Annotated in this window: 99 protein-coding genes and 2 pseudogenes (2 of these 101 cut by a window edge); 41 read left to right on the forward strand and 60 right to left on the reverse strand. The window is 66.5% G+C overall.

What is annotated here, in order from left to right; all coding sequences use genetic code 11:
- The 5 genes in view from tal to rpe are tightly spaced (at most 47 nt apart) and all read left to right on the forward strand, a layout consistent with a single transcriptional unit that may run on beyond the window.
- Positions 1-421 carry the 3' portion of a transaldolase gene (gene tal, locus MZV50_RS22930; protein WP_252631643.1) on the forward strand. The gene continues 704 nt to the left of window position 1, outside the view, so the window shows 421 of its 1125 coding nt (coding positions 705-1125); its start codon lies off the left edge, out of view; its stop codon occupies positions 419-421.
- A gap of 47 nt (positions 422-468) precedes the next feature.
- The gene (gnd, locus tag MZV50_RS22935; RefSeq protein WP_252631644.1) at positions 469-1446 is read left to right on the forward strand and encodes a phosphogluconate dehydrogenase (NAD(+)-dependent, decarboxylating); all 978 of its coding nucleotides are present in this window, start codon (positions 469-471) and stop codon (positions 1444-1446) included.
- Complete coding sequence (zwf, locus tag MZV50_RS22940) at positions 1443-2915, forward strand: glucose-6-phosphate dehydrogenase (protein ID WP_252631645.1); 1473 nt, start codon at positions 1443-1445, stop codon at positions 2913-2915. The genes gnd and zwf overlap by 4 nt, the downstream gene beginning before the upstream one ends.
- On the forward strand, positions 2912-3730 hold the full coding sequence (locus MZV50_RS22945) for an HAD family hydrolase (RefSeq protein WP_252631646.1): 819 nt from the start codon (positions 2912-2914) through the stop codon (positions 3728-3730). The genes zwf and MZV50_RS22945 overlap by 4 nt, the downstream gene beginning before the upstream one ends.
- Positions 3727-4401: a ribulose-phosphate 3-epimerase gene (gene rpe / locus MZV50_RS22950; protein WP_252631647.1), complete on the forward strand. Its 675-nt coding sequence runs from the start codon at positions 3727-3729 to the stop codon at positions 4399-4401. Before MZV50_RS22945 ends, rpe begins: the two co-directional genes overlap by 4 nt.
- 172 nt (positions 4402-4573) lie before the next feature.
- Here rpe and MZV50_RS22955 read toward each other — a convergent pair whose 3' ends face one another.
- Complete coding sequence (locus MZV50_RS22955) at positions 4574-5242, reverse strand: arylesterase (protein ID WP_252631648.1); 669 nt, start codon at positions 5240-5242, stop codon at positions 4574-4576.
- Positions 5243-5297: 55 nt separating this feature from the next.
- On the opposite strand from MZV50_RS22955, the gene MZV50_RS22960 reads away from it, so the two are divergent.
- A complete protein-coding gene (locus MZV50_RS22960; RefSeq protein ID WP_252631649.1) occupies positions 5298-5996 on the forward strand; it encodes an ABC transporter ATP-binding protein in 699 nt (232 codons plus the stop codon).
- Positions 5993-8515: an ABC transporter permease gene (locus MZV50_RS22965; protein WP_252631650.1), complete on the forward strand. Its 2523-nt coding sequence runs from the start codon at positions 5993-5995 to the stop codon at positions 8513-8515. The genes MZV50_RS22960 and MZV50_RS22965 overlap by 4 nt, the downstream gene beginning before the upstream one ends.
- A 118-nt stretch (positions 8516-8633) precedes the next feature.
- Here the strand turns inward: MZV50_RS22965 and MZV50_RS22970 are convergent, their stop codons facing one another.
- From MZV50_RS22970 to MZV50_RS23000, 7 genes are all read right to left on the reverse strand, one after another.
- On the reverse strand, positions 8634-9137 hold the full coding sequence (locus tag MZV50_RS22970) for a (R)-mandelonitrile lyase (protein WP_252631651.1): 504 nt from the start codon (positions 9135-9137) through the stop codon (positions 8634-8636).
- A 75-nt stretch (positions 9138-9212) separates the two neighbouring features.
- Positions 9213-9638, reverse strand: coding sequence for a cyclophilin-like fold protein (locus tag MZV50_RS22975; RefSeq protein ID WP_252631652.1), 426 nt, complete (start codon positions 9636-9638; stop codon positions 9213-9215).
- Positions 9639-9670: 32 nt separating this feature from the next.
- Entirely contained in the window at positions 9671-10639 is a 969-nt protein-coding gene (locus MZV50_RS22980) for an alpha/beta hydrolase (protein WP_252631653.1), read from the reverse strand.
- 143 nt (positions 10640-10782) lie between these two features.
- Entirely contained in the window at positions 10783-11994 is a 1212-nt protein-coding gene (locus MZV50_RS22985; protein ID WP_252635302.1) for an MFS transporter, read from the reverse strand.
- Positions 11995-12080: 86 nt separating this feature from the next.
- Positions 12081-12989 (reverse strand): LysR family transcriptional regulator, encoded by a 909-nt coding sequence (locus tag MZV50_RS22990; protein WP_252631654.1) that lies wholly within the window; start codon positions 12987-12989, stop codon positions 12081-12083.
- 242 nt (positions 12990-13231) lie between these two features.
- Positions 13232-14626, reverse strand: a complete 1395-nt coding sequence (locus tag MZV50_RS22995; RefSeq protein ID WP_252631655.1) for an MFS transporter — start codon at positions 14624-14626, stop codon at positions 13232-13234.
- 124 nt (positions 14627-14750) lie between these two features.
- A complete protein-coding gene (locus MZV50_RS23000) occupies positions 14751-15584 on the reverse strand; it encodes an SDR family NAD(P)-dependent oxidoreductase (RefSeq protein ID WP_252631656.1) in 834 nt (277 codons plus the stop codon).
- Positions 15585-15676: 92 nt separating this feature from the next.
- On the opposite strand from MZV50_RS23000, the gene MZV50_RS23005 reads away from it, so the two are divergent.
- From MZV50_RS23005 to MZV50_RS23015, 3 genes are all read left to right on the forward strand, one after another.
- Positions 15677-16606, forward strand: coding sequence for a LysR family transcriptional regulator (locus MZV50_RS23005; RefSeq protein WP_252631657.1), 930 nt, complete (start codon positions 15677-15679; stop codon positions 16604-16606).
- A gap of 517 nt (positions 16607-17123) precedes the next feature.
- Positions 17124-17978 (forward strand): lipid II-degrading bacteriocin, encoded by an 855-nt coding sequence (locus MZV50_RS23010; protein ID WP_252631658.1) that lies wholly within the window; start codon positions 17124-17126, stop codon positions 17976-17978.
- A gap of 16 nt (positions 17979-17994) precedes the next feature.
- A complete protein-coding gene (locus MZV50_RS23015) occupies positions 17995-18282 on the forward strand; it encodes a hypothetical protein (protein ID WP_252631659.1) in 288 nt (95 codons plus the stop codon).
- A 388-nt stretch (positions 18283-18670) separates the two neighbouring features.
- On the opposite strand, the gene MZV50_RS23020 is transcribed toward MZV50_RS23015, so the two are convergent.
- Positions 18671-19570: a LysR family transcriptional regulator gene (locus MZV50_RS23020; protein WP_252631660.1), complete on the reverse strand. Its 900-nt coding sequence runs from the start codon at positions 19568-19570 to the stop codon at positions 18671-18673.
- Between the two features lie 118 nt (positions 19571-19688).
- Here MZV50_RS23020 and MZV50_RS23025 point away from each other — a divergent pair, with 118 nt between their 5' ends.
- From MZV50_RS23025 to MZV50_RS23040, 4 genes are all read left to right on the forward strand, one after another.
- On the forward strand, positions 19689-20567 hold the full coding sequence (locus MZV50_RS23025; RefSeq protein ID WP_252631661.1) for an NmrA family NAD(P)-binding protein: 879 nt from the start codon (positions 19689-19691) through the stop codon (positions 20565-20567).
- 133 nt (positions 20568-20700) lie between these two features.
- A complete protein-coding gene (locus MZV50_RS23030) occupies positions 20701-21531 on the forward strand; it encodes an alpha/beta hydrolase (RefSeq protein WP_252631662.1) in 831 nt (276 codons plus the stop codon).
- A gap of 203 nt (positions 21532-21734) precedes the next feature.
- Positions 21735-22541 (forward strand): MBL fold metallo-hydrolase, encoded by an 807-nt coding sequence (locus MZV50_RS23035; RefSeq protein ID WP_252631663.1) that lies wholly within the window; start codon positions 21735-21737, stop codon positions 22539-22541.
- A 125-nt stretch (positions 22542-22666) separates the two neighbouring features.
- Positions 22667-23050: a hypothetical protein gene (locus tag MZV50_RS23040; RefSeq protein ID WP_252631664.1), complete on the forward strand. Its 384-nt coding sequence runs from the start codon at positions 22667-22669 to the stop codon at positions 23048-23050.
- A 214-nt stretch (positions 23051-23264) separates the two neighbouring features.
- Here the strand turns inward: MZV50_RS23040 and MZV50_RS23045 are convergent.
- The 3 genes and pseudogenes from MZV50_RS23045 to MZV50_RS23055 all read right to left on the reverse strand — a co-directional run.
- Positions 23265-23436: pseudogene (locus MZV50_RS23045) on the reverse strand (IS110 family transposase); the annotation flags it as partial.
- A gap of 164 nt (positions 23437-23600) precedes the next feature.
- Positions 23601-24014 (reverse strand): GFA family protein, encoded by a 414-nt coding sequence (locus tag MZV50_RS23050; protein ID WP_252631665.1) that lies wholly within the window; start codon positions 24012-24014, stop codon positions 23601-23603.
- A gap of 210 nt (positions 24015-24224) precedes the next feature.
- Positions 24225-25034 (reverse strand): SDR family NAD(P)-dependent oxidoreductase, encoded by an 810-nt coding sequence (locus tag MZV50_RS23055; RefSeq protein ID WP_252631666.1) that lies wholly within the window; start codon positions 25032-25034, stop codon positions 24225-24227.
- Positions 25035-25155: 121 nt separating this feature from the next.
- Between MZV50_RS23055 and MZV50_RS23060 the strand changes: the two genes are divergently transcribed.
- Positions 25156-25713, forward strand: a complete 558-nt coding sequence (locus tag MZV50_RS23060) for a TetR/AcrR family transcriptional regulator (protein ID WP_252631667.1) — start codon at positions 25156-25158, stop codon at positions 25711-25713.
- A gap of 208 nt (positions 25714-25921) precedes the next feature.
- Here MZV50_RS23060 and MZV50_RS26540 read toward each other — a convergent pair whose 3' ends face one another.
- Both MZV50_RS26540 and MZV50_RS23075 read right to left on the reverse strand, forming a co-directional pair.
- Positions 25922-27037: a PAS domain-containing protein gene (locus tag MZV50_RS26540; RefSeq protein WP_289781889.1), complete on the reverse strand. Its 1116-nt coding sequence runs from the start codon at positions 27035-27037 to the stop codon at positions 25922-25924.
- Positions 27038-27241 (reverse strand): hypothetical protein, encoded by a 204-nt coding sequence (locus tag MZV50_RS23075; RefSeq protein WP_252631668.1) that lies wholly within the window; start codon positions 27239-27241, stop codon positions 27038-27040.
- A 234-nt stretch (positions 27242-27475) separates the two neighbouring features.
- On the opposite strand from MZV50_RS23075, the gene MZV50_RS23080 reads away from it, so the two are divergent.
- Entirely contained in the window at positions 27476-29983 is a 2508-nt protein-coding gene (locus MZV50_RS23080) for a PAS domain S-box protein (RefSeq protein ID WP_252631669.1), read from the forward strand.
- A gap of 267 nt (positions 29984-30250) precedes the next feature.
- Here MZV50_RS23080 and MZV50_RS23085 read toward each other — a convergent pair whose 3' ends face one another.
- Positions 30251-30448: an SDR family oxidoreductase gene (locus tag MZV50_RS23085; protein ID WP_252631670.1), complete on the reverse strand. Its 198-nt coding sequence runs from the start codon at positions 30446-30448 to the stop codon at positions 30251-30253.
- 159 nt (positions 30449-30607) lie between these two features.
- On the opposite strand from MZV50_RS23085, the gene MZV50_RS23090 reads away from it, so the two are divergent.
- Positions 30608-30793 (forward strand): OB-fold nucleic acid binding domain-containing protein, encoded by a 186-nt coding sequence (locus tag MZV50_RS23090; RefSeq protein WP_252631671.1) that lies wholly within the window; start codon positions 30608-30610, stop codon positions 30791-30793.
- 74 nt (positions 30794-30867) lie between these two features.
- Here MZV50_RS23090 and MZV50_RS23095 read toward each other — a convergent pair whose 3' ends face one another.
- From MZV50_RS23095 to MZV50_RS23110, 4 genes are all read right to left on the reverse strand, one after another.
- Positions 30868-31155, reverse strand: a complete 288-nt coding sequence (locus tag MZV50_RS23095) for a hypothetical protein (protein WP_252631672.1) — start codon at positions 31153-31155, stop codon at positions 30868-30870.
- The gene (locus MZV50_RS23100) at positions 31122-31631 is read right to left on the reverse strand and encodes a hypothetical protein (RefSeq protein ID WP_252631673.1); all 510 of its coding nucleotides are present in this window, start codon (positions 31629-31631) and stop codon (positions 31122-31124) included. The genes MZV50_RS23095 and MZV50_RS23100 overlap by 34 nt, the downstream gene beginning before the upstream one ends.
- A gap of 127 nt (positions 31632-31758) precedes the next feature.
- Positions 31759-31977, reverse strand: a complete 219-nt coding sequence (locus MZV50_RS23105; protein WP_252631674.1) for a KTSC domain-containing protein — start codon at positions 31975-31977, stop codon at positions 31759-31761.
- Positions 31978-31985: 8 nt separating this feature from the next.
- Positions 31986-32168: a hypothetical protein gene (locus MZV50_RS23110; RefSeq protein ID WP_252631675.1), complete on the reverse strand. Its 183-nt coding sequence runs from the start codon at positions 32166-32168 to the stop codon at positions 31986-31988.
- 111 nt (positions 32169-32279) lie between these two features.
- Here MZV50_RS23110 and MZV50_RS23115 point away from each other — a divergent pair, with 111 nt between their 5' ends.
- From MZV50_RS23115 to ku, 5 genes are all read left to right on the forward strand, one after another.
- Positions 32280-32600, forward strand: a complete 321-nt coding sequence (locus tag MZV50_RS23115; protein WP_252631676.1) for a DUF3606 domain-containing protein — start codon at positions 32280-32282, stop codon at positions 32598-32600.
- A gap of 6 nt (positions 32601-32606) precedes the next feature.
- Positions 32607-33380 (forward strand): exodeoxyribonuclease III, encoded by a 774-nt coding sequence (locus tag MZV50_RS23120; RefSeq protein WP_252631677.1) that lies wholly within the window; start codon positions 32607-32609, stop codon positions 33378-33380.
- Between the two features lie 867 nt (positions 33381-34247).
- Positions 34248-34457 (forward strand): hypothetical protein, encoded by a 210-nt coding sequence (locus MZV50_RS23125; RefSeq protein ID WP_252631678.1) that lies wholly within the window; start codon positions 34248-34250, stop codon positions 34455-34457.
- 70 nt (positions 34458-34527) lie between these two features.
- Complete coding sequence (locus tag MZV50_RS23130; protein WP_252631679.1) at positions 34528-34770, forward strand: DUF5961 family protein; 243 nt, start codon at positions 34528-34530, stop codon at positions 34768-34770.
- Between the two features lie 74 nt (positions 34771-34844).
- Entirely contained in the window at positions 34845-35741 is an 897-nt protein-coding gene (gene ku / locus MZV50_RS23135; RefSeq protein ID WP_252631680.1) for a non-homologous end joining protein Ku, read from the forward strand.
- Here ku and MZV50_RS23140 read toward each other — a convergent pair.
- The gene (locus MZV50_RS23140; protein WP_252631681.1) at positions 35635-36279 is read right to left on the reverse strand and encodes a hypothetical protein; all 645 of its coding nucleotides are present in this window, start codon (positions 36277-36279) and stop codon (positions 35635-35637) included. The genes ku and MZV50_RS23140 overlap by 107 nt on opposite strands.
- A gap of 1 nt (position 36280) precedes the next feature.
- Positions 36281-38935, reverse strand: coding sequence for a DNA ligase D (gene ligD, locus MZV50_RS23145; protein WP_289781890.1), 2655 nt, complete (start codon positions 38933-38935; stop codon positions 36281-36283).
- Positions 38936-39160: 225 nt separating this feature from the next.
- Here ligD and MZV50_RS23150 point away from each other — a divergent pair, with 225 nt between their 5' ends.
- Positions 39161-39556, forward strand: a complete 396-nt coding sequence (locus MZV50_RS23150; RefSeq protein WP_252631683.1) for a LysR substrate-binding domain-containing protein — start codon at positions 39161-39163, stop codon at positions 39554-39556.
- A 356-nt stretch (positions 39557-39912) separates the two neighbouring features.
- Here the strand turns inward: MZV50_RS23150 and MZV50_RS23155 are convergent, their stop codons facing one another.
- The 19 genes from MZV50_RS23155 to MZV50_RS23245 form a co-directional block, all read right to left on the reverse strand.
- Positions 39913-41127: a PepSY-associated TM helix domain-containing protein gene (locus MZV50_RS23155; protein ID WP_252631684.1), complete on the reverse strand. Its 1215-nt coding sequence runs from the start codon at positions 41125-41127 to the stop codon at positions 39913-39915.
- A 5-nt stretch (positions 41128-41132) separates the two neighbouring features.
- Positions 41133-43259 carry a TonB-dependent siderophore receptor gene (locus MZV50_RS23160; protein WP_252631685.1) on the reverse strand — a complete coding sequence of 709 codons (2127 nt, stop codon included), beginning with the start codon at positions 43257-43259 and terminating at the stop codon, positions 41133-41135.
- Positions 43260-43504: 245 nt separating this feature from the next.
- A complete protein-coding gene (locus MZV50_RS23165; RefSeq protein ID WP_252631686.1) occupies positions 43505-45079 on the reverse strand; it encodes an ATP-binding protein in 1575 nt (524 codons plus the stop codon).
- Positions 45080-45523: 444 nt separating this feature from the next.
- Positions 45524-46315 (reverse strand): glutathione S-transferase family protein, encoded by a 792-nt coding sequence (locus MZV50_RS23170; RefSeq protein ID WP_252631687.1) that lies wholly within the window; start codon positions 46313-46315, stop codon positions 45524-45526.
- A 71-nt stretch (positions 46316-46386) separates the two neighbouring features.
- Positions 46387-48711: a TonB-dependent receptor gene (locus MZV50_RS23175; protein WP_252631688.1), complete on the reverse strand. Its 2325-nt coding sequence runs from the start codon at positions 48709-48711 to the stop codon at positions 46387-46389.
- Between the two features lie 261 nt (positions 48712-48972).
- A complete protein-coding gene (locus MZV50_RS23180; protein WP_252631689.1) occupies positions 48973-49584 on the reverse strand; it encodes a glutathione S-transferase family protein in 612 nt (203 codons plus the stop codon).
- Positions 49585-49702: 118 nt separating this feature from the next.
- Positions 49703-50299 carry a TetR/AcrR family transcriptional regulator gene (locus MZV50_RS23185; protein ID WP_252631690.1) on the reverse strand — a complete coding sequence of 199 codons (597 nt, stop codon included), beginning with the start codon at positions 50297-50299 and terminating at the stop codon, positions 49703-49705.
- A 485-nt stretch (positions 50300-50784) separates the two neighbouring features.
- Positions 50785-52437 carry a long-chain-fatty-acid--CoA ligase gene (locus MZV50_RS23190; protein ID WP_252631691.1) on the reverse strand — a complete coding sequence of 551 codons (1653 nt, stop codon included), beginning with the start codon at positions 52435-52437 and terminating at the stop codon, positions 50785-50787.
- Positions 52438-52440: 3 nt separating this feature from the next.
- The gene (locus MZV50_RS23195; RefSeq protein WP_252631692.1) at positions 52441-53772 is read right to left on the reverse strand and encodes a S9 family peptidase; all 1332 of its coding nucleotides are present in this window, start codon (positions 53770-53772) and stop codon (positions 52441-52443) included.
- Between the two features lie 76 nt (positions 53773-53848).
- Entirely contained in the window at positions 53849-55222 is a 1374-nt protein-coding gene (locus MZV50_RS23200; protein ID WP_252631693.1) for an alpha/beta hydrolase family protein, read from the reverse strand.
- Positions 55222-56295, reverse strand: a complete 1074-nt coding sequence (locus MZV50_RS23205; RefSeq protein WP_252631694.1) for an alpha/beta hydrolase — start codon at positions 56293-56295, stop codon at positions 55222-55224. Before MZV50_RS23205 ends, MZV50_RS23200 begins: the two co-directional genes overlap by 1 nt.
- Positions 56295-57593: a glycoside hydrolase family 1 protein gene (locus tag MZV50_RS23210; protein WP_252631695.1), complete on the reverse strand. Its 1299-nt coding sequence runs from the start codon at positions 57591-57593 to the stop codon at positions 56295-56297. The genes MZV50_RS23205 and MZV50_RS23210 overlap by 1 nt, the downstream gene beginning before the upstream one ends.
- On the reverse strand, positions 57590-58957 hold the full coding sequence (locus tag MZV50_RS23215) for an alpha/beta fold hydrolase (protein WP_252631696.1): 1368 nt from the start codon (positions 58955-58957) through the stop codon (positions 57590-57592). Before MZV50_RS23215 ends, MZV50_RS23210 begins: the two co-directional genes overlap by 4 nt.
- A 10-nt stretch (positions 58958-58967) precedes the next feature.
- Positions 58968-61742, reverse strand: a complete 2775-nt coding sequence (locus MZV50_RS23220) for a TonB-dependent receptor (RefSeq protein WP_252631697.1) — start codon at positions 61740-61742, stop codon at positions 58968-58970.
- Between the two features lie 87 nt (positions 61743-61829).
- Entirely contained in the window at positions 61830-62792 is a 963-nt protein-coding gene (locus MZV50_RS23225) for a FecR family protein (RefSeq protein ID WP_252631698.1), read from the reverse strand.
- Complete coding sequence (locus MZV50_RS23230; RefSeq protein WP_252631699.1) at positions 62789-63355, reverse strand: RNA polymerase sigma factor; 567 nt, start codon at positions 63353-63355, stop codon at positions 62789-62791. The genes MZV50_RS23225 and MZV50_RS23230 overlap by 4 nt, the downstream gene beginning before the upstream one ends.
- A 508-nt stretch (positions 63356-63863) precedes the next feature.
- A complete protein-coding gene (locus tag MZV50_RS23235; protein WP_252631700.1) occupies positions 63864-66020 on the reverse strand; it encodes a beta-glucosidase family protein in 2157 nt (718 codons plus the stop codon).
- Positions 66021-66278: 258 nt separating this feature from the next.
- Positions 66279-67397: a LacI family DNA-binding transcriptional regulator gene (locus MZV50_RS23240; RefSeq protein WP_252631701.1), complete on the reverse strand. Its 1119-nt coding sequence runs from the start codon at positions 67395-67397 to the stop codon at positions 66279-66281.
- 97 nt (positions 67398-67494) lie between these two features.
- A complete protein-coding gene (locus MZV50_RS23245) occupies positions 67495-69786 on the reverse strand; it encodes a TonB-dependent receptor (RefSeq protein WP_252631702.1) in 2292 nt (763 codons plus the stop codon).
- A 197-nt stretch (positions 69787-69983) separates the two neighbouring features.
- Here MZV50_RS23245 and MZV50_RS23250 point away from each other — a divergent pair, with 197 nt between their 5' ends.
- Together MZV50_RS23250 and MZV50_RS23255 are read left to right on the forward strand one after the other, a co-directional pair.
- The gene (locus tag MZV50_RS23250; RefSeq protein WP_252631703.1) at positions 69984-70784 is read left to right on the forward strand and encodes a FadR/GntR family transcriptional regulator; all 801 of its coding nucleotides are present in this window, start codon (positions 69984-69986) and stop codon (positions 70782-70784) included.
- 93 nt (positions 70785-70877) lie between these two features.
- Entirely contained in the window at positions 70878-73589 is a 2712-nt protein-coding gene (locus MZV50_RS23255) for a glycoside hydrolase family 2 TIM barrel-domain containing protein (RefSeq protein WP_252631704.1), read from the forward strand.
- Positions 73590-73855: 266 nt separating this feature from the next.
- On the opposite strand, the gene MZV50_RS23260 is transcribed toward MZV50_RS23255, so the two are convergent.
- Positions 73856-75949 (reverse strand): response regulator, encoded by a 2094-nt coding sequence (locus MZV50_RS23260; protein ID WP_252631705.1) that lies wholly within the window; start codon positions 75947-75949, stop codon positions 73856-73858.
- A 367-nt stretch (positions 75950-76316) separates the two neighbouring features.
- On the opposite strand from MZV50_RS23260, the gene MZV50_RS23265 reads away from it, so the two are divergent.
- From MZV50_RS23265 to MZV50_RS23285, 5 genes are all read left to right on the forward strand, one after another.
- Complete coding sequence (locus MZV50_RS23265; RefSeq protein WP_252631706.1) at positions 76317-76460, forward strand: hypothetical protein; 144 nt, start codon at positions 76317-76319, stop codon at positions 76458-76460.
- A gap of 91 nt (positions 76461-76551) precedes the next feature.
- Positions 76552-79734, forward strand: a complete 3183-nt coding sequence (locus tag MZV50_RS23270) for an efflux RND transporter permease subunit (protein ID WP_252631707.1) — start codon at positions 76552-76554, stop codon at positions 79732-79734.
- On the forward strand, positions 79727-80920 hold the full coding sequence (locus tag MZV50_RS23275) for an efflux RND transporter periplasmic adaptor subunit (RefSeq protein WP_252631708.1): 1194 nt from the start codon (positions 79727-79729) through the stop codon (positions 80918-80920). The genes MZV50_RS23270 and MZV50_RS23275 overlap by 8 nt, the downstream gene beginning before the upstream one ends.
- Entirely contained in the window at positions 80907-81818 is a 912-nt protein-coding gene (locus MZV50_RS23280) for a TolC family protein (protein WP_252631709.1), read from the forward strand. The genes MZV50_RS23275 and MZV50_RS23280 overlap by 14 nt, the downstream gene beginning before the upstream one ends.
- On the forward strand, positions 81761-82279 hold the full coding sequence (locus tag MZV50_RS23285; protein ID WP_252631710.1) for a TolC family protein: 519 nt from the start codon (positions 81761-81763) through the stop codon (positions 82277-82279). The genes MZV50_RS23280 and MZV50_RS23285 overlap by 58 nt, the downstream gene beginning before the upstream one ends.
- On the opposite strand, the gene MZV50_RS23290 is transcribed toward MZV50_RS23285, so the two are convergent.
- From MZV50_RS23290 to MZV50_RS23345, 12 genes are all read right to left on the reverse strand, one after another.
- A complete protein-coding gene (locus MZV50_RS23290; RefSeq protein ID WP_252631711.1) occupies positions 82276-83706 on the reverse strand; it encodes a heavy metal sensor histidine kinase in 1431 nt (476 codons plus the stop codon). The genes MZV50_RS23285 and MZV50_RS23290 overlap by 4 nt on opposite strands.
- Positions 83703-84386, reverse strand: a complete 684-nt coding sequence (locus MZV50_RS23295; RefSeq protein WP_252631712.1) for a heavy metal response regulator transcription factor — start codon at positions 84384-84386, stop codon at positions 83703-83705. Before MZV50_RS23295 ends, MZV50_RS23290 begins: the two co-directional genes overlap by 4 nt.
- A 518-nt stretch (positions 84387-84904) precedes the next feature.
- Complete coding sequence (locus MZV50_RS23300) at positions 84905-85537, reverse strand: 3-oxoacid CoA-transferase subunit B (protein ID WP_252631713.1); 633 nt, start codon at positions 85535-85537, stop codon at positions 84905-84907.
- On the reverse strand, positions 85534-86250 hold the full coding sequence (locus tag MZV50_RS23305; RefSeq protein WP_252631714.1) for a 3-oxoacid CoA-transferase subunit A: 717 nt from the start codon (positions 86248-86250) through the stop codon (positions 85534-85536). The genes MZV50_RS23300 and MZV50_RS23305 overlap by 4 nt, the downstream gene beginning before the upstream one ends.
- On the reverse strand, positions 86247-86891 hold the full coding sequence (locus tag MZV50_RS23310) for a glutathione S-transferase family protein (protein WP_252631715.1): 645 nt from the start codon (positions 86889-86891) through the stop codon (positions 86247-86249). The genes MZV50_RS23305 and MZV50_RS23310 overlap by 4 nt, the downstream gene beginning before the upstream one ends.
- Positions 86888-87421, reverse strand: a complete 534-nt coding sequence (locus MZV50_RS23315; protein ID WP_289781891.1) for a VOC family protein — start codon at positions 87419-87421, stop codon at positions 86888-86890. Before MZV50_RS23315 ends, MZV50_RS23310 begins: the two co-directional genes overlap by 4 nt.
- Before the next feature lie 3 nt (positions 87422-87424).
- The gene (locus MZV50_RS23320; RefSeq protein ID WP_252631717.1) at positions 87425-88267 is read right to left on the reverse strand and encodes a fumarylacetoacetate hydrolase family protein; all 843 of its coding nucleotides are present in this window, start codon (positions 88265-88267) and stop codon (positions 87425-87427) included.
- A complete protein-coding gene (locus MZV50_RS23325; RefSeq protein WP_252631718.1) occupies positions 88264-89640 on the reverse strand; it encodes an MFS transporter in 1377 nt (458 codons plus the stop codon). Before MZV50_RS23325 ends, MZV50_RS23320 begins: the two co-directional genes overlap by 4 nt.
- Positions 89637-90653, reverse strand: coding sequence for an NAD(P)H-quinone oxidoreductase (locus tag MZV50_RS23330; protein ID WP_252631719.1), 1017 nt, complete (start codon positions 90651-90653; stop codon positions 89637-89639). Before MZV50_RS23330 ends, MZV50_RS23325 begins: the two co-directional genes overlap by 4 nt.
- Positions 90653-92371, reverse strand: a complete 1719-nt coding sequence (locus MZV50_RS23335; RefSeq protein ID WP_252631720.1) for an FAD-dependent monooxygenase — start codon at positions 92369-92371, stop codon at positions 90653-90655. The genes MZV50_RS23330 and MZV50_RS23335 overlap by 1 nt, the downstream gene beginning before the upstream one ends.
- On the reverse strand, positions 92361-93101 hold the full coding sequence (locus MZV50_RS23340; protein WP_252631721.1) for a GntR family transcriptional regulator: 741 nt from the start codon (positions 93099-93101) through the stop codon (positions 92361-92363). The genes MZV50_RS23335 and MZV50_RS23340 overlap by 11 nt, the downstream gene beginning before the upstream one ends.
- 68 nt (positions 93102-93169) lie before the next feature.
- Positions 93170-95476, reverse strand: coding sequence for a TonB-dependent receptor (locus tag MZV50_RS23345; RefSeq protein WP_252631722.1), 2307 nt, complete (start codon positions 95474-95476; stop codon positions 93170-93172).
- A gap of 195 nt (positions 95477-95671) precedes the next feature.
- On the opposite strand from MZV50_RS23345, the gene MZV50_RS23350 reads away from it, so the two are divergent.
- From MZV50_RS23350 to MZV50_RS23390, 9 genes and pseudogenes are all read left to right on the forward strand, one after another.
- A complete protein-coding gene (locus tag MZV50_RS23350) occupies positions 95672-96739 on the forward strand; it encodes an aromatic ring-hydroxylating dioxygenase subunit alpha (RefSeq protein WP_252631723.1) in 1068 nt (355 codons plus the stop codon).
- Between the two features lie 25 nt (positions 96740-96764).
- Complete coding sequence (locus MZV50_RS23355; protein ID WP_354668909.1) at positions 96765-99119, forward strand: transketolase; 2355 nt, start codon at positions 96765-96767, stop codon at positions 99117-99119.
- A gap of 3 nt (positions 99120-99122) precedes the next feature.
- Complete coding sequence (locus MZV50_RS23360) at positions 99123-100370, forward strand: 2-oxo acid dehydrogenase subunit E2 (RefSeq protein WP_252631724.1); 1248 nt, start codon at positions 99123-99125, stop codon at positions 100368-100370.
- Positions 100371-100392: 22 nt separating this feature from the next.
- A complete protein-coding gene (locus tag MZV50_RS23365; RefSeq protein WP_252631725.1) occupies positions 100393-101565 on the forward strand; it encodes an acyl-CoA dehydrogenase in 1173 nt (390 codons plus the stop codon).
- A gap of 11 nt (positions 101566-101576) precedes the next feature.
- Complete coding sequence (locus tag MZV50_RS23370; RefSeq protein WP_252631726.1) at positions 101577-102773, forward strand: acetyl-CoA C-acyltransferase; 1197 nt, start codon at positions 101577-101579, stop codon at positions 102771-102773.
- Positions 102774-102835: 62 nt separating this feature from the next.
- Positions 102836-103138, forward strand: coding sequence for a 2Fe-2S iron-sulfur cluster-binding protein (locus MZV50_RS23375; RefSeq protein ID WP_289781929.1), 303 nt, complete (start codon positions 102836-102838; stop codon positions 103136-103138).
- Positions 103139-103140: 2 nt separating this feature from the next.
- Complete coding sequence (locus MZV50_RS23380) at positions 103141-104436, forward strand: NAD(P)/FAD-dependent oxidoreductase (RefSeq protein WP_252631728.1); 1296 nt, start codon at positions 103141-103143, stop codon at positions 104434-104436.
- Positions 104433-106241 (forward strand): annotated as a pseudogene (locus MZV50_RS23385) (TonB-dependent receptor domain-containing protein). Before MZV50_RS23380 ends, MZV50_RS23385 begins: the two are co-directional and overlap by 4 nt.
- A gap of 366 nt (positions 106242-106607) precedes the next feature.
- Positions 106608-107231, forward strand: a complete 624-nt coding sequence (locus MZV50_RS23390; RefSeq protein ID WP_252631729.1) for a hypothetical protein — start codon at positions 106608-106610, stop codon at positions 107229-107231.
- Between the two features lie 134 nt (positions 107232-107365).
- Here the strand turns inward: MZV50_RS23390 and MZV50_RS23395 are convergent, their stop codons facing one another.
- A complete protein-coding gene (locus MZV50_RS23395) occupies positions 107366-107845 on the reverse strand; it encodes an alpha/beta hydrolase fold domain-containing protein (protein ID WP_252631730.1) in 480 nt (159 codons plus the stop codon).
- A 128-nt stretch (positions 107846-107973) separates the two neighbouring features.
- On the opposite strand from MZV50_RS23395, the gene MZV50_RS23400 reads away from it, so the two are divergent.
- Positions 107974-108336, forward strand: a complete 363-nt coding sequence (locus MZV50_RS23400) for a response regulator (RefSeq protein ID WP_252631731.1) — start codon at positions 107974-107976, stop codon at positions 108334-108336.
- 139 nt (positions 108337-108475) lie between these two features.
- Here MZV50_RS23400 and MZV50_RS23405 read toward each other — a convergent pair whose 3' ends face one another.
- A complete protein-coding gene (locus MZV50_RS23405) occupies positions 108476-108895 on the reverse strand; it encodes a MucR family transcriptional regulator (RefSeq protein ID WP_252635305.1) in 420 nt (139 codons plus the stop codon).
- Positions 108896-109369: 474 nt separating this feature from the next.
- Here MZV50_RS23405 and MZV50_RS23410 point away from each other — a divergent pair, with 474 nt between their 5' ends.
- Positions 109370-111964 (forward strand): hybrid sensor histidine kinase/response regulator, encoded by a 2595-nt coding sequence (locus tag MZV50_RS23410; RefSeq protein WP_252631732.1) that lies wholly within the window; start codon positions 109370-109372, stop codon positions 111962-111964.
- A 23-nt stretch (positions 111965-111987) separates the two neighbouring features.
- On the opposite strand, the gene MZV50_RS23415 is transcribed toward MZV50_RS23410, so the two are convergent.
- The 5 genes from MZV50_RS23415 to MZV50_RS23435 all read right to left on the reverse strand — a co-directional run.
- On the reverse strand, positions 111988-112899 hold the full coding sequence (locus MZV50_RS23415; protein ID WP_252631733.1) for a hypothetical protein: 912 nt from the start codon (positions 112897-112899) through the stop codon (positions 111988-111990).
- Positions 112900-113041: 142 nt separating this feature from the next.
- The gene (locus MZV50_RS23420) at positions 113042-113347 is read right to left on the reverse strand and encodes a PepSY domain-containing protein (RefSeq protein ID WP_289781930.1); all 306 of its coding nucleotides are present in this window, start codon (positions 113345-113347) and stop codon (positions 113042-113044) included.
- A gap of 128 nt (positions 113348-113475) precedes the next feature.
- The gene (locus tag MZV50_RS23425) at positions 113476-114144 is read right to left on the reverse strand and encodes an RraA family protein (RefSeq protein ID WP_252631735.1); all 669 of its coding nucleotides are present in this window, start codon (positions 114142-114144) and stop codon (positions 113476-113478) included.
- 3 nt (positions 114145-114147) lie between these two features.
- Complete coding sequence (gene eutC / locus MZV50_RS23430; RefSeq protein WP_252631736.1) at positions 114148-114891, reverse strand: ethanolamine ammonia-lyase subunit EutC; 744 nt, start codon at positions 114889-114891, stop codon at positions 114148-114150.
- Positions 114892-114902: 11 nt separating this feature from the next.
- On the reverse strand, positions 114903-115343 hold the 3' end of the coding sequence (locus MZV50_RS23435; protein WP_252631737.1) for an ethanolamine ammonia-lyase subunit EutB. 948 nt of this gene lie beyond the right edge of the window; 441 of the gene's 1389 nt are visible here — the last part of the coding sequence; the start codon falls outside the window, past its right edge; the stop codon is at positions 114903-114905.

The raw sequence follows: 115343 nt of genomic DNA on the forward strand, positions 1-115343 counted from the left end.
CAACGCCAAGCTGGCCTATGCCTGGTACCAGGACCTGATCGCCAGCCCGCGCTGGACGGCGCTGGCCGCCAAGGGCGCCATGCCCCAGCGGCTGCTGTGGGCCTCGACCGGGGTCAAGAATCCCGACTATCGCGACGTGCTCTATATCGAAACCCTGATCGGCCCCGACACCGTCAATACCGTGCCGCCCAAGACCCTGGACGCCTTCCGCGACCACGGCGAGGTCGACCAGACCCTGACCGAGGGGACCGCGGACGCCAGAGCCATACTGGAGAAGGCGGCCGCCCTGGGCCTGGACCTACCCGGCGTCACGGCGGCGCTGGTCGCCGACGGCGTCAAGCAATTCTCCGACGCCGCCGACACCCTATTGGCCGCCGTCGAGGAAAAGCGCCGCGCCTTCGTCCAAGACACAGCGGAATAATCCTACGGCACAATCGCCGCGCCTCAACATCTCGAAGGGACCCAGTCATGAAGATCGGTGTGATCGGCCTTGGCCGCATGGGCGCCAACATCGTCCGTCGTTTGATGCGCGGCGGCCATGAGGTGGTGGTGCACAACCGCTCGCCCGAGCCGGTGCAGGAACTGGCCAAGGAAGGCGCGATCGCCTCGACTGATCTTCAGGACATGCGCGCCAAGCTGGGCCAGAGCGCGATCTACTGGGTGATGCTGCCGGCCGGCGCGGTCACCGACGAGACGATCGATGAGATCGCGGGTTTCGCCAGCCCCGGCGACATCATCATCGACGGCGGCAACAGCTTCTACAAGGACGACATTCGCCGGGCCAAGGCGTTGCGCGCCAAGAACCTCGACTATGTCGATGTCGGCACCTCGGGCGGCGTCTGGGGACTGGAGCGCGGCTACTGCATGATGATCGGCGGCGACGACGCCGTGGTCAGCAAGCTGGACCCCATCTTCGCGACCCTGGCCCCGGGCTATGGCGACATCGCGCGCACCAAGGGCCGCGACGCCGCCGACGATCGCGCCGAGCGCGGCTATATCCATGCCGGTCCGGCCGGCGCCGGGCACTTCGTCAAGATGGTGCACAACGGCATCGAGTACGGCCTGATGCAGGCCTATGCCGAGGGCTTCGACATCCTCAAGAACAAGGCCTCAGAGCTCCTGCCGGAGGACGAGCGCTTCACGCTGGACCTGCCCGACATCGCCGAGGTCTGGCGCCGCGGCAGCGTGATCAGCTCCTGGCTGCTGGACCTCAGCGCCTCGGCCCTGGCCAAGGACGGGGCCCTTGACGGCTTCAACGGCAAGGTCGCCGACAGCGGCGAAGGGCACTGGACCATCGAGGCGGCCATGGAAGAGGCCGTGCCGGCCAACGTGCTGTCGGCCGCGCTCTACGCCCGCTACCGCTCGCGCAGCGAGAACACCTACGGCGAGAAGCTGCTGTCGGCCATGCGCTTCGGCTTCGGCGGCCACGTGGAGACGCCGAATTGACGCAGCGCCCTCCCCTCGCCCCCGACGCCTCCCTGGTGATCTTTGGTGCGATGGGCGACTTGGCGCGTCGGCTGCTGGCGCCGTCGCTGGCCAATCTGCGGCGGGACGGGCTGATCGGCGAAGGTCTCTCGGTCATCGGCGTCAGCCACGGCGAGGGAAACGACGAAGACCTGGCCAAGGCCTTGGGTGAGTTCATCCCGCCGGATGACGCCGCCGCGAAGTCGGCGTGGAGCGCGCTGCGCGGCGGGATCACCTATCTGCAGGGCGACTTCACCGAGCCGGCGACCTTCCAGGCCCTGGCCGACAAGCTGAAGGGCCAGGCCAACGTAGTCTTCTATCTGGCCACCAGCCCGTCGTTCTTCGCCGAGATCGTGGAGGGCCTGGGCCACGCCGACCTCCTCGATGAAAGCGAGGGCTTCCGCCGGGTGGTGATCGAAAAGCCGTTCGGCGTCGACCTCGAGTCGGCCAAGGCCCTCAACGCCCGTCTGCTGAAGGTGGCGACCGAGGAGCAGCTCTATCGGATCGACCACTTCCTGGGGAAGGACACCGTCCGCAACATCCTGGTCGCGCGGTTCGGCAACAGCCTACTCGAGGCGGTGTGGAACAACCGCTTCATCGACCACATCCAGATCACCGCCGCCGAGACGATCGGCGTGGGCACGCGCGGCAAGTTCTATGACGCCACCGGCGCGCTGCGCGACATGGTCCCCAACCACCTTTTCAAGTTGCTGGCCATGGTTGGCATGGAGGCGCCCAACAGCTTCGACGCCGAGGCCGTGCGCGCCGAGCGGGCGCGGGTGATCGGCGCGATCCGCCCGCCCTCGCCCGAGGACGCCAAGACCAACATGGCGCGCGGCCGCTACACCGCCGGCCAAGCGGCCGGCAAGCCGCTCAAGGACTATGTCGCCGAGTCGGACGTCGCGGCGGACGGCGACACCGAGACCTATGTCGCCCTGAAGCTGGAGGTCGACACCTGGCGTCTGGCCAGCGTGCCGATCTACCTGCGCACCGGCAAGGCGATGTCGACGCACGACACCGAGATCGTCATCGCCTTCAAGCCCCCTGCCCTGGCGCTCTTCCGCGAATCCGAAGGCCCGACGCCGGCCAACCAGCTGATCCTGCAGATCGGGCCCGACGAGGGCATCACGCTCGATTTCGTCGCCAAGGCTCCTGGACCGCTGGCTAACACCGCGCCTGTCTCGATGGCCTTCCGTTACAAGGACCATTTCGAGATGGGCGGTTCGACCGGCTACGAAACCCTGATCTACGACGTGCTGATCGGCGATCCGTCGCTGTTCCAGCGCGGCGACGAAATCGAGGCGGCCTGGCGGGCGGTGCAGCCGTTCCTGACCTTGATGGCGCAGGGCGACGCCCCTCTGGAGGATTACGCCGCCGGCAGCGATGGCCCCGCCGGCGCCGACGCCCTGATGGCGCGCGATGGCCGCCAATGGCATCGTCTGGGCTCATGAGCGTGCTCCCCATCAAGCTCCTGGTTTCCGACGTCGACGGCACGCTGGTGCGTGGCGATAAGACGTTGTCCCAGGTTACCATCGACGCCTTCGGCCGCCTGCGTACTGCGGGGATCACCGCCACGCTGATCAGCGCTCGTCCGCCCAGCGGGATGCTTCGCTTGGCCAAGGCGTTGGACATTCCAGGCCCTCTCGGCGCATTCAACGGCGGCACGCTGATCGACGCCAGCGGCGCCGTGCTCAGCGCCCAGCGGCTGGAGCCAGACGTCGCGACCACGTCGCTCGCCCTGCTGGAGGCGGCCGGCGTCGACATCTGGCTGTTCGCCCACGGGCTCTGGTACAGCCGCGACACCCGCAACATCCATACCGACCACGAGCGCTTGGCCGCCGATACCGAGCCGACTCTGGTCGCCGACTTCTCCGGCCTCGACCGGGTCGACAAGATCGTGGCGATCAGCGAGGACCACGCAGGCCTCGCGCGGCTGGAAGCCAAGGTCATCGCCGCTGTCGGCGAGCGCGCCACGGTCGCCCGCTCGCAGCCCTACTATCTCGACATCACCGCCCCGGCCGCCAACAAGGGCGATGGCATCGCCGCGGTCGCCAAGGCCGCCGGCGTGTCGCTCGCCGAAACCGCCGCGATCGGCGACATGGCCAACGACCTGCCGATGTTCGCCCGCGCGGGTCTGGCCATCGCCATGGGCCAGGCGCCCGAGCACGTCCGGGCGGCGGCGCGCTTCGTCACCGCTTCCAACGACGACGACGGCGTCTCCAGGGCCATCGACCGCTACATCCTGCGCACGGAGGCCCCGGCATGAGCCGGCCGATCAAGATCGCGCCCTCCGTCCTGGCGGCCGACTTCACGCGGCTGGGCGAGGAGGTGCGCGCCATCGACGCCGCCGGCGCCGACTGGATCCATGTCGACATCATGGACGGCCGGTTCGTGCCCGAGATCTCGTTTGGCCCTTCGATCGTCAAGGCGATCCGCCGGAGCACCGCCAAGCCGTTGAACGTCCACCTGATGGTCGTCGAGCCGGAGCGATCGCTGGAACGCTATCGCGACGCCGGCGCTGATCACCTGCTGGTCCAGGCCGAGCCGGGTTCGACGGTCCACCTGCACCGCGTGCTCTCCCAGGTGCGCGAGCTGGGCTGTCGCCCAGGCGTCGTGATCGATCCCGCCACCCCGATCGCCTGGATCGAACACGTGCTGCACCTGGTCGATATCGTGCTGGTGATGACGGTCAATCCCGGCTTCGGCGGCCAGGCTTTCCTTCCCGAGATGCTGCCCAAGATCGCCGCCTTGCGCCAGCTGTGCGACGCCCGGGACCTGTCGCCGCACATCGAGGTCGACGGCGGCCAGGACGCCCATACGGCCTCCGCCGTCATCGAAGCCGGCGCGGACGTCCTGGTGGCCGGAACCTCGATCTTCAACTCGGGCGACTATGCCCAGGCGATCCGCAAGCTGCGCAATTATGCTCCTGGGCCGTGAGCGCGTGGCCGTATGGTGGGACCGCATACAGCAGACGAGCGACAGAAGCGGTATTTGGATCGCTTCCAGGAACTGGACGATCAGCGCCTATTACTATGAAGACTTGGGCCGTTCGCCGACGACCGCAACGGACTTGCTAGCCGTCCCCGTCGGCCAGAGTTGACCCAGGCGGCTACCCAGGACGCCGTCCACCGGCGGAAATTCGTCTGGAATTCAAGGCCTTGGCGATGACTGGCGCCAAGGCCTGGCCGATCCGCTTGGCGCCCTCCGCGTTGGGATGGAGGCCATCGCGCTGGATCAGCGTCGGATTGCCACTGACCCCGGCCAGGATGTTGGGATAGAGCGGCACGGCGAATTCTCGCGCCAAACTGGGATAAACCGCGTTGAACTCGCGGGCGTAGGCGGCTCCGATTATCGGCGGCGCGCCGACACCCACCAGCACCGCCTTGATGCCTCGCGCCTTCAGTTTCTGGAGAACGCCGCGCAGATTGGCCTTGGTCTTGGACGGCTCGACGCCCTGTAGCAGATCATTGCCGCCCAGTGCGACGACGCAGAGGGTCGTGTCGTTGCCGACGCTGAAGCCGACCCGCGCTAGCCCGCCGCCACTGGTGTCGCCCGAGACGCCCGCCGCTCGGACGATGGCGGGAACCCCCATCTTCTGGAGCGCTGACTGGAGCTGGGCCGGCATGGCGTCGCGCGCGGGCAGGCCTAGCCCAGCCGTGATGGAGTCGCCTAAAACCGTGACGACGGCGGACTTCGGCGCGGCGGCGATCTGAGTCATCAGGCCCAGACCGAGCAAAAATCGGCGGCGGCTGGGAAAACGCTGTGCGGTGGGGCTCATGCCTTCCTATGTAGGGCTGCTGTCGGCGGAACAAGACCGCCTCATAGGAAGCGACATGACCGACGGCGTTCCGCCCCCAGTGCAAGCTGTTCCGCCCTTGGTCCTGGAGGCCATCGCCTTGACCTTGCCCTCCACCGCCGGCCCCGTGAACATCTTGCGCGGCGTCGGCCTCACGGTTGGCGCCGGAGAGCGCGTAGCCGTGATCGGCCCTTCTGGCTCGGGCAAGTCCTCGTTGATCGCGGTCGGGGCCGGGCTTGAAGAGCCTACTGGCGGAACGGTGCGCTTGTTCGGCCAGGACCTCGCCAAACTGGACGAGGACGGCCGCGCGCGGCTGCGCCGCGGCCGCGCGGCGCTGGTGTTTCAGGCCTTTCACCTGCTGCCCAACATGACCGCCGAGGAGAACGTCGCAACCCCGCTGGAGATCGCGGGGGTCCGCGGCGCAGGCGCCACGGCGCGCGACTGGCTGGGCCGAGTCGGCCTGTCCGGGCGTCTGACACACTATCCGCACCAACTGTCGGGCGGCGAGCAGCAACGGGTCGCTCTGGCCCGCGCCCTTGCCGCCCGCCCGGCCCTGCTGTTCGCCGACGAGCCGACCGGCAATCTGGATAGCGCGACCGCCGCGTCCGTCGCCAACCTGATGTTCGATCTTGTCGCCGAGGTCGGTGCGGCCCTGGTGATGGTCACCCATGACCCGGCCCTGGCCGCGCGCGCCGATCGCATCGTGCGGATGGCCGATGGACGGATCGCGGCGTGACGAACCTTCCGCTGGCCTTGCGCCTGGCCGCCCGGGAGCTGCGCTCGGGCGTGCGCGGCTTTCGCATCTTCCTGGCCTGCCTGGCCCTGGGCGTGGCCGCCATCGCCGCCGCCGGCTCGACCGCCGAGGCGTTCCGCCAAGGTCTTGCCAGTCAGGCGCGTGAGATCCTGGGCGGCGACCTGTCGTTTTCGGTGGAGAACCGCGACTTCACGGACAAGGAGCGCGCGGCCTTTGAAAAGCTGGGCGTCACCACCTATGCCGCCGGCGCCCGCGCCATGGCCCAGGCGCCGGGCGGAGATCGCCGGCTTGTCAGCCTGCGCGGGGTGGACAGTCGTTTCCCGCTGGCCGGCGCCGTCAAGCTGGACGGCGCGCCCAACCTCGCCGCCGCCCTGGCCGACCGTGACGGCTTGCCCGGCGCGGCGGTCGACCCCGCCCTGCTGGATCGGCTGCACCTGAAGATCGGCGACCGCTTCGAGGCCGGCGCCATGAACCTGGTTGTGCGCGCCCGCCTGCTCAGCGAACCCGACGGCCTGTCGCGCGGCTTCTCCATCGCCCCGCGCGTTCTCGTCCGCGGCGATGTCCTCGAGCGCTCCGGCCTGCTCGCGCCGGGAGGTCTCTCCGGCCGCACGGTTCGCATCGGCCTGCCGGCTGGCCAGGATCCCCGCGCCACGGGCAAGGCCTTCCAGGCCGCGTTCCCAGATTCCCATCTGGAGGTCCGTGATCGACTGGATAGCGCGCCGGGCGCTCGGCGACTGATCGACCAACTGGAATACTTTCTGGGCTTTATCGGTCTAGCCTCGCTGGTGGCCGGCGGTCTGGGTGTCGCCGGCGCGGTGTCGGCCTACCTCTCGGCGCGGGAGCCGGCGATCGCGGTGCTCAAGGCCCTGGGCGCGGAGAGCGGCCTCATCCGAAACCTGCACCTGATCCAGATCGGCGTCCTGGCCCTACTGGGGGTGGCGATCGGCTTGGTCATCGGCGCAGCCGCCCCACTGATCCTGGGCCAGATGGCCGGCGCGAACCTGCCGATCCCAGCGCTGTTCAAGGTCTATCCGTGGCCGCTCGCCAAGGCCGGACTGTTCGGCTTCCTGGCGGCGACAGCATTCTCGCTGATCCCGCTGGCGCGGGCTCGCAGCACGCCGCCTTCGGCCCTGTTCCGCCGCACGCCCAAGGCCCACTTTCCGCTGGGCCCTGAGGCGATCGGCGCGGTCGTGGCGGGCGCCGGCCTCGCGGCTCTGGCCGTGGTCACCGCCCCGAGTCCGCTAGCGGCGGCGATCATGATCGCGGGCGTCGCCATCGCCTTTGGCCTGCTCTCGGCGCTCGGTCGGATTGCGGCCAGAGGCGCGGGCCGCGCTCGCCGGCTGACGCGCGGCCCCGGCAAGCTCGGCCTTGCCAACCTCGCCGGCCCGAACTCGGCGGCGAAGACTGCAAGTCCCGCGATCGGCCTCGGCGTCGCCCTCCTCTCCTGGGTCGTGCTGATCCAGTCGGCTCTGCTGGCCCAGGTCAGCGACGTCGCTCCACGCACAGCGCCGGCCATGGTGTTCACCGAGATCCCCGCCGACCGCGCCGCCGCCTTCGACGCTGCGGTGGCCGACGTAATCGGACCGCTGCATGAGGACGTCTATCTGCGTATGCCGTTCGCTACGGGTCGGATCATCCGCCTCAAGGGCCGGCCCGTTGACACCAAGAGCATAAGGGCCTCGCAGCGCTGGGCGTTCGACAACGACATCGGCCTTTCCCTGTTCGCTCGAGAACCGGCGAAGGCGGGCCTTGTATCTGGTCGCTGGTGGCGCGCGGACAGCGCCGCTCCGCCTCAGGTCGCCATCAATGTCGAGATCGCCCACGCCGCCGACCTCAAGGTCGGCGACACGATCACCGTTCTGGTCCTCGGCCGGGAGATCGAGGCGCGGATCGCTGTGCTCCGCAAGGTCGACTTTGGGGGCTTCGGACCAAACTTCGCGCTGATCTTTAATCCCGCCACGCTGGAGGGCGCCGACCTGCGCAGCGTCGCCATCGTCAGGCTCGACCGCGCGCAGGAGGCCACGCTCACCCGCGAGCTCGGCCAGGACTTTCCGGGGGTGAACGTGATCAGCGTGCGCGAGCAGTTGGACGCGGCCGCCGCCCTCTTCGACCGCTTGGCGCTGGCCGTCCGCGGCGCGGCAGCCGTCGCTGGCCTCGCGGGAATACTGGTGCTGGCGGGCGCCATAGCCGCCGGAGCCCGGGCGCGGGCGCGAGAAGCGGCCACCTTGAAGGTGCTAGGGGCGACGCGCGCCCAGATCCTACTCGCTTACGTTATAGAGTACGGCGCCGTGGGACTCATCGCCGGCTCAGCGGGCGTATTGTTTGGTGTCGCGGCGGCGTGGCCGGTTGTGGTCAAGATCTTCGAAGCGCGCTGGAGCATCGACTGGAGCGGCATCCTGGTGCTCTTGACCGGTGCTACAGGCCTGGCGAGCGTCGGCGGCCTGATCGCCGCAAGTCTCGCTCTGTCCCAACGTCCAGCCCCGGTGCTGCGCGGGGATTGAGATGTCTGGATCAACGGCGGCGCCGCGCCATTTGCGAACAGTGGCGTAGCTCCAGAAATTCGACATTCACCGGTCCAAATTGGTCCCGGCCAACCGTCGTGCACGGCACCCCAGCGGCTTACTTTCTCTCTGCGCTCCGGTCATTGGCAACCGGCGTGAGGTAGTCCACGTCGCTGACGTGCTCCATCCAGGTCACAGGAGAGCCGTTGACGGTCTCTTGGATGGCGATGTGCGTCATCCCCGCGTGTGGCGTCGCACCATGCCAATGCTTGTGCTCGGCCGGGCACCAGAGGATGTCACCGGCATGGAATTCCAGCTTCGGCCCGCCTTCGGCCTGGGTCCAGCCGACGCCTTCGGTGACGATCAGCGTCTGGCCGGCGGGATGCGAATGCCAGGCGGTCCGGGCCCCAGGCTCGAAGTGGACGATCGCGCCGCCTACCCGGGAAGGTCCGGGGCGTTGGAACTGGCCCGTGATCGTCACCTTGCCCGTGAAGTACTCTGCCGGCCCTTCGACGGTCTTGAGCTCGGCTTTGCGGACGATGTCCATGGCTTGGTTTCCGTTCTGAGGAGGATCGAAGGACGCAGCCCCGATCAGGACCGCGATGAGCGTGGTCGTAATCATGGTTGATGCCCTACGCTTTAGGGGCCGGTCCGCGCTGGATGGTCTGCCCGCCGCGCGAAAGGGCGTTCATGAGGCTCACTTCGCCGTCGAGGCCTGGGCCTGACGCACCTGCACCAGGACGGGGCCCGGGCGATCGAAGATTGAGACGTCGCCAGCCACCTTGCCGAGGACGACGATGCCTGGCTGGGGCACGCGCCCGCCCCGGTAGTAGATCACGACCTCGTCCGAGCCCCACAGGCCCAGCGTGCCGGGCTTGAAATCGACCTGGCGCTGGGCCTGCGGCAGGGGCGAGGACAAGATCCCCGTCTTTTCCTGTCGCAGGTGGTCGCGCATCTGGATCGTCATCGGCAACCGCCGCGCGAAGGCGCGCGCCGCGGCGTTGTCGGCCAGGGTGGCGGTGACCTCACCCCACGGCGAGACGATCTGGATACGCTCTTGCGCCATGGCGCGCCCCATTGAGACGAGGGCGAGGCCGGCGGCGGCCAGGACGGTGCGTCGCATGGCGGGTCTCCCAAGATTGAGGCCCGGCCGCCCTAGACGGCCAGGTGTTGCTGGAAGAAGCGGGTCAGCTTGGCGAACGGGATCAGGTCCACCCGGTCGTAGAGGTCAACGTGGCCCGCGCCGGCCACCCAGACTAGTTCCTTCGGCTCGGCGGCGCGGCGGTACGCCTCGGCGCTGAACTCCTTGGAGTGAGCCTGGTCGCCGCTGATGAACAGCAACGGGCGCGGCGAGATCGTCTCAAGGTCGTTGAACGGGTAGAAGTTCATGAACTTGATGTTGCTCGTCACCGTCGGCTTGGTGGTGCGCTCTCGCGACGCGCCAGGCGGCGTCACCTCGCCGCGCGGCGTGCGGTAGAAGTCGTAGAACTCGCGCTGGATAGGATCGGTGTCGGACGTCAGTTGCAGCGTTGTGCCGCCGGCGACCTCGACCGGACCGCCTTCGAACTCGGCCCAGCGCTTCTGGGCCGCCGCGGCGATCATCTGCTTGCGCTGCTCGACCGAGACGGCGTGGTTCAGGCCATCGCGATTGGCCGCGCCCATGTCGTACATGCTGACGGTGGCGATCGCTTTCAGGCGCGGGTCGATCTTGGCCGCGCTCAAGATGAAGCTGCCGCTGCCGCACACCCCGATGCCGCCGATCCGCTCGCGATCGACGAAGGGGCGCGTGCCCAGGAAATCCACCGCGGCGCTGAACGCCTCGGCGTAGAGGTCCGGCGCGACGGCGTTGCGCGGCTCACCTTGGCTTCCGCCCCAGAACGGCAGGTCGATGGCCAGGGTCACGAAGCCCTGCTCGGCCATCTTGATGGCGTAGAGGGTTGCGCTCTGTTCCTTGACGGCGCCCATCGGATGGCCAACGACCAGCGCCGGCGCCTTGGCGCCCGGGGCCAGGTTCTTTGGCGTGATGAGGCTGCCTGCGACCGTCATTTGATACTGAGTCTTGAAGGTGACCGCCTGAACGGTCACGCGGTCGCTCTTGTAGAAGTTTTCAGCGCCATGGGTCATGTCCTGGGCCTTTGCGGTTGCGGGGATGAGCGAGGCGGCGACGCTAGCGCCCACGCCCTGGAGGAGAAGTCGACGGTCCAGCGCCGATGGGCGCGCAAGGGTGGGAAGATCATCTGGGCTTTGCATGAAAATCTCCGTGGGGGTCAGAGGCTGGCGAGATGGCGCGGGACGCTGAGGGCGGCGAACCCCGCCGAGGCGCAGAGCAGAAGGGCGCTGACGAGGAAGGTCGCGCGGTGGCCGCCGGCGTCGAACAGCAGTCCGCCGCACGCCGCGCCGGCCGTGATCGCCAGCTGGATCACCGCGACCATCAGGCCCCCGCCCGCGTCGGCGTCGTCGGGAAGGGTTCGCGCCAGCCAGGTCCACCAGGCCACGGGCAGGGCCGTGCCCACGAAGCCCCAGCCGATCAGCAGGGCCATGGTCGGCAAGGCGCTCGAGCCGGCGACGATCAGGCCAAGGGCGATCACGGCCATCAGCATCGGCGCGACGAGAAGCACCGTCCTCAGGCTCGCGGCCACGAGGCGCCCGATCACGGCCGTGCCGACCAGCCCGGCCAGACCCATCAGCAACAGGGCCAGGGAGAGCGGCGAGGCGCCAAGCCGGGTGACGCCTTCGAGGAACGGGCGCAGATAGGTGAAGAGAGCGAACTGGCCCGCGAACAGCAGGCCCATCGCCACCATCCCCGCCTTGGCGTAAGGCCGGCGCAGGACGCCAAGGACGCTCGGCGTTGCGTCGGACGAGGACGGCATCTTCGGCAGGGCGAGCCATTGCCAGGCGAAGGTCACCGCCGCGAGCGGCACGACCAGGAAGAAGGCCCCGCGCCAGCCAATGAACTGCCCGAGGAACGCGCCCAGCGGCGCGGCGACCAGGGTGGCCACGGCGTTGCCGCCGTTGACCAGGGCCAGGGCGCGGGGCACCTCGTCTTGCCGGACCAGGCGCATGACGGTCGCCGCCGACAGCGACCAGAAGCCGCCGATGACGACGCCGACCAGAGCGCGGCCGACCATGAAGAGCGGGGCATTGGGCGCGAAGGCCACCAGAAGTCCCGAGATCGCCATGACGCCGGTCAGGCCGAGCAGCACAAGGCGTCGGTCCCGCCGCGCGATCGGGCCGATCGACAGGCTGGTGAGCACGGCGAACAGGCCCGATACGGCGATGGCCTGGCCGGCCATGCCCTCGGTCAGCCGCAGGTCCGTGGCGATCGGCGTCAGCAGGCTGACGGGCATGAACTCCGAGGCGATCAAGGTGGCCACGCACAGCGTGAGCGCCAGGACCGCGCTCCAGCGGCCGCGGCCGGACAGCGCGGTGTCAGAGCGGGGAGAGGCAGTGTCGAGGTTCAGGCTGGCGGCGGTTTCCATGACCAGCAAGATAGGCGCGGGGCGCTAGCGCAATAGCCGCCCCCCGTTTATCGCGGCGTTGAGCCTGGCTCATCATCGCCAACCAGTCACAGGCCGAGCGGGCGCTCTTCTCGGATAAGGTCGATCAGCAGGCGCAGCCCGGTCGGCAGCTGCCGGCGGCCTGGATAGTAGATGTGGAAGCCGGGGCCGTTCGAGGACCAGTCGTCGAGCACCGTCCGCAACGTTCCCCGGGCGAGCTCCGCAGCGATGCACGGTTCGGGCAGATAGGCCAGCGCGGCGCCGCCCTTGACCAGGTCGATGGCGAAAGCGGTGTCGTCGATCGTGACCTGGCCAGGAACGTCCACCGCCAGCGTCTCCTCGCCGCGCTCGAACTCCCAGTGGTAGATGCTGTCGTCGCCCAGCCGGATGCGCAGGCAGCGATGCCGCGCCAGGTCCGAAGGATGCAGCGGCGCATCGAACCGCGCCAGGTAGCCGGGTGACCCGACCACCACCCAGCGGATGTCGGCCGACAGGCGCTGGGCGACCATGTCCTCCGGCACGGTGCCGCCATAGCGAATACCGGCGTCGGCTCCGGCCGCGACCACATCCACCAGGTGGTTGGCGATCACGACGTCGATGGCGATGTCCGGATAGCGCTCGACGAAGACCGGTAGCACCGGCGCCAGCAGCAGCGAGCCCGCGTGTTCGAGGACATTGAGGCGGATCCGCCCGGCCGGCTCGGCGCGGAACCTGTTGAGCATGTCCGCCGCGGTCTCGATGGCCTCGAAGGGGCCGAGGATCGACGCCTGGAGATGCTCGCCTGCCGCCGTCAGGGTGACGCTGCGGTTGGTGCGGTTGAGCAGGCGCACGCCCAGGCGCGCCTCCAGACCCTTGAGCGAGTGGCTGAGCGCCGAGGCGCTGACGCCCAGCTCCAGTCCCGCCCGGCGGAAATTGCGGTGCCGGGCCAGGGCGAGGAAGTAGCTGAAGTCGGCGAGATCGGTTCGGCTGAGCGGCATGCCACAGACTGACCCGTTCTGGCGGCATATGGCAATCGTGATGAAGCGCTCTCAACGTTGCGAGCCGGGCGCCCCGCACACCGAGCGTCCAGGCGCTTGCCGCCCACGCTTACCCTCCCCGGCCGATCGCATCAGGCATCGACCAGATCGCGCCAGTTGCAGCCGTTGGCGCGCCTCCAGGAACATGACGTTCAGAGACGCGCCCCGCCTTAGCGGCAGTGCAAAAGTTCATGAGCAATACGCTAGAGATCAGTCCGCTCGGCCATCTCCAGGGCGTCACGGCCGGCCTTCCTGAGGATTGCCATGTCGGTGGACAGCCATGCGGCGATGAGAAGACAGGCAGCGATCGCAAGGACGGCGATACCATAGGCGTGGCCGATGGATTTTGCGTCGCTCGCCGATCCAAGCACCGAGAAGAACAATCCGCCAATCAACGCGGCCGCCAGCGCTCCGCTGATCTGGAACATCGAATTGACCAAGCCGGCCGCCAATCCCGACCGCGTCTTGTCGATCCCCCGGACAACGGTCTGGACGAGGTTCGGAAGCGCAATCCCTTGCCCCGCGCCGACGACGAGCAGCGCGACGAACAAGAGGCGAGGAAGCCCGACCGAAATCAGAACCGCCGTCGCCGCCAGCCCCACAGCCTGCAGCCCCATTCCGCCGGCCGCGGCGTATCGCCCCAAGACTTTGAGGACCCAACCACTGAAGAACGGGCCAAGAAAGAAGCCGGCGGCCGCCGGAAGGATCGCCAAGCCAGCCGCGAAAGGCGTCTTGCCGAGGCCCCCTTGCTGGTAGATTGAAAATATCAGCCAGAAGGCCGCAACAACGTAGAAGAACAGGGCGGCAAGCAGGCCACGCATAAGTCCGGGCGTCCGAAGCAGGCCTGGCGCAACGATCGGGTCGCCACCTGCCTTTTCCAGCCTTCGTTCAAATCGCCAGAACGCGAGCAAGAGCGGGGCGGCGGTGGCCAGCATGACGAAAGCCCACGGCGGCCACCCCTGCTCACGACCTTCGATCAGCGGCGCTATGAGCGCACAAAGGCCAAGCGCAAGCAGCACGGCGCCCCCGATATCCAGCTGGCTTGGACGATCCGATCGTGTGTCCGTCACCAGGATGAGCGCCGCCGGCGCGGCGAGCGCGATCACTGGCAGGTTGACCAGGAATATGCTGCGCCAGCCGAGCCCAAAAATATCAAGCGCGATCAAGGTTCCGCCCAGAAGCAGGCCCGCCATCGACGCCAGTCCAAACGTCATCGCGTAGAGGCTCAGCGCCTTTGCTTTTTCATCTTCCGGGAAGATCGCATTGATCGAGGCCAGGGCCTGGGGCGCCATGATGGCGGCCGACACCCCTTGAAGAACCCGGCCTGTGACTAGCGCCGGGGCGGTCGAGGCCCAGCCGCACAAGGCCGACGAGGCCGCAAAGCCCGCCATGCCGATCAGAAAGATGTTTCGGCGCCCGTAAAGATCTCCCAGGCGCCCTCCGGTGACGAGCATCACGGCATAGGCCGTGGCATAGCCCGAGATGATCAGCTGCATCATAGCCGCGGAGGCCTGCAGGTCCGCCCGGATCGACGGCAAGGCCACATTGACGATGAAGAAATCCAGCGGAGGCAGGAACGCCCCCGCCAGCAAGACCATCAGGGCGGTCCATCTGCGAGGGTCGCGATGGGCTCCTGGGCTGACGGCATGCTTCAAGTTCGTCTCCTTTCGATTGACCGGCGCGGCGCAACGGTTCCGCGGCGCCTCGGCTCCGCCTTCCGCCTCAAGCTTCCGGAAAGTCGGTGCTGATCGTGAGGTCCTCCCAAGTCGCGATCTCCGCTTCGACCGCCGCGAGCTTGGCGCGCGCTCGACGCAAGGCGTCGGAGCCGAGCAGCAGGTGCAGCGGCGGATCAGGCGCATCGACGATGCGCAGCAGGGCATCGGCCGCGCGAGCCGGATCGCCCAACTGCTGGCCGGCCATCGACGAGAAAACCTGGCTGGCCCTGCCAACCGTCGCATCGTAGCCCCCGGCCTTTGGGGTGCTCAGGCGGATCGAGTGCATCGACAGGAAGTCCGTCCGGAAGGCCCCCGGCGCGACGGCGGTCAGCTTGATGCCCAGCGGCTCGACCTCCTGGTGCAGCGACGCCGTCAAGCCCTCCAACGCGTGCTTGGCTGCGGCGTACAGCGCCGACGCCGCGCCCGGCGCTCGGCCCGCGATCGAAGTGATGTTGAGGATCCGCGCCTCGCCCTGGGCCCGCAGCCCGGGCAGGGCCGCGCGGATTACCTTGAATGGCCCGAAGACGTCCGTGGCGAACAGGCGCTGGGCCTCCTCGTCGCCGGCGTCTTCCAGCGCGCCCAACAGGCCGTAGCCGGCATTGTTGACCACGACGTCCAACCGCCCTTCCGCCCGGCGGAAGGCCTCAGCGACCACTCGCTCGATGGCCACCCCGTCGGTGACGTCCAGTGTCAGGACGTGCAGCTCGCCCGGCCCTACTTCGATGGACGGCGCGCCCGAACGGACCGTGCCGATCACGGTGTCGCCCCGCGCCAACGCGGCCTGAGCCAGCGCCAACCCCAGACCGCGCGAAATCCCGGTGATGAACCAATGCTTCGTCATCGCATGCTCCTTGTGAGGCGAGTCTTGTGCGCCTGCATTCGCACCTTCAGAATGGCGCCAATTCTGCGTGAGCTTGTAAGGCGTGCTAAACAATGACCTTGAGCACTGACGCACTGCTGAGCAGCGGTGACTTCGTCCATCTGCGGGCGTTCGTGGCCGTGGGCCAGGCGCTCAGCTTCACTCGCGCCGCCGAGACCCTGGGCGTCACGCCCTCGGCGCTCAGTCAAGTCGTGCGCGCCTTCGAGGACCGGATCGGGGTCCGCCTGCTGAACCGCACCACCCGTAGCGTCTCCCTGACCGAGGCGGGCGAGACACTGCTCCACCGCGTCGCCCCCGCTGTGGCCGAACTCAGCCAAGCTGTCGGCCAAGTCCGGCTCTATCAAGAGCAGCCTTCGGGGACGGTGCGGGTCCACGTTTTCCGCTCGGCCGCCGACCTGTACGTCCAGCCGATCTTGCCCGCATTCCGCCGCGCCTATCCCAAGGTCGTCCTGGACATAACCGTCGATGACGAGGTGGTGGACACGGTGGCGTCGGGTTTCGACGTCGCCATCCGTATCGGCGAGGTCATCGAACGCGACATGATCGCCGTGCCCCTGGAGCCGCCGGTGCGGCAGGTCCCCGTCGCCGCCCCAAGCTATGTCGCGGAACGCGGCCTGCCGGCTCATCCCCGCGACCTGCTAGGCCACGACTGCATCCGCTGGCGCTGGCCGGGCCGCACTCAGCCCTACCGCTGGGAGTTCTTCGAGAACGGCGCCTGGTTCGAAGTCGAGGTCGATGGGCCGCTGATCGTCAACAGCAAGGACATGGCGCTGAAGGCTGCGATAGACGGCGTCGGCGTCGCCTTCTCGGTCGAGCGCACCGCTCGCCACGCTATTGCCGACGGCCGGCTAGTCCCGATGTTGGAGGCTTGGTGCGAACCCTTCCCGGGCCATCACCTTTGCTTTGCTCAGCAACGGCAGATGAGCCCGGCCCTACGCGCTTTCATAGACACGGTGCGCCAAGGCGCTGCGGCGGCCGACTGAGTTTTCCGTTGGCGGCGCAGCGCCAAAAACCCGACCTTGGCCCGCTTCCGAAAGGCGGATCTTCCACAGGTCTTCGCGCCTTCAGGACGCAGCCTCGATTTTTTCGTGTGAGGTTTTTCGCCAGCCATTCGTCCTTGCTTGGCGGACATCCCGTCCCTGGAGCGGCAAGCAATGGATCCAGGCCGGGAGGCGCGGGGTTATGGAAATCCCTTCAACATCGGGAAAGGCGATCAGATGACCCCTCTTCGTCCCCGTAGTTTGAAAGTCGGTCTCTAAGCTGACTTTTAAAGGTGACGTCGCCGATCTCGGTCGCCACCATTTTGCTTTCTGCGGGGCATAGCGCGGTGACAAGCCATGGCGCCGCACCGGGCGGAGCGGACCTTTTCCGGGCATTGCCTCACCACCCCTGATTGAATTCCGTGCACATGAGCCTGCGCCGCGACGAGGCTCCGACATCCGACATTGCATCGGGCGGCGCTTTCCCGAGGGTTGAGTTCGTTCAACCTAGAGGTTTACGATGCTCTTGACGCCGATGACGGACGAGCCGCCGCCCTGGGATACCGATCCGGTTATCGTCTGGAGCCCGGCCAACCAAGGTGGTTGGATGCCCACGGCCTGGGCTGACACGGGCGCGGGAGGAGCCGTGGGCGCCGGGGGCGTGGATCCCCTCGCTTTGGGGCAGGGGTCCGAGGTCACCTGGGCGGCCGAGACCCTGGCCCAGCAAAGCGCCACCATCGGCTACCCACCATCGCCCGGCATCAAGGAATGGTGGTTGAATATCAGCCGGGACTATGCGGCCGCCGATACCTTCATTTCCGAGACGGTCTACGTCACCGGCAATTGGACCAAGCCCTTCGACGCCATCATGCTGGCGTGGCAGGACTTCGTCTCCACCGTAGGCCAGACGCTTTCGGGCGGCGTGCTGTCGCCGTTCGCGGCCCTCTTTCACTATGTCCAGGGCAGCGGCGACGCCATGAGCGTGCGCCTGCAGGATCTGGGCCTGCATTTCGAGGCTGATGAGGTCCAGCCGCTCAAGGATTTCGTCGCCGCTCACGCCGCCCAGACCAATCAGCCGCTCCAGGTCTCGGGGGATTTCGCCTACAACACCGCCAACGACAGCCTGGTGACCGCGTCGTACATGGGCAACATCACGCTTCACTATCAGGGCGAAGTCACCATCTCACCGAGCGGTAACTATCATTTCACGGGCCAGATCACCGCCTACAATGATGTCTACGACGCCAATCCCAGCACCCATCGCGGCCCCATCGGCGAAGCCTCCACACACATCCTGGGCCTGTTCGGCGGTACGAGCTACGAGATCGCCATCACGGGCGGGCAGAGCGTAGTGATCGATGGGAGCATTCACTGACATGCGCGGGCGAAACATGATCGCGATCCTGTCGGCCGCGCTCACGGCGGTCGCCGCGTCCGCCTGCTCGAAACCCCGATCCTGCGCCGACTATGGGCCGGCCGACCGCAAGCGCCTGGTCGAAGAAGCCTATAGCCGAACATTCAAGAAGCCGGTGGCCGGCGAACTTTCGATCGTCTCCGAGGCCAAGCAGGCTCAATCGTGGCTGATAGGCTTCAAGTCCGCCGATGCGCCCCGTTCCTTCGCGATTTTGAGCTGCGAGACCGGCCAGGTGGAGTTCAGTCGCGACCGAGGCCCGGCCTAGGACAAGGGCGGCGCGATCGCTCGTTCGCCTTGCCCGGGACGCGCGGCCGATAAAGAGCGTGGGCGGAGCTTTCGTCTCCGCCCAGTCGCCGCGGTTGTCCAGACCGGGCGTCCTCGACCAGGTGACGCTCGCGTCAAGATCGGCGTCCGCAGCCGGGTCTGACGACAGGCCGCCTTGATGACTCTGCGGCTTGGTTCGGATGCCCGGTAAGCGTGGGCCGCGCCCCTGGGCGAGACTCATGTCGGTCAGGCGTCAGGTTCTCCGATCCGCCTTTGATTGAGGGGAAAGCCTTCCCCTGGGCGCGAGCCTTTTTGGTGTCGCGTATCCCTTCAGCGGGGGGCGCTTGGCCCCCCAGGCTGAGCCAAAACTCGGCCGTTTAGCTAGACGTTCATTTCTGCGGAACGAACACCTTGTTGGGGAAGCTTTGGTCCACGACATCCAGGAAGGCGCGGACCTTGGCGCCCACCAGGCGTCGGGAGCTTTGCAGCGCCCAGATTTCCACCGGCGGCGCATCCTCCACGCCCCATAGGATCAATCGGCCCGCGGCGAGGTCGTCGGCGATCAGAAGCTTGGGCAGCAGGGCGACCCCCGCTCCCGCCAAGGTCGCGTCGCGCGCCATCAGCAGCGAGGAGAGCCGCAGCACGGGTTGGGGCTTAAGAGTCAGCGTTCCCCCATCGATGGACCGCATGCGCCATATCCGGTTCGGCGGCATGGCGGCCAGGACCACCGCTCCCACCGGTATCGCGTCCGCCTCCGGCGCTTGGGCCGGGGGCATGGCCAAACCAGGCGAGGCCACGATCAGCCTCTCGTCAGTCAGGAAGCGGCGCCCCACGAGCCGCTCGTCCGGCGCAGGATCGATACGGATCACCAGGTCAAAGCCGTCCTCGACCGGATCGGCCTTGCGGTCCTCGGCGACAATCTCCAGCTGCACGTCCGGATAAGCCAGGGCGAAGCGCGCGCCGATCCGACCGAGGGCGACGTGTGCGAACACGACCGGCGCGCTGACACGCAGACGTCCACGCGGGACCGAAGCGCCGAGCACGACGGCTTCTCCCGCCTCGGCGATCTCTGCGAGCAGCCCCTCAGTCCGCGTATGAAGAGCGCGCCCTTCCTCCGTCAGGCGTAATGTGTGCGTGCCCCGGTCGATCAGCCTGACACCCAAGCTCTGCTCCAGCTCCGCAACCCGCCGCGACAGCGTCGCCTTAGGCCTGCCGGAAAAGCGCGCCGCGCTGCTGAAGCCTCCTTGAGCAGCCACGAGGTTGAAGTCGGTCAGGGCGTCTAGATCCATCTATCGTCTCAAACTTGGAACAACTGGTTCCAAACTTGTCACCTTCTCAGCAAAACCGGAACATCTATCTTCTCCCTCAAGCCACGGCGCCTTCCGCGCTCTGCTGAGGAGATTCCACATGACGATCCTGGTCACAGGCAGCACAGGAACCATCGGATCCCAGGTGCTGAGCCATCTGCAAGGTCATGGCGCGGACGTGCGCGCCCTGACGCGTTCGCCGGAAAAGGCTCAATTTCCGGCGGGCGTAATCCCGGTCGGCGGCGAACTCGGCGACATCGACTCCGTCCGTTCGGCCATGACCGGCGTCAGCACTCTATTCCTGCTGGTTCCCAACCTAGCCGACGAGCTGACCCAGGCCATGCTGGCGCTCACCGTCGCGCGTGAGGCCGGCGTCAAGGGCGTGGTCTATCTGTCGGTGTTCAAGGGCGAGGCCTATGCCGACGTGCCGCATTTCGCCGGCAAGGCAACGGTCGAGCGGATGATCCAGGCGCTGGCTCTGCCGGCGACCATTCTGTTGCCGGCCTATTTCATCCAGAACGATCTGCGCCAGAAGGACCTGCTGCTGGGGCCGGGGATCTACGGTTCGCCGATCGGCGCCAAGGGCCTGTCCATGGTCGATATCCGCGATATCGCCGCCGCCGCCGCCGTTGAACTCCTGCGGCGCGAGCGGGCGCCGGACCCGCTACCCAGCGAAGTCTACGACCTCGTCGGGCCCGACAGCCTGACCGGGCAATCCATCGCAGCTATCTGGGGCGGGGCGCTGGGGCGTCCTATCCGCTACGGCGGCGACGACCTCGTCGTCATGGAGCAACGCATGAAGGCGGTGTTGCCTGCGTGGCACGCCCTGGATTTGCGCTTGATGTTTCAGCGTTATCAGAGTGACGGCGCGGTGGCCGATCCCGCCGCGATCGAGCGCCTCACGGCCCTTCTCGGTCGCGCACCCCGCTCTTACCGTGACTTCGCCCGCGACGCGGCCGCCCAGTGGGCGAGGGCCTGACTAACCTAGTCCCGGAGAAACCTAATGACGGACCTGCATCCCCTTGCGGCCGAAGATGTCCCCGTCGTGGGGGCCATGCGGCAAGCGACTGCCCCCCCACAAAGGCCAACCGATGGGCGTCGAGGCGCGGCCCATGTTCGATGCGATGATGGCCGCCACGCCGGCCGCCGAAGGCGTCCGTTTCGAGCTTGGCGAGGTGGGCGGCGTCCCGGGCTGGTGGTGCCGCATCCCCGCCGCTGACCCTGGCCGGCTGCTGCTCTATGTGCACGGCGGCGGCTATGCGCTCGGCTCGGCCGAGGCGTTCCGCAACCTCGCCAGCCAGATCGCCGTGCGCGCAAAGGCCGATGCTTTTCTGCCCGAATATCGGCTGGCGCCCGAACATCCGTTCCCGGCGGCCATCGACGACGTGATCGCCGCCTATCACGGCCTGATGGCCCTTGGCCAGGCAAGGATCGCCATCGCGGGGGACTCAGCGGGCGGCGGCCTGACCTTGGCGCTGCTTGCGATCCTTCACGCCCAAGGGGTCACCCCGGTTGGCGCGGCGGTCATGTCACCCTGGACAGATCTCGATCTGACGGGCGCGAGCCTGGAAAGTCGCGCCAACGCCGATCCGATCTTTACCCGCAGCGTGCTGCAGGCCATGGCCGACAACTACGCCGGAGGCCGGGACAGGACCGATCCGCGCATGTCGCCCCTCTACTCTGCGCTGGGCGGCCTGCCGCCGATCTACATCGATGTCGGCGACGACGAGGTGTTGCTGGACGATTCCGTCCGGTTCGCCGCGCGCGCCGCCGAGGCTGGAGTCGATGTCAATCTGTCGATTTGGGGCGGCATGCCTCACGTCTTCCAGTCCAGCCTGGGCCTTCTGCGGGCCGCGGATCAGTCGCTCGACGCCAGCGGCGCGTTTTTATCAAGCAGGCTCGCAGTCCCAGCCAACCCCACCACCCCAACCGAAGGCGAATGATCATGACGCGGGTAAGCCGAGGGCTTCGCCGCATCCCTCACAACCAAACGATTAAGGACCACAAGATGCGCGCTAGCCTAACAGCCCTATTGGCCGCGACGACCTTGGCGATCTGCGCGCCCGCAACGGCCCAGGATCGCTCATCGCTCCCAGCGGCGTCGCCGGCCAGGACCGGTTCCTGGACCTATCCAGGAACCGGCGCCGTGAACACCTACTGGATCGAGACCCCGGGCGGCGGCCTGGTCGTTATCGACGTCCAGCGCGACCTGGTCCACGCGGCCCAGGCGCTGGCGGCGGTGAAGGCCGTGGGCAAACCCGTCCGCGCGATCCTCATCACCCACGCCCATCCCGATCACTACACCGGCCTTGGCCTCTTCAGGCAGGCCTTCCCGGGCGTCCCAGTCTATTCGTCCAAGGCGACGGCCGATGCGATCCGCTACGACACCTATGGTGCGAATGCGGGGACGCAGGCCGACGCCCCCGACATCACACCGCGTGAATTCGTGGCGCCTGGCGTCACGTTCGACGGCGACACGACCCTGAAAATCGACGGATTGACGATCGTCGCGCGTGAATTGGGCGCCGGCGAGGCCCCCGCGACGACAGCCTATTACCTGCCCTCCACGCGAGAGCTGTTCACCGGCGACGCCATTCTCAACCGGCTACACGGCCCGCTCAGAGAAGCCCATACCGGGCCGTGGCTTGGCATTCTTGATCGCATCGAGGCGATGTACCCCAACGTCACCATTGTGCATCCAGGGCACGGCGCGTCGGGTCCGAAGGAGCCAATGTTCGATGACGAGCGGCTATATCTGAGGACCTGTCGCGCAATCGCGGCGGAAGAGATCGCCCGCGGCGGTTTCACCGATGCGGCGAAGGCGGCGACGATCCGCCGGATCAACGCCCGGTTTCCTTACACCAACCCAACGGGGAACAAGGATATCGTCAGCGACAGCGTCGACGGGCTCTTTCGGGAGTTCTCTGCACCGTCGTTCGCGCCGCTTCGGTGACGTGAACCCGTCGAAGTCATCGCAAACCCAAAGCTCAATCGCCGACGGAACGGCGCTTTCGTCTCGAGCCAGCTTGATATTCCGGCCGTCGCCGCCATCCCAGACCCACCTCCAGGAGCTTGATTATGACGCGTGTATTGTTTGTCGGGCAGGAGCCCGAAACCGTCGACTTTTCCGACCCCTCCCTGCCGCCAGGGTTCGACGCCGAGAAAATCCAGGCCGGCATCGACATCGCGGAGGCCTCGATGACCGAGCGCGGTTGGACGGGCGACCTCTGCATGATCGCCCCCGACGACAGTGGCATAGCGATGCTGTCTGCGCAGTTGGCAAAGGCGGACTACGATTGCGTGGTGATCGGGGGCGGCCTGCGTCTTCCGCCCAAAAGCCTGTCGTTGTTTGAGCAGGTTGTGAACGCCATCCACCGGGGCGCTCCTCAGGCAGCTATCGCTTTCAACACCCGCCCCCAAGATACGGCGGAGGCCGCGGCGCGGTGGATCGGTGCGGATTGAAGGCGAAGCACTCGCCGTAAACGACCTCGTCCACGCTTCCGCGCCAGCACCTGCAACCTCGAAAGTTGCCGATCGTTCGCCAGGAGATAGGTCGGCTAAGCATTGCCGACGAAGGAGAACCTATAGGCCTTCCGCGCAACGAACTCGTGACCCGCCTTGTCAAGGCGGGCGAACTTGAGATGCTGGGAGGCGACTAGGCTGGGATCGATATGGAGGCGCTGGCGCACGCTTCGACGCCGAACAGGCAAGCTCAGTTTGGCGAAGAACACCAGCATCTGAGCTCGCCGAACCTGTCGGCGGATCACCACTTCGCCTGTCGCGTCGACGCCGTGCACCTGAAACACCGACTTGGCGATATCCAGACCGATCGTAACCGCATGAGCCATGGCTCTCTCCTCCTGCTCTGCGGGAGCTTACGCTCCCGCGGGCGGAGAGCCGTCCACAGCATCAGGAGCGGAATTTGGCGTGGATCCGGACACCAGACATTTCCTTTGAGGCCGGCTATTGTCGTCGACATAACTCTCCGAGATTGCGGCTAGGCCCGTGAGCGCTAGTCGCCCTGGCGGTTCCCCATGAACTGTGGCGTATCGAGGGGCGTAAGCCACGGTTCGCGACGGACGACCCAGCTTTCGTACTGGGGTGCGAATATCCCGGTGTCGTCGAAGCTTCCAAGCGAGATCTCGTACTCCGCCTCCCCGTCTTGGCTGAAGTTTTCCGCCAGCACACGTGACCCGCAACGTCCACAAAAATGGCGGCGATATCCCGGCGAACTTTCCCAGCTCGCCAGCGGCCCCTCGACGGTTACCTGGTCTGGGGTGAACACGAGGAAGGGGTTGAATGCGCCCGCGTGCGCCTTGCGACAGGTCAGGCAATGGCAAAGGCCCGCACGAACAGGTGGTCCCGAAACGGAGAAACGGGCGTTTCCGCAGGCGCAGCCGCCTATGAGCCTAGATTGATCGGTCATGATGCTCGAACGCGCCACACGCGCCATTGGCGCCGAGGGCAATGCATGGCCTTGCCCCCTTACCCGACCGATCCAGATCTGGGCGGTCAGCTGGCGCGCCTCCAAGAACTAGACGTTCAGCGCCTTCGTCGAGAAGACCAATGCCACCGTTCACCAGGTGGGCGCGCGGCTGTATGCGGAGGACGCCGATGCATCCTCCGCAGTCTAGATTTAGGTCAGCGCGCCGCCATCGACGTTCAGGATCGTCCCGGTAATCTGCCGGGCAGCGGGCGACGCCAGGAAAGCTACCGCAGCGGCCACGTCCTCAGGTTTGCCGTAGCGACCAAGCGGGATCAGCGAGCGCTGAAAATCGGAGGACTCGCCATCGGACGGGTTCATGTCCGTGTCGGTCGAGCCCGGCTGCACGAGATTCACGGTGATGTCACGCGGCCCCAGTTCGCGGGCGAGGCCCCGGTTGAACGACTGCAGCGCCGATTTGGTCATGTAGTAGGCGGCGCCAGGATCGCCCACGATGCGATCGGCGCCGGCCGAGCCGATGGTGATGACGCGGCCGCCTGCTTTTAGGTGCGGGATAGCCGCCTGGGCCGCAAAGATCGGCGCGCGCACGTTCACCGCTAGTAGAGCGTCGACGTCCTCCTGGCTAATCTGGGCGAAGGGGGCGTAGCGTGCGATGGCGGCGTTGTTGACCAGGATATCGAGACCGCCAAGGGCAGCGGCCGCCTCATCGACGGAGCGCTTCACCGCTGTGACATCGGCGCTGTCAGCCTGAATGGCGACAGCTTTGCGCCCCTTAGCCTCTATGGCCCGCACGACGTCCGCAGCCTTGTCGGCAGCGCGTTCGTAGGTGATGGCGACGTCCGCGCCCTGCTCGGCCAGTTCCAGGGCGATCGCGGCTCCAATGCCGCGGGAAGCGCCCGTCACCAGGGCGCGCTTGCCAGTCAGATTCGTCATATCGGTCTGGAGTCCGTTTTCTAGAGTGATCGATACATAAATAGCTGGGAAGTTGCGACGCCGGTTCAAGGGACTTATCTAACGATCGATGCAGAATTCAGGACACCATCCGCAAAGCGGTGATGGGGCGGCGGGGCGCGGACGCGGTCGGCCGCGCGCGTTCGATCGCGACGCAGCATTGGCTCAAGCGATGAAGCTGTTTTGGGAGAAGGGCTACGAAGCCACCTCTATCTCCGATCTGACCGCTGCAATGGGGATCGGCGCGCCCAGCCTTTACGCCGCGTTCGGCTCGAAGGAGGCGCTGTATAGCGCGGCGCTCGACTACTATCGTCGGACCTACGACGAGATGGGCTGGGGTGGGTTCAGGGCCGCAGCGACGGCGCGTGGGGCGGTGGCGACGTGGCTCCTGGACTCCGCCGCCTCGTTGACAGGTTCGCTCTGCGACATGCCCCGCGGCTGCATGGTGACCTTGTCGATGGTTGGCGATGAGGGCCACCCCGGACTGGGTGAGATGGTCCGCGCAGCGCGCCTCGGCAGTCTTGAAAGGCTGGAGGCGCGATTGGATCAGGGTGTGGCCGATGGCGAGCTTCCGGTCGAAACCGACGTCCACGCCCTCGCCCGCTTTGTGCAGACCGTCCAGAGTGGGATGTCGATCCTGGCGCGGGATGGCGCCACACGGAAGGAACTGGAGGCCGTTGCGCAGGTCGCAATGCAGAGCTTCACTGCGCTCGAAGACCGACGCTCGTAGACATCGCCGACTTGCGCGATGACCCCAAGAATAGCGGCCTCATGACGCCCATACTGGCGTCAGCCTGACCTCGACCGCCGTGGCCAGCATGCGCCAGTAGCGGTCGTTGGCGCCTCTCCAGAAATTGGACGTTGGAATGGCGGACATGAGCTTCGGCTGAAGCAAATTGCTAGCGGCGGCGGACACGAAGCCGCGAAGTCGCCTTTGCCTACAACGGCTCGATAGGCATGCGATCGACGAGCTGGGTGAGCGTGGCGGGGAACACCATCTTCACCCGCGCGCCTTGCCGAGCCTGGCTTTGGACCTCGAGCCGCCCGTGAGATTGACCCACAAAGCCGCTGACCATGGAGAGACCCATACCGTTGTTGCCCAGCGAGGCCTTGGTGGTGAAGAAAGGCTCTGTCGCGCGCGCGATGACCTCCGGATCCATCCCTGGGCCATCGTCTTCGACTATGACGCAAACCGCCGGAGCGCCGTCGAGATCGTCGTCTTGAACGCGAACGACAATCTGGCCTTGCTGGCGCGTCGCTTCGCAAGCGTTGGCGATCAAGCTCAGCAGAGCCGCCTCGAACTGGCCCCTGTCGAGCAAGACGCGCCGTCGCGTCGCCTCAAAAGCGAAACTCAGATGGCGGCCGGCCGCGGCCGCTTTCACCAATGGCTGCACCTTTCGAATGGCTTCGGCCAGACTAAGCGGCCGGGGGCTCAGCGGCGCCTTGCGAGCGAAGGCGAGAAGCTGATGAACCAAGGCGGCGGCGTCCTGCGCGGCATGCAGAGCGCGAGCACCATGACGGTCAACGCCCATGTCTCGAAACTTTGGCGCCATCAACTCCAGGGCCCCGATGACGACTTGGAGGAGATCCGTCAGGAATTGAGCCTGGCCAGTCGCGAGTTGACCGACAGCCTCGATCTTGCGCTTCTCCTGCAGTGCGTCTTCAGCCGTCTTCCGCCGCGTGACATCTAGCTGGTTGCCGAGGAAGTATCTCAAGGCGCCAGCGTCGTCGAACACGGGGCCAATAAACAGCGTGTTCCAGAAGCGTGAACCGTCCGCCCGGTAGTTGACGATGTCGACCGAGATCGGCTGCCGTTGTTCAAGCGCCTGCCGGATCCGCCGCCCCGTCTCAGGATCGGTCTCCGCCCCTTGCAAGAATCGGCAATTGCGTCCCAGGACATCTTCGCGGGCATAGCCGGTCAGATCCAGGAAAGCCTGGTTGGCAAAGACAATCGGATGATCGGCTTGCGTCGCATCAGCCAAGATCGTCGGCATGGTTGCGCCACCGAGCACAGCTTGAAACGCGGCTAGGTCGCCGTTCCAACTCTGAAGCATTTAGCTGGTCGCTTGGCTGTCGCGGAGGATTTCGGCGCCGCGGTTGAGCACGACCCGCTGTCCCGGGTAGGCAGTAAGCGCCGCTTCGAAAATCGCGGCCGCGAGGGTGAGCGTGACGCCTCTGCCGAGCACCCGTGGCGCGTCGCCCGCGACGCGCAGTTCGACCGCGAACGGAATGTCTTCGTCGGGAGGCTGGGAGGTCATCGGATGCGCCTAGCGACTACTGGGTCTTGGCGTCCCATCGGCTGATGACACGGTCGAGATGACGCAGGATGATGACACGTCCCGGATATTCGCGGGTCGCCGCATAATAGGCCGCGTACCCGATTGACGGCGAGGCGCTGACAGCCACCACCTGTTCCAGCGCGCCATCGTGCGCCGACCACAGCTCGACGACATAAGGCAGCTCTTCGTCGTCATTTGGGAACCGGCCTTGCGATGGCGGCGTTTTCGACCAACGGTCGAACGGATCATCAGTGGGGCTTAGCTTTACAACTTGTGGCACCGCGGAGACTCCCGTTCAAGCGCCGCACAATTTCGCCTACGTTCAAGGCTGTCAACGCTGCGGACAAGCACATCCGTATAGAGAAGAAGAGGCGCATGAAGTCTTCTCACGATCGTCGGTTCGAGCTGCTCGTCGAGTCCCTGACGGGCTACGGCGTCTACATGCTCGACCTCGACGGCCGGGTGACCAGTTGGAACCGCGGCGCGCAGAACCTCAAGGGCTACACCGCCGAGGAAATCCAGGGCGAGGAGTTCAGCCGGTTCTTCACGCTCGAGGATCGCCGTGACGGGCTCCCCCGGCGCCTGATCATGCAGGCCCGCGCCCTGGGCCGGATCGACAGCGAGGGTTGGCGGGTCCGCAAGGACGGCGGTCGCTTCTGGGCTGTAGCAACCCTGCACCTGATGCGTGACGATGCCGGCGAGCCGATCGGCTTCGCCAAGGTCACCCGCGACATGACCGAGCAGCGGGCCGCACAGCAGGCGCTCGTCGAGAGCGAACGCCGCTTTCGCTATCTGGTCGAGGGCGTCGTCGACTACGCCATCTACATGCTGGACGTGAACGGGGTGGTCACCAACTGGAATCGCGGGGCCCAGCGCATCAAAGGCTACGACGCCAACGAGATCGTGGGACGGCATTTCGGGGCCTTCTACACGCCCGAGGACCGCGCCGCGGGTCGCCCGGCTGTCGCCCTGGTCACCGCCAAGGCCGAGGGCCGGTTCGAGGGCGAAGGCTGGCGACTGCGCAAGGACGGCAGTCGTTTCTGGGCGTCCGTGGTGATCGACCCGATTCACGACGATCAAGGCCAGTTGATCGGCTACGCGAAGATCACGCGCGACATCAGCGAGCGCAAGGCCGCCGAGGAGGCCCTGGCCCAGAGCGAGCGGCAGTTTCGCATGCTCGTCGAGGGCGTCGTCGACTACGCCATATACATGCTCGATCCCAACGGGATCATCACCAACTGGAATGCCGGCGCCGAGAAGATCAAGGGCTATAGCGCCAGCGAGATCGTCGGCCAGCACTTCTCGAAGTTCTATACCCCCGAGGATCGCGCCGCCGGCCTGCCCGTGCAGAACTTGCACCGAGCCGCGACGGAACGTCGGTTCGAGGCCGAGGCGTGGCGTGTCCGCAAAGATGGCACGCTGTTCTGGGCCAATGTGGTGATAGACCCGATCCGCGACGAGACCGGACGTTTGGTCGGCTACGCCAAAATCACCCGCGACATCACCGACAAAAAGCGCGTGCAGGCCGAACTCGACGAGGCGCGCGAACGGATCGCTCACAACCAAAAGATGGAAGCCCTGGGCCAGCTCACAGGCGGCGTGGCGCACGACTTCAACAATCTCCTGATGGTGGTCAGCGGCCAAGCGCATCTGCTTCGCAACAAGGTCGGCGATGATCCCAAGGCCCATCGCGCCCTCGACGCCATCGAGACCTCCGCCTTGCGCGGGCAGGATCTGACCCGGCACCTCTTGTCGTTCGCCCGGCGCCAACGTCTGCAGACGACCATCGCCCCGCTCGCCGAGCGGATGAGCGGCGTGCACGAACTGGTCGCCACCAGTCTGCCGGCCAACATCGAGCTGAAGCTCGACATCTCCGACGACCTTTGGCCGGTCGAGGTGGACCAGGGCGAACTGGACCTGGCGATCCTCAATCTCGCCGTCAACGCGCGTGACGCAATGCCGACAGGCGGGCGGCTGACGATTTCGGCGCGCAACACGACCCAGACCGGGACGGTCAGCGACCTTTTCGGCGATTTTGTCGAGATCGAGATCACCGACACCGGCACGGGCATCGCGCCCGACATCATGGCCAAGATATTCGAGCCCTTCTTCACCACCAAGGACGTCGACAAGGGGACCGGCCTTGGTCTGAGCCACGTCTATGGCTTCGCCCAGCAGGCGGGCGGCGACGTGCAGGTCGACAGCATCCTGGGCAAGGGCACGCGGTTTTCGATCCTCCTACCGCGCTCGCACGGGCAGGTGTCGCCGAAGGCTTTCTCGATCGAGGCCACCGAAAGAACCGGGGCGGCCCGGATCCTGCTCGTCGAAGACAACCCCGATGTCGCAGACGTGGCGATGGGTCTGCTGGAGCGGCTTGGACACCAGGTGCGTGTCGCCAACAACGCCGCGTCCGCCTTGAGCGCCTTGCAAGACGGTTCGCCGCCCGACCTGGTGTTCAGCGATATCGTGATGGCCGGCAAAATGGATGGCGTGGCGCTGGCGCGGCTGCTGCGCGAGCGCCACCCCGAACTGCCTGTGCTCCTCGCCACCGGCTACAGCCAGACGGCCGAGAACCTGAACGCGGAGTTTCCCATCCTGCGAAAGCCCTACAACATCGACGAACTGAAGACGGCGATCGATCAGGTGCTACTGGGCGCGACGGCTCCGGCGTCCGGCACGGTCGTCCCCCTGCCTCGTGCGCGCAAAGAGCGGAAGGCCTGATATCGGCGCCGTCAATACTTCGACCATCGGCGCATGTGGGTCCACGCGAAGACGGGGCCACTAAGTCCTGCAGCCACTTGCGACAGGGCAAGCGCCTGCCCTGCTGACCTGAAGTGCTGGTGACCGCCCAGGTCGCGCCAACTGCCGCCGTTGGCGGGCCTCCAGCAACTCGACATTCAGCTCTTCGATCGAAGAAACCGCGCGGCGTTTCCAGCGAGGTTCCGAAACAGCCGCTATTTGGCGCGCTGAATAGTCACCGCGCGGTTTCTACGCCGCATCAAGGAGTGCGCCCCCGTCGACGTGCAGCACCTGGCCCGTCACATAGGTCTGGCCAGTGAGGTAGAGATAGCTCTGAGCGATCTGCTCGACGTCGCCAGAGTGACCGACAGGCAGCCGCGCGGCTTCGGAGGCGTAAAGGGCTGCTTGTGCGTCTTCGCCCATACCCGCCCAAAGGTCGGTTTTCACAACACCAGGCGCCACGCAGTTTACGCGGAGCGGCTGGAGTTCAATGGCCAGGGCCCGCGTACCGTCCCTGCCAAGCCGCCGCCAGCGGCCGCGATCGGCAGTTCATCAGGACCGCGGGCCTCGTGTGGTCCGTCAGATGCCCGGCACGCCAAGGGCGTGATGTTCATGACGCTGGAGGACAAGACCGGCGTCTCCAACCTGGTGATCTGGAAGACCCTCTACGAAAAGCAGCGGCGCGTGGCGCTGTCGGCCTACTTGCTGGGTGTGGAGGGTCGGATCCAGCGCGACGGCGATGTCGTCCACCTAGTCGCCTACAAGCTCCACGATCTTGGGGCGGTGCTTTAAAGCCTGCAGGATCGATGCGCCGACGCGGGCGATCTCCTGGGCTCGGCGCAGCCGGAACTTCTGCTAGGTCGAGGTCAGGCGTCTGGCGACGCTCCGTTTGCGATAGTCGAGCCAACGCTTCCTTCGGTTGTCGCAGCTGCTGCGCCGATCGTGCGAATCCCCTCGCGAGCGATGACCTCCCACACCTTGTCATCGCGCCAGATTTCGATGGTCTCGGCACTGGCGTGCTCACGGAAAAGCTGTTGGGCGTGGGCGCGGTGTCGCCCGGGCCGCAGCTTGGCCACATCAACAAAGCTCGCCACTTGGTTGGACGCCAAGCAGACGAAGGTCAGGGTGTCAGAATCATCGGCGTCGAGGTCCATGCGCTCAGCCTAGCTGGTGATCCCATTACGCGTCGTCCGATACCCGACCTCTTCGCCAAGAAATTGTGTGTGCAAAAAGGCCAGCCGAAAGGCTGGTCACCTCCTAAATCGAGCGCCACTAGATAGGCCTCTATCAACGGCCCGGCCATCATCTCGAAGCGCGCAGCGGAAAGCTTGGGGATCCGCGCGCCCAAGCCCTGGTGGCTTTTCACGAGGCCTCCGCCTGTCAGACCGACAATCAGCTCGAGCTGAGCGCGCGCGTCCCGCACCGCCCCGGATAGGTCCAGCGCTCTGACCTTCGCGCCTTCGGGAAAAACGAAGCGATAGATCAGGACGGGCCGGGTCGCCTCTGCATAGGCCAGCAGGCGCTCGCGCCTTTGCAAAACATCATCGAGGTCGACGACCACGCCGACGCGAAGGGCGTCGTCCTCGGCGAGGAACGACGAGGCGGCCTGGGCCGCGAGGTGTTTGGGCATGGATGGGATATGGGGAGCCAGCCCAGGCCCTTCCAGAGGTGGGCCGACCCGCGGGCGCGAGAGGGCGAGCAAATGGGCCGGCCTCCCCGTCCGCCTGGTACGCGCGCGCCGGACCCTCGAAAAGCGATTACGGCCGGCTGTCGGTTCCCGCGCTCACGGGCAGGGCGACATACCGCTCGCGGATGGCCTTGTTGAAATACTCGCCCTTGGCGAAGGCCAGGCGCAGGCCCTGCGCGATGTCAGCGGGCACGCCTTGATAGGCATAGGCGCGCCCGCTGACGAAAGTGATGGTCAGGATCTGACCAGCCTCGTCATAGGCGAAGGCCTTGATCACCGATGAAGGCATGGCCGCCGCTAAGGCTTCTGGCGATCGCCTCGGTCGCCCTGGCCGCGGACGGCGTCATGCTGGGCGTGCCGGCGCTGGTCGGCGGCCGAGGATTTGCCGACATCGACGGACTCGGCGATGCGGCCCTTGTCGTCGCGGCGGATATAGCGCTTGTCGCCGTCGTGCGGCTCGATCAGTTCGCGTTTGGACATGGGGTGGTTCTCCTTTCCAGAGACGAATCCGCGATTCTGCAGAACCGTTCCCGACCTCTGGGTTTGGAACGCCCTGGGGAAATGTCGGTTTTGCTTGGAAGGAGACAGTCCATGTCGCGTGAGCCCTTCGATCAGCCCAGCCAGGTCGACCCTGTCGAGGGCGAGGTCAGCGTCAGGGGCCCTGGGGCGACGGGGGTTTCGTTGACGCCAAGCGCGGCCCGTGAGACGGGCGATCGGCTGAAGGACGCCGCTGCGCGGGCGGAGGACGGCCACGTCGAGGCCATCGATCTTGACGACCCGGCCAGTGTCAGGCGCTGGGCCAAGCACCTGGGCGTGGGCGAGGACGCGCTGCGCAACGCGGTGATCGCCGTCGGCCCCGACAGCGAGGCGGTGGCGCTACGGTTGACGTCGGCGCGCGGCGCGGCCGATTAGCGCCGCGTGCGGATCGCCACCTTCAACATCAACAACGTCGTCTCGCGCTTGGCCGCGCTCACCGCCTGGCTGGACGCAGAACAGCCGGACGTGGTCTGTCTGCAGGAACTCAAGGCCGAGCACGCCGCCTTCCCGTTCGCCGCGCTCAAGTCCCTCGGCTACGAAGCCGCCTGGAAGGGTCAGCGTGCGTGGAACGGCGTGGCCATCCTGGGGCGCGGCATGACGCCGGTGGTGACGCGCATCGCCCTGCCCGGCGAGCCGGACAAAAGTCAGGCGCGCTACATCGAGGCGGCCGTGGGCGGGGTGCTGATCGGCTGTCTCTACCTGCCCAACGGCAATCCGGCGCCTGGGCCCAAATTTGATTACAAGCTGGCCTGGTTCGAGGCGTTCCTGGCTCACGCGCAGAGCTTGATGGCCAGCGGCGCGCCGGTCGTGCTGGCGGGCGACTACAATGTCGTTCCGACCGAGGCCGATCTCTACCCCAACCATTCCTACGCGGGGAACGCGCTCCTGCGTCCCGAAAGCCGCGCGGCCTTCCAGCGCCTGCTCGACCAGGGCTGGACGGACGCCTTGCGCGCGGTTCATCCGGAAGGCCCACTCTGGACCTTCTGGTCCTATCCGCGGTTTCGCTGGCCCAGCGACAAGGGCCTGCGCATCGACCACCTGCTAGTCTCGCCGCAGATCGCCACGCAACTGGTCGACGCGGGGGTCGATCGCTGGGCGCGGGGCCTTGACGGCGCGAGCGATCACGCGCCGGCCTGGATCGAGATCGATCGATGAGCGCGCCGCTGGTGACGCCCGATGGCGGTTACATTGTGGTGCGTGGGCAGCTCTGGCGGCGAAGCAATCCGAATATCTCGTCCGGAATCCGGCAGTGTTTCGTGGATGTCCTGATGGCGGCTCTGGCCCATAGCTCCTCCCGATGTGTGCACTCAGCTAAACTGAGTCCACCACACACCGGGACCAGACACCTAGGGCGCATCGTCCGCTGACGGAACGCTTTGAAGCCTTGGCGCGTACAACTTCCAAGGACGTCGTAGCAAGCCTATCGAGGCTTCCCAGGACGTTCTCGACGTTGTGCAGGGAGGTGAGACAATGTTCACAAGACGTTGCGAAAGCCGCTCTTGGCCCCCGCGAGCGATTGTTTTCGAAAAGCGGACTGATCAGGCATCACGACAACGCCCCTGCACCTGTCTTTTCAGGTAGCGCACGCCTGGACGGGGGCGCCAGGCCGACCACCAACATGGCCGACGGCCACCCGCTCGCCGACACGGCTTGAGCGAACACCGCGCCCCGGCCTGGCCGGGGCGCCTTTTCGCGTCTGCCCTGACCGGCGCTTCGGTAGTCCTCTTCGCGGTTGGCGGTTCGTCGACCCGGGGAGGCAGCGACCTTGATGGCGACGCAAGCGCCCTTGGCCTTGGCGCCTTCTTCCCTAGCGTCTCGACAGCGCCGTTCATGGCGCTCTCGGCCCCAGCGGCCCGGCCAGACGCCCCCCCGACGATCGCCGGGCCGCACCCGGTCCTCATCGCTCCACAGCTTTGTCTGCACCCGGCCGGGCGTCTTGGCCGTTGTAGAATGATGGCAAGACCCCCCAAGCCCCCACACACCGGTCAGGGCGAACTGATCATCTCTCGGGAGAGCCACGCCGTGGCGTTTTCTCTGCACTATCTCGACAACCGAGGCCTGCGCTCGGCCAAGGGCGGCGTCACCGGTGACCCCGACGCGATGCGACAGGCCTTTCGCCAAGGCCGAGTCCGCCTGGCGCTCGATGATGGCAAGGCTTTCGACGTCTCGATCATCGCCCACGCGGAAGGCAGCGCCACGGCTTACTTCGAGAGCGCCATCGACGTCCGCTGACACGCGATCGCGAACGCCCGGCGATGAATCCTTCCCGCAGGTTGCGCGTTGATGGCCCAAGGAGTTTGCGATGACCCAGGCCGCCAACGACGATCGCCGCTTTTCCGTCTACGCCGATCACGCCGGGCGTCATCACGCCCGTGTCGTCCACGAGCCGAGCTTCGAGGCCGCGGCCGTGGCCTATGTCGAGGATCTCGCCATCGCGCCGGAGGATGACGAGGCCATTCGAGTCATCGTCCGCGACCTCGACGGCGGCGGCGAACATTGCTTCCGGATCGATCTGGAGACGGGCGAGACGGCCCCCTGCGGCTGACCGAAACGAATCACTCGGAGTCCCGTTGAGTCCCAGCGCCCGACCACACGCAATGGGCCTCAAGGATCAACGACATGGCTTATCGCCCGACTTGGCAAGGGCACCTGCGCCTCTCGCTCGTCACATGCCCGGTGGCGCTCTACACCGCCACCAACAGCGGCGGCGAAGTGCATTTCAACCTGATCAATCCCGACACCAACAACCGGATTAAGATGGTCACGACCGATCCCGATACCGGGCCGATCGAGCGCTCGAAGCTGGTCAAGGGCTACGAGGTCTCCAAGGGCGAATACATCCTGATGACCCAGGACGAGATCAACAGCGTTAAGCTGGAGTCGACCAAGACCATCGACATCGAGCGCTTCGTCCCGGCCGAGGATATCGACCGGCGTTATTGGGACAACCCCTACTATCTGGCCCCTGACGGCAAGCTGGCCCAGGAGGCCTTCGCGGTGATCCGCGAGTCCATGGCCCGCTCGGGCCAGATCGCTCTGGGCCGCGTCGTCATGTCGACCCGCGAGCGCCTGCTGGCCTTGGAGCCGCATGACAAGGGCATCCTGGCCTACACGCTGCGCACGGATGCGGAGGTGCGTAACGAAGCCGAAGTCTTCGGGTCGATCAGCGACGCCAAGCCCGACGAGGCGATGATCGCCATCGCCCAGAAGATCATCGAGCAGAAGGAAGGCCCTTTCGATCCGAGCCAGTTCGTCGATCGCTATGAAGAGGCCCTGAAGGATCTGATCAAGGCCAAGCAGAAGGGCCACAAGGTGGCCAAGGTGGCCGAGCCCGAGGACACCAATGTCGTTGACCTGATGGCGGCGCTGCGCGCCAGCCTGGGCGGCAAGGGCGACGCCCCGGCCAAGGTCAAGTCGACCGCCAAACCCGCCGCCAAAAGTAAGACCGCGACCAAGCCCGCAAGCCGCACAGCGGCCAAGGCGCCGGCCAAGACCGCGCACAAGAAGGCCAGCTAGGTCTCGCCGCCGGCGGCCGGTAGGCGCGCCGCGCCTTATCCAGCGCCGCCTCGGCGGCCTTGCGCTCAGCGATCCAGCGTTGGCGCGACGCGATCTCGTCGGCCTCCAGCGCCGCGCGCCGCTCCGCCAGCGCGGCCTCCTCGTCCAGGCGCCGGCTATTGATGGTTGTCAGGGCCTTTTCGGCGGCGATCAGGTCCGAGCGATTAGGCGGCGGCGCCTTGGGCGCCGGCGCTGGCGCGGTCTTGACGACCTTCAGGTCCGGTTTCTTGCGCTTGGGCGCGTCCGGGACCTGAGGCAGGCCCGGCTCCAGGCTGAACGGATCCTTGGATCCGACGGCGCGACGCAAGGGGACCCCCGGATGGGCCAGCGCCGCGGCGATGGCGTCCAGATCGTCGCTGACCTTGGCGCGGCCCTCGGCGAAGAGGTTCTGCCGCGTGCCCCAGGCTTCTAGCGCGGCCGCCTGGCTTCGCGCGGCCACCACGCTGTCGTGGAAGCCGAACTGCGCAGCATAGACCTTCAGGCGCGGGGGCTTGGCCATGTCACACCTTGCCCAAGCGCCGGATGGCCTCTTCGAGCGGCCGCTCGCCGTCGCAATAGTCTTCCCAAGCGGTGAGCCTACGAACCAGCGCCGGGGCGGTTCGGACCGTGTACTTGGCGGGATCCAGGCCCTTCTTCACCTGCGTCCAGGACAGCGGCATCGATACCGGCGCGCCAGGCCGGCCGCGCGGCGACAGCGGCGCGACCGCCGTGGCCATGCGATCGTTGCGTAGGTAGTCCAGGAAGATCTTCCCACCGCGCTTGGCCTTGGCCATGACGATCAGGTAGCGATCGGGATTGTCGGCCGCCATGGCCTTGCAGACGTCGCGCGCGAAAGCCTTGGCGATATCCCAGTTGAGCCCCTCGGCCGACAGCGGCGTGACGACGTGCAGCCCCTTGCCGCCCGTGGTCTTGCAAAACGACACCAAGCCAAGATCCTGCAGACGGTCGCGAATCTCGCGCGCGCCTTCGATCACCCAGTCGAACGGTACGTCCGGGGCGGGGTCGAGATCGAAGACCAGGCGCCCGGGCTGCTCGGGCAGGAACGGCTCGCTGTTCCAGGGGTGAAGTTCTAGCGCGCCGACCTGGGCGGCGGCGACCAGGGCCTCGACGCTATCGAACTGCAGGTAAGGCTTGCGATCGCCCCAGACCTCGACCTCGGTGATCAGCGACGACTGGCCCGCGCTCGTGTGGCGCTGGAAGAAATTCTGCTTGCCCTCAATGCCGTCGGGCATGCGGATCATTGAACAGGGTCGCCCTCGGACGTGGTCGATCATCCACGGCCCCACCGCCTCGTAATATTGCGCCAGTTCCAGCTTGCTGACCGCTCGTCCATCGCTCGCGTCCGGCCAAAGCGCCTTGCCGGCATTGGAGATGGTCTGGCCCATCACCACGGCCGCGCCGCGCGGACTGACCGTGGCCGACTTGACCGTGACGGCGCCGGGCGCCGCCGCTGGCTTGGCCTTCTGGGCCTTGGGCTCGGCCAAGGGCGTGTTGGCAGGGGCTGGCTCCAAGGTATCGACCTCGGCCGCCGGTTTGTCCTCGCGCAGGCCCTTGAACGCAGCCTGGCGCAATTGGCCATCGGCGGTGAAGCCTTCGTACTCGATCTCGGCGACGAGCTGGGGCTTGACCCAGTGGACCTCGCCCTGGCGCCCCGCGCGGCTGGGCCCTTCCTTGCCCTCGAACGGCGACTTGGCGATCGCCAGCGCTTTCAGCTTGGGCAGGATCACGGCGATTTTGTCACGTCCAAAGCCCGTGCCGATGCGGCCGATATGGAAGAGCTTGCCGTCACGATACACGCCGGCGATCAAGGAGCGGAAGGCGCCGTTGGTCGTTGTGTAGCCGCCAATGACCACCTCGTGCCCGGCCCTGCACTTGGATTTGGTCCAGGTCTCGCCCCGGCCCGACCGATAAGGCGCGTCCAGCCGCTTGGAGATGATGCCTTCCAGATCCATGCGACAGGCCGACAGCAGCACCGCATCGCCAGCGGTGATGAAGTGATCGACATAGCGCAGAACCGTCCCCGCCCCGTCCAGATGGGCCGCCAGACGATCCTTGCGTTGAGCCAGCGGCAACTCGCGCAGGTCCTCCAGGCCGTCGAACAACTGGTCGAAGACGAAGAACACCAGCGATCCGGTCTCACCCGATGAGATCGCCGCCTGCAGGGCCGCGAAGTCCGGCGCGCCGGTCTCGTCCAGGACGACGACCTCGCCATCGATGATCCCGTCGCCGAGTTTAGCGCCGGCCGCCGTGATTTCGGGAAACTTCGCCGACCAGTCCAGGCCCTTGCGCGTGCGCAAGGCCGCCTCGCCGTCCAGGGTGCGGAGCTGCATGCGATAGCCGTCGAACTTGATCTCGTGGGCCCAGCCGGGGCCGGCGGGCGGCTTGTCCACCGGCTCGGTCAGTTGCGGCTCGATGAACTCGGGCAGGACCTTGACGGCTTGGCCCTTGGCCGCCGCCTTGGCCCTCGCCGGCTTGATCAACCCCGCCGGCGCGCTGTCGTCCCGGTTGGATTGCCAGACCGCGCCGGCGTCGGCGCCCGAGGCGGTCATGAACGGAGTGGCGGCCTTGCCCTTGCCATTCGCGATCTCGACCATGGTCCGCCCCGACGCGATCGACCGGTCTTCATCGCTCGGCCCAATGGGATTGCCGACCTCGGCCCCCTCGTCGCGATGCTTGATCAGCATCCAGCTGGCGCGACCCCGGCTGTCGCGCTTGGTGCGCACGATCACCCATGAGCCGTGCATGCGGCCGCCTTCCATGGCGAACTTCAGCTCGCCCTTGGCCAGGGCCGCGCCGATCTTCTCGAAGCCCTTTTCCGGCGCCCAGTAGCCGCGGTCCCACAGCATCACCGTGCCGCCGCCGTACTGTCCCTTGGGGATGGTTCCCTCGAAGTCGCCGTAATCGAGGGGATGATCCTCGACCTCCATGGCCAGGCGACGATCGGCTGGATCCAGGGACGGACCCTTGGGCACGGCCCAGGACTTGAACGTACCGTGATATTCGAGCCGGAGGTCGAAGTGCAGATGCGAGGCCGCATGCTTCTGGATGACGAAGCGCAGAGCCTTGGACGGCACGACCTTGTCGTTCCCGGACGGCTCGGCCGTCTGGGAGAAGTCTCGCATTCCCTGATATTTTGATAGTTTGCTGGCGGCCATCTGAACTTCCTTCCATAGGCCACAACGATCTTCCCAGAACCGTGATCCCGACAGTGTCCGAGCCAGTTCGTCGACCGCTACGAAGAGGCCCTGAAGGACCTGATCAAGGCCAAGCAGAAGGGCCACAAGGTCGCCAAGGTCGCCGAGCCATCGCCACACGCTTTGGCCCGCCGCCAGGCGCCGGGCTCATTGCCCGCAAACTACTGGAAACGAGAATCGTTTAGGGTGGCCGCGCCCACCTATTTGGACAGCCATCCCGCTCCCCGTGAGCCTGCCGATATCGCTGAGCATCACGCTATTGTCTTTCGCGATCCCCAGTCGCGACGACCGTTCACGTGGGAGTTTCATCGCGGCGGAAAGGCCGTGGAAGTTTCCGTCGGCGGCCGAGTTGTACTCGACGACCCTTCCGCGGCCCTGGCGGCCTGCGAAGCGGGATCCGGAGTGTTCCAGAGCTTTGAATTAGGCCTTGAGCCGTGGCTGGAAAGCAGGCGTTTGGTCACCCTGCTCGACCAATGGTCGGAGGAGCGCTTCCCGCTCTATGCCTATTATGCATCTCGCCGCCAGCTCCCTAGCAAGGTGCGCGTCTTCCTGGATTTTCTCGGCGCCACGCTGTCCACGTAACCCAGCCTGCCTCGCGAGGTGCTCGCATTCGATGTCAGGCGACGCTGCGCCACAAGCCGCCATTGGGGCCGCTCCAGGAACCGGACCTTCAGCCGACCGTACGAAGGCCGCGCGCCGCTCCCGCGCTTGCCTTCGCTCGCGCACCTTTGTGGACGTCGGCCGCGCGGCGAAGCTCGTCGCAAAGGCCCTCGAACAGTTCGAAGTATCGACCCTGCAAGTCGGCCTGGTCCGAAGAGAACGCAGCTGCCGCAGCTGGCCGCGATCGTTCGACGGCCAGCCCCACACCCTCGCCTTGGAAGAGGGCGTAGCAGCGGCAAAAGCCGAGCGGGGCCCCAGAGCGACCGCCCGTGAGCAAGCTACCACAAATGCCAGTCGTCGAGCGCGAACGAGAGCGGACCTAGCAAAGCCAGGATCGTGATCAGCACTGTCGCGGCGACAATACCGAATGCGAGATACTTCCATCCGCCATGGCCGCCGTACCAGCGCAGGATCGCCGGCGGCGCAGCGGGGCCGAAGTCGCGGACGATACGCTGACTGTAGATGATGGCGCCCGTGATCGAAATTGACGTCAGAATACTCCCAAAGGCGAACCACAGGACCTTGGTGACCAGGCCGCCGAACGTGCCGAAGTGAAGCGGATTGGCCGCCAGAAAGACGCGGACGAGCGCATTCTGACGGTCGGCCATCAGGTGCTGGGTGGGCGCGCATCGCACGGGATCGATCGTCACCCTGTTTCCGTTTTCCGACGTCAGGAGGGCGTCCCCCTGTCCCATGACCACGATGGGCTCGCCGACCTTTTCCGGGAGCACCACTATACGGATGTCCAGCTCGGGGGCCTTCTGCGACAGGAGCGCCAGGCACTGATCGAGCGTGGTCGCTCGGGAAGTCCGGACCGGGGCTGCCGTCGACCGGGCCGAGGGCTCGATGCCGACCGAGCCGACGAGATAGATCAACCCGGTGACAGCGATGATGGCCGTGAACCAGATCGACCAGAGCGCCGCGAAGCGATGGAGGTCACCCGCGAAACGACGCAGCTGGCCTCGCCGATAGAGCGGCGCCTTGAGGAAGCCGCGCCAAAACCGCTTGTAAGAGACGAGCCCCGAAACCAGAAGAACGGTCAGCAGGACGGAAAACAGGCTGACAAAGAAGTAGCCCAAAGCGTTGGGCAGCATGAGCCGGCGGTGGAGCTGACGCAGCACTTGCTGAAAGTTGCGCCAGGGCGTCGCGCCAGCGAACGCTCCATCCTGCGGATTGATCCAAATCCGTCGCGTCTCTCCCGATGGGAACGTGACGATGGCTTGCGCGCCGAACCCCCTTTCCGAGGGTGCGCGCAGCATCTCCACGCGCCCGCCGTCGGCATGAGCCAGCGCTGTTCGATGGATCCGATCCCATGCGATGGGCGCGTTGGACGGGGCCGCCGACCGCATCGCCGGCGACAGCAACCAATCGATCTCGTTGGAGACGGTCGCCAGCGTGCCTGTGGCCAGGATGAAGGTCAGAATGACGCTGAGTTTCAGACCCGCCCAGCTGTGGACGCGCCACCAGACCGATCGCCTTTTTTCTTTGGCCATGATCGTCAGAAGCGCTTGCGAACCTCGACGAACGCCGTGCGAGGCTTGCCTGGGAAGGAGCCGTTGCGCAGGCCAAATCCCGACGCGGCGTACCTGCGATCGAAAAGGTTTTCGACGCGCAGCATGATCTCGGCGAAGCCCAGGTCGGTGGTGATCGTGCTGTCGAACACGACGTAAGGCTTGACCCGTTCGCCGTTGAAGCCGCGCTGAGCCGACACGTACTGGCCGCCGGCGGCGAAGGCGGTGCGGAGGCCCGCCACCTGATAGCGCGTCCAGAAGCCGGCCTGGTTTTCGGGCGCGTTGACGAAGCGGTCGCCCACGGCGTTGATCAAGGACTGTCCCGGCGCCGTGCCGGTGATGCGCGTGTCGTTGCGCGCGTAGTTTGCCAGCAGCAGCCAGTTCTTGGTGATGTCGCTCGAAAGGGTCAGCTCCACGCCCTTGCTGGTCACCTCGCCGATCGGCGCTAGCTGATCGACGCCATTGACTGGAGGCTTGGCCGCATCGACCTGCAACATGTTACGTCGGACGATGCGGTAGGCGGCGATCGCCGCCTGCACCTTGCCGCCGAGCAGCGCCGTCTTGACGCCGCCTTCGACCTGGTCACCGGTTACCGGCGCGAAGGGGCCGCCGACCGTCGGCGACTGATCAGCGGTGTTCTGCGGCTCGAAGCTGTCCGACCAGCTCAGATAGACCGAAACGTCGGCGCGGGGCTTATAGATCGCCCCGGCCCGCCAGGTGGTGGCCCCGCCCTTCCCGCCGGCTCCCGCGACCCGATCGCGGTCTTCGAACCAGTCGTGGCGCACCCCGCCCACGAGCAGGAAACGGTCGCCCAGCGCCAGCTGATCCTGGGCGTAGACGCCGTATCGCGTGGCGCGTGTCCGCTCGATCTCGAACGGCATGTCCGCCACGCCGTAGCTCGAAATCGGCGTGGCTCGATAGACGGGATTGCGCAGGCTGATCGCCGGCACGACGCCCCCAATTTCCACCGGATCGGCGCCCCGATTGCGGAAGACCGCGTCCTCTTGATACCAGTCCCCGCCCACCAGAACAGTGTGCTCGATGGCGTTGGTGTGCAGCTTGGCGATCAGATTGGCCGCCGTCGAAAGGCCCTCGGTGCGCCGGATCTGGTCAGCGAAATCCCGCGGCACACTGTCGAGCACGCGGCCGTCGGCGCCGAGCTGATAGATGGGGTTATGGAACTGCTGGCGCTCGTTGTAGCGGAACCACCGCCCGCTGACGTTGACAGAGACCGCATCGCTCAATTCGCTTTCGACAAGCGCCTGATGGTACTGGGTGTTGATCTTGATGAAGTCGGTTGGCTCGGCCGCGTTGAACCGCACGCCGGCCTGCAGATTTCCGTCCCTGTCGACCGGCACGCCGCGCAAGCGGTTTCCCGGCAAGTTCTGGTCGGCATAGGTCGATTGCACCGTCGCCTTGGTCGCCTCGCCCAGCTTGAAGGTCAGGCCGGCGTCTCCGATCGCCGTGCGGTTACTGGCGTTGCGACGGAAATCGTCGAACCTTTCGTAAAACCCGCCGAGGCGGCCGGTGATCGAACCCTCCGTGTCCAGGGGCCCGGTGACGTCTCCCGAGGCGCCGAGACGATCGCGCGTGCCCACGATCGCCCGCAGGTTCGCCGCGAAGCTGTCGCCCGGCTTCTTGGTCACGTAGTTGATCGTTCCGCCGGGAGAGCCCGGGCCAAACAGCATGCCGGCGGGCCCCTTCAGGAATTCGACGCGCTCGATCGTGAACAACTGCGGCACCGAAAACGCCTGATAGGGATCGCCGCGCAGACCGTCGTAGAACGCACCCTGCTGACGAAAGCCCCGGAAGGTGACGCCCGAATACGAGAAGAAGCTCACGCCGGCGACGTCACGATAGAGGTCGGTAATCTGGCGCGCGCCCTGATCCTGGATCAGCTGGGCATTTATGACGTCAACCGACTGCGGAATATTGATCGGATCGTCGGCCACCTTGCCGATCTTCGTCGACGTCGTTCGATAGAGCTGCTGGGCGCGCGCCGTGACGATAATGTCCTCGATCCACGTGTCGTCCCGCCCCGCCGGAAGCGATTGCGCGCAGGCGATCACAGGGCAGGCCGCTAGCACGGCCACCATCGACACAATGTACTTCACCAAACACCCCGACGAATCGCAAATGATAATCACTCGCGATATACCGGAACATTTCTAAGGGACAACATGCTTTCGGCGACGCGACATGAGGAGCGGGCTAGGGTGGCGCGCCCTTCAAACCTTCAGGCCGCCTTCGAAGGACACGTCCACCTGACCGGCCCGCGCCAATAGCCGAACTTGGTGTGCCTCCAAGAACCGAACGTTCAACCCAGGTTGGTGCGGCCGGCGCCGACGCGTTGCTGATGTTAAGAAAGCCCGATGCCTGGCGAAGGCTCGGCAAGGAGACGGCGGACAGCTTCCGCCAGCTCATTGCTTCGGAACGGCTTGGTCAGTCGGGGTAGGTCCGCCGCGATCCCCTCGGTCTCCGCGTATCCCGAGACGATTAGGATTGGCAGGTCAGGGCGGTTTGCGCGGATCTGGGCTCTGAGCTCTACGCCTGTGCATCCTGGCATCAGGTGATCGGTGACGACCAGACGGACATCGTCAACCAGCTCGAGCGTGCTAAGCGCCTCAGGAGCCGACGCCGCCTCAATGACCTCGAATCCGAGGTCGACCAGCATATCCGCCGTCGTCGTTCGCACGAGTTCTTCATCATCGACCAACAACACCCGTCCGCGAATAGCTTCCCTGCGAGACTCCGCGTCCCCAGCCTTGCTGACGACAACCGGAGCATCGCTTTTCGGGAGCCAAAGCTCCACCGTGGTGCCCTGCCCAATCTTGCTTTGAAGTGTGAGGGCGCCGCCGAGCTGTGCGGTCAGGCCATGCACCATCGACAGACCCAGCCCTGTGCCCCGACCGATGCCCTTGGTGGAGAAGAACGGTTCGACCGCGCGCTGCAGCGTTTCTTCCTCCATCCCGGAGCCGGTGTCGACGACGGCAAGGTAGAGGTACTCCCCCGACGTAAGACCAGAGCGGTGACCATCTCTCACGCTCTCGCGCCGGGCGATCAGGACCAACGCCCCGCCATTTCCCATGGCGTCCCGGGCGTTTACCGCGAGGTTCACGACGGCCATTTCGAGTTGGTTGGGATCCCCGATGGCGAGGGGCAGATCAGGCTCGATCTTGGTCTGGATAGCAATGGTCGGGCCGACCGTGGTCTCGAGCAAGCCAGTGAGTCCCTGGACGAGGGTGGCGAGGTTCACCGCCACACGCTGAAGGGGCTGACGGCGTGCGAAGGCAAGCAGACGCTGCACGAGAACTCTGGCGCGCTCGGCGGACTGGAGGGCGCCATCGATCAGACGCCTATCGCGCTCATCACCCAGGCCGCGTCGCTGTAGCATGTCCAGAGACCCGAGGATGGGCATCAGCAGATTGTTGAAATCGTGAGCCACGCCGCCCGTCAGCTGGCCCATCGCCTCCATCTTCTGGCTTTGCCGCAGCTGGTCTTGGGCTGTGACGAGCTCGCCACGCATCTTCTCAGTCTCGGTCACCTCTTCGACTTGGTGGATGATAAAGGCCACCTCACCTTTTTCGTTGAGGACGGGGATGTTGATGGGGCTCCACCAGCGTTCGACGAAGGCGCCGTGGACATCGCGCACCGCGTAGCGTTGCGTGGGCATGGTGTCGGCTCGCCGGGTTGTCATGACCCGGTTCAGTGAGGCGGTGAGATTCTCCACACCATCGGCCGTCGGATCGGCGGGATCATCCGGGAAGACGTCAAACAGTGGCCGTCCGAGCTGCTGGTCGAGTGTCGTGTCCGTGATTTCCAGGCGCGCGCGGTTGGCGGCGACGATGGACCAGTTGGGCGGCTCGACGACGATGATCGGCGCCGGTGAAGCGTCGAAGAAAGCCTTGAAGTCAGGGGCCATCGCCACGGTCACCAACCTTGTAAGTGTTACTAGCAGATGACCTCGGAAACGAGCTGGTCGGCTGGCGCAGGACATGGCCGTGAGCCGACAAGCCGGAACCTGGCGACATTATTTCTTGGGCCAGTGGCGTCAACGCCCAGGATGGTCGTTGCAATCCAATACAGGCGGCCAAGCTTCACCTTGACGAATTGTTGTGGTCATCTGCTTGGCGTCTTTGTCTGAGGCCCCGGTCTGCTACTGGACATACGCGGGGGCGCGGCGCCCCGACGATCTGCGAGCAAATCGAACACGTCGCTGAAGCTGGCTGAAGGTGCGCCTTCCGGCGCAGAGCCCGTGTCCACTCCCCTCCTCGATCGATCCGAGTCTGTGTCCCGCTATGAGCGGTCTTTGGTCTGCCTCCAGAAAGCGGACATTCAACCGTTGCAAGGATCTTTGACAGCTTGCTCCCGGATTGAACTATGCTGGCGGTTTCGGCGGCTCGCGAGGACCTGCCGGCGCATGTTGTGGCAAGCGTGGCAGACCGCCGATCATGCCGTCCGGACGCGCTTTGGCCAGCATGCGCTGGTAGGCGGGGCGCGCCTCGATCCTGGCCTTCCATGCCGCCACGTTCGGAAATTGCGACTCCTCGACCAAGTTCAAGCCGGTCGCGGCGTTCAGCGGGAACATCATCATGATGTCGGCCCCGGAAAAGGCCGCGCCGCCAAACCAGGCGTGCTGGCCTAGAAAATTTTCAGCGAACTGCACCACGGCCTCGGAATCGACCAGGCGCGAGCGCTGCTTGGGCGGCTGGGCGGTCCAGGCGCGGTAGTCGGAGAACAGACGCGCCGCCAGGCTGCCTTCCGCGTAGTGCATCCACATCAGGTGGTCAGGATAGTCGCGGCTGTCCAGCGCCGGTTGCAGGCGCCCCGGAGCGTGGCGGCTGAGGATCAGCTCGATGATCGCGCCGGACTCGACCAAGACCTGATCGCCGTACTTCACGGTCGGCGCCATTGGTACGACCGGACTGAATTGCCGGATCAGAGCCATCGAGCCGGCCAGATCGCCCCGCTTGAACTTTAGATCGTAGGGGAAGCCCAGCTCTTCCATCAGCCAGACGATCCGCTCTGAACGGCGGCCTTCCAGATGGTAGATGGTGATCGGCGGCAGAGGCGAGGCGGGCTTGGCGCTGGCTTTGGAGGCGATCAGCGGCGCGGCCGCCAGGCCGACCAGAGCGCCCAGCGACGCGCGGCGTCCCATGGACTGTTTCATAGGGCTCTCCCAGAGAGATGACGTGGTTGAGGAAGGCGGGGCGCCGGCGAGAGCGCCGCGCAAACGGGTCTCTAAAAGGCGACATCCAGGCTGATCCCGACCCGGCGCACGGAATCGGGGCTGAAGTACTGGACGTAACCACCGGGATTTAGGGCGGTCACTGGCGACGGCGTGATCTGGGCGGCGTAGCGTTTGTCCAGCAGGTTGCTGGCGTAGAGCGCCACGCTCCAGGCCTTGTCGGGCGCCGAGACGCCGATACGGCCGCCGAGCAGGCCATAGGCCTTCTGGATCGTGCCGGGATCGCCGCTGATCGAGTAGTTGATGTCGCTCTGCCAGTTCCAGTTGGCCTGGAAGAAGCCGCGCAGGCCGGGGCTCAGGGACCGCTCATAGACCGCGCTGACGCCATAGACCCAGTCGGGCACGCCCGCCAGGCTGAGGCCCTTGGCGTTGAAGAAGCCGTCCAGTGAGGTAGGCGTGGCCGGCGGCGCGCTGCACGGCCCGCCCTGGGCGATCTTGGGCTGGCCGAAATAGCACTGCACGCCGTTGAAGTCGGCGTAGCGGGCGTGGGTGTAGGCCAGACCCGCCGTGATGCTGAGGCCGGTCGCCGGCCGCGCCATCAGATTGGCCTCGAAGCCGCGGGTCTTGATCTCGCCGGCATTGGTGATCCGCGAGGAATAGGTCGCGCTGGTCAGGTCCGAGACCTGGGCCTGGAAGTTCTTGACCGTGGTGCTGTAGACGTTGGCGTTGACGATCAGGCGGCGGTCCAGGAACGCGGCCTTCATGCCGGCCTCGTAGCTGGTCGGAATTTCGGGCTGCACGCGCTGGTCGGCCAGGCTGTTGGCGGCGCTGAGACCGCTGAAGCCGGGTCCCTTGTAGCCCCGCGACACCGTCGCATAGGCCATGATGTCGTCGCTGAAGTTATAGCGCGGTCCGATCCGCCACGAGGTGTTGGTGTTGTCGACCTCCTGATGCAGGTCAAGCGTGACTGAACCAGGGATGTAGACCGCGCCCGGCGTCGGAGCGCGGTGATAGTCCAGGGTGATCTCGTCGCGGGTGACGCGGGCGCCGGCGATCAAGTCAAGCTTAGGCGTGATGTGCAGCCCGACCTGACCGAAGCCCGCGAAGCTGGTCGAGTTGATGTCGTTATAGGTCGAAGTCTCGAAGATCGCGCCCAGCGGCGCGCCGGGGATGACCGGGACCACCACGCCGTTGGTCGCCGGCGTGATCCAGCTGAGTTGGCCCCGCTGGCGGATCAGCGACGAGGCCTTGGAGTGGAAGAGATAAAGGCCGGCGACATAGTCGAAGTGCTCGCCGATCGGCGAGGTCAGGCGCAGTTCCTGGCTGAGCCAGTCGGTCTTGCCTGCCCCGCCGTTGGTGTCGACATAGCTGACCGTCGTCAGGTCCCCATCATAGAACGCCTCGCGCTTGACCGAGCGATAAGCGCTGATCGAGGTCAGGGTGTGTTCGCCCAGCCCGTAGTCGATCTGCAAGGTCCCGCCTTGGGCGGTCGACTTGCCTTGCGACGGGCCGTTGGCGGCGACTTGGAAGTTCTTGGGACCCGCGACGACGCCGTAGCGGGCGTTGGTCACCGCAGGCGCGTAGCCCGGCGTGACCTTGCGCCAGGTCGATGAGCAGCAGAAGGCGTCGTTGTCGGTGCGGTCCGCCGAGAAATAGACCGTCAGGTCGTCGCTCGGCCTCCACAGCGCCTTCAGGGTCAGGGTGCTGACGTCCTGGGGATCGGTGAAGGCATTGTCCTTGGCGACGTTGCGGATCAGGCCGTCGCGCTGGTTGTGCGTGGCCACCAGACGCAGGGCCAGCGTATCGCTGACCGCCAAATTGCCGATCGCCTGCAGGACCTCTTCGCCCCGCTCGCCATACTGCAGATGCAGCTGGCCGCTGTTCTCGTTCAGCTTGGGACGGTTGGTGATGAAGTGGACAAGGCCCGCCGAGGCATTCTTGCCAAACAGCATGCCCTGCGGCCCGCGCAGGATCTCGACCCGCTCGACATCGGCCAGGGTGGCCAGGCTGGCGGGGTCGGCCAGCACCACGCCGTCGACGACGGTGGAGATGCTCTGTTCGATCCCCGCCGAGAAGCTACTCGTGCCGACCCCGCGGATCGTCAGGCCCGAGGCGCTGCTGCTGAGGCTCTGCTTGAAGCGGACGCTGGGGTCGATCAGCGACAGCTGCTGGGGCTGGGTGATGTTCATGGAGGCCAGCGCCTCGCCCCGCACCGCGGTGATGGCCAGAGGCACGTCCTGCACGTTCTCGGCCCGCTTCTGGGCGGTGACCATGATCTCGTCGACAATGATGACGGGGTTGGTGGGGCGCGACGTCTCGTCTTCGGCCAGGGCCCCGCCGGCGGCGAGCATCGTGGTGACGCCGACCGAGGCCCCCATGAGCAGATGGGTTCTCAGAATTCGCGACGGGGTTTTCGTCGTACGGGATTGGACGGGCACGGCGCATTCCTCCTCGAGCCGCTGCGCGGCTTCTTTTGTGATCAGTCGGGCGCACGCCTTCGCCGCCCGCCTGACGGCGGTCGTGGAAGGCGGGGCAAGCCGTCCGGCTCGCCGAGATGTGGACAGCGTCCAGGCTTGGGACGTTTAAGTAACGCTATCGTCACTTAATGGACGTGACAACCGCTTTCGAACGATTGTTCGTCAAGCGGCCGCGCTGGGCCGCGCGGTGACGCGGCCGAGCCACGCATGGACTTGGCCGTAGTCCTCGGGGACCGCGACACCGATCATCCGCCCGAAATCCACTGTGGTCAGCGCAACGATGTCGGCCATGCTGTAAGCCGAACCGGCGATGAAGGCCTTGCCGGCCAGCTCCCCATCCAGCCAGCGATAGCTTCGGTCTGCGTGGGCGCGGTTGGACTCGCCGAAGTCCTTGTATTGGGTCAGCAGGCCCGCCGTCAGCGGATGAGTGTGGCGCCAGATATGGGCGATCGGCGCCATGAGCTGGAATTCGATCCGCCGGATCCACATGTCGATGGTCGCCTGCTCCAGAGCAGTTTCGCCAAACAGCGGCGATCGCGGGTGCAGGCCCTCGAGATAGCGGCAGATGCTGACGCTCTCGCTCAGGAACGTGCCGTCGTCGAGCTCCAGGACAGGCACCTGCCCCAGCGAGTTCTTCTCCAGGAAGGCCTCAGCCTTGTGGGCGCGCGCGCTCAGCGGCACGCGCTCCTGCTCCAGGGTTAGGCCCTTCTCGGCCAGAAAAATGCGGACCCGGCGCGGATTGGGCGCGGGATTGTCTTCGCCATAGAGCTTCATGCGTGGTCGCCTCCCCTGCGGCTTCGCGCTGTATGCAGGGTCTCGACGCCCCGCCGCTAAGTAACGGTATCGTCACTTACTTGCGGGGGCAACCGTCGTCCTCGCCAGAGGGCGGTCTTCAGGCGGTCTTGGCCGGGCGAGGCTCGCCGTACTTCTTGGCTAGGGCCTTGGCGCCGGCGACCACCGCCAGGGTGATCGCTTCGATCATGGCCTCGTCATCGCCGTCGCGAGCGTCCAGCGCCCCCGCCGTGCCGGCGACCATGAACCAGGCATATTGCCTGGCCTGCCGCGCGGGCAGGCCGAAGGCCTTCTGCAGCCCTAGCGCCCAAGCGTCGGCGTCAGCCTTGCGGTTGGCGCGCGCGCGCTCCGCCAAAGGGCCACAGTCGCGGACGAGACGAACGAACAGCTCGCCCCGTTCGTCGGCGCGCCGACACCAATATTTCAGGGCCCCGCGGACCCACTCCTCGAAGGTCGACGCAGGCCCTACCTCGCTGGCCAGGCGCTCGACATAGATTTGGGTCTCGCGGTCGAACAGCGCGGTCAGCAGGTCGTCGCGATCGCTGAAATAGCGATAGCCCAACGCCTTGGTGACGCCCGTGAGCGCGGCCACGCCATCCATGGTGACCGCGGCGACGCCCTGCTCGATGACGATCTGGGCGGCCGCATCGAGAAAGCGCTCGCGTCGCTCGGCGCCTTTCAAACGTGTCTGGGTCATGCCCGCATCGAAACTCCGACCATCTCCCTTTTTGGCGCGATGGCGCGAGAAGTAGCAAGGGCGGGTTCGCCACCTCACGACTTCCAGCGCATACGCTTACGGCCGCGCTGCGCCGCGGTCACGAGGACGGGCGTCGCCATTTAGCGTGAGGTCCAAAGCTAGGGGCCGCGCGGAGGGCCAACGGGGCCACGCCGTTCGTGTTTCTAGGGTTCAGGACCAGGTGCTGGCGGCACGCCGTGAGCGCCCGCGCCCTGACGTCGTCGGCGGCATGGGCCTCGCCCAGGCCGTCGAAGGCGTTCCGGCTGTCGGGATGGAGGTCGACCGCCAGTTTCAGGACGCCGGACGATCTGGCGGTAGTGCTTGAACGCCCGGCTGTGTGGCAGGGCTGTGTGGCAGGGCCGTTGGTGCGGGTGGCGAGGGCGGCGGCGGCGAGCGTCCCGGCCCTCAGGACGGAACGCCGGTTGCGGTGGAGCAAGACGTAAGGTTCATGAGGCGCCGCGGCCGCTGTCGAGGACATCGTCTCCGAGCCGGAGGCGAAGCTGCTTCTTGTCGATCTTGCCGACGCTGGTGCGCGGAAGCGCGTCGATCAGGATCAACCGGTCGGGCGCAGCCCAGCGGCTGAGATGTCCAGCGGCCACGAGGGGTGACATTCGGTCCTTCAAGGTCTGCAAGCGTGGCGTGCGACCGGGGCGCGGCACAGCGAACAGCACAGGCCGTTCGCCCCAACGCGGATCGGGCGCGCCGACAACGGCGGCCTCGGCGATGTCCGGATCCTGCAGGGCCAAGTCCTCGATCTCCGCAGAGGACACCCATTCGCCACCTGTCTTGATGACGTCCTTCAGCCGGTCGCGGATGACGATGTCGCCATGCGTCTCGCGGCTAGCGACGTCCTGGGTATGGAGCCATCCTCCTGCCCAGAGCGCGGCGCTGGCCGCGGCGCTGTTTGGATAGGCCTGGGTCAACCACGGCGCGCGGACAACGATCTCCCCCTGTTCGTTTGCTGCGCCGGAGACGTCCTCGCCGTTGTCGTCGTGGAGCCGGATCTGGACCAGGGGAATGGGCCTGCCGGCCCATCGGCGGACGGTCTCTCCTGGCCGGCTGTCGTCGTTTTCATGGCGCGACAACGTTAGGACCGGTCCGGTTTCGGACATGCCATAACCAGCCACGGCGATGATGCCCCGGGCGGCGGCGGCGCGCAGCAGGGTCGCCGGGAGGGCCGATCCGCCGATGATTATGGTCCAGGGACCGAGCCAGGCGTCCGGACCGGCTTCGTCCAGCAACATCTGAAGGATGGTCGGCACACAGTGCGAATAGGTGACGCCCTCCTCCCGCTGCAACGCCAGGAGGCGGGCGGGAACGTAGCGTCCTGGATAGACCTGCTTCAGTCCCAGCAATGTCGCCAGATACGGCAGACCCCAGGCGTGGACATGGAACATGGGGGTGATCGGCATATAGACCGACTCGCGTCCCAGGCCTTGGTTGTCGGGCTGCTGCCCCATGGCGAAACCCACGGCCAGGGTGTGGAGGACGAGTTGCCGATGGCTGAAGGTCACCGCCTTTGGCATGCCGGTCGTGCCGGTCGTGTGGAAGGTCGTGGCGAGGGCGTTCTCGTCGAAATCGACGAAGGCGAAGGTTTCGGCTCCAGCCGAGAGAAGCTGTTCATAGTCCCCGACGGCGTCATCGAGCGAAGCGGGCTGTCCATCATGGCAGGTGATGATCACGCAGTCCGGTTCGATGGCAGGGCGCAGCGCCTGAAGGTCTTCAACGAAGTCCGCGTGCACGATCATTGCGCGCGGCTGGGTGTCCTTCAGGGTGTAGGCGATCTGGTCCCGCGAAAGCCGGACATTCACCGTCTGCAGCATGGCCCCCATCATCGGGACAGCGAAATACGCCTCCAGATAGCGATGGCTATCCCAGTCCATGACCGCGACGACGTCGCCCTGGTCAACGCCGTGGGCGGCGAGCACGGCGGCTAGGCGTCCCACGCGATGCGCCAGCGCCTCATAGCCGTGACGCCGACCGTCTGATCCGACAATCTCGCGACCGCTGCGGGCGTCCAGCGCACTCTGCAGCAGTTGCCGGATCAGCAGGGGATAGCCGTAGGCGTTGGGTGCGGGATCTGCGAAGCGAAGAGCCATCGATCAGCGCGCCTGGGCCGCAATTGGCATCGCCGGCGTCGGCCGCCGGCCCGTGGTGGTCCAGGCCTGCAGGGCGTCGAAGGCGGCGCCGAGCTGTCCGGGGGTGAAGCCGCAGTGGGCCAGCCCTTCGAGGCCCGTGCCTGTAAGGGGCATGGTGATCTCGGGCACGGTGATGGCCAGCAGGCGGTCGGCGTTTCCGGCAGCCTCTGTTTTGCGGATCAGACCTTCGAACTGGCTGTAGGGCACCAGGGAATCGATGCGGTTGTGGATGGCCACCAAAGGAACGGAGAACCGGCCTGTCGAACGCCGCCAACGATCCGCATAAGCCACCGCCGAAGGGGTGGCGCTCACACGACCGATGTCGCGGTTGAGGGCGGCCGCCTCCTCTGCCGATAACAGGGGACTGGCGTAGACCTTGGTCGAACTGTCGTAGACGCCGCCGCCGAAGGTGGCGTTCATGTCGTCCATCCCAAGGGCGACGGTCATGATCGGGACGATCAGGGAGGCCGGCTCCGGAGTCACCCCGGTGATCGAGGCGATCTTGTTGATGATTTGCGCCTCGCGGCCGTCGGGGGTCTTGCGCGCCGCCTTGAAGAGCGCCGCGATCGGATCGGCGATCCGCTTCATCTGCAGGAGCCGGAAGGGTTCGTTCAGCGCCCCGATGGCGTTCGGCGCGATCGGGGACAGGGCCGAACGGTTGAGATCGACGTTCCCGGGCAAGGCGTAGGGGGTGCCGCGAGTATAGTAGGCGTAGAGGGCCCGCAGATCGATCAGCAGGCCCACCTCGTCGGTCCAGTTGTCGACCAAGCCACAGCCCGAAAGTGCGCCGTTGAACGCATCCGGTCGTGTCTCGATGATGGCCATGACGATATTGCCGCCCATGGAGCCGCCGGCCACATAAGCTTCGCTCACCCCCATTCGTCCGAGAAAGGCGCGCAGTCGCAAAGTGTTCTCGACGGCGGATTCGACGCCGATCCCAGCCTTGTCAAAATCGCTGTGGGCGATGGCGAAGCCCTGCGCATACGCGCCCTTCATCAGCCCCCCCGACGGGTCCTTGTCCGCGGGGTCTTCGGAGACGGCGATCGAACTGCCGGGCGCAGAGTAGCCATGGGCGAAGACCAGCACCTTGCCGTTCCAGCGAGCCGGGACGGCCATGGCGAAATGGTCGCCCTCCAACCTGCCGTTGACGGTGAAGCCGCCGTCTTTGCGCGGCCTGGCCTTGATATCCGTCGCCTGAGCGGAAGCCCTTTCGGCGAAGGAGGCCTGGGCGGGTTGCAGTTCGGCGTTGGCTCGGGTGCTGCAGCCAGCGCTGGACAAGGCGGCGGCGAGGGCCAAGCCCGCCAGGCACGCGGGTCCTCGACCGCGGAGCGGCTTCATGGACATTGGAAAACCTGAGATCTGTGGTTGAACATCACTTGATCGCGTCAGCGGACGGCTTGCGGCCGATCTCGGCCCATTGACGCAACGCGTTCCAAGCCGCCGCGGTCTGGGCTTGGTCGAAGCCGCAGTGTGTGTAGCCTTCCACCCCGCCCGGCAGCGGCGCCTTCACCGCGGGCACCGCGTAGGCGGCGAGCTTGTCCTGCTCGCCAGCCTTGGCCACGGCTTTGGCGAAAGCCTCTTCCTGCGAATAGGGGACCAGCGAATCGATGCGGTTGTGAAGGGTGACCAGCGGCGTCCTGATCCGCCCCTTAGCGGTATGCCAACGGTCGAGATAGGCCAGGGCGGGGGCGTCCGCCTTCAGGCGCTGAACCCCGGCGTTGATCGCCGCCGCCTCCTGAGGGCTCATGTCGGGCGTGGAGAAGTCGCGGCCCTCGTTGCCGTAGACCCAGCCGCCGGCCGTCGCGATCAGATCCTCCGACGCCAAGGTCGCGGTCACCAGCGGATAGACCAGGGACGCGGCGTCGTACTCGAAGCCGCCAATCGTCGTGACCTGGCGAACGATGCGCGCCTCGGGGCCTTGCGGATTTCGCTGCGCCGCCGCCCACAGCGCCAGCGGCGGGGCGGCCATCTTGATCATTTGTCCAAAGACATAGGCCTGGGCGGTCGCGTCGTCGGCGCCCGTGGGTGGCTCCGGCGCGATGACGTTTCGGCGAAGATCCGTCTGGGGATAGGCGTAGGGTCCGCCGCGCGTGAGGAAGGCGTAGGCGGCCCGCATGTCGTAAAGCCGGCTCAGCAGGTCGCGCCAGCTGTTGACGACCCCGCACCGCGCCAACCCACCCGCGAACGCCTCTGGATGCGTCTCCAGCAGCGTGACGACGATGCCACCGCCCATGGAGTCGCCAGCGACATAGATCCGCTTGCCGCCAAGGCCGGCCACGAGATCGCGCAAGCGCAAGGTGTTGACCGCGCCTGTCTCCACGCCGAGACCGGCCTTGTCGTACGCGCTGTGTCCCGCCGCGAAACCCTGGCCGTAGGCCTCCTTGAGGAGACCGGACTTGTCGACCGGGTTGGCGGAAACGGTGACAGGCGTGCCGGGCGCGCTGTAGCCATGCGCATAGACCAGCCCGTCGCCGTTCCAGTCGGCCGGAATGGCCAGCGCGAACTGGGCGCCCTTCAGCTTGCCGCCTAGCAACAGCCCGCCGTCCGTTCCCGGGCGGCCCTGGACGTCGGTTGCGCCAAGCGCGACGGCTTTTTCCACCAGCCTCGCCTGGGCGGGCGTCAACGCCTTGCCAGCCTCCGCGCCCGTCGCGATGAGCGGGGCGGCGATCGGTGCGGACGCCGCGCTCATGGCCAGCATCAAGGGGAACAGTCCCACCAGAAGGCGCAATCTCAATGAGCGGACCATCACGGTCTCCGGGTCGAGGGTGGGGACGAGAGGGGATCGACGCCGAGCCAGCGGTCGAAGAAGCTCGCGATGCGCGCGTAGGCTTCCTTGGATTCCGGCATGTCCGGCCAGACGAAGAAGGCGTGCGGCAGGCCGTCGAAGAGCTGCAGATCGCTCTCGACGCCCAGCCGGGCCAACCGGCGATGGGCCAGGCTGAGCGCGCTGACCGCGAAGTCTCGCCCGCCCGCCAGCAGCAGGGTCGGCGGCATCAGCGCCGTCTCCGCGTCGGACGTCAGGGGATAGGCGGCCGCGTCGTCGTGGGAAACGCCGGCCATGTAGGGCGTGGGCAAGACGTCCGGCAGCGGCGGCGTTCCGGGGCCCGTCGGCGCCAGGCCGGCCAGATAGGGGCTGTCGCCGGAATAGGGCGCGCCGGTGCCGCACAGCGTGCCGATCGCCCCGGGCCGTGGGAGACCCTGCCTTCTGATCCAAGCGACCGCCTGGGCCGTGATGACGCCCCCCGCCGAACAGCCATAGATGCCGATATTGGCCGCCGGATAACGCGCCAGCAGTGCGCGGTACACCGCCGCCACGTCTTCGGAGGCGGCGGGATAGCGATGCTCGGGCGCCAGTCGATAGTCGACCGCGACCACCCGAACGCCCATCGTCGCGGCGATCGGTATGGCCTCGACGAGCGCGCCGGAGCCCGCACCCCACAGGAAGGCGCCGCCGTGAACGTTGATCAGCACTCTGTCCTTGTTACGCGCCGATGCGCCGCCGATAGGTTCGACTGTATCGACCGGCACGCCGTTCAAGGTGTCATGGGCTTCAACGACTTTGAAGCCGCGCCTCATCTCGGCCAGCCGCTCGTCGTTGAACGCGCCGTAGAACGCCTTTTGCCTGCTAAGATCGCCCTTGAAGTCCGGCGCCTTGGCCGCCTCGATCCGCAGGAGGACGGCGCGGGCCTCGGCGCTGAGTTGGTTGGAGGGCGGTAGGACCGAAGTCGGCGACGGGCCCTGCCCCCGCGCGGGATCGGTCAGGAGCGCCAGACCCGCGACAGCGCCAGCGACACTTGCAAGAACAGACCGCGCTCGCATCACGCCACCCCGCCCGACCGCGCGATCCGTCCCAAGACCTCGGCGCTGGGCTTGGGCGTTCGCCGGAACGTGCGGCGATCCACCGCCACCAAGCCGAACTTGGGCCCGTAGCCGGATAGCCATTCGAAGTTGTCCAGCAGCGACCAGTGGATATAGCCCAGAACCGGGACGCCCGTGGCCCGGGCCGACAGCACCGAGGCGACCGCCTCGGGGATGAACCGGGCGCGTTCGGCGTCGTCTTCGGCGTCTATGCCGTTTTCCGTCACCAGCACCGGCTTGCCGGTCCGCGCATAAACAGACCTGACGACGTTGCCGACGGCCGACGGAAACCACTCCTGGCCGTTGGGACGCCGAGGTCCCCCAGGCGGCGCCGACACAGATCGCTCGCGCCCGATGTAGTCGCGGCCATAGACCTGCACGCCGATGAAATCGTCGCCGGCCGCGGCGGCGAAGAAGGACTCGTACACATCGGCCCGTTTTCGCTCGAGGGCGCTGTCGGGAACGACGGCCACCTCGTCGGGTATCGCCAGGCTCAGCCCCACCGGCAGATCGGAGCGGTGCGCCTTGATCGCGGCCCGGGCCAGCCGATGGGCGGAGATGACGTGCGGGATCATCGGACGCGGATCCTTGTCGCCCATCAGCAAGGAAAAGCGGCTGGATCCGCTGGCCTTGGCCGCGGCGGCGATGCAGGCCGCCATGCGGGCGGTGAACGCCGCCGGGGGCGGGCTTGCAGACCATCGCCCCCCCAGGGCCAGGTTCGGTTCGTTGAAGGTCAGGGCATGGCTGAGACCGTCAGCCACGCGCCGGCTCACGCGGTCGCAGAAGCGCGCGAAGAGCTCGGGCGCTTGCGGATTTTCCCAGCCGCCCTCGGCGGCGAACCACCGCGGCGTGGTGAAGTGATTGAACGTGACGACAGGCGCCAGGCCCTGTTCGCGGCAATGGTCGACCATGCGGCCGTAGTGGTCCAGGAACGCTTGGCTGAACTGTCCCTTGGTGGGCTCGATCCGCGACCACTCGATCGAGAACCGGTAGCAGTTCAGGCCCAGCGCCTTGACGATGGCGATGTCTTCGCGCCAGTGATGCAGGCTGTCGCAGGCGTCGCCGGACGGCTCGGCGAACACCGTGGGAGTGACCTGCTCCAGAAGCCAGATGTCGGCATTGACGTTGTTGCCTTCGACCTGGTGTCCGGCGGTGGCCGCCCCCCACAGGAAGTGCGGCTTGGCGGCGACCTGCCCCGCCCGCGCAGACGCCGCGGCGGCCAGGCCAAGTCCCAGCGCTTTACGGCGATCCAGCCTCATCGCACCGCATCCGCGCCAGGCTTCTTGCCGCTTCGGACCCAATCTCGCATGGCTTCGAACGCGGCGATGTTCTGGCCTGGCGAGAAACCGCAGTGCGTGAACCCTTCCAGACCTTCGGGCAGAGGCACGCGAGTCGGCTCCAAAGCGTACTGAGCCAGTCTGCCGCTGTTCCCGGCCTCGGCGACGACCCGACCCAGGCCCTCGGACTGCGAAAACGGCACGAGGGCGTCGATCGTCTGATGCGCCGTCACCAGAGGGATCTCGAATGTTCCGCTGGTTTCGTGCCAGGCGCGGGCATAGGCGACGGCCGCGGCGTCAGCGTCATAGCGCTGCATCTTGCGATTGAAGTCCGCCGCCTCGTCGGGCGTCATTTCCGGCGGCGCGTAGACGCGCGCGCGATTGCCGATCGGCAAGCCGCCCATGGTCGCGATGATGTCGTCCATGCCCAGGGCCGCCGCAGAGAGGGGCGCGCCCAAAGCCGCCGGATCAGGCGTGAAGCCGCCGATCGCCGCCACCTGCTGGATGATCCGGGCCTCCGGGCCTGCGGGGTTGGCCTTGGCGGCCAGGAAGAGGCCGAAGATGGGCGTCAACAGCCGCATCTTCTGGGCTTCACGGAACGCATCGCCCGGTGTGGCGTCGCCGGCGGGCGGCGTCACGGGCAAGGCCGAGCGCGTCAGGTCTTTTTCGCCGGGCAAGGCGTAGGGCGTGCCCGCGGTCAGGATGTCGTAGGCCCCGCGCATGTCGGTCAGCTGCTGGATGAGTGGCCGCCAGCCCTGGGTGACGCCGCACATCGCGACCGCGCCAGAGAACGCCGTCGGATAGCGATCGATTAGCGCCATCACGATGCTGCCGCCCATGGAGCCGCCGACGGCATAGAAGCGCTCGCCCCCCAGGGTGGCCGCCAGAGCGCGCAAGCGCATGGTGTTCTTGGCGCCGGACTCGGTCGCGATACCGGACTTGTCGAACGCCGCGACGCCACTGGCCACGCCCTCGTCATACAGGTGGTTGAACAAGCCGCCTCCCGGGTCCTTGGCGAGCAGATCCATGGGGACGGTCGGCGCCGAGCCCGGCGTGGCGTAGCCTTGGCCGAACAGCATGATTTCGCCACGCCAGGTCGCCGGAATCGCCAGGACGAAGGCGCGTCCCTCGAGCGTCCCCTTGAGGATCATGCCGCCAGCAGGAGCGGCCGAGGCGCTCAGATCTTGCGCGCCCGCCCGCTCCGCCTTGACCAAAAGCTTGGCTTGGGCCGAGGTGGGCGCGAAGGCCGAAGCGGCGTGCGCCGGCGCGGCCGGTTGCTCTGCGCGCGCGACGGCCGAGCAGAGGAACACGGCCCCCAGCGCCGCGCTGGAAATCCAATGTCGCATGATCAGCCCCTCAGTACCGGTAGCGGAGCTGAACGCCGTACTGAGCGGGCTCGCCGAAGATCGAGCCTGCGAAGCCGGAGTTGTTGTATCCGGGGTTGGCGGTGACGCGGTAGGTCTTGTCCAGCACGTTGGTGGCGAAGACGGCCAGGTCCAGCCGCGCGCCCCAGACCTCCCGCCAGTCGAGCCTCAGGTTCAGCAGCCCATAGGCGGCGATCGTATCGAAGGGCTGCGCTTCGGGCGTCACGCGCTGGCTCGACTGATGCGACCAGTTGGCGGTGAAATCGAGACGGCCCGCCTCGGCAGGGATGGGCAAGGCGATCGCGGCGCTCAGGCTGTATTTCTGCTTGGGGACGAAGGAGAACGGCGTGCCCGCCAAATCCCGGCTGGGCTGCGCGGCCGTCAGGGCCTGCGGGATCGCCGGGATAGCGATCGTATCGTATTCCAGATACTTGGCGGAGTTGTACGAGTAGGTCGCCCCCAGCGTCACGCCCTTGACCGGGATGATCATCCCTTCGAACTCGAGACCCAGAACCCGCGCCCGCTGGGCGTTGGTGAGGATATCCGAGCCCGAGATCGCGGCGCGCTGAATGACCTGGATGTCGTTGTACCAGGTGTAGAAGGCCGACAGATTGGTGCGCGCCCTGACGCCGTCCAGCGACCAGTCGCGCTTGATCCCCACCTCCGCGTCCGTCACCTGCTCTGGGCGTACAGCGAACAGGGGGTGGCTTTCGCCCAGGAACAGCGAAACGATCGGATTGCTGGCTCCGGACTTGTACCCCCGCCGCGAGACCGCATAGACGAGCGTCTCGGGGTCGGCCCGCCAGTCCAGACCGACCTGCCAAGTCGCGCCGTCGCTCTTGCCGTTGAAGGTCGGCGACGTGCAGTTCGGATATTTCAGGGTGGGAAAGCCTCCCGCGGCGACGGCCTTGAACGCGTCGTAGACGCAAAGATTGGCGTTGAGACCGATGACCTGAGCGGCCTGCGCCGGGCTCACAAGGCCTAGCGCCGCGAGCTTGCTGAAGATCTGATAGCTGTCGGCGTCCTGATAAGCCTGGATGTCGCCCCCGAACCGGTCCCACGTCCACCGATAGCCGACCGTGGCGGTCAGGTTCGGCGCGATCTCATACTGCGCCTGGGCGTAGAGCGCCTTGCTGCGACCATCCACATGGGCGCTGGGCTGCAGGCTCAGGGCCGGCGCCAGAGGCCCGGACAGGCCCAGCGTGGACCAAAGCGCCTGCGGAACGATCAGCGGTCCGCCGCCCAGAAGCCCGCCTACCTGCATCGGATTGACGGTCCTAAACGTCAGCGGCGCCGGCGTCTTCTGGTCCAGGAAGAAGCCGCCGCCCTGCACGCGCAGCGGGCCACGGTCATATCGAACCTGCAGCTCCTCCGTCACGGTGCGCAGATTGTTGTTCCAGCCGCCGGGATAAGCCCCCAGAAGATCGGCGATCGGCAGGAGCGTGGAATCCCGATCATTGGCGCTAGTCGATCGGGTGCGCGCATAGCTCACGATGTTCTTCACCGTGACGGCGTCGCCGACCCGCCATTCGGTGTTGTTAAGGACCAGAAGGTTCTTGGCCCTTTCGAACGTCGGCACGCTGAGCGCCGTCTGGCGGACGCCCCGCGCCTGCTGGGCCGCGAGATAGGGCTGAAGCAGGGCGGCGTAGGGCCGCGCCGGGTTCACCGCCAGCAGGATGCTGCCGCCGCCATGCTCGTCGACCTTGAGGTAGTTGACGGCCGTGTAGTTGCGTAGCCGCTCGGTCGGATTGAACTGGACGCCCAGGCGGAGGCTGTAATTGTTTCGGTTCAGGTAGTCGCGGCCGGTATTGACGTCGCGCACGTAGCCGTCGCGCTTGTCCATCTGGCCAGCGAGGCGGATCGCCAGGACGTTGTCGACGAGCGGCAGATTGACCGCGCCCTGCAGGCCGCGGCGGTCGAAGTTGCCGATCGTGGCGTCGATATAGCCCTCGACCGTGTCCATCTTGGGCCGCTCGGGCTCCATGAGCACCGCGCCGCCGGTGGTGTTGCGACCGAACAGCGTGCCTTGCGGCCCCTTCAGAATCTGCAGAGAGGCCAGGTCGTAGAAATTGCCCGGTCCGCTGGCCGAGCTCGGCACCTCGGCGAAGTAGCCCACGACCCCCGGACCGCTGCCCGTGCCCGGCCCGCCGCTCCCGCCCATGCCGCGGATGGTGTAGCTTTCCTGGTTGCGCGACACGTCCCCCAGCACCGAGAGCGAGGGGGTGAAGTTCTGAAGATCGCTGCCGTTATTGATCGACTTCTCGCGAATGGCGTCCTGCGAAAAGGCGGTGATCGCCACCGGAACGCGCTGCGCCCGCTCGGCTGTTCGGCGCGCGGTCACAACGATGTCGGTCATCACGGTCGCTTCGCTCGCGGAGGCCTGAGACGCCGCGTCGGCGGTCTCAGCCACCAGGGCGGCGTCGTTCGCACGGGCGTTCGGACGAGACACCGCAATCGAGCCGCTGGGGTCGCGATGGATCACAAGGCCCGATCCGGCGATGATCGCCTCGAGCGCGGCGTATTCGCCAAGCTTTCCATGGACCCCTGGAGATCGCATGGATTGGATCTCGTCGACCCGATACAGGATCGCGCGTCCCGACTGCCGGGCCCAGGCGTCGAGCGCGGCCTTCATGGCGCCCGCTTCGATGACGTAGGTGCGAACTCGTGGCGCAAGCTCAGGCTGGGCGATCGTCGTCTGGGCCATCGCCGGCGCGCCGGTCAGGATCGCACCCATGGCCGCCGCGGCGAGCCAATTCTTCTTGCTCATCATAGCCTCCCTCCCAGGCTCGAATGGCCTCTTCGGGCCACCTACGCACTGAGACGGTCGGCGAAGGAAACCTCGTAACACACCGGTTCAAGATTTTACCGTGATCACGCCTTCCTCCTCGACGACCTGCAGACCAAAGGCCGAGCGCAACAGACGCGCGAACGCCTCGACATTGGTGGCCTCGAAGGTTCCGCCGATGCGGATCGCTGCCGCCTTGGGATCGGCGACCCGGATCTGGCGGCGGTTGTAGCGATTGAATTCCGCGGCCGCGTCGGCCAGGGTCACCTTGTCGAACGACAGCATGCCGCGGCGCCAGGACAGGGCGTCCTCGATCTGCCGCGAGGATCGATCCGCCAGCAGCGTGGAACGGCCTTGAGAAACGGCGACGTCCCCTGCGGTCATGATCGCCGCGGCGCCCTTCCCGCCGCCTTGCGCATCCTCCAGGCGCACGCGGCCCTCGACCACCGAAACCGTTACGGTCTCACCGTCGCGCCGCACCGAAAAGCGCGTTCCCAGCACCGTCACCTTCCGGTCGCCGGCCAGGATCACGAAGGGATGACGAGGGTCGTGCGCCACCTCGAAGAAGGCCTCGCCGCGATCCAGCCAGACCTGACGTTGCCGCTTGTCGACCACGGCGCGCAACGCGCTGGCCGTGTTGATCGTCACGAGGCTGCCATCGTCCAGCCGCACCTGCCTGTGCTGTCCGATCTGCGTCGTCAGTCCAACGGGCTCGACGGCGCGGGGGACGATGGAGTCCGAGCGGGCGATTAACGTCCCTGTCAGGGCAAGCGCGACACAGGCGGCAAGGGCTCGAATAGCGGGCCCGCGCCAGAGACTAACTCTCAACCGAACGGTCCTGTCGCTCCTCAGGGCAGCTAGACGATCGGCGGCCTCCCATCCGCGCTCAAGGCGCCATAGCGCGGCCTTGTGAGCCAGGCTTTCATTCAGCCAGGCTTGCAGCGCGGCCTCGTCCTCCGCGCTCCAGTCGGGCTGCTCGCGCCGGACAAGCCATGTCGCCGCGCGGTGTTCAATCTGGCGCGCCGCGGTCATGGCGCATCCTTTCGCCGCAGTTTTTTCGGCGTCTGGCGCTCGATCCGCCCTTCCCCGCCCAGCATGAAATTCGCCAGGGCCCGCAGGCCGAGGGTCAGCTGCCGTTCCACCGTGTGATGCCCTACGCCAAGCCGTTCAGCCGTCTCGCGAATATTGAGCCCCTCCACGCGCCGCAAGCGAACGACCTCGCGGCAGCGCGGCGGCAAACGTTCCAGACCAATCATGGCGCGCCGCAATTCCTCGCGCGCGGTGTAGGCCCGGTCGGTGGCCGAGATGTCCATCTCACCGACGAGATCGAGGTCCGCGACCCGATCGAACGAGACGATGCGGTCGCGGCGGGCCCTGTCGATCAACAGATTGCGGGCGACCGTGAACACAAAGGCCCTCGTCGACTGCGGAATGCCGCGCTGCGCGCCCATCAAGGCGTGCTCGTAGACCTCCTGGCGTAGATCGACGACGTCGTCTCGCACGCGGCAATGGCGCGCGAGGAAGCGTTCGATGTCCGGTTCGAAGGGGAGCACCTCCTCCACGAACCAGCGGCGTAGGGCGCTGTCGTCTTTCATCGGTGACCAGGACGAACGAACTGGGCAAAGCCGTAACAGCTATGGCTTTGTCTTTTTTCACCTCGGCGTCCAGCGTGACCATTTTCAACGGTCACAGGAACGGCGTCATGCTTGCGTCATAACCGGAAGTTGGTGTGGCTCCATCAACTGGACATTGACTGGCGGGACTAACCTTGGCGCTCGCCCTGGTCGGCCCCTTTTAGCGCGCCCTGTTGCCTCGATGTCGCATCGCCGACGTTGCCGTGGTCACCGACCCATCGTCCGACTACGTGTCCTCTCGAGCCTGGCGAGTAGCCGATCGTAGGTCGACTGACGGATCGGGCGGCCATCGCGCAATGATCGCCAAGTCGTTTCGCTCACGCCTAAAACCTCCTGCAGCCAAACCTTGGTCACGGCTGGCAAGGCTCCACGGATGACAAGGACCTGCTCTCGGTCGACGAGCACCATGTTCATAGGAAGGGCTTTCGAAAATGCGGTAGCGGTGGGGTTTGAAAAAGGAGCGAGGACATCACGGCTTCAGCGTCCGCGCCTTGACCTTGGCCGCGCCCTTCAGGGTCAGATCGGCCGAGGAGGCGCCCACGGCGACCTGATAGTCGCCGCCGGTCAAGGCCCAACGATTGGCCTTGGCGTCGAACTGGCCCAGCACGCGCGGATCAGCGGTCAGGGTGACCCGCCGCGTCTCGCCGGGCTTGAGCTCGATCTTGTCGAAGCCGATCAGCCGCTGGACGGTCTTGCCCGCCGCGCCGGTCAGATAGACCTGCGGCGCGTCCTTGCCGGGCCGCTGGCCGGTGTTGGTGACGTCGAAGCTGACGTCCAGGGTCTGGCCGCCCGTCACCTTCAAATTGGCGTAGGCGAAGGTCGTGTAGGAGAGGCCGTAGCCGAACGGGAACAGCGGCTTGGCGCCGGTCTGGGCGAAGCGGCGATAGCCCACGTCGGCGCCCTCGGAATAGACCACGTCGAACTGGGTCTTGTCGGGCAGGCCCAGGCCCGGCAGCTGAGCGCGCGGATACTGGTCGATCGACGCGGGGAAGGTCATCGGCAGACGGCCCGACGCATCGACCTCTCCGAACAGCACGTCGGCGATGGCCTCGCCGCCATTGGCGCCCGAGTACCAGGCCTCGACCACCGCGCCGGCCTGGGACAGCCACGGCATCGACACCGGCCCGCCGGTCTGCAGCACCACGATGGCGTTGGAATTGGCGGCGGTGACCGCAGCGATCAGGGCGTCCTGGCCGTCGGGCAGCGATAGGTCCGCAGCGTCCTCGCCCTCCCCCATCCACTGGTTGCCGAACACCACCACGATGTCGGCGGCCTTGGCGGCGGCCACGGCCGAGGCGATGTAGCGGCCGTCGTCGAAGCTCACCTTGGCGTCCGGCGCGACCTTGCGGATCGCGGCCAGCGGCGAAGAGCCGTTGAAGTACTGGCTGCGGAACGGCCCCATCATGCCCTCGCCGCCCAGCGGAATGATGGTCTTGGCGCCGCCCGGCGGCGCCACTTGCGACGAGCCGCCGCCCGACAGCACGCCGGCGTCGGCATGGCCGCCGATCACGGCGATGGACTTGGCGGTCTTGGCCAGGGGCAGCAGGCCCGGCCGGTTCTTCAGCAGCACCACGCCTTCGGTCGCGGCGGCGCGCGCCACCGCGGCGCCGGCGTCGTAGTCGATGGCCCCGCCCGGCGCGACCGGCTTGTCGAACAGACCGGCGGCGAACATCGAGCGCAGGATTCGGCGGCTGGCGTCGGCCAGGCGCGCGGCCGGGACCTCGCCCTTCTCGACGGCGGCCTTCAGCGGCTCGCCGAACCAGACCTGGGCGTCCAACTGTTCGCCCGACTGCTGGTCCAGGCCCTTGAGGATATAGTCGGTGGCGTGGACCGCGCCCCAGTCCGACATCACCCAGCCCTTGTAGCCCCAGTCACGCTTGAGGACATCGTTCAGCAGATGGGTGTTGCCGCAGCTGTAGTCGCCGTTGACGAGGTTGTAGGCGCACATCACCGAGCCCGGCTGGCCCTTTTCGATCGCGATCTGGAAGGCCAGCAGGTCGCTCTCGCGGTGGGCCGCCTCGTCGATCACCGAATTGGCGAAGTGGCGATGGGTCTCCTGGCCGTTCAGCGAGAAGTGCTTGACCGTCGAGACGACGCCCTGGTCCTGGATGCCCTTGATCGAAGCCCCGGCCAGGTTGCCGGCCAGCCACGGATCCTCGCCCAGATATTCGAAGTTGCGGCCGTTGCGCGGGTCGCGGGCCAGGTTGACACCGCCGGCCAGCTGGACGTTGAAGCCCTTGGCCCGCGCCTCGCGCCCGACCACCGCGCCGCCTTCATAGGCCAGCTTCGTGTTGAAGGTCGCCGCCAGCGACAGGCCCGACGGCAGCGCCGTGGCCCCGTCACCCGGCCGCACGTTCAGCGGATTGGTCACGCCCAGGCTGGCGTCGCTCTCGTTGACGGCCGGCACGCCCAGGCGCGGGATGCCAGGGATGTAGCCGGCCGAGCCGATCGCGCCCTCCGGCTTCTTGATGCCGAAGATCGGCATCGACATCGGCCCGTGCACCAGGCCGATGCGCTCGTCGAGGGTCAGTTCCTTCTCCAGCAGGGCGGCGCGCTCGTCGGGCGACAGCTTGGTGTTCATCCAGGGCTGGACGGACGGCGCGGCCGCATGAGCGACCCCGGACATCGTCAAAACCGCTAGGCTCGAGGCGAGCGACAACGCCCGCTTTCTACGCGCGGACCTCGCCAAAGAGGCCTGACCAGTCGTCGCGAAATTGAGTGCGATGGGCACGAGCTTCCCCCAGATCTGCGCGGCCCTCGGGTCGAGAGCGCTCTCCACCGCTTCTTTGGCGGGGATGGAGGCGTTGTATGCGCGAACGAAAACGTTTTCTATAATAATCGAAATTGGTCAGGCCTCTTTTTGCAGCCTGGCGGATAGGGGAGGTCAGGCGCTGGGCGGCGCGGCCGACTGACGACAAATCAGGCGGTAGTCGAGCTTCTGCTCCTCGACTCGCGCCCGGAAGCGCTGATCCCCGAAGCCGCCGATCAACATCTCGGCTGCGGCCTCGGCCATCTCGGCGATCGGTTGGTGCACCGTCGTCAGGGGCGGCCAAGAGGTTTCCCCGGCCGGCGAATTGTCGAAACCGACGATCGAAAGACGTTCCGGCACGGCGACGCGGTGCTTGGCCGCCGCGGCCAGCGCGCCGACGGCCATTTCGTCATTGCCGGCGAAGATCGCCGTCGGCGCAGGCTCGAGAGCCAACAGCGCCTCGGTCGCGCTGAAGCCCGACATGCCGAAGAAGTCGCCCTGGGCGATCCAGTTGGCGGGAACGGCCAAGCCGCGCTCGGCCATGGCGGCCAGATAGCCCGCCTTGCGCCGGACCGCCGCGCGGTGACCGGCCGGTCCGTCGATGAAAGCGATGCGCCGATGCCCCATGTCCCAAAGCGCCAGGGTCTGCTCGCGCGCGGCGGCCTGATCATCCATCCAGACATACGGCGAGCGCGCCTCATTGCTGTTGGGCGCCAGGCGAACGTACGGGATCGCCGCGTCCTCGATCGCGGCGAGAAGGTGAAGATCATCCGACAGCGGCGGCGTCAGGATCAGGCCATCGAACGCGGCGGAGCGCACGAACGCGGCCAGCGCCTCGGGGTTTGGCATGCCTTCGGCGGTCTCGAGCTGTTCGACGAGCAGGTGGTACCCGGCCCGGTGACAGGCCCGCGTGGCGCCAAGCTGGACCTCGCCAAGATAGTGATAACCGCCCAGGCGCAGGAAAAGGACGCCAATCAGATAGTTGCGCCGCCCCGACAACGCCCGGGCCGAGACGTTGGGCCGATAGCCGAGGCGCTCGACGATCTCGAGGACGCGGCCGCGGACTTCGGGCCCGGCCCCTTCCCCGCGATTCAGGACCCGCGAGACCGTCGCGATCGACACACCCGCTTCCCGCGCGATGTCCTTGATCGAAACGCCCTTGTCGCCGCTCTTCCCCATCGCCTCATGTCTAGCAGGAAATGCCCGACCGACGAGCCCCCTCCGGCGACGGGCAAGAAAAAGGCGGCGCGCCAAGAAGACGCGCCGCCGGTCGCGAGAGCGACGAAGTCCCGGGAACAAGGGAGGACATTCCCGGGTAAAGCGCGGCGGGGCGGCCGCGCCGACCTAGATCCTAAAAGCCCATACGCGCGCGGACGCCGACATAGCGCTTGGAGTTGCGCGGCAGCAGCTGGGCGACAGCCCCGGCGTTGGACGACCCGGTGTAGCCCAGCGAGGAGGCGTAGTGCTGGTCGAACAGGTTGTTGACGAACAGGGCCACGCGATAGGCGCCCTCGTCGCGCCCCGCGACGCCGATGCTGGCGTTGACGACGCCGTAGGCCTTCTGACGCGAGATCGGCGTGCCCAGCAGGTCGAGCATGACGGCGCTCTGGTGGGTGTATTCCGCGGTCACGAAGCCGTCGAAGGGCATGTCTGGCATGGCGACGTCGTAGACGCCGGCCAGCGAGTATTTGAACTTCGGCGAGTTGGCGAGCGGCTTGCCCGACAGGTCCTGGAAGTTCGCGCCGCCAACGGGGCGGCACCCCTGGGCCAGGGTCTGGTTGGTGTAGCACGGCGCGTTGGCGAACTCTCGGATCGTCGCGTCGGTATAGGCGGCCGATGCGTCGATGCGCAGAGCGCGGACCGGCTTGGCCGAGACCTCGACCTCGACACCCTTGCTGCGCAGCGAGCCGACGTTGCTCAGTTGCGGCACGATGGTGCCGTCCGGCTGGGTTACGCCGCCCTGGGCCTGGAAGTCGGTGAAGTCGGTGAGAAAGCCGGTGACATTCAGCTGGACGCGACGGTCCAGGATCCGGCTTTTCAGGCCCAGCTCATAGGCCTTGCTGGTCTCGGGACGGACCGGTTTTGCGGCCCGGGCCGGGTTAAAGCCGGTGCTGATGTCGAAGCCCTGCCCCTTGTAGCCGGTCGAGAACGAGGCGTAGGCCATTACGTCGTCGGCCAGATCCTGACGCAGCGCCACCTTGTAAGTGATGTGGTCGTCCTTGGCCTTACCTGAGCAGGTGATCAGGCACGAGGCGTTGTTGGCCGGCGGCGTGGCGGTCGGGGTCGTGTTGACGAAGGTCGCCTCGACGACCTCGTGGTTGAAGCGAAGCCCGCCGTCCAGGTGGGTGCGCTCGCCCACGTGGTAGGTCATCTGGGTGAAGGCGGCCATGGTCTTGGTGGTGGCGGTCGCCGCCCAGCTGGTCGCGGCGTTGGGTCCCCGCGCGTAGGAGCGGTTGGAATCGCCGTCGGCGTAGAACAGCGCGAACAGGTAATCGAGCTTTCGCGCGCCGCTGGAGACCAGTCGCAGTTCCTGGGTCAGGTTGGTCGAGTGGAACGGGCCGCCAGCCGTCGAGCCCTTGGGCAGGATGCTGGTCGGATCGGCGGCGTTCAGCAGGGTCGGCGATCCCAGGGTGTCCAGGTCTTCCAGGAAACGGAAGCGCCAGTCCTGATAGCCGGTGATCGAGACCAGACTGGCCCCGCCCAGATCCAGACTGGCGCGGCTCGTCAACGTGGTCTGTTTGCTGGTGTTCTTCGGCTCGGTGTCGATGCGGATCTTGTAGTTGTCCGCGCCCGGCGTCAGGCCGACGGCCGACAGGGCCAGCGGCGCGCCAAAGGCGACCGCGCCAGGGTTGATGCTTCGGAAGGTGCGAACCTGGCCATCGGTCTTGGTGTTGGTGTGGGCGGCGGTCAGGCTGATGTTCAGGTTGTCGGTCGGATCCAGTTCCAGCCGGCCACGGACGCCATAGGCCCGCTCGCCGTTCAGCTTGTGACCGGTGTTGAGGTTTTTGATGTAGCCGTCGCGGTCGCCATAGAAGGCGTTCAGGCGGAAGCCCGCCTTGTCCGAGATCGGGCCCGAGACCATGCCTTCGACCCGCTTTTCGCCGTCGCTGGTCAGCGTCCCCCCGACGGAGCCCGTCAGCGTCTTGGTCGGCTTTTGCGTCACGATGTTGATGACGCCGGCCGCGGCGTTCTTGCCGAATAGCGTGCCTTGCGGACCGCGCAGGACTTCCAGGCGGGCGATGTCGTTGAGGCCCGAGAAGGCCTGGGCCTGTTGCAGCAGCGCGACGTCGTCGACCACGACCGCCACGCTGGGCTCGATACCGATGCTGAACGAGAACGTGCCGATGCCGCGCAAGTTGATGCTGTTGCCGGTCGCATTGGTGTTTTCGGTGACCGTCAGGCTGGGCGACACGCGCACCACGTCGGTGACCTGAGCCACGTTGCGCGCTTCCAACTGCTCGGCGCTGACCGCGCTCACGGCGGCGGGCACGTCCTGCAGGTTCTGCTCACGCTTCTGCGCGGTGACGACGATTTCGTCGAGCGCGACGTTCTGGTCCGGGGCCTGGCCGGCGGCCTGCGCCCAGGCTTGGCCCGACGTGGCGATCATGGCGGCGCTGGCCATCCAAAGAAGACGTCTGTTCATTATCCCCTCCTAATTATTGGCGACGGTTTGCCGCGCCTAATCTGTCTGACCAATTCTTGGGCCGTGGCGGATGGGGTCAACCTCTTTTTGCCTGACAACGCGTTCAATCCAGACCACAATCGCCGCCACCATCCAAAGAGGTCGCCAGCCGCCCCGCGCTCGCGACACGACAAGGGGCGATGGCGAGGGAGGCAGGCATGGTGGCGCGCGCGAAGGGTGGCGCGGAGAAGGTTCGGGTCGCCGAAGAGGCCTCGAACGGCGATCGGCTCTACCAGAGACTGGCCCGAACCATCTTCGATGACCTGCTGGCCGGACGCTACGCGATCGGCAGCCGGCTTCCGGCCGAACGGGAGCTGTGCGCTGAGTACGGCGCCAGCCGCCCCGCCGTCCGCGAAGCGCTGATCGCCCTCGAGGTTCAGGGGTATATCGACATTCGCGTGGGCTCTGGGGCCTATGTGCGAACCCTGCCCGGTCGCGAGGATCATCCCGGATTCGCAATCACCGCCTTCGAATTGACCGAGACCCGCCTGGCGTTCGAGGGCGAAGCCGCCGCCCTGGCCGCCAAGCAGATCACCGATGAGGAGATCGCCAAGCTCGAAGCCCTGCTCGACGACATGACCGCCGAGAACCTGCGCCCGAAGGTGACCGAGGACGCCGACCGCGCGTTCCACATGACCATCGCGCGGGCGACGCGCAACGCCGGGATCGTGCTGACGATCGAGGAACTTTGGCGACTGCGGTCGACCTCGCCGGCGTGCGCCCTGCTGCATGACAAGGCCCGGAGCGCCAAGATTAGGCCCGTGGTGCCAGAGCATCGCCGCATCGTCGAAGCCCTGAAGGCGCGCGACCCACAGGCCGCCCGCGCGGCCATGCGCGCTCACCTCGCCGCGGTTATGGACCACTTGCTGTTCACGACCGAAGAGATGGCGCTGGCGGAAGCGCGTCGCGCGGCGGCCGGCGTACGCGCCCGCTTCTCAGCTAATGCGATAGAAACCTGACTGACCAATTTTTAAAATTGATCTGGCAGATTTAGATTCCCTCGCTAAGGTTCAGCCAACGTCCGCCATGAGCGGCGATCGGGAGCACCTGCGATGAAGAGACTGCTGTTAGCCACGACCCTGGCCATCGCGGTCGCGCCGCAGGTCGTCCATGCTCAAGCCGAGTCCACGCAGGTCCGACGGCAGACCGCGCTTACGGACAACTGGCGCTTTCGCCAGGACGATGCGGTGGCCGGGGCAGAAGCGCCCAGCTTCAACGACCAGGACTGGCAACGCGTCAGCGTGCCTCACACCTGGAACCGTGTGGGCGTCTACCTGCCCGGCCCTATCGCCCGCACGCAGCAAACCACGGACGTCAACAAGGCCCAGGGGGTGGGCTGGTACCGGCTGTCGTTCGCCGCGCCCAAGCTGGACGGCAAGCGGGCGTATCTGCAGTTCGACGCGGCCAGTCGCGCCGCCAAGGTGTGGTTGAACGGCATTTATCTCGGCGAGCATCAGGGGGGCTTTTCGCGGTTCCGGCTGGACGCCACCGACGCTTTGCGCGCCGGCGACAACCTGCTGGTCGTGCGCACCGACAACAGCAAGCCCGCTCCCGGCTCGGCCACCGTCGACAACCTGCCGCTGACAGGCGACTTCTTCGTGCACGGGGGGCTCTATCGTCCGGCGAGCCTGGTGCTGACCAACGCCATCCATTTCGACATGCTCGATTTCGGCGGCTCGGGCGTCTATGCGCGCACCGCCAGTCTGTCGACCGACAAGGCCGACATCGCCATCCGCGCTCGCCTGCGCAACGACCTGTCCAAGGCCCGCCCGGTCCGGGTCGAGGCCCGGCTGTACGACGCCGAAGGCAAGCTCGCCGCCAAGGCCGGGACCGAGGTCGCCCTCGCCGCCCAGACCGCTCAGGACGCCAGCCTGTCGCTGGCGCTGACCAATCCACATCCGTGGAATGGCGTGGCCGATCCCTATCTCTACCGCCTGGAAACAGACGTGATCGGCAAGGACGGCAAGCTGCTCGACCGGGTCAGCACCGCGTTCGGCGTGCGGCGGATGGCCTTCGACGCGGACAAGGGTTTCCTGTTAAATGGCAAGCCCTACCGCCTGAAGGGCGTGGGCTACCATCAGGATCGCGAGGGCAAGGGCTGGGCGGTCGCGCCCGCCGACGTCGAGGAAGATATGGCGATCCTGCGCGAGATGGGCGCCAACTCCATCCGCCTGACGCACTACCAACACGGCCAAACCATCCACGACCTGGCCGACAAGTACGGCATCATACTGTGGGACGAGATTCCGCTGGTCTCGGCCTGGACAACCGGCGGCGCGCTCGAGCCGACCCCGGCCCTGGTGGAAAACGCCAAACAGCAACTGCGGGAGCTGATCCGGCAGAACTACAACCACGCCTCGGTCGCCACCTGGGGCATCGCCAACGAGGTCGATTTCGGCAACTCGTTCCCCGCCTTCTTGACCGGCTACAAGGACGGCAAGGCGCCCGATCCGATGCCGCTGCTCAACACCCTGAACCAGCTAGCCCACCAGGAGGATCCGGGACGGCCCACGGCGCTGGCGACCTGCTGCGAAGGCCGGGTCTTCGCCGCTGGAGTCGACGTTCCGACCACGGCGGAGGCCGCCGATTTGGGCGGCGCCAATCGCTATTTCGGCTGGTACTTCGGCGAGACCGGCGATCTGGGTCCGCACCTCGACGCCCTCCGCGCCAAGCGTCCGCGCCAGCCCCTGTCGGTGACCGAGTACGGCGCCGGCGGCGGCGTGACCATCCATACCGACGACGTGTTGGGCGGCCCGATCGACTCGCGTGGCCGCATCCAACCCGAGGAGTTCGAGAGCCATGTCCACGAGACGGCCTGGGCGGCGCTGTCCCAGCGCCCCTGGCTGTGGGGGACGTGGATCTGGAACTCGTTCGACTTCGCCACCACCATCCGCCACGAGGGCGACGCCGACGACATCAACACCAAGGGCCTGGTCACCTACGACCGCAAGATTCGCAAGGACGCCTGGTACTTCTACAAAGCCAACTGGTCCGACTCGCCAACCGTCCACATCAACGGCCGCCGCTATGTCGATAGGGCCTATCCCGTCACGGAGGTGCGGGTCTATTCGAATGGCGCGACCACTGATTTGACGCTTAACGGCGAGTCGCTGGGCCAACGCGCCAACTGCCCGCAGCACGTCTGCGTCTGGCCGGCCGTGCGCCTGGCGCCGGGCGAGAACGTTCTTGTCGCCAGGGGCAGCTTCGGCGGCCGGGTCGCCGAGGATCGCATCGTCTGGCGGCGACCGACCGATCCGACCTTCCCCGTCCGCATCGACGCCGGCTCCATCGTCGGAGCAGGCAAGACCGTCGCATTCGGTTCGGACGCCTTCTTCCAGGGAGGACAGGCCCAGTCGGCCAATACCCCAGCCGACTATGGCCGTCCGTTGGTTCGCGCCGCAATCAGCGGGACCGACGAGGTCGACGTGGCCGCCAGCTACAGGCAGGGCCGCTTTTCCTACGCTGTGCCTATCGCGCCGGGCCGCTACCGCGTGCGCCTGACCTTTGTTGAGCCATCGCTGGCCAGCGGTGAGCGTCGCTTCGACGTGCGGGCCAACGGCGCGCCGGTCCTGCAGAGCTTGGACGTGGCCGCCCAGGCCGGGGGTCCGCTCAAGGCGCTCGACAAGACTTTTGAGGTTAACGCCGGCGTCGAGGGCCTGACGCTGCAGTTCATCCCTACCCTAGGTGAGGCGATCGTCTCGGCGATCGAGATCAGGCCCGTGTCCACGGTCATTTCAGACAGCACGGCAGATCGCGGGCGTTAGGCTGCGTCGCTTGCCAACCATTCTCAGAATTTTCTTGCATCCGCCGGGGCGTCCACACACGACATTCGGCGGACCAGTCGCTGGCCATTCAGGACCTTGTCGGAGTTGCCGCAGGCTTCCGACCGGCAAGCTTGGCCTAGAGATTCCCAGCTTGTAGGCGTGAGACTCGGCTTAAGGACTAGATGTTGAGCCACGGTGGGTCCCGACAAGAGGCTGCTTCTGCTTGCGCGCCCTAGGGCGGAGCCGATGGCGATGAAGGTCGGCGGTCAGGCGCCGACAGCTGGACGGGCGTCGGCGGTTGGCGGGCGCCGCAGCCAGGTCTCTACCGTGGCGTAGAGCAGGTCTCTCTGGATAGGCTTCGCGACGTGGTCGACCATCCCGGCCTCACGGCAACGAGCGATGTGCTGGGGCAAGGCGTCGGCGCTCATAGCGATGATCGGCACGGTTGCGGCCGCCCCTGGCAGGGCGCGAATGGCGCGGGTGGCGGTCAAGCCGTCCATGCCCGGCATGTGAATGTCCATCAAGACGACGTCGAACCCGCCCACCTGCGCAAGGGTCACCGCTTCGTGGCCGTTCTGGGCGGTGACTACGTCGCAGCCGGCCAAGGTCAACAAGGTCTGGCCGATCTCGCGATTGAGCGGATGGTCGTCGACCAGCAGGATGCGGGCCGAACCGATCCTGTTCCGAGCCAGGCTCCCGGTTGCGGCGGCCGGTTCGACCCGCCGCGCCCCGAGCGAGAACCAGAAGGTCGAACCCTGTGCGGGTTTGGGGCTCATGCCGATCTGTCCGCCCATCAGTTCGATGAGCGCCTTGCTGATCGCCAGGCCCAGACCCGTGCCGCCAAACGCGCGCGTCACCGAGCCATCGCCTTGCGAGAAGCGCTCGAAGAGCCGGCCGCGCAGCTCCGCTGGGACGCCGATCCCGGTATCGCTGATCTCGACCCTGAGCAGGTCGCCTTGGGGGCCCGGGGCGATCATCAACCGCGCCGAGACGTTTCCGGCTGGGGTGAACTTCACAGCATTGTTCAACAGGTTGAGCGCCACCTGGCGCAGCCGGGCCGCATCCAGCTCATGGTGGAGATCGCCCTCTCCACACACGCTGACCTCCAGCGTCAGGCCCTTGGCCTGGGCCTCCAGGGCGACGATCTCGGCCGCCTCGCGCAAGACCGCCTCGGCGCGCGTTGGCGCAAGCACAAGCTCCAAGCGGCCGGCCTCGACCCGTGAAAAATCGAGAACGTCATTGACCAGCGTCAGCAAGGCGCCGCCGGCCCCATCGATCAGACCCACCTGCCGGCGGGCGTCGGGCGCCAGGTCGTCGCGCTCGGCCAGGAGGCGGGTGAACCCCAGCACGCTGTTGAGCGGGGTGCGGATCTCGTGGCTCATTGTCGCCAGGAAGTCGGTCTTGGCTTGGCTCGCTGCCTGGGCGCGGGCCTGGGCCCGTCGGGCCAGGGCCTGACGGTGGATCAGCAGCTGCTTGAGACGTTGCTGGGTCGCCAGGGCCAGGGCCGCCGCCAGGCAAGTGACGAAGAGGGCGCCGACAAAGAGCTGCAGGACATGCATGCGCTCGGAGGCTTGCGCGCGCGTTCCCGCCTCCGCCGCCAAGCCAAGCACGCTGAGCGGCGCGGCGATGGCGGTCACGAGCAAGGTCGTCCACGCCGCGCCCTTGGGGCCCAATCGGAAAGCGGCGAGCACGCCAGCCGGAAACGCCAGGAAGGGCAGGCTGTGGGTGGGCCTGGCGAAGGCGAATACGGCCGTGGCCGCGACCATCAGGTAGCAGAGGAGCTTTTCGAGCGCCGACCGCTCGAAGCCGTGTCGAATGGTGGGATCGAACAGGATCAAGGCCGCCGGCAGGCTGACGGCCATGCCCAGCCCGTTGATGAACAGCCAGTTGGCGGTGAGGCTGCCCAGGCTCAGGTGAAGGATCGGCGCGCAGCCCAAGGCGCCGACGAGCGCCATGATCACCGTGGCGGGCATCGCCAGGCCTATGGTTTTCAACGCACGGCCGAGGTCTTTTAGCCGTGGCGCCCCGCCGAACGCTCGGTGCAGCACCAGGGCCACGAGGATCGCCTCAGTGGCGTCCAGCACGCTGAACAGAGCGCTCATCAGCAGCGGCGAGGCGCCCGCCCTGTCCAGCACCAGGTGCGCGGCGACGCTGACGGCCAAGAGAACCAGGCGCCGGCCGGCTGTCAGCAGCAAAAGGCCTACGGCCAGCAGACCATTGCATGGCCACACCGTGGCCAGGCCCGAGGGGCCGCGCGTGAGGAGGTCGCAATAGGCGATGACGATCAGGTAAGCCACGCTCAGGACCACGAGCAGCCGCGTCTGGCGCCGGTCCCCATCGAACCGATTGCTCGATATCATGCCAACCTTCCCGATGAGCCCAAATCCCAAGCCGCGCACAAGATCGCCGGCAACTGCCGCTATAAGGTTAAGGGGCCGAGCTTTTGCGGAGTGTCGCTATAGGGCCGATCCAACTGGAGCATCGCACCCTCTCAATCGAGAGGCATTCCCCCTGCCGGTCACCGTCGATGGCGGCCTATGCGGCGGCGCTGCGCCAATAGCCGCCGCAGGGTCTGCTCCAGGAAGGCCGCATTCAGGCATTCGATGCCGATGTTCCTCGCCGATCATGTCGGACGTTCGGTTTCGTACGACGTTGATTTCCGGCGTCGACCTCTGACTTGCGCAATCGTCCCAGCCTACTGAAGGGCCGAGTCTTTGGGGGAAATGGATGGACGATCGCGGCATCCTGCGCGCCGATGCGGCGCTGGTCCTGGACGGCGCCATGGGCTCCATGACCTTCGCGCCAGCGCTCGCCCTGTCCACCGGCGCGGAGACGCGAGCTGATGCGGGCCTGCGGCCGAGCGGCGCCTAGCTGACGGTCTTGTCAGGTACGCGTCAGGCTGCCGACCTCTTGGCCTTGCTAAACCGAAGCCAATCTTCCCTCCGCAACGACGGAATTCCAGATGATCTCCCTTGTGCGGACGGCTTTGGCGCGTCCCTATACCTTCGTCGTCATGGCCGCGATGATCCTGATCGTCGGCGTCCTGGCGATCCTGCGCACGCCGACCGACATCTTCCCGAACATCCGCGTTCCCGTCGTCGCGGTGGCCTGGACCTATAACGGCCTGTCGCCGTCCGACATGTCGGGCCGCATCCTGACGCCCTATCAGCGGGCCCTGACCACCACGGTCAACGACATCGACCATATCGAGGCGACCTCGCTGCAGGGCATTGGGGTGGTGAAGATCTACTTCCAGCCCGGGGCCGACGTGCGCCTGGCCAACGCCCAGATCACCGCCATCTCCCAGACCCTGCTGCGCCAGCTGCCGCCCAGCACCACCCCGCCGCTGGTTTTGAACTACAACGCCTCGACCGTGCCGATCGTGCAGTTGGCCCTGTCGGGCCAGGGGATGAGCGAGCAGCAGCTCTACGACTTCGGCCAGAACTTCATCCGCACCCGCCTGGTCACCGTGCCCGGCGCGGCCCTGCCCTTCCCGTTCGGCGGCAAGACCCGTCAGATCCAGGTCGACATCGACCCCCAGGCCCTGCTGTCCAAGGGCCTATCGGCCACTGACATCGGGGCGGCGATCGCGGCACAGACCCAGATCACCCCGGCCGGCTTCGTCAAGATCGGCGAGTTCCAGTATGCCCTACGCCTCAACAACGCCCCTGGCTCGGTCGACGAGCTGAACGCCCTGCCCGTCAAGACGGTCAACGGCGCGACCATCCGCATCGGCGACGTCGCCCACGTGCGCGATGGCTCGGCCCCACAGCAGAACATCGTCCACGTCGACGGCCAGCGCTCGGTGCTGATGACGGTGCTGAAGTCGGGCGCGACCTCGACCATCGCCATCGTCGACGGGGTCAAGGCGGCCCTGCCGGAGCTGAAGGCCCAGCTGCCGCCGGAACTGAGCATCACGCCGCTGAACGACCAGTCGACCTTCGTTAAGGCCGCCGTCGAGGGCGTGGTCCACGAGGGCGCCCTGGCCGCCGTACTGACCTCACTGATGATCCTGCTGTTCCTGGGATCGTGGCGCTCGACCGTGATCATCGCCGTCTCGATCCCGCTGGCGGTGCTGGCGGCGATCGCGGCGCTGGCGGCGTTCGGCCAGACCCTGAACGTCATGACCCTGGGCGGCCTCGCGCTCGCCGTCGGCATCCTGGTCGACGACGCCACCGTCACCATCGAGAACATCAACTGGCACCTGGAGCACGGCAAGGACGTCAAGTCGGCGATCCTGGACGGCGCGGCCCAGATCGTGACCCCGGCCTTCGTCTCCCTGCTGTGCATCTGCATCGTCTTCGTGCCGATGTTCTTCCTGCCGGGCGTTTCGGGCTTCCTGTTCGTGCCGATGGCGCTGTCGGTGGTGTTCGCGATGATCGCCTCGTTCCTGCTGTCGCGGACCCTGGTGCCGACCATGGCGGCCTACCTCTTGAAGCCCCACGTCCCGCACGACGAGGAAGCGCCGTCCAGCAATCGCCTGGTCCGCTTCCAGCGCGGATTCGAGCGCGCCTTCGCCAAGGTGCGCGACGCCTATGCCGGCCTGCTGGGCGTGGCCCTGGGCGCGCGCGGGCTGTTTGTCGCCGGCTTCCTGGGGTTCGCCCTGCTGAGCCTGGCTCTCGTCCCGTTCCTGGGCCGCAACTTCTTCCCGGCGGTGGATTCCGGCTCGATCGCCGTGCACGTGCGCGCCCCGACCGGCACGCGGATCGAGGAGTCGGCGGCGCTGTTCGACCGCATCCAGCGTCAGGTCCGCACGATCATCCCGGCCGACGAGATCGACACCGTGGTCGACAACATCGGCCTGTCGACCAGCGGCATCAACGTCGCCTACAACGCCTCGGGCACGATCGGCCCGCAGGACGGCGACATCCTGATCAGCCTGAAGAAGGGCCACAGGCCGACCGACGACTATGTCCGCATCCTGCGCGAGCAACTGCCCAAGGCGTTCCCGACGGCGACCTTCTCGTTCCTGCCCGCCGACGTCACCAGCCAGATCCTGAACTTCGGCAGCCCCGCCCCGATTGACATCCAGGTGGCCGGCGGCGACATGGCGGCCAACCAGGCCTACGCCCAGAAGATCCTGCGGGCGGTCCGCGGCGTCGCCGGCGTCGCCGACGTCCGCATCCAGCAGCCGCTCGCCTCGCCCGAACTGCGCTTCGACGCCGACCGCACCCGTATCCACGGCCTGGGCCTGGACGAGCGCGACGTCACCGCCAGCCTGGCCGGCGCCGTGGCCGGCAGCCAGCAGACCGCGCCGGTGTTCTGGCTGAATCCGCAGAACGGGGTCTCCTACCCCGTCGTCGCCCAGACGCCGGAATACATGCTGGACAGCTTCGACAAGCTGTCGTCGATCCCGGTCACCGGCGCCCGCGCGCCCAACCAGGCGCCGCAGGTCCTGGGCGGCCTGGGCACGCTCAGCCGCGGCTCCACCGCCGCCGTGATCTCGCAGTACAACATCCAGCCCATGGTCAATGTCTACGCGGCCACCCAAGGCCGCGACCTGGGCGGCGTGGCGAGCGACATCCAGAAAGCGCTGAAAACCCTGGAGAAGGACAAGCCCGCCAAGGTGCGCGTCACGCTGCGCGGCCAATACCAGACGATGAACACCGCCTTCTCCGGCATGGGCTGGGGTCTGCTGGGCGCGGTTGTGATGATCTATCTGCTGATCGTCATCAACTTCCAGTCCTGGCTGGATCCGTTCGTGATCATCTCGGCCCTGCCGGCCGCCCTGGCCGGCATCGCCTGGATGCTGTTCGCCACCGGGACGCCGCTGTCGGTGCCCGCCCTGACCGGCGCGATCATGTGCATGGGCGTGGCCACCGCCAACTCAATCCTGGTGGTCAGCTTCGCCCGCGAGCGACTGGATGCCACTGGCGATGCCGTCCAGGCCGCGTTTGAGGCCGGGGTCACCCGCTTCCGCCCCGTGCTGATGACCGCCCTGGCCATGATCATCGGCATGGCGCCCATGGCTCTGGCCCTGGGCGAAGGCGCCGAGCAGAACGCGCCGTTGGGCCGCGCCGTGATCGGCGGCCTGATCTTCGCCACCTGCGCTTCGCTGCTGTTCGTCCCCACCATCTTCTCCATCGTTCACGGCCGCCGCCCCCACGCGGAAGCCGCCTCCCCCGAAGGCGTCGCCCATGTCTGAGTCCCTGCCTGACACCCTGCCCAAGACCAGCCCCCAGCGGTTGCGCCGTCTCGCCCTGTTCGGCGCCGCCGGCTTCGTCCTGATCCTGGCGGCCGGCACGGCCTCGCGGCTGATGGCCAGCAACGACCTGAAGAAAACCAGCCAGGCCAGCGCGATCACCACGGTCAGCGTCATCCAGCCCGGCGGCGGGGAAAGCGGCGAGTTGGTCCTGCCTGGCCGCCTGCAAGCCTGGAACGAGGCCCCGGTCTTCGCCCGCACCGACGGCTATCTGCGCCGCTGGTACGTCGATATCGGCCAACCGGTGAAGACAGGCCAGGTGCTGGCCGAGATCGACGCGCCAGAAGTCGACCAGCAGCTAGTCGCCGCCCGCGCCGCCCTCGCCACCGCCCAGGCCCAGCGTGACCTGGCCGCCACCAGCGCCGCCCGCTGGAAGCGCCTGGTCGCCGAAAACGCCGTCTCGCAGCAGGAAGCCGATGAACGCGCCGGCGACCTGGCCGCCCGCGAGGCCATGCGCAACGAGGCGCTGGCGAATGTCCGTCGCCTGGAGAGCCTGACCGCTTTCAAGCGCATCGTCGCTCCGTTCGACGGGGTGGTGACCAGCCGCGACACCGACCAGGGCGACCTGATCAGCGCCGGCAGCGGTCGCGCCACGCCGCTGTTCACGGTGTCCGACACCAAGCGCCTACGGCTCTATGTCAGCGTGCCCCAGAGCCTGGCCGGCCAAATCCGCGCGGGCATGAGCGCGACCTTCACCACGCCGGACCTGCGGGGTCAGATCTTCAACGCCCGCCTGATCCGCACGGCCGACGCGGTCGACGCCCAGTCGGGGTCGATGCTGATCCAGCTCGAGGTCGACAACGCCGGCGGCCGGCTGAAGCCCGGCGGCTACGCCCAGGTCAGCCTGGACCTGAAGGCGGCCACGACCTCCACGGCCTCGGTGCGGATCCCGTCCAACGCCCTGTTGTTCCGCAAGGAGGGCGCGGCCGTAGCCGTGGTCGGCGGCGACAACATCATCTCGATCCATCCCGTCAAGATCGCCCGGGACGACGGCGCCGAGCTGGAGCTGGCCTCCGGGATCGCCGCCAACGACTGGATCGTCACCAGTCCGCCGGACGCCATCGCTAACGGTGACAAGGTCAATGCGGTGAAGGCCGAAGCCAAAGGCGGCGTCAATGCAAAGGGCTAGCCTACTGATCTTGGCCGGCCTGGGCCTCGCCGGCTGCGCGCTGGCCCCGGCCTACGCGCCGCCGACGCCCGTTGCGCCGGCCGCCTTTCGCGACACCGGCCCCTGGACCCCGGCCGCGCAAGTTGAAGCCCGCGGCGTAACCTGGTGGGCGGTGTTCAAGGACCCGACGCTGGACGGGTTGGAACGTCGGATCGAATCCGACAGCGCCGACCTCGCGGCCGCCCTCGCCCGCTACGATCAGGCCCGCGCCCTATCCCGTCAGGCCTCCAGCGCCCTCTTCCCCAGCGTCGGAGCGTCGGCCAGCACAGAGCGCCAGCGCACGCCGGTCAACGGTCGCTTCGACACCACGACCCTGGCGGCCAGCGCCGCTTATGAGGTCGACCTGTGGGGTCGAGTGCGCAACCTGGTGGCCGCCGGCAAGGCGGACGCCCAGGCCAGCGCCGCCGATCTCGCTGGGGTGCGCCTGAGCCTCCAGGCACAGCTGGCCGACGCCTATTTCGCCCTGCGCGGGGCCGACGCCCAGATCGCGGTGCTGGGCTCGACGGTCGAGGCCTATCGCCAGGCCTTGGACCTGACCAACCGGCGTCAGGCCGGCGGTGCAGCCAGCGGTCTGGACACCGGCCGGGCCCAGACTCAGCTGGCGGCGACCCAGGCCCAGTACGAGCAGGCCGTGGCCAATCGCGCCCTGCTGGAACACGCCATCGCCGTGCTGGTCGGCGAACCGGCCTCGAGCTTCAGCCTGGCTTCCGCGTCAGGCCTGAGCGACGCCCCGGTGACCCCGGTCGGCGCCCCTCGACCCTGCTGCAACGCCGTCCCGACGTGGCCGCCGCCGAGCGCCGCATGGCCGCCGCCAACGCCCGCATCGGCCAGGCCCGCGCCGCGTGGTTCCCGAGCGTGACCCTCGCGGCCGCCGGCGGCTACCAGTCTAACGGCGGCGAGCTGCTGACAGCCGCCAACCACGTCTGGGCCCTGGGGCCGCTGGCGGCCGCCCTGCCCCTGTTCGACGGCGGGGCCCGCAAGGCCGAGGTCGCCCGCAGCCGGGCGGTGTTCGACGAGACCGCCGCCGGCTATCGCCAAACCGTCCTGGACGCCTTCCGCGAGGTCGAGGACCAGATGGTGCTGGCCAACCGCCTGGCCGCCGCCCAAGGCCGTCAGGACGAGGCGGTCGACGCCGCCGTGCGCACCACGGCGCTGGCGACGACCCGCTATCGCGAAGGCGCGGCGAGCTACCTCGACGTGGTCACCGCCCAGACGGCTGAGCTGCAAGCCCGGCGCGAAGCGCTGGACCTGCGGACGCGTCGCCTCTCGGCCAGCGTGGATCTGATCCGGGCGCTGGGCGGCGGCTGGAGCGCCGGCTAGGCGTCGAGGGTTTCCCGCTCGGGCGGCGGCTCCGCGGCCACGGTCGCCAGGCCGCCGTCCGTAGCCATCGGCTCGGCTCGCGGCAGCAGGAAGCCAATCAGCACCTCGCCACCCTCACAGCGCGCGAAGACCGAACCGCCATGCATGGCGACGATCGCCTTGACCACCGCCAGACCGAGGCCGTGAACCTCGCCGCTGTGCTCGCGGGCCCGGTCCATGCGGTAGAAGCGGTCGAACAACCGCGCCAGGTGAGGCCCAGGGATCGGGCCGCCCTTGTTGCGCACCGACAGGCACACAACCTTGTCCTGGGGCTCGATCGTGACCCGCACAGTCTTGCAGTCGACCCCGTGACGAATGGCGTTGTCGAGCAGGTTGGTGACCGCCCGGCCCAGCAGCGAGGCGTCGGCGGTGACGGTGGCGTCGCCCCGCACCTCAAGTCGCACCTCGGCGTCCTCGAACAGCACATCCAGGAAGTCGGCGGTCTTGTGCGTCAGGGCCGCCAGCGACAGCGGCGCCAGGTTGGCCGCCAAGGCCCCCTGATCGGCCCGGGCCATGAACAGCATGTCGTTGATGATCGTGCGCAGCCGCTCCAACTCCTCGAGATTGGAGTGCAGCGTGTCCTCCAGCTCGTCGGCGTCGCGCGTGCGCGACAGCGCGACCTGGGTCTGGCCGATCAGGTTGCCCAGCGGCGTGCGCAATTCGTGGGCGACATCGGCGTTGAAGGCCGCCAGCCGCTCATAGGCGGCCTGCAGCCGGTCCAGAGCCCCGTTGAAAGCGCTCATCAGCCCGACCAACTCGGCCGGCAGGTCCTGGGTCGGCATGCGCAGGGAAAGGTCGGCGGGGTTCAGGGCGCCGGCCCGCTGCGACAGGCGATCGACGGGGGCGAGACCCCGGCGCGCGATCCACCAGCCCAGCAGGCTGACCAGCGCCGTGATCAATACCGACATGCCCAGGGCCCCGACGCCCAGCACGTAGCGCGAAGCGTCGAACGGGGCGGTGTCGGCGGCGATCACCAGGCGCACGTCGGGACGGCGGCCGAAGGCTGGCACCTTGCGCGACAGGGTCATGAACCGCTTGCCGTCGGCGTGGATGACCCCGAAGCCGTTGCGGGCCGGCTCCAGCGCCGTCCCCGGCATGAACTGGAAGCGCGGGTCAGCGCTCTCGATGCGGTAACGGATGGAGCCGTCGGCCGGCGTGAACGACTTAAGCTTGTCGGTCATGAGCGGCCAGCGGGTCGGGTCCTCCGACCGGCGGATCATCGCTTCGATGATCTCCGAGCGGGCGCTGAGCTCCTCGGCCTGGTGGCGCTTGAGCTCCAGACTCTGGAAGCTGAACAGGGTCACGCCAGCCAGGATCGACACCGCGCCGGTGGCGATGGCGAACATCAGGGCCAGCCGGCCTGCGATAGATTTGGGAGCGGCGATCACGTCGAACTCCCTTCGGGGCGATGCTCCAGGACGTAGCCCATGCCGCGCACCGTGTGCAGCAGCTTGGTCTCGAACATCCCGTCGATCTTGGCCCGCAGGCGCTTGATCGCGACCTCGACCACATTGGTGTTGGTGTCGAAATTGATGTCCCAGACCAGTTCGGTGATGATGGTCTTGGAGACGATCTGCGACTGGCGGCGGCCCAGGACGACCAGCAGGGCGAACTCCTTGGCCGTCAGGTTCAGGCGCTTGCCCGCCCGCGTGGCGCGACGGGCCATAAGGTCCAGGTGCAGGTCGCCCACCGTGATGGTCGTTGACTCGCTGCGGCCCCGGCGCGTGATGGCCTGCAGCCGAGCCAACAGCTCCAGGAACGAGAACGGCTTGACCAGATAGTCGTCCGCACCGGCCCCCAGACCCTTCAGGCGATCCTCGACGCTGTCGCGAGCGGTCAGCATGATCACCGGCGTCTGTCGCGTCTGGCGCAATTGCCCAAGCACCTCGACCCCGTCCAGGCCCGGCAGCATGCCGTCCAGCACCACGGCGTCGTAGTCCAAGGTTTGGGCCAGATGCAAGCCATCCTCGCCATTGCTGGCGAAGTCCACGGCGTAGCCCTGTTCGGTCAGCCCCTTGCGCAGGTAGGCGACGGTCTTGGGCTCGTCCTCGACGATCAGGATTTTCATGGAACGGAACGCCTCAAGACCAGGATCCCAGAATGCAGAGGTTCCAAGCCGACAAAATAGCGCCTCCCCGCGCCCCTCGCCATCTTCGGACGACGCATAAACCGGCTGAAGTGACCCTTGTACATTGCGGTCGTCGCCGGGTCGCCAGCCTGACCGCCAGATGACATTTCTGACCAGCGGCCGCCGCTCATGACGTTGGAGGTCGTCACAAGGCCTGAAATGGGTCCGATGAACCAGAGCCCCCTTTGGCCGTGAGGCGCAACGTCCGCGATGCATTTCAGGGCGCATCGCCACAGCGGAACCTTGACGTATTGCGGTTCCGATCAGTGCGCACCTCAAACCGAGGTGTCAGCGCTACCGGGTCCTCAGTTTCCGAGCGCTCCGCTTCTGCGTACCTACACCTTCTTGAGAACTACAGCCGCCGGACGCTGCCGCACATCTAGGATGCCCGTACAGGATGGGCGCCAGCAGGGACGATCCGGGTTTACTGTTCCAGCGGCCCCGGTCGACAGCGAGACTCAAACAAGAATGGGAGCCCCAGTCTTGCGGCGAATATCGTCCAGCTGAACGCCCGGCGCGAGCTCCACTAGACGGAAACCCTCTATCGCTGGATCCAGCACGGCGAGATCGGTGTAAACCCGATCGATGACGCTGCGGCCCGTGGCCGGAAGCGTGAGGCCCCTGAGCAGCTTTGGCGCGCCCGATCGGGTGGTGTGGGCCGTGATCACACGCACCTTCTTCGCGCCGGCCGCCAGGTCCATGGCCCCGCCAACGGCGGGGGCTCCGTCGGGCCCTGTTGACCAGTTGGCGATGTCGCCGTTCGCGGCGACCTCAAACGCGCCGAGAATGCATACGTCGACATGCCCCCCCCGGATCATCCCGAAACTGTCGGCATGGTGGAAATAGGCCCCGCCCGCGACCAACGTCACCGGCTTCTTGCCAGCATTGATCAGGTCCATGTCTTCTTCGGCCAGCGGAGGCCGAGGTCCCATGCCGAGAATGCCGTTCTCGCTGTGAAGGACGAACTCCCGATCCGAAGGAACATGGTCGGCCACCCGTTCCGGCAGACCTATGCCCAGATTGACATAGGCGCCGTCGGGAATGTCCGCGGCGGCGCGGGCCGCCATTTGCTCTAGGGTCCAGGCGGTCATTTGGCGTTCTTCCGATCAAGTTGGGCCAGATGATCGCGTTCGCTGACTGGCTCGGCCACCCGCACCACCCGGTCGACATAGATGGACGGTGTGACGATCGCCTCAGGATCGAGGTCGCCGAGATCGACGAGGTTGCGCACCTGGACCACCGTCAGGTCCGCCGCGGTGGCCATGACGGCGCCGAAATTGCGCGCAGCCTTGCGATAGACGAGATTGCCCCATCGGTCGGCGGTCTCGGCCTTGACTAGGGCGACATCGCCGCGCAGCGCCGTTTCCATCAAATAGTCACGTCCTCCGAACGTCCGGACCTCTTTACCCGCCGCCAGCTCAGTTCCGACCGCCGTGGGGGTGAAGAAGGCGGGTATCCCGGCGCCGCCCGCCCGCAGCCTCTCGGCCAGCGTGCCTTGTGGCACGAGCTCGAGCTCGATCTCGCCGCGCTTATAGAGGTCGTCGAAGACATAGCTGTGCGAACTACGCGGAAAGGAGCAGATCAGTTTGCGCACGCGGCCGGTCTGCAAGAGGCGCGCGAGACCGATCTCGCCATTGCCGGCGTTGTTGTTCACCACCGTCAGATCGCGCACGCCTTGATCGATTAGGGCATGCACCAGCTCAGTAGGATTTCCCGCCTCGCCGAAGCCGCCGATCAGGACCGTCGCGCCATCCTTGACGCCCTGCAGAGCGGCCTCGACGTCTGTGCAACGCTTGTCGATCACGCCGCGGCCTCCAGCTTGTCGTGAAGCACGCCCGCGTCGTTGCGGATCGCATGCAGGACAGCGGGACGCGACAGCATCCGGTCCTTCCAGGTCGTGAGCTTTTCGAGCTCCTCCATGGGGAAGCCGTCGTTGAGGCCCCAGCCGTAGAACACCAGCGCATAGCCGTCGGCCACACCAAAGGCCCGGCCGCCGAACCATTCCCGCTCGCCGAGACGGGCCTCCATTTCCAGCAGGGCCTCCCACATCTTCGGCCGTCCCGCCTCCACCAGCTTGGCCTGGGCGTCGGCGTCGGGCGTGAAACGCAACGGCATACGGATCTGGCGGCGCAGGATGTGGACCGTGCTGCCGAACCAGGCCATCAGCGACAGCGTCCGGCTCGTCTCCTCGAGACCGGACGGCAGCAGGCCGGCAGCGGGCGCTAGGCTGGCGATCCGGTAGAGGATGGCGAGGTTCTCGGTCAGCAGCTCGCCATCCAAGACCAGCGCGGGCACCTTGCCGGCGGGATTGACCTTCAAATAGCCAGGCCGATCGGTCGCGAGATTGATGATCTCGACGCTGTAGTCGAGACCACTTTCCTCGAGCGCGATCAGGGGCGCCAGGGAGCAAGCGCCCTTGTGATGGTAAAGGGTGAGGCCGCTCATGCCAAAACCTCGTCGTCGCGGCGCATGATGTCGGCGACGTCTTCGCCCGATGACAGCCGGCGCCTGAGGTCCTCAGGATCGAGCTCGATCCCGATCGGATTGCGCGCGAAGGCCTCCCCTGCCATCCAAAGTTCGGCGTCTCGCGCGTCGGCGAACCGGTCGACCTGGAGCTCGACGTCGTTGCCGTCCGGATCGGCATAGTAGAACGAGATCGTCGGGCCGTGGTTGATGGTCCGCCAGGGCTTAATCCCCTCGCCCGTCAGACGATCAAAGGTGGCCAGGAGCTGTTCGAGACCTTCATAGGTGAAGGCCGAATGGTAGAAGCCGACGGAGGGTGATGGCGCGCGCGGCGCGAAGGTCTGCGTCGCGATCAGCGCGATCCGGTGGTGCTCCTCGTCATAGGTGAGGAAGGCGATCCGGTCGTTGGCGAAGACGACATGAGCCCCCAGGACAGTGCAGTACCAGTCGATCATGTTCTGGAGCTGGTTCGTCCTGAAGACGATATGGGCGAGGCGAACGGGTGAGATCATGGTTCAGCGCTCCTCGTCGATGACGGTGTTGGTCAGCGTGCCGAGCCGGTCGATCTCGACCTCGATGGTATCGCCAGGCTTCATCCAAAGTGGGGGCTTGCGCACCGCGCCGACCCCGCCGGTGGTGCCGGTCGCGATCACGTCGCCGGGCCGGACCTCCCAGATCTGGGAGACGTAGGCGATCAGCGCTTCAACGCCAAAAAGGAGGTCGTCGATTCCCGTCTGCTGCACCACCTCGCCGTTGAGCCGAGTTGTCAGCTGCAGGGCGTTCACGCCCCCCGCCTCGTCGGGGGTGACCAGCCAGGGCCCGAATGCGCCGGAGCGATCGAAGGTCTTGCCCGGCATGAACTGGGACGTGTGGCGTTGGAAGTCGCGCACCGAACCGTCGTTAAAGCAGGCATAGCCCGCGACATGCTCCAGCGCCCGTTCGGACTGGATGTGGCGACCGGGCTTGCCGATCACCACGGCCAGCTCGCCCTCGAAATCGAACCGCTCCGAGACGCGCGGCCTGACGATCGGGGCGCCGTCGGCGACGAGGGAGTCGGGGTAGCGCGCGAACAGGATCGGATGGGCCGGCGTGTCGTTCCCGGTCTCGGCGATATGGCTCTTATAGTTGAGGCCGACGCAGACGATCCGCTCCGACCGGGGAATGGGCGGCAAGAGCGTGACCGACGCAGCGTCATGGTCCGCCGGCGCGTCGGCCAGGGCCTCAAGCGCCGCGATGTCCGTGAGCGCCGAAGCAAGATCCCGATAGTGCGACAGCCGAGCACCAGCGTCGACGATCCCATCATCCCGATAGATCCCGTAGCTTGGCGTGCCAGCGGTGACAAAGCTGACGAGTTTCATGACGGGTCTCCTGACGGTGCGGTGTTCGTAAGGTGGATGGCGGCGTAGCGGCGCGCATAGGCGGGCCTGCCGGCCAGGAAGAGCAGGATGGAGAGGACCGCGGCGCAGCCCACGGTCAGCGCGATGGCCTCGCCGATCCGGGCCGGATCATGGAAGACGAGGTCGCCGATCAGCGGCGGGCCGATCGGCCCGATGGTCAGCCCCGCAAGCGAGATACAGATGAGGTAAAGCGCCGAGATCTGGCCGCGGTAACGGTTCGGGACGACCAGCTGCAAAGCGGCGGCCGCAGCGCCGATCGGCAAGGCGACGAAGACCATCACCACGCCGAACGCGATGGATGAGGCTCCCGCGCTGCCCGCAAAGATCATCCAGACCGTCGCCACCGCGATACCGGTCATCGACAGCATGCCCACCAAAAGCGGCGTGTCGCCGCGACCGGCCGCGAACAGGCGGTCGCTGATGACCCCGCCGATGATCAGGCCAAGGCCGCCGCCGCCCATGGTGGCCAGGCCGAGCGCGCCGCCAACCCCAGCCGGCGCCAAATGGTAATGGCGCCCGAGAAAGGCCGGGATCCAGCTGAGCAGCGCGTACAGCGCAGTGTTGTGACAGGCAAAGCCGAGGATGAGGCTGGCGAACAGTCGCCACTCGCCTCTGATGAAGCGCACGGTCTCGGCGATACTGGGCAGCACGTCCGCCGCGCCGGGTTCGTAATGGGTTCGCCGCGGTTCGCGGATCAACAGCATCAGGCCGGCGAGCAAGAGCCCGGGTAGGCCCACGGCGAGAAAGACCAGGCGCCAGGGCGCGATGTCGCGCAGCGCCGCAAGATCCAGCTCGGCGCGCGTGAAGAGGTCGAGCAACGCCCCGCCGACCAGAAGCGCCAGGCCCGATCCGAGATAGACGCCCATATTATAGGCCCCGAGCGCAAGCGACAGACGGCGCTTAGGCACGGCGTCGGCGATCATCGAATAAGCCGCCGGCGACAATGTCGCTTCACCGATCCCCACGCCCGCCCGCCAAGCGAACAGCGCCGCGAAGGATCCCGCCGAGCCGCAAGCCATAGTCATCAGGCTCCACAGCGCGATGCCGAAAATGACGAGGTTGCGCCGACTGCCGCGATCGGCGAGCCGCCCGAGCGGGATGCCAAAACCGATATAGAAGATAGCGAAAGCCAGGCCCTGCAGCATGCCAAAACGGGTGTCGCTGATTGCAAGATCGGCCTTGATGGGCTCTACGAGGAGCGACAAGATCTGCCGGTCCATGAAGGAAAGCGCGAGCGCCGCCATCAGTGCGACGACGAGGATAAGGGCGCGCAGAGGGGACATGGCGTTGTCGTCCTGACCTGCCACCGCGACGGCCTTCGGCGGGCGGCTCACTTCTCATCCTCCGCGACGATCAGCGCGATCTTGCCGATCTGCCGCCGCGCCTCGAGATCTTCGAGGGCGCGTGCCGCCTCGGCGAGCGGATAAGTCCGGTCCAGCATCGGCTTGATGCGGCCCGCCACGATATGGGGCCAGACCAATGCTTCGAGGTCGGCGGCCACGCGCGCCTTGAAGGCGTCGGGACGCGGGCGCAGCAGGCTGCCGCCGACGCGGAGCCTCTTGCGGACGATCTTGCGCAGATCGACCTGCGTCGTGAAGCCGCGCGCCGCGCCGATGAACACCAGGCGTCCGCCCTCGGCCATCGCCTGTAGGTCCTTGTCGAGATAGTCGCCGCCGACAATGTCGAGGATGACGTCCACCCCCCTGTGATCGGTGACGTCCAGGATGACGGCGGCGAAATCCTCAGTCTCGTAGTCGATCCCGCGTTCGGCCCCGAGCTCGACGCACAGACGGGCCTTCTCAGGCCCCCGCGCCGTGGCGAACACGCGGCGGCCAAGGGTCGAGGCGATCTGGATGGCGGCGACGCCGATGCCACTCGTGCCGCCATTCATCAGGAAGGACTCGTTTTGTCCGAGCGCGCAGTCGAGGAAGACATTGCTCCAGACCGTAAAGAAGGTCTCCGGCAGCACCGCCGCTTGCGCCCAACTCAGGCCTTCGGGCGCCGGCAGACAGTTGCCAGCCGGCGCGATCGCATATTCGGCATAGCCGCCGCCACGCAGAAGCGCACAGACCCGGTTCCCGGTCGACCAGCGCGAGGCATCGGTCCCGGCCGAGACGATCTCGCCTGCGACCTCAAGGCCCGGCAGGTCGGTTTCACCGGGGCGGATGGGATGGCCGCCATTGTGGAGCTGGTGAACATCATGGCCATTGACGCCCGCCGCCCGCACTCGGATCAGAACCTCGCCGGGTCCCGGCGACGGGACAGGACGCGTCGTCTCGGCGAGCATGAAATGGCCGTCTGCGTCGTGGATCTCGACAGCGCGCATCATGGAAGGCGACGGGGTCATCAAGCGACTTTCGTGACGGAGGACTGGAGCGGTCGGCCGAGGACGCAAGAGAGCGCGGCGGCAAGCTGATCGCGCCTGGTCTGCCCGGTCTCAGGCTCGACCCATGCGATCCGACCATCGGGACGCACGAGGATCGCAAAAGGCTGGCCACCCCAGAAATCAGCGGCGCTGACCCGTTCGCTTCGCATCGTCGCATCGATCGCGACGACCTGAACCGCCATCGGCGCGTCAAGGCTCGTGGCGGCCTCCCGCCAGAGTTCGGCGTCCTGTGACGGCGCGAACAGGGTGAACCGGTCGAAATGGAGAAGATCGATGGTCGAGACGCCCGGCTCGACCCACAGATGGGGCATCTGCCCCCCAGGGCGGAAACTCGGCCGATATCCCTCGACCGCCTCGACCGGCTCGGCGATGGCGCGCTCGGCCGGCAGGAAGGCGCCGTTCTCGGCCATCGAGGCCATCTCCATCTCGAGGAACGCGAAATGCGGCATCTGAGCGTCGACCGCCGTGCGGATGGCCTCGAACCTGGGATGGGCCGGATCGGCGCGCAGCGCCGCGATCACCGCGGCGAACGCCTCGGGCGGTTCCTCGGCGCCGATCGCCATGGCGACTTCGCGCATGCGGACATGGTTGTTGACGGACTGGTTGGTGTTGCGGATCGCAACAGGACGGCACTCCGTCTCATAGCTGTCGATCAAACTGTCGCCGGCCTGACCCCGGATCACCGCCGCGACTTTCCAGATCAGGTTCTCGACATCCTCGACCCCGGTGTTCAGGCCCAGGCCTCCCGTGGGGGGGAAACGGTGGCCGGCGTCTCCGACGAGGACAACCCTGCCCTCTCGGTAGCGCTCGGCTACCTGCGCCGACATCGCCCAACGGTCGATGGCCGAAATGGTGAAGTCATGGGGACAGCCCATCACCTCCTCGACGATCGCCCGGCACTGAGCCTCGTCGAAGCTCTCGAACGGCGTCGCCTCCGGGTCGAACCGCATCATGAAAACCTGGGAGCCGATCGGCTGGTGCATGATGAAGAAGCCTTCGCGGGTCGGCGTCCGCACGAAGAACAGCACGCCCGGCCCGCGTTTCAACGCCTCGGTCATGTCCGACTTGATGTGGATCGCCAGGAAGTGGGCCAGCGCCTGGGGCCCCTCCATTGCGATGCCGACTGAGCGGCGAACGCGGCTTCCCGCACCGTCTGCCCCGATGACATAACGGGCCTTGATTTGCGATGTCCCCTCGGCCCGTTCCACCGTCGCCGTCACGCCCTCGCCGTCTTGGACGAGCGACCGGAACGCCGCGCCGAACGCTACTGGATCGCGCCCGGCCATGAAGGCCGCGCGACGGTGGAGGATGGGCTCGAGCAGGCTTTGGGGCAGGTTGGCCGAATGGCCCGGACTGATCTCGGTGAAGCGCGGCACGCGCCCCTTCTTGCCGGCCAGGCTGAGCTGGCCATAGTGCAGGCCGCCGACGCTTTCACACCAGGTGATGCACTGCTGCAGTTCGACCGGCGTGCTCTGTTCCAGAATTTTGTCCGCCACGCCGATGCGGCGGTAGACTTCCATGCTGTGGGTCTTAAGCACATGGGCCGAAGGCTCCGTGTGCAGGCCAGTCCGGCGCTCGATGACTTGGTGCGTCAGGCCGATGGAAGAAGCGATGATCGAGGCCAGCAATCCGGCCGGCCCGGCCCCGACAATAAGAAGATCAAGCTGTTCAATCGACATGGGTCTGTTTTTTCCTTCGTCGGAGCACGACAGGCTCGGCGGAAAGCGCAGCGCGGCCCGACGTCAAAAGGCGGGAGAGATGATCGCGCGAGCGATGGATGTGCTCACGCATCAGGTCCTCGGCGCGGGCCGATTGCCCGCGGCTCACCGCGTTCAGGATGTGCACGTGGTCGGTGTGGGCATCGACCATCCGCGCATGGGCGTCGTCGTGCCGATCGTTGGTGAAGAGGATCGCCACGGGGGCGACCAGCGGCATCTTCGCCAGAAAAGCGTGGACCTTCAGAAGCGTGCTGAGCCCCGCCGCGTTCATGATCGTGCTGTGGAAGACGTCATTCGACGCCGACCAGCGCCGCATGTCGTCAGCGCCGCAAAGCCCGCCGGCCACGAGCGCCTCGCCTTCGGCGACACAGGCGCGAAGGGTCGCCAGAGCGTCGTCGCCGAGCCCGCGTTCGACCGCCGTGCGCGCAGCCAGCCCCTCCAGCGCGCCGCGAACATCGAAGGCTGACAGCACGTCCTCGATGCTGAACGCGTTGACGACGAACCCGCGATTGGGCTCGCTGGTGACGAGACCTTCGGCTTCGAGAATGCTGAGCGCCACCCGCACGGGCGTGCGCGACACGCCGAACGCCTCGGCCAGATCGCGCTCCGGCACCCGTGATCCCGGCTGAAGCTCGCGCGCGATAATCATCTCGCGCAGTTTCAGGGTGACGGCTTCGACACGGGTCGACATGGCAGGGCTCCTATCCTCGGACGTCCGGATGGACGCCCGAGGGTAGAGTAGAGATGCGGCCTTGGAGGTCAAAACGACGCCGATAGTTGGACGCCGTAGCGCCGCTGCGCCTCATAGGCCGGCAGCTGGTAGTAGCTGTTGAAGTTGTTACGGACCCGGGCGACGAAGTTCTCGCCCGTCACGTTGCGGGCATAGGCTGACACCGACCAGCGCCCATCTTCCGGCCCGACGCCGGTGCTCAGATTGACGAAGCCATAGCCGTCCTGAACTTCTCTTGGGTTGCGGTTGGCCTCGTACCAGGTCTTGCCACGATAGGCGTAGTTGCCGCCGACAAAGCCCTTCCAGCCGGTCCAGAGCACCCGCTCGTAGCGCGCCGAGAGATTGAAACTCCACTTGGGCGACTGGGCCAGAGGGAAGCCGTTGAGCGTCTGAACGCCGCCGACACAGAAGCCGGGCTGGAGCGCACTGCCTGCCGGCAAAGTCGGTTCGTTGGGATAACAGGCGGCGTTGTTGAAGTCGGTATAGCGCGCGTCGATATAGGCGCCGTTCAGCCCGAGCGAGAGCCCACTGGTCGGACGCGCGGAGATCTCGAATTCGACGCCGCTGGACTTCAGCGCGCCAGCGTTCTGGATCACGAACACCGGCGGACTGACGGGCAGGCCAACCGTGGTCTGGAAGTTGCTAAAGGTCGAATCGAAGGCAGCGATGTTGACGGTCAGACGACGGTCGAAGAACTGCGACTTGACGCCGATCTCATAGGATTTGACGATTTCGGCCTCGACCCTGGCGTCGTTGACGATCGCGCCGGGCGTCAGCGATTGAGTGAGATTGAAGCCCGGAGCCTTATAGCCGCGTGACGCCGTGCCGTAGATCATGATGGACGGGGCGACGTCGAACTGGGCCCCGACGCGATACGAAGTGGCGTCATAGGTGATCGGCTTTGGCGTGAACGAGAAGATCGGCACGGTCGCCGGGACGACACCGGAATCGGGCCCGGTCCTAGAGCGATCGAAAGAACCGGTGACGCGGTCGTTGGATTGCCGGACACCGGCGACGATGCGGAACTTTGGTGTAAAGCGGTAGGTCGCTTCACCAAAGGCGGCGATATTGCGCAGAGTGTTGTGGACGGTGTTTCGCCGCGGATAGTTGGACGAACCGGGCACGGGCACGCCGAAGAAGGCCTGGTTCTGCACGTCGTTGATACTGAAGTCGTAGTAAAACAGCCCCGCCACAAAGCTGAGCGGCCGGTCGACCGGCGAGGCGATCCGCAGTTCCTGGGTGAACTGGTCGTAGCGCTCGTCGTCGGTCAGTTGGTTGATCTTGATCAGCGGCGAGTTCGATAGCCACGGATCCATCTGACCGCTGGTGAAGAGGTTGCGGTAGGAGGTGACCGACGAGAGCGTATAGCCGCCGGGAAGGTCAAGGTCGGCCAGCGCCGTGACATAGTAGTTGCGTGCGAACGACTTGGGCGTCGTCCCGGGATCGGCCACGAGATTGTTCGCCGACGGTACGATGCCCCGGGAGGTTTCATAGGCCTCGACGACGGAGCCGAACGGGGCGGTATTGGTGAATTCACGGTAGGTGAAGGCCACGCCGTGTTCGTCCCGTCCGTCCGCCTGACCGATCAGGGTTAGGCGCAAGGCGTCGGTCGGCTCGAACGTCAGGCCGAGCCGGGCGCCGTAGCTGTTCTTATCGCTGTAGTCGCGGCCATTCAGGTCATGGACAAAGCCGTCATGGCCGAACCGCCAGGCAGTCAATCGGATGGCGGCCTTATCGCCGATCGGAACGTTCAGCGCCGCATCGACATTGAGCTCATTGAACGAGCCATAGCTTAGATTGGCCTGTCCGCCGCTGACGCCGAGCTCGGGCTTTTGGGTCACGACACCGATCAGGCCGGCGGTGGCGTTCTTGCCGAACAACATGCCTTGCGGGCCTTTCAGCACCTCCACGCGCTGGATATCGACCAGGTCGGAGATGCTGCCGCCCACGCGCGCGAGCGGCACGCCGTCGACGGTGACACCAACCGACGACTCCAGCGCCGCGCTTAGCGCATAGGTGCCGACGCCGCGGATGTAGAAGCTGTTGAGCTTGGCTTCACCCGACGGCGAGAAAGAGATGCCCGGCACGGTCTGCTGAAGTTGAACCGTGCTGACGACACCCGTCTCGGCGAGAACCTTGGGGGTGAGCGCCACGACCGAGATCGGGACGTCCTGCAACCGCTCCGAGCGCTTGTTCGCGGTCACCACGATGTCCTCAAGCGTCGTCGACAGGGCCTGATCCTGCGCAGGCGGCGCGCTCACTGAACCGGCCGCCTGGGCCGACGCCGGTGATGCGGCAATGGCCTGCGCGGCGATCGCCAGCGTGCTTACGCCCATCGCCCAGCAGGCTGAACGCCCTACTCGTCTCTGCCTCTTCATAGCTTGTTGCCTCCATCCCCAATGAACGGCGTCTGACGCGCCATGCATTCTTGATGGCATGCCATTTTGATATATTGCAATGAAAAACTTGCGCGCTTCGCGCATCTAATCCACAAATGGCATACCAAATAGAAAAATGAGGGAGGAACGACGATGGCTTTTGCCCGCAACGGCTGGTACTGCGCCGCCTTCTCGACCGAGGTCGATACGAACTTCCTTGGCCGCAAGATCCTGGGTGAAGGCGTGCTGATCACCCGCGACTCGGCGGGCGGCGTACGCGCGATCGGCGATCGCTGCCCGCACCGGTTCGCGCCATTGCACCGGGGCGTCCGGGAGGCGGACACCGTCGAATGCCCCTATCATGGCCTAAGGTTCGACCTGGACGGCCGCTGCGTTCTCAATCCCCACGGACAAGGCCGTATTCCCGGCGCGGCGCGTGTCGCGGCCTATCCGGTCGAAGAGCGCCAGGGCGTCATCTGGCTGTGGCCGGGGGATCCGGCTCTGGCCGATCCGGCGATCATCCCCGACCTGCTGCTGGTCGACCGCGGCGAGCGCACGCCCGTCAACGGCCATCTGACCATGCCGGTCGACTACAGGCTCGTGCTCGACAACCTGATGGACCTCAGCCACGCGGCCTATCTACACGCGGGCACGCTTTCGCCCTCCCGCGCCAAGCGCGAGTCGACTTACGACGACGACGAGACGAGCGTGCGGGTCAATACGGTGATGCGGGACGTGCCCACCCCGTCGAGCCAGCAGCTCTATTTTCCCTCACCGCGCGGCGACTATCACTCGGACATCGAGTGGATCTTCCCCGGAAGCCTGCGCCAGCGCCTGGCCATGACCGAAACGGGCGCGGAAGCCGATGCCGGCGCGGTCACGCGCAACGTCCACCTCATCACCCCAGAGACCGAGACCTCGACCCACTATTTCTGGATCCACTCGCGCAACCGGCTGATGGATGACGTGTCCATCGACGATCGGACCCGCGCCATCCTCAGCAACGCCTTCCTGACCGAAGACGAGCCGATGATGCAGGCGTGCCAGGAGAATATGGGCGGCGCCGAGTTCTTCTCCCTCAGACCGATCTATCTCGAGACGGATTTTGCAGGGACGCGCTGCCGCCGCACCATGGAGCGCATCATCGCCGAGGAAGCGGAAACGGCGCGCCGACCGGCCGCGCCAGCAGAGGCCTCATCCGCCCAGACCACCCCGGCCTGACCTCTCAAGATCAAAGGATCATCCCTTGGCGACCCGCTCGGCGAGAGCCGCATCCGCACCCGTGCCTGAAACCCTGCCCGACCGCATCGCCATGCTCGACATGGTAGACCGCCGGCTTCGGTGGCTGTCGGCCTGGACCATCCATAGCGCCAACCATCTGCGTCCGAGCGCCGACGGCCTGAAGATCGGCGGCCACCAGGCCAGCTGCGCCTCGATCAGCACGATCATGACCGCGCTCTATTTCCACGCGCTTGGCCCTAACGACAAGGTCGCGGTCAAGCCGCACGCCGGTCCCGTCCTCCACGCAATCCACTATCTCCTGGGGAGCCAGTCCCGGCAGCAGTTAGAGGCGTTTCGAGGATTTGGCGGGGCGCAAAGCTATCCCAGCCGGACCAAGGACGTAATCCCCGTCGACTTCTCGACCGGATCGGTGGGTCTGGGCGTTGCGATCACCGCCTTCGCCAGCCTGGTCCAAGACTATCTGGTGGCGCACCAAGCGATGGACCGCAAGGATGTCGGCCGGATGGTCGCCCTGATGGGCGACGCCGAGCTCGACGAAGGCAATATCTACGAGTGCCTGATCGAGGCCTATAAGCACGACATCCGAAACTGCTGGTGGATCGTCGACTACAACCGCCAATCGCTCGACCACACGACGGCCGACCGGATGTTCCGACGGTTCGACGACATCTTCCGCACCTGCGGCTGGCGGGTGGTCACGCTCAAATATGGCAAGCTGCAGCAGGCGGCGTTCGAGGAGCCCGGCGGCGCGGCGCTGCGCGAGTGGATCGACACGATCCCCAATGTCGACTTCGCCGCCCTAACCTATCAGGGCGGGGCTGGATGGCGCGCGCGGCTCACCACTGATATCGGGGCCAAGCCCGGGGTCGCCGATCTTCTGGCTAGGCGCGACGACGCCAACCTCGCCCGGCTGATGACCAATCTTGGCGGTCATTGCCTGGAAACCCTGACCGAAGCGTTTGACGAAGCGCGGGACGATGTCCCCACGCTCTTCATCGCCTACACCATCAAAGGCTACGGCCTGCCGTTCGCGGGCCACAAGGACAACCATGCCGGCTTGATGAACGCGCCTCAGATCGAGGCGCTGCGCGCGGAGATGGACATTCCGCCTGGCCAGGAATGGGAGCCCTGGGCCGGCGTGGGCGACAATGTCCTGCCTGCGTTGCGCACCCTCGCCGACGAGACCCCGATCATGCGGCAACGCCGCGCGACGAGCCCGGCGTTGCTCGACGTGCCTGCGATCGTCCCGCCCGAGGGTGAGGAGCAATCGACGCAGACCGCCTTTGGCAAGATCCTGCTCGATCTGGCGCGCGGTGGTTCGCCGCTGGCCGATCGGATCGTCACCACATCGCCCGACGTCACCGTCTCGACCAACCTCGGCGCCTGGGTGAACCAACGCGGCCTGTTTCGGCGCCAGCAACTGGCTGACGTCTTCAAGATCGCGCGCATCCCCTCCCCCCAGAAATGGGAAGGCGGATCGGCCGGCCAGCATATCGAGCTTGGCATCGCGGAGAATAATCTCTTCCTGATGCTGGCGGCGACCGGGCTTGCCGGCGCCATTTTCGGCGAGCGGCTGATCCCGATCGGCACGGTCTACGACCCGTTCATCGCCCGCGGCCTCGATGCTCTCAACTATGCCTGCTACCAGGACGCCCGCTTCATCCTGGTGGCGACGCCGTCCGGTCTGACGCTCGGCCGCGAGGGCGGCGCGCACCAATCGATCAACCCGCCGCTGATCGCCATGGGCCAGCCGGGCCTGCGCCACTACGAGCCCGCATTCGTCGACGAGCTGTCGGTCCTGATGGAAGAAGCGTTCCGGCTGATCCAGGCCGAGGATGGCGAGGCGGTCTATTTCAGACTGACGACGCGCGTGGTCGCCCAGATCGCGCGTCAGGATGACGCGTGGAAATCGGGCGCGATCCAGGGCGGCTATTGGCTCAAGCCGCCTGGGGAACAGGCCGAAGCGGCGCTCGTCGTGATGGGCGCGCTCGCCACCGAGGCCCTGGCGGCGTGGGAGCAGATGATCGACGACCTGCCCGGCCTGGGGCTGCTGGTCGTGACATCCCCGGACCTTCTGCATCGCGAGTGGAGCGAGCGCCTGGCCGGAACTGGGTCGGACCAGTCGCCCTCGCACATCGAAGCCCTGCTGGCCACCCTCCCGCCCGGCGCGGGACTGGTCACCGTGCTTGACGGCTCGCCTGCCGCCCTCTCCTGGCTGGGGGGCGTCGATGGTCGCCGCGTGTCGCCGCTCGGCGTCGACCGGTTCGGCCAGACCGGCGAGCTCTCTGACCTCTACCGGCGCTATAGGCTCGATCCGGACGCCATCGTCCACGCCACCGCCACGTTGTTCGCGAGCTGATCCATGGACATGACGATCACCATGCCTGCCCTCTCCCCGACCATGGAAGAGGGCGCCCTGGCCCGCTGGCTGATCAAGCCTGGCGACGCGGTTCGCGCCGGCGACATCATCGCGGAGATCGAAACCGACAAGGCGACGATGGAACTCGAGGCGGCCGAGGATGGACTCATCAGCGAGCTTGTCGTGCCGGCCGGAAGCGAGGCGGTGAAGGTCGGCGAGGTGATCGCCCGCTTGGCCGATCCGGCCATGGCGACTGCGAACTCGGCCCAATCGCTCGCGCCATCGCCTGAGGCGCCGCCCGTCTTCGCCCCCTCGCCCGCCCCGCGGCGAGAAGCCCTGAACGGCGGGCGCTCCGCGTCCGAAACGGCCAGCCCGCTTGCCCGCCATGTCGCCGCCCTCAGGGCGATCGATCTGGACACGGTTGCGGGAACAGGCCCGGATAGGCGCATCCTCATGCGCGACGTCGCGCCCGCCAAGCCGCCTGCTTTGCGGCCTCCGACAGAGCTGGCCGATGAGCGCGCGCTGCCGATAACCACCAGTTCCGCCGCGATCCCAGCCGCCCCGCACACGATCGCCAAGCTCTCCAGCACCCGCAAGACCATCGCCAGGCGGTTAACGGCGTCAAAGCAGCAGATTCCCCACATCTATCTGACGGTGGATGTGCGGCTCGACGCGCTCCTGGCCTTGCGCGGGGAGCTCAATGCCGGCCTGGCCTCGCGCGGCGTCAAGCTCTCGGTCAATGACATGATGATCAAGGCGTTGGGAAGAGCGCTCATGCTGGCCCCGGCCTGCAATGTGATGTTCGCGCCGGAAGGCCTGGTGAGCTTTACCAGGGCCGACATCTCCGTCGCGGTCTCGACACCCGCCGGCCTGATCACGCCGATCATCGCAGGCGCCGAGCTGGAGCCCCTGTCGAGCATCTCATCCAGGATGGTCGATCTAGCGCATCGGGCCCGGGAAAACCGGCTGCATCCGCATGAGTATCAGGGCGGCACCGCCTCGCTCTCGAACCTGGGCATGTACGGGATCAAGCAGTTCGAGGCGATCATCAATCCGCCGCAGGGGATGATCCTGGCAGTCGGCGCGAGCGAGCGGCGGCTCCGGATCGGCGATGACGACGCGGTCGCCGCCGAAACTGTTCTGTGCGCTACGGGCAGTTTTGATCACCGCGCCATCGACGGGGCGGACGCCGCCCATCTCATGCAGTCGTTCAAGGCTCTGATCGAAGAGCCCTGGTCGCTACTTGCCTGACGGTTACTGGAGACAATACCCAATGCCGAGTTTCGACTGGAACGACCCCTTCCTACTGGAAGACCAACTGAGCGACGAAGAACGCCTGATCCGCGACACCGCGCGCAGTTTTGCTCAGACCAACCTTGCCCCGCGCATCGTCGACGCCTTCCAGAATGAGGTGACTGATCCTGGCATCTTTCGCGAGCTCGGCGCGCTGGGCCTGCTTGGCCCGACCATCCCGCAGGCGTATGGCGGCGCTGGCGCCAACTATGTCGCCTACGGGCTGATCGCGCGTGAGATCGAACGGATCGACAGCGGCTATCGCTCGATGATGAGCGTGCAGTCGAGCCTGGTTATGTATCCAATCAACGCGTTCGGATCGGAGACACAAAAACAAAGCCTTCTTCCGAAGCTCGCGACCGGAGAGTTCATCGGCGCCTTTGGCCTGACCGAGCCCGACGCCGGATCGGATCCGGGCGGCATGACCACGCGAGCCTGCAAGACCGCCGGCGGCTACCGCATCTCAGGGGTGAAGGCCTGGATCTCCAACGCGCCCATCGCCGATGTCTTCGTGATCTGGGCCAAGAGCGAAGCCCATGGCGGCGCGATTCGCGGTTTCCTGCTCACCAGGGGCCTCAAAGGTCTTGCCACGCCGAAGATCGAGGGAAAGCTCTCCTTGCGCGCCTCGATCACTGGCATGGTGATGATGGACGAGGTCGAGGTCGGCGACGAGGCGCTACTGGACGTCGAGGGTCTCAAGGGCCCGTTCAGTTGCCTGAACCGGGCGCGTTATGGCCTCAGCTGGGGCGCGATGGGCGCAGCGGAATTCTGCTTCGAGGCGGCCAGGCAATATGGCCTCGACCGCAGGCAGTTCGGCTCGCCGCTGGCCGGCCGCCAGCTCTACCAGAAAAAGCTCGCCGACATGGAAACCGAAATCGCGCTGGGCCTTCAGGCGTCGTTGCGGGTCGGGCGACTGCTCGACGAAGGCAGGTTCTCGCCGGAGATGGCCTCGATCGTCAAACGCAACAATGTCGGCAAGGCGCTCGAGATCGCGCGCATGAGCCGGGACATGCACGGCGGCAACGGAATCGCGGGCGAATATCATGTGATGCGCCACGCGATGAACCTGGAGACCGTCAACACCTACGAAGGCGCCCATGATGTCCACGCCCTGATCCTTGGACGCGCCATCACGGGCCTGGCCGCGTTTTGAGGAGCCCGAAGATGCGCCAGGCCGCCATTGTCTCGACCGCCCGCACCCCCATCGGCAAGGCCTATCGCGGGGCCTTCAACGCGACCGAGGCGCCCGTGCTGGCGGGCCATGTGCTCAACGCCGCTATCGCCCGCGCCGGGATAGAAGCCTCGCGCATCGACGATGTCTTTTGGGGCGTCGGCAATCAGTGGGGCACGCAAGGCGCCAATGCGGGCCGGATGGCGGTGTTCGCCGGGGCCCTACCGCATGCCGTCCCCGCCTTCACCCTGGACCGAAAATGCGGATCGGGTCTCACGGCCCTGGCCCTGGCTGCCCGGTCGATCATCGCCGGCGACATCGACGTGGCCCTGGCCGGCGGCATGGAGTCGATCAGCCTGACCGTGACGCCGGATGCGCCGCGCTATCCTAATAGGAGCGTCATCGAGCGGGTCCCGGCCGCCTATATTCCGATGATCGAGACCGCCGAGATCGTCGCCGAGCGTTACGGCGTCAGCCGGGCGGCTCAGGACGCCTATGCGGCCGAAAGCCAAAGGCGCGCGGCGGCGGGGCTTGCGAGCGGCGCCTTTGCCCAGGAGATCGCGCCGATTACGGTCGAGAAGGCTCTGTTCGATAAGAACGGGGCCCGGACCGGAACCGAAACCGTCACCCTGGCGCAGGACGAAGGCATACGCGCCGGTACGACACTGGAGGCCCTGAGCGCCCTCTCGCCGGTCTGGGCCGGCGGCGAGTTCACCGGCCCCGGCCGTCACGTCACCGCGGGCAACGCCAGCCAGCTGTCGGATGGGGCTTCGGCGCAGATCCTGATGGACCGCGAGACCGCCGAGGTTGAGGGCCGAACGGTGCTGGGCGTCTATCGCGGGTTCCAGGCGCTCGGCTGCGAGCCCGACGAGATGGGCATCGGGCCGGTCTTCGCCATTCCCAAATTGCTGGCCCGGGCGGGTCTCTCGATCAATGATATCGGCCTTTGGGAGCTGAACGAAGCCTTCGCCTCGCAATGCCTCTATTGCCGCGACCGGCTCGGCATCGCCCCTGAGAAGTTCAACGTCAATGGCGGGGCCATCGCGGTCGGCCACCCCTTCGGAATGTCGGGCAGCCGGCTGGTCGGCCACGCGCTGATCGAGGGCCGCAAGCGCGGCGTCCAATATGTCGTGGTGTCGATGTGCACCGCCGCTGGCATGGGCGCGGCGGCCCTGTTCGAAATCGTCTAGCCCGCGTCCTCCCGCGCTCATCCGCCTCTCACCAGGAAGGATATCCCTTGCCTCAGCTTACCGTGACAACTCGCAACGGAGACGTCCGCTCGGTAGCAGCGCCTGGCGGCATATCGCTGATGGAGGCGCTCAGAGAGACCGGCTTTGGCGAGATCCTCGCCCTTTGCGGCGGCTGCTGCTCCTGCGCGACCTGCCATGTCTATGTCGACCCGGCGTTCCTCTCCCAACTCCCCGGGCAGAGCGCGGACGAAGACGCGCTGCTGGAGAGCTCGTCCCACCGGCGTGAGACGTCGCGACTGTCCTGCCAAATCCCCCTCAGCGACGGCCTCGACGGGCTCGCGATCGTCATCGCGCCGGAAGACTGAAGGTGGCGTTCCTCCCCAACGAACCCAGCTACGACGTAGTCATCGTCGGCGCCGGCCACGGGGGCTCGCAGGCAGCCGCAGCGCTCCGGCAACGCGGTTACAAGGGATCGATCCTCGTCATCGGCGAGGATCCCGAGCTGCCCTACGAGCGCCCTGCCCTCTCGAAGGACTATCTCGCGGGCGACAAGAGCTTCGAGCGGTTGCTTCTGAAGCCTGCGGCGTTTTGGGCCGAGCGCGATATCGCGCTTCGCCTGGGTCGCCGTGTCGTCTCGGTCGATCCTGGCGCCAAGCGGATCGTCTGCGACGACCGATCGGCGGTGACCTATGGTGTCATCATCTGGGCGGCCGGCGGCAAGGCGCGGCAGCTAAGCTGCGACGGGAGCGACCTCGCCGGTGTCCATACGCTGCGCGACCGCGCCGATATCGACCGTCTGAAAGCCGAACTCGCGACCGCCGAGACCGTCGCGATCGTGGGCGGTGGCTTTATCGGGCTCGAGGCCGCGGCGGTGCTCGCCAAGGCTGGCAAGGCCGTGACGATCCTGGAGGCTGCCGATCGATTGCTCGCCCGCGTCGCCTGCGAGGCGGTATCGCGCTTCTACGAGGCCGAGCACGAAGCCCACGGCGTCGATGTCCGATGTGGGGTGCAGGTTGTGTCGATCGACGGTCATGACGGAAAGGCCACCGCCGTGTGCCTGGCCTCCGGCGATCGCGTCGCAGCCGATCTGGTGATCGTCGGCATTGGAATCGTACCGGCCGTAGAGCCGCTTGTCGCCGCCGGATGCGGTCAGGGGCCTGGCGTCGAGGTCGATGCCTTCTGCCGGTCGCAGCTGGAAGACATCTTTGCCATTGGCGACTGCGCCAGCCATCTGAACCCATTCGCTCCGGGCGAGCCCTTGCGTCTGGAGTCGGTGCAGAACGCCAACGACCAGGCCGCCACCGTTGCCAAAGTGCTGACCGGGACGCCCGAGCCCTATGTTTCGGTCCCGTGGTTCTGGTCGAACCAATATGATCTGCGGCTGCAGACCATCGGCGTGTCGCGCGGCTATGACGAGGTGGTGCTACGAGGTGATCCCGCCAGCAGAAGCTTCTCAGCTGTCTATCTGAGACAAGGCCGGGTCGTCGCGCTCGACTGCGTCAACGCCGTCAAGGACTACGTCCAGGGCAAGCGCCTCGTGGTCAAAGGCGTCGTGCCCGACCGCGCGCAGCTGGCCAACCCCGCCCTACCGCTCAAAGACCTTCAGGACGGCGGCGAGCCGGCCCTGCCCAGCCTAGCCCTTCACCAGGAGGATCGACGATGAAGACCCGCGCCGCCGTCGCTTTCGAAGCCAAGAAGCCGCTGGAGATCGTCGAGGTCGATCTGGAAGGGCCGAAGTTCGGCGAGGTGATGGTCGAGATCAAGGCGACCGGCGTCTGCCATACCGACGCCTACACGCTGGACGGTCTCGACAGCGAAGGCTCTTCCCCTCGATCCTGGGCCACGAGGGCGCGGGCATGGTGGTCGAGATCGGTCCGGGCGTCACCAGCGTGGCCGTCGGCGATCACGTGATCCCGCTCTACACGCCCGAGTGCCGCCAGTGCAAAAGCTGCCTCTCGGGCAAGACCAACCTCTGCACGGCCATCCGCGCGCCCCAGGGCAAGGGCTGATGCCGGACGGCACCAGCCGCTTCTCTCCTACAAGGGCCAGACCATCCACCACTACATGGGCTGCTCGACCTTCTCGAACTACACGGTCCTGCCCGAGATCGCGGTCGCCAAGATCCGCAAGGACGCGCCGTTCAAGACCGCGTGCTACTTCGGCTGCGGCGTGACCACGGGCGTCGGCGCCGTGACCAACACCGCCAAGGTCGAGCCGTCCTACAAGTCCGACACCCTCGCCTTCTCCACCGGGCTGGATTGGAGGCTTTCGGACATCTGGTCCGCCGATCTGACCTATGGCTACACGCGCAAGAAGCACCGCTCCAACAAGATGTTCGCCTACATGTTGAACGCGGCGGGCGACTATGAGGGCTATGCTTACACCTTCGCCGAGCTCGATCAGAACCACTTCGTCCAGGGCAAGTTGAACGGAAGCTTCCAGACCGGCGCGATCCGTCACGAGGTCGTCGCCGGCGCATCCTACATGACCTACACCGCCGACTTCGGCGACGGCTACAGCTGGTCTAACGCCTTCAACGGCAACATCTATCAACGCCAGCCCTTCAAGGCCAACACGGTGATCGACTTCAGCACCGATGGCCTTCCGTCAGAAGAGCGGCAGAAGGCCGTCTTCGTCAGCGACACGCTGCGCCTGGGGCGGCATTGGCAGGCTGTGGTGGGCTTGCGGCGCACGCACTACGCGTTGCGCGATCTCGACGGCGATCCCACCGTCGACTCCGGTTACGAGACGTCCGCGACCAGTCCGACCGTCGCCGTGATCTACAAGCCCGCCGACTATGTCTCGATCTACGGCAGCTATGTTGAATCCATGGAGAGCGGCACGCGTGTTGGCGGCCAATACGCCAATGCCGGCGGGGTGTTGGGCGCCACGGTCAGCAAGCAGCAAGAGTTCGGTCTAAAGTACGAGCATGGCGCCCTGGAGCTAACGGCGGCCGCCTTCAAGATCGAGCGGGCCAACCAGATCGATAGTCTGGTCGATGGGCAGCGCTATCTGACCCAGGATGGCATGACATCCTACAAGGGTGTGGAGGTAAGCAGCGCCTATCAGGTCGACAGGGATCTGCGCCTGGGTCTGGGCGCGATCCATCTGGATCCCACCATCAAAGACGTTTCATCGGACAACGAAAACCTGCGCGGCAACATTCCGGCCGAGGCTTCACGCTGGCAGGTCACGGCCAACGCCGAATACGCCATTCCAGCGGTGGAAGGGCTGAGCGTCCACGGTGACGCCCGCTACTATGGCAAGGCCCCGACCGACGACGCCAACACCCTGTTCATTCCCAGCCGGACCCTTGTGAACCTCGGCTTCCGCTATGAGACCCGGGCCGCTGGCCAGCGCCTCGCCTTCACCGGCAACCTCAACAACGTCTTCAACAAGAAATACTGGGGCCTGAGCAATATCGGCGAGGGTATAAACGGCTCGCTGTCCGCCAAGGTTTACTGGTGACACCAAGCGCGCCAGGGGAAAGCGGTGGCGCATGTTAAGCCGCCGTGCGCCCGACGTTGGGGCCGTTTCTAAAAGCGGACCAGCGGAGCGCCCGGAATCGGCGCGTCACCCACCGGCTATCGTTCATCCTGACCGGAAACCATGGAGGTCAGCTCCCCACGGCGAGGCGGACTTTGCAGACCTCGGACGGAGCGGTCCAGAACCTTTACCGGGACCCTCGTGCTTTCGACGATGACGACTTCGTCTGACCTGCTGACGTCGCACGACACTCCAAACGCCTGGCAGCGGCCGAAAGCCGAGCGCCGTTTTTCCGCACCTTTTGGCTGTACTCTGACGGATAGATTCACGGGAGTCCCAGGGAGCGCTATGTCCAGCACGATCGAGATCGCGCCATCTCGCGAGCGGTCTCCGCTAGCCCTCATCCATGAGGGACCGGTCGACCTCGACATGCTCGAGGAGTTTCGCGCCGCGATGGCGACCGATGGCTTGGAAGTGGAGATCCGCAGCGGGATGTCCGTTCGCGCATCGGCTTGGTCGTGGCTCGCACCGACCGCCGTCCTCCTGTGGATCTCGAAGAGCTATTTCGACGGCTTGCTCAAGGAGCTGGGCAAGGCGCACGCTTCAATCCTCGACAAGGCGCTGCGGCAGCTTGGCCGGCGCCTGTCGGGACTGAAGTACTGGGAGGTGACCGCCAAAAAGGTGGTCGCCATCGCGGACCGATACTCGCCCATCCTGTCCGTCTGGACCGAACGCCATGAAGGCGGCCGCTTCAAGATGCTGATCGCGTCCGATCTCGAAGGCGCCGCGCTGGATTCCGCGCTTAGCGCCTACATCACTTTCGTCCAGGCGTACCATACCGGCGCTCTGGACCCGGAAGACCTGGCGATCCTTGCCGAAGCGCGGCCGGTCGGCGACATCACCCTCCTCGCCTATGACCAACACAGCGGCACGATCCAATTGGTCGATCCCCTCGAGGCGCGGCTCGCCTAGCAGCGACACATCCCCCTAGAGACCGGGAAGCGCCATTCGGCGACTTCGTTTCGGCGTGCTGCGTCATGGGCCAGAAGCCTAGCTGTCGGCCGCCGAAAAGGGCGTCCCAGAGGTCAGGACGCCCCTCGAACTCTTCACTCGGCCCAGTGCCCTGTAAGGAACGCCGCCACCCTGTCGAGCGAGCGGCGCGCCGCCGGCAGGTATCGCGTCGCACCTTGGAAGACGTGATGCAGCCCTTCGAAGACCTCCAGCCGCACCTCGCCGCCCCTGGAGGCCGCCACGGCCGCATAGCGGTGGGAATCGTCGAGCAGGATCTCGTCGCCGCCGACCTCGATCAACAGCGGCGGCACGATCTCAGGTACGGCGTAGAGAGGCGAAGCGCGGCCGTCCTTCGGATCGACGCCGGCAAGATAGACCTGGGCCGGCCCGGCAAGCATGACCGGCTGGAAGATGGGGTCGTGGATTCCGGGATCGTTGACGGAGGCGCCGGTCATGGCCAAGTCGAGCCATGGCGAGAAAACCGCGATCGCGGCGATGGTCGGCGACGCGGTCGCCGTATCGCCAAGGATACTGAGGGCAAGGCCGCCCCCAGCGGAGTCGCCTACCAGCGCCACCTGGAGGGTGCTGACCGGCCACTAGGGACGTGAGGACGAACATGATCGGGGCGAGCCCCCCGTTCGAAAAAGACATTTGTTAACCATTTTCGACTCAGCCTCAGAACAGCGAAGCTTCGAGGCGCATCATGTCTCAGCGACATGCCCTGATTATAGAGGACGACTGTCTGGTCGCCTTGGAACTCGAATACCTGCTCAAGGAGCAGGGGTTCGCAACGGTCGATATCGCCGACAACCCGCGGTCGGCGCTCGATTGCGCCCTAACCCATCCACCGCAGTTGATCACCTCGGACTACTGCATCGTGGACGGCACCGGTCCCGATGCTGTCGCAGCGATCGAGGCCAAGCTCGGGCCCATGCCGGTGGTGTTTGTGTCCAGCCATCCGGATGTTCTCGGCCAAGCCCGCCACGGCCATCTCGTCGTCGAAAAGCCGTTCCTTCCCAGCCACATCGCTCGCGCTTGCCTGACCTTAACCAGAATGGTCGCTTAGCCATCCATAGCTGACGTCGCGTTCGTCTATTCGCGGGTCTGACCGTGGTGGCCGCCTGTTCTGGCGGCGGATGTTCGAAGCGGTGGCTCTATGCAGCTGACGTCCAGGACGGGCGCGACCTGGAACTGGCGACGGCGCTTTAGCGCGTTTTCCGCTTGCGGCCGCCAATTCCAAGGCCATGGGCCTTGGCCAAGGCGCTCCGCGCGGCGCTGTAGGTCGGCGCCGACGTGGGGTAGTCGGTTGGCAGGCCGTAACGGGCCTTGTAGGCCTCGACGGTCAGGCCGTGACGACGGAGATGGCGCTTGAGCGTCCTGTACGGCCGATTGTCGATGAAACTGATCAGAGCGTCCGGCTCGATGCTTTTGCGGATCTGCTGGGGGGTGAGCTTGATGATCGGCTCGCCCGGCGCCGATGCGGGATCTGGCGAACCGGCTTGGCTCAAAGCATCATAGACGTTGGTGATCAGCGCCGGCAGGGCGTCGATGGCGACGGAATGGGCGCCGACATAGGCTGAAACCACACTGGCGGTCAGTAGGGGCAGCTTGTCTTGCTCGTCCATCATCGATCTCTCCTGGAACGCGAAAAGAAAAGGCTCGCACCCTTCCACCGCCGAGCGCAACCAAAGGTGGGGGAGCCTGGACCTGAGTAAGGTCCAGTGCTCCCCCTGAAGCGCTGAAGCGCCTGGAGAGCCTCTGCCGGGCGGACTGGCGCGGGGCAAGGGCGGCTTTGCCGTCGCTCCGCGGTGTGTCCCCGCCCCGTTGAGGCGCGCCTCAATCGCGCAGGCCGAGCCAAACTTGCGCGGAACACCGGCTTGGCGGCGCCTGGATCGCCTGCCCGAAGTCAGGCCTTGATCTCGACCGACCGCCGGCATGGGCTCGATACCGCGCCCGCGCGAGAAGCCTGATGGTCTGGAGATCTTGGCCCGAAGATCATTTGGGACAGCGGGCCGATCATGTTGGCGACGTCTAGGTATTGCCCGTAAAACGCGCCAAGCTCTGCCTTGGTCGCCGCCATCGCCCCGTGAAGTTCCGACTTGACCTTCCGCGGCGTGGAGGGCGCCACGTCGCGAGCGGCTTTTGGTGGTGAGATGCGTTTGAAGACTAGTCGTGGGTGCTTTTGGTCGAAAGCTCTGGCCCTCGGCCTCCTGGCGCTGGCGCTTATCCCGTTCTGCACGACAGGCGTTGCGCGGGCTGAATCTCGAGTCGAACGACTGCGCGCCCTCGGCGAGGAGATCCGCGCGCACCACGGACGTCTCTCGCCCACCGATATCGAGGCCGTGGGTAAGGCCGCCATGAGCACATCCGGTCGAGCCCGGCTCTACGGTTTGTGGCGCACCCTTAGCTATTATCGCAACAATGGTCAGGACGCCGATTTCGAGCGGTGGGCCGATGAGGGTCGCCGTGTCGCCGCCCGCGACAAGGATGCGCCGCTTCAGGCGGTGATCTCCGTGTTGAGCGCGTCCAAGACGGCGATGAGCGCGCCCGGACGCCAGATCGACTTCACCCTTCTAGCCCGCCTGGTTCACCAGAACAAAGACGTCGATCACGTCGTCGAACTGGAACGCCTACGGCTGGAGGCCAACCAGGATCAATGGGCGGCGGCCACGCGCAGCGGCGCGAAGTTGCTGGCCGCGACCCATGACGAGCCCATGGCCTTGCCGATCGCGGCCGAGGCCCACACCCTGCTCTCGCGCGTGTCGGCCGACCTGGGCGATGATCGCGGGGCGCTCGAGCATCTGGCCGACGCGATCGCGATCGACCGCCAGACAGGCGCCGACACGCAGGATGCTGAACGCGTCTACAACCTGTCGCTTCTGGCGCTGAAAGCCGGCGAATTCGCATCGGCCGAAATGCTGTGGCGGTTGCACGGCGAAGTCATCGCGACATCGGGCGGGCCGCGGGCGCCGTTCTTCCACGCCTATCTCTGCGCTGCGATCGCCGATGCTCAAAGCCAGCCGTCGCGGGTCCTGACGTGTCTTCAGCCCGTCGCGTCCGCCCTCGATCGCGCCGACGACAGCTGGACTCTATCGGCCTTGCGCCTGCGTCTTGCGGCCCACGCTCGGACAGGCGACGCGGCCGGCGCACGAGGGGATCTTCTCCGATTGCAGGGCGCTCCCGCAAGGCTCAAAGACGACGATGCGTCCGATCAACTCAGCAGGGCCTATGTGCTGCGCGCCGAGGGAAAGGGCCTGGCGGCGTTTGAGGCCATGGATCTGTCCCGCCGGCGAACGCTTTGGCGGCTTCACGAGGATCACCAACGCAGGATCGCCGATATCGCTGGCGCTCTGCAGACCACGCTGGACGCCGAGCGGGACAAGGGCCAGCGCGCCGAGCGCGAAGCGCAGGTCCAAAGCCGCCTTTCGCTGGCTTGGAGCCTTGTCGCGGGCCTGCTGGGGATCGTCGCGCTGGGCGCCGTAACTTTCGTGTTTCAGCAACGGCGAACGGCCAGGGCCCTCGCCCAGGCGCGCGAGCGGGCCGAGGCCGCCAGCCAAGCCAAGTCGACCTTTCTGGCCACCATGAGCCACGAACTGCGCACGCCGCTCAATGGCATGCTCGGCCTAGCTCAAACCTTGAAGCTGGAGCCGCTCGAGCCGGGAGAACGCGAGCAGGTCGAACTGATCGAGGATTCTGGTCGAAACCTCCTGACCTTGCTCAATGACGTGCTCGACCTTTCCAAGATCGAGGCGGGCAAGCTGCGGATCGCGCCATTACGGGCCGATCTGGGGCGCAAATGCGAGCGCATGGTCAGGATCTACGGCGTGCTGGCCGCGGACAAGGGCATCACCCTCACCCTCGACATCGACAAGGACATTCCGCCGACCCTGATCTTCGATCCAGTGCGCGTGCGCCAATGCCTCTCCAATCTGCTGTCGAACGCCATCAAGTTCACCGAAACCGGCGGCGTGACCTTACGTCTACGCTGCCGTCCGTCGGGCGACCACGAGGTCATCGCGCGGATCTCGATCAGCGACACGGGCATTGGCATGTCTCCCGAAGCCTGCACGCGCCTTTTTGGCGCCTTTGAGCAGGCGGATGCGACCACGGCCCACAGATTCGGCGGTACGGGGCTTGGCCTGAACATCACCCGCAGGCTGGCCAAGCTCATGGGAGGCGATGTCACGGTCGAAAGCCAAGCCGGCGCTGGATCAACGTTCACCCTCAGCTTCCGCTGCCAGGTCCCGACAGTCGACGCGCCGAGCGCGTCACGGGGCCATGATGTCTCGACACCGTTGCCATCCAACTTGAAAATCCTGCTCGTCGAGGACCATCCGGTGAACCGCAAGGTGATCGGGTTGATGCTGACCGCGCTCGAATGCCAGCTGGCGGAGGCGGAGAACGGCCAAGTCGCGCTTGACCGCTTGGCGACCGAACCATTCGACCTGATCCTCATGGACGTCAACATGCCCGTCTTGGGCGGGCTGGAGGCCACGCGTCGGGTGCGCGCCGAACTCGGACTCGACGCGATCCCCATTATCGGCCTCACGGCGGACGCCATGGATCATCAGGTGCAGGCCTGCCTTGACGCGGGCATGACCGACGTCGTGATCAAGCCGGTGGAACTGGCTGCGCTGCTCTCGTCGATGGGAAGGGTGATGGGCGCTGCAAGAACCATCGCGGCGCTGACCTGAACCACACCATACGCCTTGAGCGCTCACGGCGCCGGCAAAGCCCGGGACGAGGCTTTCGCCGCCAGGTAGTCAGCCTCCCACCAGCCCAGTAGGCCCCTCTCGCCCATGATGGAGAAAAAGCGCATCAGGATCAGGCGATGACGCTCGGCGAACTGCCGCCAGATGGGCGTGTCGAGCAGCGCGTACGTGATGAGGTAACCGCGAGGCGTCTTGCTGCACAGGCCGTTTTCGACAAGCCGCAACAGATTACGCCTTACGGTCTCGCCCGGCAGTCCAAGAGACCGCGACAGGGATAGGGCGGAGATGGGCTTGCTCGCCACAGGCTTCGTCGCTTGGCACGCGCGCAAGACCGCAAACAGCAAGACGATATCGAACGGCTCTTGCACCATGGGCAAAAGCGCCTCGATCAGCCGCAGGAAATGGTCCCCCCAAAGCCGCATCATGTAGCGATGGGGAATCTCGTCATCGCTGACCTTGTGGGCTGGCGCGCCAAGCGCGCCTTCGCGCCGGAGAGCGCCGTAAAGGTCCCCGATCGCCCGCCATGTCGCCTCGGCGGTCGCGACGTAAACGGGCGTCTCCGTGACGCTCTGGGGCATGAAGACCCCAGCCTTCGTCTGGACCATAAATCCGGCCTTGACCATCCGCGCCACCCGCCGCCGCGCGGTTTCCTGAGGGACGCCAAGCGAGATGGCCACGGATCGGACGCGCACGGGCCGACGCAGGTCGTCGGGCGGTGAGCTGTTAAGTCCGGCATACGCCTTTTGAAGCGCCAAGTTGCGATTCATGGACGCTAGGTTGGCTTGACCTATGGCCAGCGCCAAAAGCGTGTCCAGCGCGGAGGGATATGCCCCTCGCAGGAATCCGCTGGCGATAAGGTCAGCCGAGAGCGCCAGACAAAGTTTTTCCACGGTCCTGTCGGCGTCCGAGGCCGTCATCTCCTCGGAACCTTGTAGAGGTTCTGCCTCAATAGCGCGCGCACGACACCTGCCCCAGACCAGGTCGCCCCGTTGAAAGCTATTCCTTGGGGGTGGCGGGCGCAACTGATGGACGCCAAGACTTGGCGCTTGATCGCGGTCGCTAGTCGCCACCGGCGGCCTGGAACAGCGCCGGCAACAGCGCCAAGGCGATCCCGATCCCCGCAAGGGCCGGCCAGCGCCAGAGACCCATGCCGCGCCAAGCGCTGGCCCAGGCCGTCGCGATCCCGCCGTCGCGTGACAGCCGCAAGGCGTAGACCGCCACACCGGACACCGACAGAGAGGTCAGGACCAAGCCGAACACAAACCAGATCAGCTTGGTTACAGCCCCGCCAACCGTGCCGAAATGCAAGGGGTCGGCCATTTCGGAGAGGCGCTGGTGCGCGGTCGAGAACGGACGGTGCGCCAGCCGTTCGAGTTACGGCTGAAAGACCAGTAACGCGCCCGTCAGCCCTTGCATGGCCCAGAGCGCGCCGATCACCAATCCGGCCCAACGATGTGCGAACACCGCTACGCCGCGCGGGCTGAGCGCCCCGCTCATCGCGACGCCATGGCTTGGGCGATCAGGCGGTTGGCGCCGGAAATGTCCGCCAGAGCCTCGCCCGCTCTCAGGCGCGTCAGCACGTCGAGCTCGTCCTGCTGCATCTGGATCGCGCGGCGTGCGAGCGTCTCGACGCGATCAGGCGGCAGCACGACCACGCCGCTCTCATCGGCCAGGACCGCGTCGCCCGGATTGATCGCAACGCCACCGACCGAGACCGGCACGTTCAAAGCGCTTTCCAGGCCGAGGAACTTGGTGGTCAGGGACGTGGAGCCGCGACACCAGACCGGCATCTCCGCGCGGCGGATTTCCCCGAAATCCGTAGCCGGACCGTCGATCACGACGGCGGCGATACCCTTCAGCCTCGCGGCGTTGGTGGTCACCCCGCCCCAGCAGGCGTGACGGGTGTCGCCGCAGCGCTCGATCACCAGCACGTCGCCCGGCCGCGCGGTGCTGACCGCGTGATGCAGCAGGGTCGAGTCCGCGCCGGGGATGCGCACCGTCACCGCCGTGCCGGCCACGCGCGGGCCGTCCCATACCGAGCGGATCGCCGGATCGACGAAGCCGTGGTGCAGCACGTGGCCCAGGGTGGCGGTCTCGACCTGCTCCAACAGGGCGATCAGATCGGCGGGGATTTGCGCGGGCATGGGATTGATCGTGAACATGGCTCAGGCCTCCAGGGCGCGGTTCGGGACCTCGGCGGCCAGCGCCGGATCGAAATCGTCCTTCAGCCCCACCCCTGTCAGGGCGCGGGCGCGGGCCTGATGCAGCAGCCAGGCGAGCTTGGCGGCGGTGGCCTCGTAGGACAGGCCGCGCGGCGGACGGATGTTGGAGACGCAGTTGCGCTCGCTGTCGGCGCGGCCTGATCGCGGCCCCCAGGTCAGGTAGGCGCCCAGGCTGTCGGGCGAGCTGAGGCCGGGGCGCTCGCCGATCAGCATCAGCGACATGGCCGCGCCCAGGCTCTCGCCGATCTCGTCGCCCAGGGCCACCCGCGCTTGCCGGGCCAGGACGATCGGCGCGATGCGCCAGCCGGCGAGCCGTTCGCGCAACGCCGCGACCACGGCGGGCGCGTGGGCCTGAACCGCCCTCGCGGACAAGCCGTCGCCGATGACGATGACCAGGTCATGGCCTTGCTCCGCCGCCCGCAGCCGCTCGACGGAGTCGGCGTCCAGGCGCCGTCCCAGGTCGGGTCTTTGCAGATAGGCCGCACGGCTATCGGCGCAGCTGGACACGGTGATGGTCGCGTCTCCAACCAGAGCGCCGACCAGGGCGTCGGCGTCCATAGGCGCATGGACAGCGTCGCGGGCCAGGGCGTGATCGCTCTGGAAGGCCAGCATCGCGGCGGTCGGCAGCCCCGCTCCCGCCCGTCCCAGGCCGATCCGGGCGTCGGTGGCGGCGCGCAGGCGGGTCATCAAGGCTCCCGTCACGCCAGCACCCTCGGCAGCGCCAGGATCGCTCCGACCTGATCCAGCGCCTTCGGACGGACGCCGCCGCGCGCGTCCAGCAGCCCGATCTGGTCGAGCCAGGCGGCGAACTCCGGCGCGGGTCGCAGGTTCAGGACCTGACGCAGGTAGAGCGCGTCATGGAAGCTGGTGGACTGGTAGTTGAGCATGATGTCGTCGGCGCCGGGCACGCCGATGACGAAGTTGACCCCGGCCACCCCGAGGAGGGTCAGCAGGTCGTCCATGTCGTCCTGGTCAGCCTCGGCGTGGTTGGTGTAGCAGACGTCCACACCCATCGGCAGGCCCAGCAGCTTGCCGCAGAAGTGGTCTTCCAGCCCGGCTCGGACGATCTGTTTGCCGTCATAGAGGTACTCGGGACCGATGAAGCCGACCACGGTGTTGACCAGCAGTGGCGAGAACGC

The organism is Caulobacter segnis (assembly GCF_023935105.1).
Classification (GTDB): Bacteria; Pseudomonadota; Alphaproteobacteria; order Caulobacterales; family Caulobacteraceae; genus Caulobacter; species Caulobacter segnis_B.

Excerpts from the sequence above, each read along its gene's own strand:
- MZV50_RS23390 (WP_252631729.1), top strand. The coding sequence starts at position 106,608 with ATGTCCAGCACGATCGAGATCGCGCCATCTCGCGAGCGGTCTCCGCTA.
- MZV50_RS23010 (WP_252631658.1), top strand. The coding sequence starts at position 17,124 with ATGCTCTTGACGCCGATGACGGACGAGCCGCCGCCCTGGGATACCGAT.
- MZV50_RS23275 (WP_252631708.1), top strand. The coding sequence starts at position 79,727 with ATGTCTGAGTCCCTGCCTGACACCCTGCCCAAGACCAGCCCCCAGCGG.
- MZV50_RS22995 (WP_252631655.1), bottom strand. The coding sequence starts at position 14,626 with ATGGTCTTGCTGGCGGGGGCGTTCCTGCCTCCGCTGGATTTCTTCATC.
- MZV50_RS23280 (WP_252631709.1), top strand. The coding sequence starts at position 80,907 with ATGCAAAGGGCTAGCCTACTGATCTTGGCCGGCCTGGGCCTCGCCGGC.
- MZV50_RS23180 (WP_252631689.1), bottom strand. The coding sequence starts at position 49,584 with ATGAAGCTCTATGGCGAAGACAATCCCGCGCCCAATCCGCGCCGGGTC.
- MZV50_RS22990 (WP_252631654.1), bottom strand. The coding sequence starts at position 12,989 with ATGCCGCTCAGCCGAACCGATCTCGCCGACTTCAGCTACTTCCTCGCC.
- MZV50_RS23060 (WP_252631667.1), top strand. The coding sequence starts at position 25,156 with ATGAAGCTGTTTTGGGAGAAGGGCTACGAAGCCACCTCTATCTCCGAT.
- MZV50_RS23245 (WP_252631702.1), bottom strand. The coding sequence starts at position 69,786 with ATGAACAGACGTCTTCTTTGGATGGCCAGCGCCGCCATGATCGCCACG.
- MZV50_RS23005 (WP_252631657.1), top strand. The coding sequence starts at position 15,677 with ATGACCTTGAGCACTGACGCACTGCTGAGCAGCGGTGACTTCGTCCAT.
- MZV50_RS22980 (WP_252631653.1), bottom strand. The coding sequence starts at position 10,639 with ATGACCCATGGCGCTGAAAACTTCTACAAGAGCGACCGCGTGACCGTT.
- MZV50_RS22985 (WP_252635302.1), bottom strand. The coding sequence starts at position 11,994 with ATGGAAACCGCCGCCAGCCTGAACCTCGACACTGCCTCTCCCCGCTCT.
- MZV50_RS23225 (WP_252631698.1), bottom strand. The coding sequence starts at position 62,792 with ATGACCGCGGCGCGCCAGATTGAACACCGCGCGGCGACATGGCTTGTC.
- MZV50_RS23360 (WP_252631724.1), top strand. The coding sequence starts at position 99,123 with ATGGACATGACGATCACCATGCCTGCCCTCTCCCCGACCATGGAAGAG.
- MZV50_RS23220 (WP_252631697.1), bottom strand. The coding sequence starts at position 61,742 with ATGAGCAAGAAGAATTGGCTCGCCGCGGCGGCCATGGGTGCGATCCTG.
- MZV50_RS22975 (WP_252631652.1), bottom strand. The coding sequence starts at position 9,638 with ATGCGACGCACCGTCCTGGCCGCCGCCGGCCTCGCCCTCGTCTCAATG.
- MZV50_RS23015 (WP_252631659.1), top strand. The coding sequence starts at position 17,995 with ATGATCGCGATCCTGTCGGCCGCGCTCACGGCGGTCGCCGCGTCCGCC.
- MZV50_RS23115 (WP_252631676.1), top strand. The coding sequence starts at position 32,280 with ATGTCGCGTGAGCCCTTCGATCAGCCCAGCCAGGTCGACCCTGTCGAG.
- MZV50_RS23140 (WP_252631681.1), bottom strand. The coding sequence starts at position 36,279 with ATGGCCAAGCCCCCGCGCCTGAAGGTCTATGCTGCGCAGTTCGGCTTC.
- MZV50_RS22945 (WP_252631646.1), top strand. The coding sequence starts at position 2,912 with ATGAGCGTGCTCCCCATCAAGCTCCTGGTTTCCGACGTCGACGGCACG.
- MZV50_RS23365 (WP_252631725.1), top strand. The coding sequence starts at position 100,393 with ATGCCGAGTTTCGACTGGAACGACCCCTTCCTACTGGAAGACCAACTG.
- MZV50_RS23300 (WP_252631713.1), bottom strand. The coding sequence starts at position 85,537 with ATGACCGCCTGGACCCTAGAGCAAATGGCGGCCCGCGCCGCCGCGGAC.
- MZV50_RS26540 (WP_289781889.1), bottom strand. The coding sequence starts at position 27,037 with ATGCTTCAGAGTTGGAACGGCGACCTAGCCGCGTTTCAAGCTGTGCTC.
- MZV50_RS23050 (WP_252631665.1), bottom strand. The coding sequence starts at position 24,014 with ATGACCGATCAATCTAGGCTCATAGGCGGCTGCGCCTGCGGAAACGCC.
- MZV50_RS23415 (WP_252631733.1), bottom strand. The coding sequence starts at position 112,899 with ATGACGGCCTCGGACGCCGACAGGACCGTGGAAAAACTTTGTCTGGCG.
- MZV50_RS22955 (WP_252631648.1), bottom strand. The coding sequence starts at position 5,242 with ATGAGCCCCACCGCACAGCGTTTTCCCAGCCGCCGCCGATTTTTGCTC.
- MZV50_RS23130 (WP_252631679.1), top strand. The coding sequence starts at position 34,528 with ATGACCCAGGCCGCCAACGACGATCGCCGCTTTTCCGTCTACGCCGAT.
- MZV50_RS23330 (WP_252631719.1), bottom strand. The coding sequence starts at position 90,653 with ATGACCCCGTCGCCTTCCATGATGCGCGCTGTCGAGATCCACGACGCA.
- ku (WP_252631680.1), top strand. The coding sequence starts at position 34,845 with ATGGCTTATCGCCCGACTTGGCAAGGGCACCTGCGCCTCTCGCTCGTC.
- MZV50_RS23350 (WP_252631723.1), top strand. The coding sequence starts at position 95,672 with ATGGCTTTTGCCCGCAACGGCTGGTACTGCGCCGCCTTCTCGACCGAG.
- MZV50_RS23185 (WP_252631690.1), bottom strand. The coding sequence starts at position 50,299 with ATGACCCAGACACGTTTGAAAGGCGCCGAGCGACGCGAGCGCTTTCTC.
- MZV50_RS23405 (WP_252635305.1), bottom strand. The coding sequence starts at position 108,895 with ATGGACGAGCAAGACAAGCTGCCCCTACTGACCGCCAGTGTGGTTTCA.
- MZV50_RS23205 (WP_252631694.1), bottom strand. The coding sequence starts at position 56,295 with ATGCGAGCGCGGTCTGTTCTTGCAAGTGTCGCTGGCGCTGTCGCGGGT.
- MZV50_RS23310 (WP_252631715.1), bottom strand. The coding sequence starts at position 86,891 with ATGAGCGGCCTCACCCTTTACCATCACAAGGGCGCTTGCTCCCTGGCG.
- MZV50_RS23335 (WP_252631720.1), bottom strand. The coding sequence starts at position 92,371 with ATGTCGATTGAACAGCTTGATCTTCTTATTGTCGGGGCCGGGCCGGCC.
- MZV50_RS23295 (WP_252631712.1), bottom strand. The coding sequence starts at position 84,386 with ATGAAAATCCTGATCGTCGAGGACGAGCCCAAGACCGTCGCCTACCTG.
- MZV50_RS23075 (WP_252631668.1), bottom strand. The coding sequence starts at position 27,241 with ATGACCTCCCAGCCTCCCGACGAAGACATTCCGTTCGCGGTCGAACTG.
- MZV50_RS23270 (WP_252631707.1), top strand. The coding sequence starts at position 76,552 with ATGATCTCCCTTGTGCGGACGGCTTTGGCGCGTCCCTATACCTTCGTC.
- MZV50_RS23080 (WP_252631669.1), top strand. The coding sequence starts at position 27,476 with ATGGCGGCGTTTTCGACCAACGGTCGAACGGATCATCAGTGGGGCTTA.
- MZV50_RS23215 (WP_252631696.1), bottom strand. The coding sequence starts at position 58,957 with ATGCGACATTGGATTTCCAGCGCGGCGCTGGGGGCCGTGTTCCTCTGC.
- MZV50_RS23100 (WP_252631673.1), bottom strand. The coding sequence starts at position 31,631 with ATGCCCAAACACCTCGCGGCCCAGGCCGCCTCGTCGTTCCTCGCCGAG.
- MZV50_RS23320 (WP_252631717.1), bottom strand. The coding sequence starts at position 88,267 with ATGAAACTCGTCAGCTTTGTCACCGCTGGCACGCCAAGCTACGGGATC.
- MZV50_RS23155 (WP_252631684.1), bottom strand. The coding sequence starts at position 41,127 with ATGGCCAAAGAAAAAAGGCGATCGGTCTGGTGGCGCGTCCACAGCTGG.
- MZV50_RS23190 (WP_252631691.1), bottom strand. The coding sequence starts at position 52,437 with ATGGCTCTTCGCTTCGCAGATCCCGCACCCAACGCCTACGGCTATCCC.
- MZV50_RS23400 (WP_252631731.1), top strand. The coding sequence starts at position 107,974 with ATGTCTCAGCGACATGCCCTGATTATAGAGGACGACTGTCTGGTCGCC.
- MZV50_RS23095 (WP_252631672.1), bottom strand. The coding sequence starts at position 31,155 with ATGGACCTCGACGCCGATGATTCTGACACCCTGACCTTCGTCTGCTTG.
- MZV50_RS23090 (WP_252631671.1), top strand. The coding sequence starts at position 30,608 with ATGTTCATGACGCTGGAGGACAAGACCGGCGTCTCCAACCTGGTGATC.
- MZV50_RS23230 (WP_252631699.1), bottom strand. The coding sequence starts at position 63,355 with ATGAAAGACGACAGCGCCCTACGCCGCTGGTTCGTGGAGGAGGTGCTC.
- MZV50_RS23260 (WP_252631705.1), bottom strand. The coding sequence starts at position 75,949 with ATGATATCGAGCAATCGGTTCGATGGGGACCGGCGCCAGACGCGGCTG.
- eutC (WP_252631736.1), bottom strand. The coding sequence starts at position 114,891 with ATGACCCGCCTGCGCGCCGCCACCGACGCCCGGATCGGCCTGGGACGG.
- MZV50_RS23425 (WP_252631735.1), bottom strand. The coding sequence starts at position 114,144 with ATGTTCACGATCAATCCCATGCCCGCGCAAATCCCCGCCGATCTGATC.
- MZV50_RS23210 (WP_252631695.1), bottom strand. The coding sequence starts at position 57,593 with ATGAGGCTGGATCGCCGTAAAGCGCTGGGACTTGGCCTGGCCGCCGCG.
- rpe (WP_252631647.1), top strand. The coding sequence starts at position 3,727 with ATGAGCCGGCCGATCAAGATCGCGCCCTCCGTCCTGGCGGCCGACTTC.
- MZV50_RS23345 (WP_252631722.1), bottom strand. The coding sequence starts at position 95,476 with ATGGGCGTAAGCACGCTGGCGATCGCCGCGCAGGCCATTGCCGCATCA.
- MZV50_RS23170 (WP_252631687.1), bottom strand. The coding sequence starts at position 46,315 with ATGAAACAGTCCATGGGACGCCGCGCGTCGCTGGGCGCTCTGGTCGGC.
- MZV50_RS23105 (WP_252631674.1), bottom strand. The coding sequence starts at position 31,977 with ATGCCTTCATCGGTGATCAAGGCCTTCGCCTATGACGAGGCTGGTCAG.
- MZV50_RS23255 (WP_252631704.1), top strand. The coding sequence starts at position 70,878 with ATGAAGAGACTGCTGTTAGCCACGACCCTGGCCATCGCGGTCGCGCCG.
- MZV50_RS23340 (WP_252631721.1), bottom strand. The coding sequence starts at position 93,101 with ATGTCGACCCGTGTCGAAGCCGTCACCCTGAAACTGCGCGAGATGATT.
- MZV50_RS23030 (WP_252631662.1), top strand. The coding sequence starts at position 20,701 with ATGTTCGATGCGATGATGGCCGCCACGCCGGCCGCCGAAGGCGTCCGT.
- ligD (WP_289781890.1), bottom strand. The coding sequence starts at position 38,935 with ATGGCCGCCAGCAAACTATCAAAATATCAGGGAATGCGAGACTTCTCC.
- MZV50_RS23265 (WP_252631706.1), top strand. The coding sequence starts at position 76,317 with ATGGACGATCGCGGCATCCTGCGCGCCGATGCGGCGCTGGTCCTGGAC.
- MZV50_RS23200 (WP_252631693.1), bottom strand. The coding sequence starts at position 55,222 with ATGGTCCGCTCATTGAGATTGCGCCTTCTGGTGGGACTGTTCCCCTTG.
- MZV50_RS23285 (WP_252631710.1), top strand. The coding sequence starts at position 81,761 with ATGGCCGCCGCCAACGCCCGCATCGGCCAGGCCCGCGCCGCGTGGTTC.
- MZV50_RS23000 (WP_252631656.1), bottom strand. The coding sequence starts at position 15,584 with ATGACGAAGCATTGGTTCATCACCGGGATTTCGCGCGGTCTGGGGTTG.
- MZV50_RS22960 (WP_252631649.1), top strand. The coding sequence starts at position 5,298 with ATGACCGACGGCGTTCCGCCCCCAGTGCAAGCTGTTCCGCCCTTGGTC.
- MZV50_RS23370 (WP_252631726.1), top strand. The coding sequence starts at position 101,577 with ATGCGCCAGGCCGCCATTGTCTCGACCGCCCGCACCCCCATCGGCAAG.
- MZV50_RS22970 (WP_252631651.1), bottom strand. The coding sequence starts at position 9,137 with ATGATTACGACCACGCTCATCGCGGTCCTGATCGGGGCTGCGTCCTTC.
- MZV50_RS23110 (WP_252631675.1), bottom strand. The coding sequence starts at position 32,168 with ATGTCCAAACGCGAACTGATCGAGCCGCACGACGGCGACAAGCGCTAT.
- MZV50_RS23315 (WP_289781891.1), bottom strand. The coding sequence starts at position 87,421 with ATGATCTCACCCGTTCGCCTCGCCCATATCGTCTTCAGGACGAACCAG.
- gnd (WP_252631644.1), top strand. The coding sequence starts at position 469 with ATGAAGATCGGTGTGATCGGCCTTGGCCGCATGGGCGCCAACATCGTC.
- MZV50_RS23020 (WP_252631660.1), bottom strand. The coding sequence starts at position 19,570 with ATGGATCTAGACGCCCTGACCGACTTCAACCTCGTGGCTGCTCAAGGA.
- MZV50_RS23250 (WP_252631703.1), top strand. The coding sequence starts at position 69,984 with ATGGTGGCGCGCGCGAAGGGTGGCGCGGAGAAGGTTCGGGTCGCCGAA.
- MZV50_RS23175 (WP_252631688.1), bottom strand. The coding sequence starts at position 48,711 with ATGGGGGCCTCGGTCGGCGTCACCACGATGCTCGCCGCCGGCGGGGCC.
- MZV50_RS23235 (WP_252631700.1), bottom strand. The coding sequence starts at position 66,020 with ATGTCCGGGGTCGCTCATGCGGCCGCGCCGTCCGTCCAGCCCTGGATG.
- MZV50_RS23040 (WP_252631664.1), top strand. The coding sequence starts at position 22,667 with ATGACGCGTGTATTGTTTGTCGGGCAGGAGCCCGAAACCGTCGACTTT.
- MZV50_RS23025 (WP_252631661.1), top strand. The coding sequence starts at position 19,689 with ATGACGATCCTGGTCACAGGCAGCACAGGAACCATCGGATCCCAGGTG.